The organism is Streptomyces sp. TBY4, assembly GCF_024213195.1.
In the GTDB taxonomy this organism is placed as follows: Bacteria; Actinomycetota; Actinomycetes; order Streptomycetales; family Streptomycetaceae; genus Streptomyces.
Map to the genome: position 1 here is coordinate 169,052 of NZ_JANAVF010000001.1, position 111,158 is coordinate 280,209.

At 72.9% G+C, this 111,158-nt stretch carries 109 protein-coding genes (2 of these 109 running past the window's edge); 46 read left to right on the forward strand and 63 right to left on the reverse strand.

What is annotated here, in order from left to right; all coding sequences use genetic code 11:
* Together NLX94_RS00755 and NLX94_RS00760 are read right to left on the reverse strand one after the other, a co-directional pair.
* Positions 1-787, reverse strand: the 5' portion of a protein-coding gene (locus NLX94_RS00755) for an enoyl-CoA hydratase/isomerase family protein (RefSeq protein ID WP_254380552.1). Its footprint begins 47 nt before the window's first position; only the first 787 of its 834 coding nucleotides appear in the window; the start codon lies at positions 785-787; its stop codon lies off the left edge, out of view.
* A gap of 23 nt (positions 788-810) precedes the next feature.
* The gene (locus NLX94_RS00760; protein WP_254380553.1) at positions 811-1,575 is read right to left on the reverse strand and encodes a PIG-L deacetylase family protein; all 765 of its coding nucleotides are present in this window, start codon (positions 1,573-1,575) and stop codon (positions 811-813) included.
* Between the two features lie 18 nt (positions 1,576-1,593).
* Between NLX94_RS00760 and NLX94_RS00765 the strand changes: the two genes are divergently transcribed.
* A complete protein-coding gene (locus NLX94_RS00765; protein WP_254380554.1) occupies positions 1,594-2,415 on the forward strand; it encodes an MBL fold metallo-hydrolase in 822 nt (273 codons plus the stop codon).
* Positions 2,416-2,434: 19 nt separating this feature from the next.
* Here NLX94_RS00765 and NLX94_RS00770 read toward each other — a convergent pair whose 3' ends face one another.
* The 4 genes from NLX94_RS00770 to NLX94_RS00785 form a co-directional block, all read right to left on the reverse strand.
* Positions 2,435-3,763: an alpha/beta fold hydrolase gene (locus NLX94_RS00770; protein ID WP_254380555.1), complete on the reverse strand. Its 1,329-nt coding sequence runs from the start codon at positions 3,761-3,763 to the stop codon at positions 2,435-2,437.
* Positions 3,764-3,859: 96 nt separating this feature from the next.
* Positions 3,860-4,804, reverse strand: coding sequence for a phosphotransferase (locus NLX94_RS00775; RefSeq protein WP_254380556.1), 945 nt, complete (start codon positions 4,802-4,804; stop codon positions 3,860-3,862).
* A 112-nt stretch (positions 4,805-4,916) separates the two neighbouring features.
* The gene (locus tag NLX94_RS00780; protein WP_254380557.1) at positions 4,917-6,002 is read right to left on the reverse strand and encodes an S-(hydroxymethyl)mycothiol dehydrogenase; all 1,086 of its coding nucleotides are present in this window, start codon (positions 6,000-6,002) and stop codon (positions 4,917-4,919) included.
* Between the two features lie 159 nt (positions 6,003-6,161).
* Positions 6,162-7,160: a LysR family transcriptional regulator gene (locus NLX94_RS00785; protein WP_254380558.1), complete on the reverse strand. Its 999-nt coding sequence runs from the start codon at positions 7,158-7,160 to the stop codon at positions 6,162-6,164.
* Positions 7,161-7,230: 70 nt separating this feature from the next.
* Here NLX94_RS00785 and NLX94_RS00790 point away from each other — a divergent pair, with 70 nt between their 5' ends.
* Both NLX94_RS00790 and NLX94_RS00795 read left to right on the forward strand, forming a co-directional pair.
* Positions 7,231-8,169: a dihydrodipicolinate synthase family protein gene (locus NLX94_RS00790; RefSeq protein WP_254380559.1), complete on the forward strand. Its 939-nt coding sequence runs from the start codon at positions 7,231-7,233 to the stop codon at positions 8,167-8,169.
* Positions 8,170-8,867: 698 nt separating this feature from the next.
* Positions 8,868-9,536: a LysM peptidoglycan-binding domain-containing protein gene (locus tag NLX94_RS00795; RefSeq protein WP_254380560.1), complete on the forward strand. Its 669-nt coding sequence runs from the start codon at positions 8,868-8,870 to the stop codon at positions 9,534-9,536.
* 6 nt (positions 9,537-9,542) lie between these two features.
* On the opposite strand, the gene NLX94_RS00800 is transcribed toward NLX94_RS00795, so the two are convergent.
* The 7 genes from NLX94_RS00800 to NLX94_RS00830 all read right to left on the reverse strand — a co-directional run bounded on the left by NLX94_RS00800 (position 9,543) and on the right by NLX94_RS00830 (position 15,472).
* Positions 9,543-10,187, reverse strand: coding sequence for a MerR family transcriptional regulator (locus NLX94_RS00800; RefSeq protein ID WP_254380561.1), 645 nt, complete (start codon positions 10,185-10,187; stop codon positions 9,543-9,545).
* Between the two features lie 71 nt (positions 10,188-10,258).
* Entirely contained in the window at positions 10,259-11,173 is a 915-nt protein-coding gene (locus NLX94_RS00805; protein ID WP_254380562.1) for a squalene/phytoene synthase family protein, read from the reverse strand.
* A gap of 26 nt (positions 11,174-11,199) precedes the next feature.
* Positions 11,200-12,909, reverse strand: coding sequence for a serine/threonine-protein kinase (locus NLX94_RS00810; protein WP_254380563.1), 1,710 nt, complete (start codon positions 12,907-12,909; stop codon positions 11,200-11,202).
* 82 nt (positions 12,910-12,991) lie between these two features.
* Positions 12,992-13,258, reverse strand: a complete 267-nt coding sequence (locus NLX94_RS00815) for a GlsB/YeaQ/YmgE family stress response membrane protein (RefSeq protein WP_254380564.1) — start codon at positions 13,256-13,258, stop codon at positions 12,992-12,994.
* Positions 13,259-13,353: 95 nt separating this feature from the next.
* Positions 13,354-13,677, reverse strand: a complete 324-nt coding sequence (locus tag NLX94_RS00820; protein WP_374683880.1) for a hypothetical protein — start codon at positions 13,675-13,677, stop codon at positions 13,354-13,356.
* Positions 13,678-13,682: 5 nt separating this feature from the next.
* Positions 13,683-14,612 (reverse strand): DMT family transporter, encoded by a 930-nt coding sequence (locus NLX94_RS00825; RefSeq protein ID WP_254380566.1) that lies wholly within the window; start codon positions 14,610-14,612, stop codon positions 13,683-13,685.
* Positions 14,609-15,472 carry a phosphatase PAP2 family protein gene (locus tag NLX94_RS00830; RefSeq protein ID WP_254380567.1) on the reverse strand — a complete coding sequence of 288 codons (864 nt, stop codon included), beginning with the start codon at positions 15,470-15,472 and terminating at the stop codon, positions 14,609-14,611. Before NLX94_RS00830 ends, NLX94_RS00825 begins: the two co-directional genes overlap by 4 nt.
* A gap of 241 nt (positions 15,473-15,713) precedes the next feature.
* Between NLX94_RS00830 and NLX94_RS00835 the strand changes: the two genes are divergently transcribed.
* Complete coding sequence (locus tag NLX94_RS00835; RefSeq protein ID WP_254380568.1) at positions 15,714-16,346, forward strand: TetR/AcrR family transcriptional regulator; 633 nt, start codon at positions 15,714-15,716, stop codon at positions 16,344-16,346.
* A gap of 186 nt (positions 16,347-16,532) precedes the next feature.
* Here the strand turns inward: NLX94_RS00835 and NLX94_RS00840 are convergent, their stop codons facing one another.
* Both NLX94_RS00840 and NLX94_RS00845 read right to left on the reverse strand, forming a co-directional pair.
* Positions 16,533-17,069, reverse strand: a complete 537-nt coding sequence (locus NLX94_RS00840; protein WP_254380569.1) for a TerD family protein — start codon at positions 17,067-17,069, stop codon at positions 16,533-16,535.
* Positions 17,070-17,188: 119 nt separating this feature from the next.
* Positions 17,189-18,349: a hypothetical protein gene (locus tag NLX94_RS00845; protein WP_254380570.1), complete on the reverse strand. Its 1,161-nt coding sequence runs from the start codon at positions 18,347-18,349 to the stop codon at positions 17,189-17,191.
* Between the two features lie 257 nt (positions 18,350-18,606).
* Between NLX94_RS00845 and NLX94_RS00850 the strand changes: the two genes are divergently transcribed.
* The gene (locus NLX94_RS00850) at positions 18,607-19,422 is read left to right on the forward strand and encodes a glutamate ABC transporter substrate-binding protein (protein WP_254380571.1); all 816 of its coding nucleotides are present in this window, start codon (positions 18,607-18,609) and stop codon (positions 19,420-19,422) included.
* Here NLX94_RS00850 and NLX94_RS00855 read toward each other — a convergent pair.
* The gene (locus tag NLX94_RS00855) at positions 19,406-20,389 is read right to left on the reverse strand and encodes an SMP-30/gluconolactonase/LRE family protein (RefSeq protein ID WP_254380572.1); all 984 of its coding nucleotides are present in this window, start codon (positions 20,387-20,389) and stop codon (positions 19,406-19,408) included. The genes NLX94_RS00850 and NLX94_RS00855 overlap by 17 nt on opposite strands.
* A gap of 133 nt (positions 20,390-20,522) precedes the next feature.
* Positions 20,523-21,095: a DJ-1/PfpI family protein gene (locus NLX94_RS00860; protein WP_254380573.1), complete on the reverse strand. Its 573-nt coding sequence runs from the start codon at positions 21,093-21,095 to the stop codon at positions 20,523-20,525.
* Positions 21,096-21,343: 248 nt separating this feature from the next.
* Between NLX94_RS00860 and NLX94_RS00865 the strand changes: the two genes are divergently transcribed.
* Positions 21,344-22,177, forward strand: coding sequence for an endonuclease I family protein (locus NLX94_RS00865; RefSeq protein ID WP_254380574.1), 834 nt, complete (start codon positions 21,344-21,346; stop codon positions 22,175-22,177).
* A 29-nt stretch (positions 22,178-22,206) separates the two neighbouring features.
* Here the strand turns inward: NLX94_RS00865 and NLX94_RS00870 are convergent, their stop codons facing one another.
* From NLX94_RS00870 to NLX94_RS00885, 4 genes are all read right to left on the reverse strand, one after another.
* Positions 22,207-22,647, reverse strand: a complete 441-nt coding sequence (locus tag NLX94_RS00870; protein WP_254380575.1) for a GNAT family N-acetyltransferase — start codon at positions 22,645-22,647, stop codon at positions 22,207-22,209.
* A 64-nt stretch (positions 22,648-22,711) separates the two neighbouring features.
* Positions 22,712-24,370 (reverse strand): glycoside hydrolase family 20 protein, encoded by a 1,659-nt coding sequence (locus tag NLX94_RS00875; RefSeq protein ID WP_374683881.1) that lies wholly within the window; start codon positions 24,368-24,370, stop codon positions 22,712-22,714.
* Positions 24,371-24,430: 60 nt separating this feature from the next.
* Entirely contained in the window at positions 24,431-24,871 is a 441-nt protein-coding gene (locus tag NLX94_RS00880; protein ID WP_254380576.1) for a heme-binding protein, read from the reverse strand.
* A 66-nt stretch (positions 24,872-24,937) separates the two neighbouring features.
* Positions 24,938-26,170, reverse strand: coding sequence for an MFS transporter (locus tag NLX94_RS00885; RefSeq protein ID WP_254380577.1), 1,233 nt, complete (start codon positions 26,168-26,170; stop codon positions 24,938-24,940).
* A gap of 166 nt (positions 26,171-26,336) precedes the next feature.
* On the opposite strand from NLX94_RS00885, the gene NLX94_RS00890 reads away from it, so the two are divergent.
* Positions 26,337-26,789 carry a MarR family winged helix-turn-helix transcriptional regulator gene (locus NLX94_RS00890; protein WP_254380578.1) on the forward strand — a complete coding sequence of 151 codons (453 nt, stop codon included), beginning with the start codon at positions 26,337-26,339 and terminating at the stop codon, positions 26,787-26,789.
* Here the strand turns inward: NLX94_RS00890 and NLX94_RS00895 are convergent.
* The 7 genes from NLX94_RS00895 to NLX94_RS00925 form a co-directional block, all read right to left on the reverse strand.
* A complete protein-coding gene (locus tag NLX94_RS00895; RefSeq protein WP_254380579.1) occupies positions 26,786-27,406 on the reverse strand; it encodes a hypothetical protein in 621 nt (206 codons plus the stop codon). The two genes, NLX94_RS00890 and NLX94_RS00895, sit on opposite strands and share 4 nt — an antisense overlap.
* Before the next feature lie 58 nt (positions 27,407-27,464).
* On the reverse strand, positions 27,465-28,010 hold the full coding sequence (locus tag NLX94_RS00900; RefSeq protein WP_254380580.1) for a GNAT family N-acetyltransferase: 546 nt from the start codon (positions 28,008-28,010) through the stop codon (positions 27,465-27,467).
* Positions 28,007-29,011: a helix-turn-helix domain-containing protein gene (locus NLX94_RS00905; protein WP_254380581.1), complete on the reverse strand. Its 1,005-nt coding sequence runs from the start codon at positions 29,009-29,011 to the stop codon at positions 28,007-28,009. Before NLX94_RS00905 ends, NLX94_RS00900 begins: the two co-directional genes overlap by 4 nt.
* Positions 29,012-29,127: 116 nt before the next feature.
* A complete protein-coding gene (locus tag NLX94_RS00910) occupies positions 29,128-29,676 on the reverse strand; it encodes a hypothetical protein (protein WP_254381239.1) in 549 nt (182 codons plus the stop codon).
* Positions 29,673-30,338: a SigE family RNA polymerase sigma factor gene (locus tag NLX94_RS00915; protein WP_254380582.1), complete on the reverse strand. Its 666-nt coding sequence runs from the start codon at positions 30,336-30,338 to the stop codon at positions 29,673-29,675. The genes NLX94_RS00910 and NLX94_RS00915 overlap by 4 nt, the downstream gene beginning before the upstream one ends.
* A gap of 8 nt (positions 30,339-30,346) precedes the next feature.
* Positions 30,347-30,796: an LPXTG cell wall anchor domain-containing protein gene (locus NLX94_RS00920; RefSeq protein WP_254380583.1), complete on the reverse strand. Its 450-nt coding sequence runs from the start codon at positions 30,794-30,796 to the stop codon at positions 30,347-30,349.
* 100 nt (positions 30,797-30,896) lie between these two features.
* Positions 30,897-32,447, reverse strand: coding sequence for a PLP-dependent aminotransferase family protein (locus tag NLX94_RS00925; RefSeq protein ID WP_254380584.1), 1,551 nt, complete (start codon positions 32,445-32,447; stop codon positions 30,897-30,899).
* 29 nt (positions 32,448-32,476) lie between these two features.
* Here NLX94_RS00925 and NLX94_RS00930 point away from each other — a divergent pair, with 29 nt between their 5' ends.
* Both NLX94_RS00930 and NLX94_RS00935 read left to right on the forward strand, forming a co-directional pair.
* The gene (locus tag NLX94_RS00930) at positions 32,477-33,481 is read left to right on the forward strand and encodes a DMT family transporter (RefSeq protein ID WP_254380585.1); all 1,005 of its coding nucleotides are present in this window, start codon (positions 32,477-32,479) and stop codon (positions 33,479-33,481) included.
* Positions 33,482-33,513: 32 nt separating this feature from the next.
* Positions 33,514-34,395, forward strand: coding sequence for an AraC family transcriptional regulator (locus NLX94_RS00935; RefSeq protein ID WP_254380586.1), 882 nt, complete (start codon positions 33,514-33,516; stop codon positions 34,393-34,395).
* Here the strand turns inward: NLX94_RS00935 and NLX94_RS38765 are convergent.
* The 4 genes from NLX94_RS38765 to NLX94_RS00965 form a co-directional block, all read right to left on the reverse strand.
* Positions 34,373-37,810 carry an endo-alpha-N-acetylgalactosaminidase family protein gene (locus NLX94_RS38765; protein WP_302168625.1) on the reverse strand — a complete coding sequence of 1,146 codons (3,438 nt, stop codon included), beginning with the start codon at positions 37,808-37,810 and terminating at the stop codon, positions 34,373-34,375. The genes NLX94_RS00935 and NLX94_RS38765 overlap by 23 nt on opposite strands.
* Before the next feature lie 195 nt (positions 37,811-38,005).
* A complete protein-coding gene (locus tag NLX94_RS00955) occupies positions 38,006-39,328 on the reverse strand; it encodes a PQQ-binding-like beta-propeller repeat protein (protein ID WP_254380587.1) in 1,323 nt (440 codons plus the stop codon).
* Between the two features lie 146 nt (positions 39,329-39,474).
* A complete protein-coding gene (locus NLX94_RS00960; protein ID WP_254380588.1) occupies positions 39,475-40,797 on the reverse strand; it encodes an MFS transporter in 1,323 nt (440 codons plus the stop codon).
* A gap of 168 nt (positions 40,798-40,965) precedes the next feature.
* Positions 40,966-41,340 (reverse strand): YbjQ family protein, encoded by a 375-nt coding sequence (locus tag NLX94_RS00965; protein WP_254380589.1) that lies wholly within the window; start codon positions 41,338-41,340, stop codon positions 40,966-40,968.
* A gap of 215 nt (positions 41,341-41,555) precedes the next feature.
* Between NLX94_RS00965 and NLX94_RS00970 the strand changes: the two genes are divergently transcribed.
* Positions 41,556-42,029, forward strand: a complete 474-nt coding sequence (locus tag NLX94_RS00970) for an SH3 domain-containing protein (protein WP_254380590.1) — start codon at positions 41,556-41,558, stop codon at positions 42,027-42,029.
* Between the two features lie 48 nt (positions 42,030-42,077).
* Here NLX94_RS00970 and NLX94_RS00975 read toward each other — a convergent pair whose 3' ends face one another.
* The 6 genes from NLX94_RS00975 to NLX94_RS01000 all read right to left on the reverse strand — a co-directional run bounded on the left by NLX94_RS00975 (position 42,078) and on the right by NLX94_RS01000 (position 46,475).
* Positions 42,078-42,446, reverse strand: a complete 369-nt coding sequence (locus NLX94_RS00975; protein WP_254380591.1) for an NTP pyrophosphohydrolase — start codon at positions 42,444-42,446, stop codon at positions 42,078-42,080.
* A 24-nt stretch (positions 42,447-42,470) separates the two neighbouring features.
* Positions 42,471-42,950, reverse strand: a complete 480-nt coding sequence (locus tag NLX94_RS00980) for an ATP-binding protein (protein ID WP_254380592.1) — start codon at positions 42,948-42,950, stop codon at positions 42,471-42,473.
* A gap of 51 nt (positions 42,951-43,001) precedes the next feature.
* A complete protein-coding gene (locus NLX94_RS00985; RefSeq protein ID WP_254380593.1) occupies positions 43,002-43,985 on the reverse strand; it encodes an AAA family ATPase in 984 nt (327 codons plus the stop codon).
* Between the two features lie 4 nt (positions 43,986-43,989).
* Complete coding sequence (locus NLX94_RS00990) at positions 43,990-45,201, reverse strand: T4 RnlA family RNA ligase (protein ID WP_254380594.1); 1,212 nt, start codon at positions 45,199-45,201, stop codon at positions 43,990-43,992.
* A gap of 72 nt (positions 45,202-45,273) precedes the next feature.
* Complete coding sequence (locus tag NLX94_RS00995; protein ID WP_254380595.1) at positions 45,274-45,957, reverse strand: epimerase; 684 nt, start codon at positions 45,955-45,957, stop codon at positions 45,274-45,276.
* Between the two features lie 83 nt (positions 45,958-46,040).
* Positions 46,041-46,475: a VOC family protein gene (locus NLX94_RS01000; RefSeq protein ID WP_254380596.1), complete on the reverse strand. Its 435-nt coding sequence runs from the start codon at positions 46,473-46,475 to the stop codon at positions 46,041-46,043.
* A 217-nt stretch (positions 46,476-46,692) separates the two neighbouring features.
* On the opposite strand from NLX94_RS01000, the gene NLX94_RS01005 reads away from it, so the two are divergent.
* On the forward strand, positions 46,693-47,412 hold the full coding sequence (locus NLX94_RS01005) for a YoaK family protein (RefSeq protein WP_254380597.1): 720 nt from the start codon (positions 46,693-46,695) through the stop codon (positions 47,410-47,412).
* Between the two features lie 30 nt (positions 47,413-47,442).
* On the opposite strand, the gene NLX94_RS01010 is transcribed toward NLX94_RS01005, so the two are convergent.
* Complete coding sequence (locus NLX94_RS01010; RefSeq protein WP_254380598.1) at positions 47,443-48,393, reverse strand: hypothetical protein; 951 nt, start codon at positions 48,391-48,393, stop codon at positions 47,443-47,445.
* Between the two features lie 311 nt (positions 48,394-48,704).
* On the opposite strand from NLX94_RS01010, the gene NLX94_RS01015 reads away from it, so the two are divergent.
* The 10 genes from NLX94_RS01015 to NLX94_RS01060 all read left to right on the forward strand — a co-directional run bounded on the left by NLX94_RS01015 (position 48,705) and on the right by NLX94_RS01060 (position 58,446).
* On the forward strand, positions 48,705-49,670 hold the full coding sequence (locus NLX94_RS01015) for an urea transporter (RefSeq protein ID WP_254380599.1): 966 nt from the start codon (positions 48,705-48,707) through the stop codon (positions 49,668-49,670).
* Positions 49,671-49,732: 62 nt separating this feature from the next.
* Complete coding sequence (locus NLX94_RS01020) at positions 49,733-50,038, forward strand: urease subunit gamma (protein WP_250738231.1); 306 nt, start codon at positions 49,733-49,735, stop codon at positions 50,036-50,038.
* A gap of 3 nt (positions 50,039-50,041) precedes the next feature.
* Entirely contained in the window at positions 50,042-50,911 is an 870-nt protein-coding gene (locus NLX94_RS01025) for a sirohydrochlorin chelatase (protein ID WP_254380600.1), read from the forward strand.
* A 23-nt stretch (positions 50,912-50,934) separates the two neighbouring features.
* Positions 50,935-51,456: an urease subunit beta gene (locus NLX94_RS01030; protein WP_254380601.1), complete on the forward strand. Its 522-nt coding sequence runs from the start codon at positions 50,935-50,937 to the stop codon at positions 51,454-51,456.
* A gap of 2 nt (positions 51,457-51,458) precedes the next feature.
* The gene (gene ureC / locus NLX94_RS01035; RefSeq protein WP_254380602.1) at positions 51,459-53,183 is read left to right on the forward strand and encodes an urease subunit alpha; all 1,725 of its coding nucleotides are present in this window, start codon (positions 51,459-51,461) and stop codon (positions 53,181-53,183) included.
* Positions 53,180-53,911: an urease accessory protein UreF gene (locus tag NLX94_RS01040; protein WP_254380603.1), complete on the forward strand. Its 732-nt coding sequence runs from the start codon at positions 53,180-53,182 to the stop codon at positions 53,909-53,911. Before ureC ends, NLX94_RS01040 begins: the two co-directional genes overlap by 4 nt.
* Positions 53,912-53,978: 67 nt before the next feature.
* Positions 53,979-54,602, forward strand: coding sequence for an urease accessory protein UreG (ureG, locus tag NLX94_RS01045; RefSeq protein WP_254380604.1), 624 nt, complete (start codon positions 53,979-53,981; stop codon positions 54,600-54,602).
* Positions 54,599-55,600 carry an urease accessory protein UreD gene (locus NLX94_RS01050; RefSeq protein ID WP_254380605.1) on the forward strand — a complete coding sequence of 334 codons (1,002 nt, stop codon included), beginning with the start codon at positions 54,599-54,601 and terminating at the stop codon, positions 55,598-55,600. Before ureG ends, NLX94_RS01050 begins: the two co-directional genes overlap by 4 nt.
* Before the next feature lie 48 nt (positions 55,601-55,648).
* Positions 55,649-57,022, forward strand: coding sequence for an ammonium transporter (locus NLX94_RS01055; protein ID WP_254380606.1), 1,374 nt, complete (start codon positions 55,649-55,651; stop codon positions 57,020-57,022).
* A complete protein-coding gene (locus NLX94_RS01060; protein WP_254380607.1) occupies positions 57,019-58,446 on the forward strand; it encodes an ammonium transporter in 1,428 nt (475 codons plus the stop codon). Before NLX94_RS01055 ends, NLX94_RS01060 begins: the two co-directional genes overlap by 4 nt.
* A 45-nt stretch (positions 58,447-58,491) precedes the next feature.
* Here NLX94_RS01060 and NLX94_RS01065 read toward each other — a convergent pair whose 3' ends face one another.
* From NLX94_RS01065 to NLX94_RS01080, 4 genes are all read right to left on the reverse strand, one after another.
* Complete coding sequence (locus tag NLX94_RS01065) at positions 58,492-59,106, reverse strand: RraA family protein (RefSeq protein WP_254380608.1); 615 nt, start codon at positions 59,104-59,106, stop codon at positions 58,492-58,494.
* Between the two features lie 5 nt (positions 59,107-59,111).
* Positions 59,112-59,369 (reverse strand): heavy metal-associated domain-containing protein, encoded by a 258-nt coding sequence (locus NLX94_RS01070; protein WP_254380609.1) that lies wholly within the window; start codon positions 59,367-59,369, stop codon positions 59,112-59,114.
* The gene (locus tag NLX94_RS01075) at positions 59,366-60,415 is read right to left on the reverse strand and encodes a sulfite exporter TauE/SafE family protein (RefSeq protein ID WP_254380610.1); all 1,050 of its coding nucleotides are present in this window, start codon (positions 60,413-60,415) and stop codon (positions 59,366-59,368) included. The genes NLX94_RS01070 and NLX94_RS01075 overlap by 4 nt, the downstream gene beginning before the upstream one ends.
* 92 nt (positions 60,416-60,507) lie before the next feature.
* Positions 60,508-60,966 carry a hypothetical protein gene (locus tag NLX94_RS01080; RefSeq protein WP_254380611.1) on the reverse strand — a complete coding sequence of 153 codons (459 nt, stop codon included), beginning with the start codon at positions 60,964-60,966 and terminating at the stop codon, positions 60,508-60,510.
* A 115-nt stretch (positions 60,967-61,081) separates the two neighbouring features.
* On the opposite strand from NLX94_RS01080, the gene NLX94_RS01085 reads away from it, so the two are divergent.
* Positions 61,082-61,549, forward strand: a complete 468-nt coding sequence (locus tag NLX94_RS01085) for a hypothetical protein (RefSeq protein ID WP_254380612.1) — start codon at positions 61,082-61,084, stop codon at positions 61,547-61,549.
* Here NLX94_RS01085 and NLX94_RS01090 read toward each other — a convergent pair.
* The 3 genes from NLX94_RS01090 to katG all read right to left on the reverse strand — a co-directional run bounded on the left by NLX94_RS01090 (position 61,537) and on the right by katG (position 66,270).
* Positions 61,537-63,501: a TrkA family potassium uptake protein gene (locus NLX94_RS01090; protein ID WP_254381198.1), complete on the reverse strand. Its 1,965-nt coding sequence runs from the start codon at positions 63,499-63,501 to the stop codon at positions 61,537-61,539. The two genes, NLX94_RS01085 and NLX94_RS01090, sit on opposite strands and share 13 nt — an antisense overlap.
* Before the next feature lie 67 nt (positions 63,502-63,568).
* The gene (locus NLX94_RS01095) at positions 63,569-63,919 is read right to left on the reverse strand and encodes a hypothetical protein (protein WP_254380613.1); all 351 of its coding nucleotides are present in this window, start codon (positions 63,917-63,919) and stop codon (positions 63,569-63,571) included.
* 140 nt (positions 63,920-64,059) lie between these two features.
* The gene (gene katG, locus NLX94_RS01100) at positions 64,060-66,270 is read right to left on the reverse strand and encodes a catalase/peroxidase HPI (RefSeq protein ID WP_254380614.1); all 2,211 of its coding nucleotides are present in this window, start codon (positions 66,268-66,270) and stop codon (positions 64,060-64,062) included.
* 331 nt (positions 66,271-66,601) lie between these two features.
* Here katG and NLX94_RS01105 point away from each other — a divergent pair, with 331 nt between their 5' ends.
* The gene (locus NLX94_RS01105; protein ID WP_254380615.1) at positions 66,602-67,012 is read left to right on the forward strand and encodes a Fur family transcriptional regulator; all 411 of its coding nucleotides are present in this window, start codon (positions 66,602-66,604) and stop codon (positions 67,010-67,012) included.
* Between the two features lie 150 nt (positions 67,013-67,162).
* On the opposite strand, the gene NLX94_RS01110 is transcribed toward NLX94_RS01105, so the two are convergent.
* Complete coding sequence (locus NLX94_RS01110; RefSeq protein ID WP_254380616.1) at positions 67,163-67,618, reverse strand: helix-turn-helix domain-containing protein; 456 nt, start codon at positions 67,616-67,618, stop codon at positions 67,163-67,165.
* A gap of 94 nt (positions 67,619-67,712) precedes the next feature.
* Here NLX94_RS01110 and NLX94_RS01115 point away from each other — a divergent pair, with 94 nt between their 5' ends.
* Both NLX94_RS01115 and NLX94_RS01120 read left to right on the forward strand, forming a co-directional pair.
* Entirely contained in the window at positions 67,713-68,045 is a 333-nt protein-coding gene (locus NLX94_RS01115) for a rhodanese-like domain-containing protein (RefSeq protein WP_254380617.1), read from the forward strand.
* Between the two features lie 35 nt (positions 68,046-68,080).
* Positions 68,081-68,659, forward strand: a complete 579-nt coding sequence (locus tag NLX94_RS01120) for a YceI family protein (RefSeq protein WP_254380618.1) — start codon at positions 68,081-68,083, stop codon at positions 68,657-68,659.
* Positions 68,660-68,725: 66 nt separating this feature from the next.
* On the opposite strand, the gene NLX94_RS01125 is transcribed toward NLX94_RS01120, so the two are convergent.
* Positions 68,726-69,334, reverse strand: a complete 609-nt coding sequence (locus tag NLX94_RS01125; RefSeq protein ID WP_254380619.1) for a TetR/AcrR family transcriptional regulator — start codon at positions 69,332-69,334, stop codon at positions 68,726-68,728.
* Between the two features lie 324 nt (positions 69,335-69,658).
* Between NLX94_RS01125 and NLX94_RS01130 the strand changes: the two genes are divergently transcribed.
* Genes NLX94_RS01130 through NLX94_RS01155 form a run of 6 tightly spaced genes read left to right on the forward strand, consistent with a single transcriptional unit; the run spans position 69,659 to position 75,021 of the window.
* A complete protein-coding gene (locus NLX94_RS01130) occupies positions 69,659-70,843 on the forward strand; it encodes an aminotransferase class I/II-fold pyridoxal phosphate-dependent enzyme (RefSeq protein ID WP_254380620.1) in 1,185 nt (394 codons plus the stop codon).
* Positions 70,833-71,345, forward strand: a complete 513-nt coding sequence (locus NLX94_RS01135; protein WP_254380621.1) for a DUF6190 family protein — start codon at positions 70,833-70,835, stop codon at positions 71,343-71,345. The genes NLX94_RS01130 and NLX94_RS01135 overlap by 11 nt, the downstream gene beginning before the upstream one ends.
* 10 nt (positions 71,346-71,355) lie before the next feature.
* Positions 71,356-72,135 carry a dihydrodipicolinate synthase family protein gene (locus NLX94_RS01140; RefSeq protein ID WP_254380622.1) on the forward strand — a complete coding sequence of 260 codons (780 nt, stop codon included), beginning with the start codon at positions 71,356-71,358 and terminating at the stop codon, positions 72,133-72,135.
* On the forward strand, positions 72,129-72,968 hold the full coding sequence (locus tag NLX94_RS01145) for an iron-containing redox enzyme family protein (protein WP_254380623.1): 840 nt from the start codon (positions 72,129-72,131) through the stop codon (positions 72,966-72,968). Before NLX94_RS01140 ends, NLX94_RS01145 begins: the two co-directional genes overlap by 7 nt.
* Positions 72,965-74,269 (forward strand): methyltransferase domain-containing protein, encoded by a 1,305-nt coding sequence (locus tag NLX94_RS01150; protein ID WP_254380624.1) that lies wholly within the window; start codon positions 72,965-72,967, stop codon positions 74,267-74,269. The genes NLX94_RS01145 and NLX94_RS01150 overlap by 4 nt, the downstream gene beginning before the upstream one ends.
* A gap of 5 nt (positions 74,270-74,274) precedes the next feature.
* The gene (locus NLX94_RS01155; RefSeq protein WP_254380625.1) at positions 74,275-75,021 is read left to right on the forward strand and encodes a DsbA family protein; all 747 of its coding nucleotides are present in this window, start codon (positions 74,275-74,277) and stop codon (positions 75,019-75,021) included.
* A gap of 76 nt (positions 75,022-75,097) precedes the next feature.
* Here NLX94_RS01155 and NLX94_RS01160 read toward each other — a convergent pair whose 3' ends face one another.
* The 3 genes from NLX94_RS01160 to NLX94_RS01170 all read right to left on the reverse strand — a co-directional run bounded on the left by NLX94_RS01160 (position 75,098) and on the right by NLX94_RS01170 (position 78,789).
* The gene (locus tag NLX94_RS01160; RefSeq protein WP_254380626.1) at positions 75,098-75,994 is read right to left on the reverse strand and encodes a geranyl diphosphate 2-C-methyltransferase; all 897 of its coding nucleotides are present in this window, start codon (positions 75,992-75,994) and stop codon (positions 75,098-75,100) included.
* 14 nt (positions 75,995-76,008) lie between these two features.
* Positions 76,009-77,313, reverse strand: coding sequence for a family 2 encapsulin nanocompartment cargo protein terpene cyclase (locus tag NLX94_RS01165; protein ID WP_254380627.1), 1,305 nt, complete (start codon positions 77,311-77,313; stop codon positions 76,009-76,011).
* 66 nt (positions 77,314-77,379) lie between these two features.
* Positions 77,380-78,789, reverse strand: coding sequence for a family 2B encapsulin nanocompartment shell protein (locus tag NLX94_RS01170; RefSeq protein ID WP_254380628.1), 1,410 nt, complete (start codon positions 78,787-78,789; stop codon positions 77,380-77,382).
* 581 nt (positions 78,790-79,370) lie between these two features.
* Here NLX94_RS01170 and NLX94_RS01175 point away from each other — a divergent pair.
* From NLX94_RS01175 to xdhC, 5 genes are all read left to right on the forward strand, one after another.
* A complete protein-coding gene (locus tag NLX94_RS01175) occupies positions 79,371-79,589 on the forward strand; it encodes a hypothetical protein (RefSeq protein ID WP_254380629.1) in 219 nt (72 codons plus the stop codon).
* Between the two features lie 3 nt (positions 79,590-79,592).
* The gene (locus tag NLX94_RS01180; protein ID WP_254380630.1) at positions 79,593-80,930 is read left to right on the forward strand and encodes a cytochrome P450; all 1,338 of its coding nucleotides are present in this window, start codon (positions 79,593-79,595) and stop codon (positions 80,928-80,930) included.
* A gap of 318 nt (positions 80,931-81,248) precedes the next feature.
* Positions 81,249-82,736 (forward strand): xanthine dehydrogenase small subunit, encoded by a 1,488-nt coding sequence (locus tag NLX94_RS01185; protein WP_254380631.1) that lies wholly within the window; start codon positions 81,249-81,251, stop codon positions 82,734-82,736.
* A complete protein-coding gene (xdhB, locus tag NLX94_RS01190; RefSeq protein WP_254380632.1) occupies positions 82,733-85,132 on the forward strand; it encodes a xanthine dehydrogenase molybdopterin binding subunit in 2,400 nt (799 codons plus the stop codon). The genes NLX94_RS01185 and xdhB overlap by 4 nt, the downstream gene beginning before the upstream one ends.
* 1 nt (position 85,133) lies before the next feature.
* Complete coding sequence (xdhC, locus tag NLX94_RS01195) at positions 85,134-86,000, forward strand: xanthine dehydrogenase accessory protein XdhC (RefSeq protein ID WP_254381199.1); 867 nt, start codon at positions 85,134-85,136, stop codon at positions 85,998-86,000.
* A gap of 52 nt (positions 86,001-86,052) precedes the next feature.
* Here the strand turns inward: xdhC and NLX94_RS01200 are convergent, their stop codons facing one another.
* The 5 genes from NLX94_RS01200 to NLX94_RS01220 all read right to left on the reverse strand — a co-directional run bounded on the left by NLX94_RS01200 (position 86,053) and on the right by NLX94_RS01220 (position 92,190).
* Positions 86,053-87,246 carry an MFS transporter gene (locus NLX94_RS01200; protein ID WP_254380633.1) on the reverse strand — a complete coding sequence of 398 codons (1,194 nt, stop codon included), beginning with the start codon at positions 87,244-87,246 and terminating at the stop codon, positions 86,053-86,055.
* Between the two features lie 38 nt (positions 87,247-87,284).
* Complete coding sequence (locus tag NLX94_RS01205) at positions 87,285-87,803, reverse strand: hypothetical protein (protein ID WP_254380634.1); 519 nt, start codon at positions 87,801-87,803, stop codon at positions 87,285-87,287.
* A gap of 123 nt (positions 87,804-87,926) precedes the next feature.
* On the reverse strand, positions 87,927-89,120 hold the full coding sequence (locus tag NLX94_RS01210; RefSeq protein ID WP_254380635.1) for a serine hydrolase domain-containing protein: 1,194 nt from the start codon (positions 89,118-89,120) through the stop codon (positions 87,927-87,929).
* A gap of 192 nt (positions 89,121-89,312) precedes the next feature.
* Positions 89,313-91,112 carry a beta-galactosidase family protein gene (locus tag NLX94_RS01215; protein ID WP_254380636.1) on the reverse strand — a complete coding sequence of 600 codons (1,800 nt, stop codon included), beginning with the start codon at positions 91,110-91,112 and terminating at the stop codon, positions 89,313-89,315.
* A 178-nt stretch (positions 91,113-91,290) separates the two neighbouring features.
* On the reverse strand, positions 91,291-92,190 hold the full coding sequence (locus NLX94_RS01220) for a GNAT family N-acetyltransferase (RefSeq protein WP_254380637.1): 900 nt from the start codon (positions 92,188-92,190) through the stop codon (positions 91,291-91,293).
* 94 nt (positions 92,191-92,284) lie between these two features.
* On the opposite strand from NLX94_RS01220, the gene NLX94_RS01225 reads away from it, so the two are divergent.
* From NLX94_RS01225 to NLX94_RS01240, 4 genes are read left to right on the forward strand one after another with little or no spacing between them, the layout of a single operon-like run.
* The gene (locus NLX94_RS01225; protein WP_254380638.1) at positions 92,285-94,543 is read left to right on the forward strand and encodes an MMPL family transporter; all 2,259 of its coding nucleotides are present in this window, start codon (positions 92,285-92,287) and stop codon (positions 94,541-94,543) included.
* A 5-nt stretch (positions 94,544-94,548) separates the two neighbouring features.
* Positions 94,549-95,730, forward strand: coding sequence for a sensor histidine kinase (locus tag NLX94_RS01230; RefSeq protein ID WP_254380639.1), 1,182 nt, complete (start codon positions 94,549-94,551; stop codon positions 95,728-95,730).
* 1 nt (position 95,731) lies between these two features.
* Positions 95,732-96,373, forward strand: a complete 642-nt coding sequence (locus tag NLX94_RS01235; RefSeq protein WP_254380640.1) for a response regulator transcription factor — start codon at positions 95,732-95,734, stop codon at positions 96,371-96,373.
* A gap of 16 nt (positions 96,374-96,389) precedes the next feature.
* Positions 96,390-96,719, forward strand: coding sequence for a hypothetical protein (locus NLX94_RS01240; protein ID WP_254380641.1), 330 nt, complete (start codon positions 96,390-96,392; stop codon positions 96,717-96,719).
* A 46-nt stretch (positions 96,720-96,765) separates the two neighbouring features.
* Here the strand turns inward: NLX94_RS01240 and NLX94_RS01245 are convergent, their stop codons facing one another.
* From NLX94_RS01245 to NLX94_RS01275, 7 genes are all read right to left on the reverse strand, one after another.
* Complete coding sequence (locus tag NLX94_RS01245) at positions 96,766-98,190, reverse strand: aminobutyraldehyde dehydrogenase (RefSeq protein WP_308402350.1); 1,425 nt, start codon at positions 98,188-98,190, stop codon at positions 96,766-96,768.
* Positions 98,183-99,499, reverse strand: coding sequence for an NAD(P)/FAD-dependent oxidoreductase (locus NLX94_RS01250; RefSeq protein ID WP_254380642.1), 1,317 nt, complete (start codon positions 99,497-99,499; stop codon positions 98,183-98,185). Before NLX94_RS01250 ends, NLX94_RS01245 begins: the two co-directional genes overlap by 8 nt.
* A 62-nt stretch (positions 99,500-99,561) precedes the next feature.
* Positions 99,562-100,749 (reverse strand): ABC transporter ATP-binding protein, encoded by a 1,188-nt coding sequence (locus tag NLX94_RS01255; protein WP_254380643.1) that lies wholly within the window; start codon positions 100,747-100,749, stop codon positions 99,562-99,564.
* Positions 100,750-100,754: 5 nt separating this feature from the next.
* Positions 100,755-101,714, reverse strand: coding sequence for an ABC transporter permease (locus NLX94_RS39240; RefSeq protein WP_254380644.1), 960 nt, complete (start codon positions 101,712-101,714; stop codon positions 100,755-100,757).
* Positions 101,711-102,622 (reverse strand): ABC transporter permease, encoded by a 912-nt coding sequence (locus NLX94_RS01265; protein WP_254380645.1) that lies wholly within the window; start codon positions 102,620-102,622, stop codon positions 101,711-101,713. The genes NLX94_RS39240 and NLX94_RS01265 overlap by 4 nt, the downstream gene beginning before the upstream one ends.
* A gap of 1 nt (position 102,623) precedes the next feature.
* Complete coding sequence (locus NLX94_RS01270; protein ID WP_254380646.1) at positions 102,624-103,754, reverse strand: spermidine/putrescine ABC transporter substrate-binding protein; 1,131 nt, start codon at positions 103,752-103,754, stop codon at positions 102,624-102,626.
* Positions 103,755-103,793: 39 nt separating this feature from the next.
* Positions 103,794-105,002, reverse strand: coding sequence for an aromatic ring-hydroxylating dioxygenase subunit alpha (locus tag NLX94_RS01275; protein ID WP_254380647.1), 1,209 nt, complete (start codon positions 105,000-105,002; stop codon positions 103,794-103,796).
* A gap of 405 nt (positions 105,003-105,407) precedes the next feature.
* Between NLX94_RS01275 and NLX94_RS01280 the strand changes: the two genes are divergently transcribed.
* From NLX94_RS01280 to NLX94_RS01305, 6 genes are all read left to right on the forward strand, one after another.
* Positions 105,408-105,875 carry a hypothetical protein gene (locus NLX94_RS01280; RefSeq protein WP_254380648.1) on the forward strand — a complete coding sequence of 156 codons (468 nt, stop codon included), beginning with the start codon at positions 105,408-105,410 and terminating at the stop codon, positions 105,873-105,875.
* Positions 105,872-107,188, forward strand: coding sequence for an NADH-ubiquinone oxidoreductase-F iron-sulfur binding region domain-containing protein (locus tag NLX94_RS01285; RefSeq protein WP_254380649.1), 1,317 nt, complete (start codon positions 105,872-105,874; stop codon positions 107,186-107,188). The genes NLX94_RS01280 and NLX94_RS01285 overlap by 4 nt, the downstream gene beginning before the upstream one ends.
* Positions 107,185-107,376 carry a ferredoxin gene (locus tag NLX94_RS01290; RefSeq protein WP_254380650.1) on the forward strand — a complete coding sequence of 64 codons (192 nt, stop codon included), beginning with the start codon at positions 107,185-107,187 and terminating at the stop codon, positions 107,374-107,376. Before NLX94_RS01285 ends, NLX94_RS01290 begins: the two co-directional genes overlap by 4 nt.
* Before the next feature lies 1 nt (position 107,377).
* A complete protein-coding gene (locus tag NLX94_RS01295) occupies positions 107,378-109,492 on the forward strand; it encodes an acetate--CoA ligase family protein (protein WP_254380651.1) in 2,115 nt (704 codons plus the stop codon).
* 53 nt (positions 109,493-109,545) lie between these two features.
* Positions 109,546-110,721 (forward strand): acyl-CoA dehydrogenase family protein, encoded by a 1,176-nt coding sequence (locus NLX94_RS01300; protein ID WP_254380652.1) that lies wholly within the window; start codon positions 109,546-109,548, stop codon positions 110,719-110,721.
* A gap of 61 nt (positions 110,722-110,782) precedes the next feature.
* Positions 110,783-111,158 carry the beginning of an acyl-CoA dehydrogenase family protein gene (locus NLX94_RS01305; protein ID WP_254380653.1) on the forward strand. The gene runs 800 nt beyond the window's last position, so 376 of the gene's 1,176 nt are visible here — the first part of the coding sequence; the start codon lies at positions 110,783-110,785; its stop codon lies off the right edge, out of view.

Here is a 111,158-nt window from a genome sequence, read left to right on the forward strand (position 1 = left end):
AGCCCTCGCGGGAGTCCTCCGAGGTGAGGGTGAGGGCCGCCGTCATCGCCACCCGGTCGAGGGCCGCGGGCAGGGCGGCGTCCGCGTAGGAGTCGATCGCGCGCTTGATGCCCTGGACGGCGAGCGGGGCGTTGGCCGCGATCTCCGCCGCGAGGGCGCGGGCGGTCTTCTCCAACTCCGCGGTCGGTACGACCAGTTGGAGGAGGTTGAGCCGCTCCGCCGTGCCGGCGTCGATGCGGCGGCCGGTCAGGGAGAGCAGTTTGGCCCAGCCGGCGCCGGCCTCGCGGGCGATGCGCAGATCGCCGCCCGCGTCCACCGCGACGCCCAACTGGGCCTCGGGCAGGGCGAAGACGGCGTCCTCGGCCGCCACCCGGATGTCCGCCATCAGGGCCAGCTCGAAGCCGAAGCCCAGGCAGTAGCCCTGCACCGCCGCCACGACCGGCTGCGGCAGCCGGGACAGGACCGCGAAGCGTTCGTGGACCCAGCGGATGCCCTCGTAGTAGTTGCGGTTGCGCTCCGCCGCCGAGTCACCGGTGATCGCGCCGCCCGGGGCCGTCACGTCGATGCCCGCGCAGAACGCCCGCCCCTCGGCCCGCAGCAGGACCACCCGTACCGCCGGGTCGAAGCGGATCCGGTCCGCGAGCAGTCCCAGCTGCCGCGTGGACTCCCAGCTCCAGCCGTTGAGCTTCTCCGGCCGGCAGAGGGTGAGTTCGGCGATCCCGTCCGCGACGTGCAGACGGATCCGCTCCTCACCCTCCGCGATCTCCCTGCTGATGGTGTCGATCACGCGGACACCATAGGTGGCCCCGCCTAACGCGGGAAGACCTCGAACGCCACCGCCGGACGGCCCCCGAAGCGGGCGGCCGCCTGCTGGGCGTTGCCCGTCAGGAAGTTCCGTACGTACGTCTCCGGGTCCTCGTCCGTCAGGGCGGCGATGTACGCCTTGTGTTCCATCAGGGACTTCACCGAACGCTCCAGACCCGGGCCGGCGTCGGCCGCGTGGGTGGGCGTCGTGGTGCCGGACACCGCCACCCAGCGCACCCCGTTCCACGGCTCCAGGCCCTGTTCCGTGAGGAGTTCGGGGAAGATCCAGCGGTTGCCGGCGTCGGCCGCCGCGTCCAGGGTGGCCCGGCCGACCGCCTTGTGGTCGGGGGTGTTCCAGAAGCCGCCGCCCTCGGCCCCGCCCCACGTGTCGCGGTGGTTCATCGTGATCACCAGCTCGGGGCGGTGGCGCCGGATGGCGGCCGCGATGTCCCGGCGCAGGTCCAGGCTGTACTCGACGACCCCGTCGCGGTGGTCGAGGAACTCCACCGTGGGCACGCCGACGACGGCCGCGCTCGCGCGCTGCTCCGCCTCGCGCAGCGGGGCGCACGCGGCGGGGTCGATGGTGTCGATGCCGGCCTCGCCGCGCGTGGCGAGCAGGTAGACGACCTCGCGGCCGCCGTCCGTCCAGTCCGCGATGGCCGCCGCGCAGCCGTACTCCAGGTCATCCGGGTGTGCCACCACGGCCAGGGCGCGCTGCCAGTCGGTGGGCATGGGCTCCAAGGGGGCTGGCCCGTCGAGTCGTTCGTTCATACGTCGCACAATAGGCGAATGGACGCATGGGGGCAGGTGGTGGCCCTGCTCGACGCCACCGGGTCGTTCTTCGAGCCCGCGCAGACGGCCTTCCCGGGGGCGGGCGCCGCCGCCTGGGCGGAGGCCGCCCGGCTGGATCCGGGGGCGGCCGGGCCGGACGGCTCCTGGCGGCTGGACTTCCGGTGCTTCGCCGTGTCCCGGCCGGGCGGCCGCTGGGTGCTGGTCGACGCGGGGGTCGGCCCGGCCGGGGGCCCGGCGGCCGGCTGGGCCCCGGTCCCGGGCCGGCTGCCCGCCGCGCTCGGGGAGGCCGGGATCGATCCGGCCGACGTGGAGGCGGTGGTCCTGACCCACCTTCACGAGGACCACACCGGCTGGACCCGGGACGCGGCCGGCCGGCCCTTCTTCCCCGAGGCGCGGTACCTCGTACAGAGCGCGGAAGTGGCGGCCCTGGACCGGGCGGATCCTGTGTGGGACTGGACGGTGGCCCCGCTGCGGGCCACCGGACAGCTCCAGGAGGTCGCCGGGGAGCACCGGCTCGCTCCCGGCATCACCCTGCTGCCGACGCCCGGGCACACGCCCGGCCACCAGTCGGTGCTGGTGGCCGGGGCGGCCGGGCCCGGCGGCGGGAAGCGGGGCCGGGACGTGCTGGTCACCGGTGACGTGCTGGTCCACGCGGTGCAGCTGGCCGATCCGGCGGTCCCGTACTCCCACGAGCGCGACCGGTCCGCCGCCCGTGCCTCGCGGGAGGAGCTGCTGGCACTGGCGGTGCGCCGCCGCGCCCTGCTGGCCACCGCGCACCTGACCCGGGCCTTCGTGGAGCCGCCCGATCCGGGTCGTTGAGACCGGGCGGTCCTTCGGGTCAGACCTCGTCGCGTACGAGCGCCAGCAGCCGGTCCAGGACGCGCGGGCCGCCGGCGCGGACCCCGTCGTGCTCGAACTCGTCCGTCACCCAGGTCTTCAGGCCGCGGATCGCCCGCGCGGTGGCCAGGGAGTGCGCGGTGTCCACGTACATGTCGTCGTGGTAGACGGCCGCGGCCACCGGCACCTCGTTGACGGCGAGCCGCTCCCGGTCGTACAGCGGGGTCCAGCCGGTCCGGGCCATCAGCAGCCGGGCGGTCTCGCGCAGCGGGGCGAGCGCCGGGTCGCAGTCGAAGTGCCAGGGGTGGATGGTCTCCCCGGTGAAGTACAGCGGCTCCTCGCCCGCGAGGGTCTTCGCGGCGTCGAACCGCGGGTGGCCGGCGCGGACCTGCTCGGCGGCCCAGCCGATGGGCGCGCCCGGGTCCTGGGCGTAGATCGCCTCGTGGAGCAGGGCGTAGAGGGGGTGCCCGGCGAAGGAGAGCTGGGCGTGGACGCCCTCCAGGAAGGCATCGGAGAGGGCGGGCCCGGCCGGGGTGGGGACGAAGGCGTCCTCCAGCAGGTAGTGCAGCTGGTGGCTTCCGTCGGAGCCGCCGAGGAGCAGTCCGAGGGACTGGAAGGCCTCGGCGGTCAGCAGGTAGCCGCCGGGCAGTTCGGCCGGGCGCTCGACGAGGTGGGCGGCGACGCGGCGGGCGCGCTCCACGTCCATGGGGTAGCGGTCGTAGTGCGCCCGGTTCTTGCGCTCGACGCGGGGGTACGCGGCCTCGTACACCTCGGTGGCGGTGGCGTCGAGGGAGGGCAGTCCGCCGGTGATGAGGGCGGCGGTCAGCCCCTCGGGGGCGGCGCCCAGGTAGTGGGTGACGCAGAAGCCGCCGAAGCTCTGGCCGAGGACGGTCCAGGGCGCGCCGCCGGTGAGGAGTGGGCGGATGGTCTCGGCGTCTCGCACGATGGAGTCGGCGCGGAAGTGGGCGAGGTACTCGGCCTGCTGCGCGGGACCGCCGCGCAGCGGCAGGGTCTGCCGGTTGGCCGGGGTGGAGCGGCCGGTCCCGCGCTGGTCCAGGAGGAGCACCCGGAACTCGGTCAGGGCCCGCTCCAGCCAGGCCTGCCGGCCGGTGAACCGGCGTGCGCCGAAGCCGGGTCCGCCCTCCAGGTAGAGCAGCCAGGGCAGGGACTCCGGGTCCTTGCCGGTGGCGACCAGTTCGCGGGCGTACAGCTCGATCTGCTCGCCGTCGGGGCGGGCGTGGTCGAGCGGGACGGTGAAGTGGTGGTCGGTGAGGACGACGCCGGGCTGGCGGTAGCTGCCGGCGGCGGACTCGTGGGGCACGGGGTTCACGGGAGGTCCCTGGGGTCGGCGCGGTGCGGTGTGTGCGCGGCAGCCGTCCCGGGGCCGGTGGGTGATGACGAACCGGAACGACGGGCCCGCCCGAGCTTACGCGAGGCCCCCGCGCCACCAGTAACGGCCGACGACGAGCTCCTCGAGGGAGCGGAGCCGGTCCGCGGCCATGCCCTCGTGGGCCCCGGGGTGTTCCAGTGCGTACCGGAGGTCGGCCGCGAGGTGGGACGCCTCGCGCACCTCGCAACCCGCCCGGAGGGCTTCCGGAGGGGTCCCCGTCGCACGGGCGATGACGTCGAGGACGGTCTCCGCGTGCGGGCCGCTGAAGCGGGCCAGGAAGAACCAGTCGTCGAGCGGCTCCCCGAACCGGGCCCATTCGAAGTCCAGCAGGGCCGTCACGCTCCGGCCGCGCGCGAGCCAGTTGTCCCAGTGGCAGTCCGCGTGGACCGGGACGTCCGTACGGGCGTGCGGGGGCGCGTGCTCCGCGATCGTCCGCAGACCGTCGAGCAGGCGGGGAGGGACGGTTCCGTTCCGGTCGGCTGCGGCGAGGCCCTCGACGTCGGCGAGGAGCGCGGCCCGGCCCGTGAACCCGCCGTGGTCCGGGACCTCCCTCAGGGTCCGGTCGGCGGGTCCGGCGGGCACCCACCGGTGCAGGCGACCGAGCCGCTCGACCGCCTCCTCCGCCAGGGCGCGCGCGGTCGCGGCGTCCACGCCGGGCATGCCCATCCCGGGAGCCGTCCCCGGCACGCGGGCGTAGCAGGCGTAGCGGACCTCGCCCGTCTCCAGCCGGTGGACCCCGCTGTCGAGCAGCGGGGCCGTGAGACCGGCGGGCAGGTGGGGCGCGAGCGCCGTCTCCCGGTCCAGCCGTGTGTGCGAAGCGGAATCGATGAGCTTCACGACGGCGTCCGCGCCGACGTACACCTGGTGGGAGCTGCTCTCGACGGCGGCCATCGGGCCGGGGTCGCGGCCCAGGGCCGCCGCCGCCATCGCGCGAGCGGCATCGTGAACGGCAGCGTGGGCCCGGCTCAGATCGGCGGTCATTTCAAGATCTTATAGGCCTGGGCGGGGCCTGCGGGGGCTCCGCCCGGCCCGATCCGGAACGGGCGCGGGCGGGCCGCCGCGGGTGGACGGGGCGGCGGTCAGAACCCGGTGGTCAGAACTCGACCACCGAGCGCAGGACCTCGCCCCGTTCCATGCGTGCGAAGGCCTCTTCGACCCCGTCCAGGGCGATCCGCTCGGAGACGAACGCGTCGAGGTCGAGCCGGCCCTGCAGGTAGAGGTCGATGAGCAGCGGGAAGTCCCGCTCCGGCAGGCAGTCCCCGTACCAGGAGGACTTCAGGGCGCCGCCGCGTCCGAAGACGTCCAGCAGCGGGAGTTCGAGCCGCATCTCCGGCGTCGGGACGCCGACCAGCACCACCGTGCCGGCCAGGTCGCGGGCGTAGAACGCCTGCTGGTACGTCTCCGGGCGGCCGACGGCCTCGATGACCACGTCGGCCCCGTTGCCGCCGGTCAGCTCCTGGATGGCCTTGACCACGTCCTGCGTACCGCCGTTGACGGTGTGCGTGGCGCCGAGGCCCCGGGCCCACTCCAGCTTCCGGTCGTCCAGGTCCACGGCGATGATGCGGGAGGCCCCGGCCAGCCTGGCCCCGGCGACGGCGGCGTTGCCCACTCCCCCGCAGCCGATCACGGCCACGGAGTCGCCGCGCCCGACGTTGCCGGTGTTCAGGGCGGCGCCGAGGCCCGCCATCACCCCGCAGCCGAGCAGCCCGGCGGCGGCCGGCGAGGCGGCCGGGTCCACCTTGGTGCACTGGCCGGCGGCGACCAGGGTCTTCTCCGCGAAGGCTCCGATGCCGAGGGCCGGGGAGAGCGGGGTGCCGTCCTCCAGGGTCATGGGCTGGGTGGCGTTGTGCGTGGCGAAGCAGTACCAGGGGCGGCCGCGCCTGCAGGCCCGGCAGCTCCCGCACACCGCGCGCCAGTTGAGGACGACGAAGTCGCCGGGTGCGACGGAGGTGACGTCCGGTCCGACCGACTCCACGACACCGGCGGCCTCGTGGCCGAGCAGGAAGGGGAACTCGTCGTTGATCCCGCCCTCCCGGTAGTGCAGGTCGGTGTGGCAGACCCCGCACGCCTGGACCTTCACGAGGGCCTCGCCGGGGCCCGGGTCGGGCACGAGGACCGTCGTCGTCTCCACCGGTGCGCCCTTGCTCCGGGCGATGACCCCTCGTACGCGATGCGTCACGTGCTACCCCGATCTCGATCACGGTCTCGTCGACTGCACCGGAGGTCCCGCGAGGGAACCGCCGGTCCCGCCAACGTACACGCGCTGTCCCGCGGGCGGGAGTTGCCCCGCGCTCGCCCCGGCGCGGTGGGCCGCCGCGGGGGCGCGGCCGTCGGGGCGTCACGTGTCCCTGACGGGCATCCGTCCGGAGAGCCCGGGCGGCAGCGCCGCCCGCAAGGCCGCGTCGAGGGCGGCCACGGCGGGGTGGGCGGCGGCGCCGCTGCGGAAGGCCACGTAGGTGCGGCGCTCCATGGCGAGGCGGGTGAGCACCACGCCGGGCTCCGCGGGACCGGTGATCCCGAGCTGCGGCACCACGGCCACTCCCTGACCGGCCGCAACCAGGGCGAGCACGGTGGCGAACTCGTCCACCTGATGCCGGACCCGGGGCACGAACCCGGCGTCCTCACAGGCCCGCACGGTCATGGCGTGGCAGAGGGTCCCGGGCGTGGCGATGATCCAGGGCGCGTCGGCCTGTGTACGCAGCAACGCCCGCTGCCCGCCCCCGCCGGACCGGGCGGGCTCGGCGGGCTCGGCGGGGGCGGCGGGGGCGGCGGGGGCGGCGGGGGCGGCGGGGGCGGCGGCCGGGTCCTCCGGGGTCGCCAGGTACATCGCCTCGCGGTAGAGCGGGCGCGTGGCGAGGCCCGGCTCCTCGGGGGCGGGGACGAAGTCGTACGCGTGGATCAGGGCCACGTCCAGGTCCCCGGCCCGGAGCGCGTCCGCGACGGCCGCCGGGTCCGTTTCGGACACCATCGGCTCCAGTCCCGGGTGCCGCCGGGCCAGCTCGGCCAGGGCCGCCGGGACCACGGTCCGGGTCGCGGTCGGGAAGGCGCCGATCCGCAGGGCTCCGGCCAGCCCGCCGCGCGCCTCCGCGAGCTCGGCGTCGGCCCGCTCCAGCAGCTCCAGGACCGCGTCGGCGTGCCGGACCAGGTTCTGGCCGGCGGGCGTGAGCCGGACCCGGCGGCCGGTGCGCTCCAGCAGGGGCAGGCCGGCCTCGCGTTCGAGGACGGAGAGCTGCTGGGACACCGCCGAAGGGCTGAAGGAGAGCGCGTCGGCCACCGCGGCGATGGTCCCCCGGCGGGCCAGTTCGCGCAGGAGGCGCAGGCGTCGTACATCGAGCATCGGATCAGCTTATGGTTCGGGTAAGGAACGCGAACTGGATTCGATGCTCGGAGCGGGCCAGGCTCGACCCATGATCCAGACGACGAGCCACCAGTCCCCCGCCGCACTCGCCCCGGACGTCCCGTACGCCCCGCGCGGGATCCACGTGCCGCTGATCACCCCCTTCACCGCCGACGGCGAGGTCGCCGCCGACGCCCTGGAGGCCCTCGCCCACGAGGTGCTCGACGCGGGCGCCACCGGAATCGTGGCGCTCGGCACCACCGGCGAGCCGGCCGCCCTGGACGAGGCCGAGCGCGACCTCGTCACCGACGTCTGCGCCCGGGTCTGCCGGGAGCGCGGGGCGGCGCTGGTCGTGGGTGCCGGGGCGAGCGGGACCCGGGCCGCCGAGGAGTCGCTCGGCCGGCTTGAGCGGTGGCCCGGGGCGCGGGCCGCGCTGGTGACGGTGCCCGCGTTCGTACGGCCCTCGGCCGCCGGTGTGCTGGCGCACTTCGGGCGGCTGGCGCGGGTGAGCCCCGTACCGCTGATCGTCTATCACGTCCCGTACCGCACCGGGCTGCCCCTGGACGCGGCCCTGCTGCGGGAGATCGGGGCGCTGCCCGGGGTGGCCGGGGTGAAGTACGCGGTCGGCTCGCTCGACGGGGAAGCGGTGGCCCTGCTCGGTGACCTGCCGGACGGCTTCGCGGTGCTGGCGGGGGACGACGCCTTCCTGTCGCCCCTGCTCGCGCTCGGCGCGGCGGGCGGGGTCCTCGCCTCGGCCCATGTCGCGACGGCCCGGTTCGCCGAGCTGGCGGCCGCCTGGCGCGCGGGCGACGCGGACCGGGCGCGCCGCCTGGGCCACGCGCTGGCCCGGCTCTCCGCAACCCTCTTCGCCGAGCCCAACCCGACGGTGATCAAGGGGGTGTTGTACGCACAGGGCCGCATCCCGACCCCTGACGTACGCCTCCCCCTGCTGCCCGCAGCCCCGGAATCGGTCGAAGCGGCCCTGCAGGAACTGGCCCGCCTGCCCTGACCCCACCCGGCCCCACACGGGAACCCCGCCCGGGGGCCGGGACCCGGCCCACGCCCGCGGGCCACCGACCGCCCCCCACATGCCCGGCCAACACTGGAGCGCACCCCGACGGACCGGGAGCCCGCGCCCGCGGCGCTGGCCACGCGGCGAGGCCAGGCGGGGGTGGGTCGGGGCCGGCGACCGGGGGCGGGTCGGGGGTCACCGGACGGCCGGTGCGCGTCCGGCCGGTGGCGGAGGGCGTTCAGGCGGGCCGGGAGGGATCGTCCGCGGCGGTGCCGGTCCGCGCGCGATGCGGGAGGGGCGGCCCGCCGGGGCTCATGGTCACGTGCGTGGGGCGATTGGCCCGGGATGGGCGATTCGCCGTCAACGGGCGGGTCGCCCGAATCGGCCCCGGCGACGGGCGACTTGCCCGGATTGGGGCGTGGCGCTCCGGCCCGTGATGTGAGTCACGCCCGCCGCGCCAACATCATTTCCCCGCGAGGGGCGATTCCCTTTTCCCGGTTGGATATTCGGGAATTCCCCGACCTCTTTTCAAGGTCATCCAACGGGCCGCACGCGGAAAGTTGATCTCCCGGTCGAATTCATGTCTTGTTCCGGCGCGCCGGACTCGCCTACGGTCGCCTCGTTCCCGGTGGTCAGCTGCCGAATCCGGTCGCCGCCAGGGGCTCTTCCGTACCCCCCACGTGAGGAATTCCGCCATGCCCGCACAGGGAAAGCACCGCCGGCCGAAGCAGCACCACGCACTCACCCGCAAGCTGGCCCTCGCCGGGACGGGCGGTGCGGCGCTGGCCCTCCCGCTGATCAGCGCGACCACGGCCGGGGCGGCCGAGGTGGCCGTCGCCCCCGCGACGTATTCCGTGGTCAGCGGCGACACCCTGAGCAAGATCGCGGCCGAGCACTCCATCGGCGGCGGCTGGAAGCAGCTCTACGAGGCCAACAAGGGCATCGTCGGCGCCGACCCCTCGGCCATCCGCCCGGGCCTGAAGCTGAACCTCACGGCCGCCGCCCCCGCCGCGGCCAAGCCCGCCAAGGCGGCCACTGGCTACGCGAACAACCTCGACGGCTGGATCAGGGAGTCGCTCGACGTCATGGCCCAGCACGGAATTCCCGGAAGCTACGAAGGAATTCACCGCAACATCATGCGCGAATCCTCGGGCAATCCGCTGGCCATCAACAACTGGGACTCCAACGCCGCGGCCGGTATCCCCTCCAAGGGACTCCTCCAGGTCATCGACCCGACGTTCAAGGCCTATCACGTGCCCGGCACCCCGATGGACTCGTACGACCCGGTCGCCAACATCACGGCCGCCTGCAATTACGCCGCGGCCCGCTACGGTTCGATCGACAACGTCAACGGCCCGTACTGAGCCGTCCTACTCCAGCCCGTAGCGCCGCGCCGACTCCTCCTCCTGCGCCAGCCGGTGCAAGGCCTTGAGCACCGGCTGGAAGAGCACGGCGGCCGCCACCACCATCTCCACCTGTTCCGCCTCGGAGGGGTACGCCTCCATGAAGTCCAGGTCGCGTTCGGCCGCCTGGTACATCAACTCGGCGTACGGGGCCATCAGTTCGGCTCCCCACGGATAGCCGAGCCGGATGAGGGCGGACACCGCCAGTACGAGCGAGCGGTGGACCGGGGAGAGGGCCCCCACCTCCCGGGCCGTCGACCAGCCCAGCATCTCCAGCAGCCGGTCCACCTCGTGCCGCGCGGTGACCACCGCCGGGTCCCCGTCGTCCGATTCGGGCCCCTGCGGCAGTGCCCAGAGGGCCGCGCCCATCCGGATCGTCCGGCCCAGGGAGTCGTCGTCCACGTGCACGAGCACCTCCCGGGCCGTGGCCACCGGGATCCCGCCGACCTGGATCAGCGCGCGGACCAGCCGCAGCCGCCGCAGGTGGCCCTCGTCGTAGTCGGCGGTCGTCGCGCTGACCCGCCGGCCCGGAGCCAGCAGCCCTTCGCGCAGGTAGTACTTGATGGTCGCCGTGGAGACGCCACTGCGCTCGCTCAGCTCCGCCAGTCGCATCCCTCGGCCCTTCCCTTTCCTTGGAGAGTCCCACTGTCCAAGCATGCGGGAAGCCGGCTGCGCGGTCGGAGTCAGCCGGTGGTACGGGGCCTGCGGGCCCTGGCGCGCGCCAGGGTGCGCAGCGGGGCCGCGAACCCGTAGCCGACGTCCTTGCGCAGGGCCCCGGCGCCGGCCCGCTCCACCGCCGCGAGCTGGTGTTCCATGAGCTCCGTCATCGTCATGACGACCGCCCTCAGCCCGGGCTCGGTGAGGTCGAGGATGCCGTCCGCGGCGGTCAGCGCGGTACGGGCCCGCCCGCACTCGGCGGCCAGCAGCTCCCGTACGGCCGGGGTGTCGCGGGCCTGTTCGAGGTCGGCCTGGGTCACGGCGTGCTCGGCGAGGCGGGCCCGCGGGATGCAGAGCCGGCCGGCCGCGAGATCACCGGCGAGGTCGGCGAGGAAGTCGACCCGCTGCGCGGCGTCCACGAACCGCCGCCAGCCCGCGGCCTGTTCGGCGTCGGGCCCGCCCCGGTACTGCAGGCCGGTGAAGACCAGCACGCCGGGCCAGGCGTAGGCGTCGAGGTAGGCCTGGAACTCCCCCTCGTCCTCGAACCCGTCGAAGACCGCTTCCTCGGTGGCCGCGCCGTCGAGGAAGCGGAACACCCAGTCGGCGGGCAGGCCGCGGGAGTCGACGGCGTGGGCGTAGGCGCGCAGCAGCGGGTCTGGGCTGTCCCCCGTCTCCAGGGCGTGGCGCACCGCTGCGCCCAGTTCCTCCAGGCCGGCGGCCCGCTGGTCGGCCGAGCCGGTCTCGGCCACGTCGTCGACCCGGTTCATGAAGGCGAGCCCGGCCGCCAGCCAGGGCACCAGCGGGGGTGCGGCGAGCAGCCGCAGGGCGAGGTAGGGCGCGGGTTCCCGGCGCAGCACCCGGCGGGCCGCCAGCGTGTAGTCGGCGCGGAGCCGGGGGCCTGATATCCCGGCGGTCGTGAGCGTGCTGCGCCAGCTCGGCATGGTGGTGGTTCTCCGCTTCCCGGCCGTCAGTTCCGATGGACCTTCTTGATCTTAAAGTCGGTTCCGGCGAGGACGAACCCGCCCTGTCCGTAGGCGTCGCTCAGGTAGGGGCGGATCGCGGGGGTGTTCAGCCAGGGCGAGACGTTGAGGTAGCGGGAGCTCGGGTTGTCGACGCCGAGCTCCTTCGTCGACTCGGCCAGCAGGGCGGGCAGGGCGTCCCAGTCCAGCGCCGCCATGTCCATGAGCGGCTCGTCGGGCTTCACGGTGCCGGACGGGCCGGTGCGCTTGGCGACGCCGCCGCGGTACTGCCAGGAGTCGACGGTCCTGGCGCCCGGCGCGGTGGGAATGGAGGCGAGCACGTACTCGTCGTAGACCTTCATGTCGACGAAGGTGGTGGTGCCCGTCTGCTGCTTGAGCGCGTCGACGGCCGCACGGATGCCGGCCGGGTCGATGAGGCTGCCCTTGGGCGGCGCGACCGGCTTCGGCGTGCTCGCCTTCGGGGTGGGGGTCAGGGCCACGGCGGTGCCCGCGGCCGGGGAGGCCGGTCCGGACGCGGACGGGGTGGTCGAGGGCCTGGTGTCTCCGCCCTTGCCCTCGGCTCCTGCGCCGCTCCCGTCGGGCCACCACTGGACGATTCCGAAGACGCCGGCGGCCAGGACCGCCGCGAGGATTCCGCCGAGCAGGACCGGCCGGCGGCGCGGGCGCGGCCCGGGCGGCGGGAGGGTCACGGGGACGGTGGACGCGTAGGGGTTGCCCGCGCCCGGGACGAACGGTGTCGGCAGGCCCGGCCCCGGTATCGGTACGGGGCCCAGGGCGGAACCGGCGGCCGGGGTGGCCGGCCCGAAGCTCCCGAGGTTGACCGGCGGTACCACCGGGGTGGCGCCGCCGAGAGCACTGCTCGCGCCACGGAGCAGCGCTTCCAGCTCCTCGGCGTCGGGCCGCACGGACAGGTCCCGTACCAGCAGCCGTTCGAGTACGGGTCCCAGCGGGCCGGAGCGGACCGGCGCGGGGACGGGATCGTCGAGCACGGCGACCACGGTGGCCAGGCTGGTGGCCCGGCGCAGCGGGTGCACTCCCTCGGAGGCCACGTAGAGCAGCATCCCGAGCGACCACAGGTCGGAGGCGGGCAGCCCCTCCTCGCCGCGCGCCCGCTCGGGCGCGATGTACTCCGGGGAGCCGATCAGCGCTCCGGTCGAGGTCAGCCCGGTCGCCCCGTGCAGAGCGGCGATCCCGAAGTCGGTGAGCACCGCGGAACCGGTGGGGCGCAGGAGCACGTTGGCCGGTTTCACGTCGCGGTGCAGCACCCCCTCCGCGTGCGCGGCGCGCAGCGCGGAGAGCAGGTCGAGCCCGAGGCGCAGCACGTCCGCCACCGGCAGGGGTCCGCTCTCCAGCCGGTCGGCCAGGGAGCCGCCCCGGACGAGCTCCATCACGATCCACGGATGGCCGTCCGAACCCGGCTCGGGCTCCACGATGTGGTGGATGGTGACCACGTTGGGGTGGGCGAGCCGGGCGAGGGCGCGGGCCTCGCGGACGGCCCGCTCCCGCAGCTGGACGACCAGCCCGGGCTGCGCCGCGGCGGTCGCCGGGTCCGGCGGCCGCACCTCCTTGAGCGCCACCTCCCGGTCCAGCGCGATGTCGCGGGCGCGCCACACCGTCCCCATCCCGCCGCTTCCGAGGGGCCGCGCGAGTTCGAAGCGCCCGTCGATCAACCGTCTGCCGGCCTCACTGCTCTCCATGGCCGGTCATCGTAGGCGCCCCCACCGACGCCGGCGCACGCGGACCGGGACGTCGACACCGCGGACACGGGCACTGACCCGGTCAGTTGCGGGAGTTGCCGAAGAGGATGCGGTAGGCGATGAGGAGGACCAGGGAGCCCGCGATGGCGGAGCCCCAGGTCGCGAGGTCGAAGAAGTCGTTCTGGATGGACCGGTCCAGGAACTTCGCCGAGAGCCAGCCGCCGGTGAAGGCTCCGGCGATGCCGATGAGGGTGGTGCCGATCAGGCCGCCCGGGTCACGACCGGGCAGCAGGACCTTGGCGATTCCGCCCGCCAGCAGTCCGAGGATGATCCAGCCGATGATGCCCATGCCCGTTCACTCCGCTTCGATGGGCGCGCGCCGTCGTGCGCGCGCCGTCCGTTCAGGTCTCGCAAGGGGAGACGCGTGAACAGGCGAAACGGTTCTCAGCCGGGCCGCCGGGAGGTGGCAAACGGCCTGAGGGCGGCCAGCGCCGCGAGGCCGAGCACCGCCGCTCCCGCGCCCGCCCCCGCCGCGAGGAATCCGCCGCGGGAGCGCCAGGACAGCACCGACAGCGTCGACTGGGCGGAGGCGAACGAGCCCGCGCTCAGCACGGATCCCACCGACGCGGCCGACAGGGCCGAGCCGATCGAACCGACCGACAGCACGCTGCCGACCGAACCGATGGAGAGGACCGAGCCCACCGAACCGATGGAGAGGATCGAGCCCTTGGAGCGGAGCGAGAGGAACGAACCATCGTCGGCAGCCATGCGGCTCATGCTGCCACACGGGCCCTCGGCGCGGCCTGGGACGCGACTTGGGGTCCCGCTTGGGGCCCGACGTGGGGCCCGGCCAGGGGGCCGGCGTGGGTCGCGGCGACCTTCGTCTGCTGCGGGGTCCGGGTGAGCAGCAGCACGCCCCGCGCCGCCGCCAGCGCCCCCGCCACGGCCAGCAGGACCCCGAACACGCCGCCCTGGATCCGCTCGCCCAGCAGGATCATGCCGATCGCGGCCGCGGCCAGCGGGTTGGTCAGGTTGACCACCGCGAGCGGGGCGCCGAGACCGCCCCGGTAGGCCCGCTGGGAGAGGAGCATCCCGCCGACGGCGAAGACCACCACGAGCAGCGCCACCGAGATGACCCGGACGCTGAGCAGGGAGCCGCCGCGGCCGCCCGCCACGGCGACGGTCTGGGTCAGGGCGGAGGCCGCCGCGGAGGCCAGTCCGGACGCCGTCGCGTGGCGCAGCCCCGTACGGGTGTCGCTCCGTGCGGTCAGCAGCATGATCACCGCGGCCGTGGCTCCGGAGACGGCGAGCGCCTCGGCCAGGGTCAGGGTCTCGTCGGGGGACGGGCCGGAGGCGGGCACCAGGAGCAGGCCGAGGCCCACGACGGTGGCCAGGGTGCCGCGCCACTCGCTGGCCACGACCCGCCGCCCGGCGCCGCGCGCACCCAGCGGTACGGCGGCGACGAGGGTGAGCGCGCCGAGCGGCTGCACCAGGGTGAGCGGCCCGTACCGCAGGGCGGCGGCGTGCAGGAGGGCGGCGGCCGCGTTGAGGCCCGCCGACCACCACCAGGCACCGTTGCGCAGGAGCGCCGCGGTGCTGCGGGCGACCTCGCGGCGGGCGAGGCGCTCCTGTGCGACGGCCGCAGCCGCGTAGGCGATGGCCGCGGCGAGGCAGAGCAGGACGGCGAGGACCGTGGCGTTCACCGGACCGCTCCTACGGGTTCCACCGGCGACCCCGATTCCACAGGCCCCACCGGCCCCATGGGCGCCGCAGGCCCCGCGGACGCCACCGGCCCCGGGCGCGGGCCCGGCACACTGCGCCGGGCGATGATCGACCGCCCGGCGGGGCGCGGGACCAGCAGCAGGGCGGCCCCGAGGAGCAGGGTGGCGACGAGGGCGTCGAGCCAGTAGTGGTTGGCCGTGCCGACGACCACGAGCAGGGTCACCAGGGGGTGCAGCAGCCACAGGGCGCGCCACCGCGAGGAGGTCGCGGCGATCATGCCGAGGGCCAGCATCAGGGCCCAGCCGAAGTGCAGCGAGGGCATCGCGGCGAACTGGTTGGCCATGGTGTCGGCGGCGGGCGCGGCCCCGTAGACGGTCGGTCCGTAGACCTGGCCGGTGTCGATCAGGTGGGCCGCGCCCAGCATCCGCGGGGGTGCGAGGGGGAAGGCCAGGTGGATGACGAGGGCCGCGCCGGTCAGGACGGCCAGGACCCGGCGGGTCCAGAGGTAGTGCGCGGGGCGGCGCAGGTAGAGCCAGACGAGGAAGAGCACGGTGGCGGGGAAGTGCACGGCCGCGTAGTAGGTGTTCGCGGTGTGCACGAGGGCGTCGCTGTGCAGGAGCACGCGCTGTACCAGGCCTTCGCCCGGCAGGTGCAGGGCGCGCTCGGCGTCCCAGACCCGGGCGGCGTTGCGGAAGGCCTCGTCCGTGCGGCCGGTGGCGAGCGTGCGGCCGTACTTGTAGACGGCGAAGAAGCCCGCCACGAGCAGGAGCTCGCGTATGAGGACGCGGCGGGCGCCCGGTCCCGCGACGCGGCCCCCGACGGGCGTGGTGTGGGAGGTCATCCCCCGGTCTCGCTTCCTGTACACAGCTGCACTGCTCACTGCACGGCTCACTGCACGACTCACAATCGACACACCAGTGTATCGATACATTCTCGTATCGATACGAGTGTGTACCGATACGCTTGCGTTCCCGTAGACTTTCACTGGAGCCCGCCGCCACGCGACCGAAAAATATCGGCCATCATGACGAGGGCCCACCCGGCCACACCTACCGGAACGCAGCACCGAGGAGAGCCGCACCATGACGTCGCCGACGCCGGAAGCCGCCCCGGCCCCCGCGCGCCGCTCCAAGATCACACCGGAGCGGGAGCAGCAGCTCTACGACGCCGTCCTCGAGCAGTTGCGCGAGGACGGGTACGAGGCGCTGACCATGGAGAAGATCGCCGCCCGGGCCGCCTGCGGAAAGTCCACGCTCTACCGGCAGTGGAAGACCAAACCGCAGCTCGTCGCCGCCGCCCTGCGCGCGGACCGGCGCGGGACCCTCGCCGCGGTGGACACCGGGACCCTGGCGGGCGACCTGCACGAGGCGGCCCGGATCGCCGCCTGCACCTCGGGCAGCGACACCCTGCTGATGCAGGCCCTCGGACACGCGGTGCTGAGCGACGAGGAGCTGAAGGCGGCCCTGCGCGAGGCCCTGGTGGGGCCGGAGCTGGCGGCGTTCGACTCGATCGTGGCGCGGGCCGTAGCCCGGGGCGAGCTCGCCCCCGGGCACCCCGCCGTGGAGTTCCTGCCGGCGCAGCTGATGGGCGTACTGCGCATCCGGCCGGTCCTGGAAGGCCGCTACGCCGACGCCGAGTACCTCGTACGGTTCGTCGACGCCTGCCTGCTGCCGGTGCTGGGCGCGGCCCCGCCGGAAGCGGACCGGGCCCCCTGAACCGGGCCCTGCGCACCAGGGCCCTCTGAACCAGCGGGCAGCCGTCCTCGATGACCGGACGGCGATCCGCTCGCGCTGCCTCGTGGGGACGGTGGCGGCGCGGCCCCCGGACCGGACGGCGGGCACTCCCTCGCGGAGTGACCGCCGACCGGTCCGTGCGGCTTTTCGTACTGCTTCCGTGTCCGCTCAGCCGCGGGCGGCGCCCATCGCCCGGGCGAACTCCTCCGGGTCGGCTTCGAAGCCCCGTACGGCCGGGTCCAGCGACCAGACCCCCGCGGCGTCGCGGGTGAACTCGGCGACCGTGACCCCGCTCGCCGCGCCGAAGCCGGCGAGGTCGTCCACCGCGAGGTCGGTGTAGCCCTCCCGGATGCGCAGCCCCTTGCCCGCGACCTCGGCGAAGGTCACCGCCGGGCCGTCGCCCGGCCGCTGGATCACCACGCCCACCACGACCCGGGTCAACTCATCGGCGATCCGGTTGAGTTCGATGGTCATGACCTCGTCGAAGCCCAGTCCCAGTCCGGTCCTGCTGTCCCGGTTCAGCGTGATGGTGCCGTCGGGCGAACGGCTGCCGAAGTGGACCAGGTGGACGGGGTTCCCGTACGGGTCTGCGGCCCGGTAGACCGCGGCGATCAGGTCGAGGTCGTGGACGGGCGCTCCCGCCGGGCTGGGATCCCACCGCAGCGCGATCTCCACCTTGGCCAGGCCCTTGCTTACTCCGCTCACCGAACTCCCCCTCCGCACACCGTCTGTTGCCCGCCCATGCTGTCACGGGTCCTGCCCCGGGGGTCGAACGACCGTACGTTCCCGGCCAGTCCGGGGACCGGACGGGGAGGGCACGGGGGCTACCAGTCGCCGTCCTGGACCGGCTTGCCCGGCCGGGGCCCGTTCCCGAGGGGAGCGACCTGCCCGGGAGCAGGCTCCGCCCACGGAGCCTCGTCGGTGCCGAGCCATTCGCCCACCGGCAGCACCTGGCCGAGGGTGCCGGAGGGGGCCAGGTCGGCGGCATTCTCGTCGTAGTAGTCGAACCACGGCAGCCCCGCCTTGGTGTAGGCGGCCCGGTCCACCGGCGACGGCGGCGGCTCCTCCCCGGTGATCCTGCGCCACGCGGGCGGGGTCACCAGGTGGACGAAGACCCGCGCGGCCGGCTCGGACGCCCACTCCTTCGCCTTGCGGTCGTCGCGGTACACCTCCTGCCGCATGGAGCCGCCGACACCGAGCCCCATCGCCGGCGCCGCCTGCGGGGCCGGCCCGCCTCCCGGCCCCCGCCGCAGCGGTCCCGCGGCCGAGGCCGGAGCGGGGACCGCGGCCGCTCCGGGAGGTCCGCCCGGCGCCGGGGCCGCCATCGGCGCCGGCATCGGCATCCCGGGAGCCCCGGCGAAGCCGCCGCCGGGATGACTGCCCGGCGGCAGGGCCCCGTACGGAATGCCGCGGGCCCGGGTGGTCCGGGCCGCCCGCTCCTGCTCCCGCCACCGCTCCAGCGCCTTCGCGCCGAGCGGGAAGGCCTGGAGCTGTACGCCGCCCGCGGTCTCCTCGCCGGTGACCTGGCCCTCCACGGTGGCGCCGAGCCCCAGCGGGACCGCGACGAACTGGCGGACCGTGCCCGTGCCCGAATTGATCCCGTCCAGCCAGGGCTGGCGCGGCAGCACGAGGTAGTTCTGCGGCCGGCGCCCGAGCGTGCCCGTCCACCGCTCGCCGGAGACGGCGCACACCTTGCCGACGCCTACCTGGAGCGCGGTGGGCTCCCGGGTGCCGCCGAAGCTGAGCCACATCGCCTCGCGCAGGTACACGGGGAGCATCACCCCGCCCTTGGCCAGCCAGTCCGCCGGAACCGTGTCCGGATAGTCCTCCACCCGCCGCAGCGGGAACTCCCCCAGGCCCGGGGGCAGATTGTGCGTACCGGTCTCCGGCAGCCGCAGCGTCCGCATGAACCGGACCTGCGCCCCCTCGCCCAGCAGCAGCGCGTTCCCCTCGACCCGTACCCCGCCTACCCCGCCCTTGGCCACGCGACCGGCTCCTCTCCCGTTCAAAACCGGATCCGCCGCAAGATCTGCCGGCGTTCCGGATCGTTACCCTCAAGATTTGCTCAGATGTCGTGACACTGCGCCCGACGAGTTCCTAGCTTCCTCATATACGCGTCCACCAGCCTCCGCGGTTCCCCGCGCCCCCGGCCGGATCCCGGTCCCGGTGCGCTCCGCGCGCTTCCGCGCGGCCCCACCCGCCGTGACCCCGCGTATCCGCGTACCCCAGGAAAGAGTGCAGCATGAAGGTTCCCCAGGCCGGCGTGATCGCCGCAGTGATCGGTCTCTCCCTGACCGCATCGGCGTGTGGCGGTGACGATGACCAGGGGACCCTCGCCGTCGGCATCAAGTTCGACCAGCCGGGCGTCGGCATGCGGGAGCCCGACGGCAGCTTCACCGGTTTCGACGTGGACGTGGCGACGTACGTCGCGAAGGAGCTCGGCTACCCGAAGGACCGGGTCGTCTTCAAGGAGGTCCTCAGCAACGACCGCGAGCTGCTGATCGAGTACAACGAGGTCCAGATCGTGGCGGCCAGCTACTCGATCAACGACAAGCGCAAGGAGAAGGTCGACTTCGCCGGACCGTACTTCCTCGCGCACCAGGACCTGATGGTCCGCGCCGACGACGCCTCGATCACCCGGGCCGAGGACCTCAACCACGCCGGCAAGCGGCTGTGCTCGGTGACCGGCTCGACCTCGGCGGAGAACGTCCGGAAGAACCTGGCCCCCAAGGCGAGCCTCCTGGAGCTCGGCGGCTACTCCGAATGCATCGTCGCCCTCAAGGACGGCCTGGTCGACGCCTTGACCACGGACAACTCCATCCTGGCCGGCTTCGCCGCCCGCAAGGGCAACGAGGGGAAGTTCCGGCTGGTCGGCCTGAACATGAGCAGCGAGAACTACGGGATCGGCATGAAGAAGGGCAGCGGCGAGCTCCAGGTCAAGATCAACAAAGCGCTCCGCAAGATGGTCGAGGACGGCACCTGGGAAGCGGCCGTGAAGAAGAACTTCGGCCCGGACTACAAGTACGAGCCGGCGCCCGCCATCACAGCGGGCAGCTGACCACCGTCGAGGCGGTGGCCGGGTCGGACCAGTCCGCGTCGAAGCGGGCGTTGACCACGTAGAGCCGGCCGCCGTGCACCGCGGCCGTCGTCGGCTCGTCGAAGCGCGGGTCGGTGATCCTCTTGACGAAGCGGGCCCGGCGGCCGTCCGTGCTCAGGGTGAACACCTCTATGGCGTAGGCCCAGTTGCGTACGACGTACAGCGTCCGCCCGTGCAGCACGAGCCCGTCGCCGTTGCGCACGGAGCCGCCGTCCAGCACGGTCCGGGTGGCGGCGCCGGTGCGGGGGTCCACGCGGAACAGCGCCTCGGCGGTGTCGTGCACCACGAGCAGGGCCCGGCCGTCGGGGGTCCGCTCGATCCCGTTGGCGCCCCAGTACTCCCCGCCGGGCGGTACCGGCTCCCACTCACCGCCGAGCCGCAGGCTGCGGGGGGCCGCGCCGGGGCCGGTGAGGTCCCGGCCGACGGGCAGGAAGTACAGGACGTCCGCGAAGGAGTCGGTGAACCAGGCGCCGCCGCACGCGACGACGGCGTCGTTGACGAAGCCGGTGCCCGTCGTGGCCTGGTGGGTGGCCAGAACCCGCCCGTCCTTGGCGTCGACCACCCGGATCTGCCCACTGAATCCGCCCGCGACGAGCAGCCGGCCGTACGGGTCGAGCTTCATGCCCACCGACATCGGACCCTCGCCCCGGGTGATGATCCGCCCGGCGCCGGTGGCGAGGTCGAAGCGGTAGACCGAGCCGTCGATCAGTGAGCCCGTGTAGGCCGTGCCGTGCGCGGAGACGGCGATCCCCTCGGGCTGGAAGCCCGGCGGGATCGCCACCGCACCGGGTCGCGGCGGCCGGGCCGCGTCCTGCGCCCCGGCCGCATCCTGCGCCTGCGCGAGCGGCGCCCCGGCTCCTACGAGCGCGGCGCCTCCCAGCGCCGCCGCCGCACCGATGAACCCTCGCCGTCCCCAGCTTCCCGTCATGGCTGACCCTCTCAACTGCCGTATGCAATAGGTGGGTTGAGCTCCGCAGCTCCACACCCCACCACATCGCGCGCGCTCCGCGGCAGTCCCCGGCAGCACCCGGCCGGGATCCTTCACAAGGGGACGGCGGAGCTCAGCCTCCCGAAACGGGAGCCTTGACGCGCAGGACCGTCAGGAACTCCCGCATCCAGGCGGAGTGGTCGGGCCAGGCCCGGGCCGATACGAGCGTGCCGTCGACCACGGCCTCGGAGTCCTCGAACGCGGCGCCGGCCGCCTTCATGTCCAGCTCCAGCGCGGGATAGGCCGTGACCCGGCGGCCGTCGAGCGCGCCGGCCGCGGCCGTGATCAGCGGGCCGTGGCAGATCTGCGCGATCGGCTTGTCGTCCCCGGCGAAGGCCGCCAGGATCCGCCGCACCTCGGGGTCGTTGCGCAGGTACTCCGGGGCGCGTCCGCCGGGCACGACCAGGGCCACGTACTCCCCCGGGTCCACGTCGGCGAAGGCGATGTCGGCGGGCCAGGTGTACCCGGGCTTCTCGGTGTAGGTGTCGAAGCCGTCCTCGAAGTCGTGCACGACGAACCGCAGCTTCTTCACCGCCGGCGCCGCGATGTGGACCTCGTACCCCTCCTCGATCAAGCGCTGGTAGGGGTAGAGGACTTCGAGGGATTCCGCCGCGTCGCCGGTCACGATGAGGATCTTCGGTGCCATGGGCTGCTCCTGGTCGGTCTGTTCACGGTGTGGCCTCCGCCACCGTGCCCGCGCCGCCCCGCCCTGCATAGGGAATCTTGCGCCAATCACCCGCACGCGCCGCCCGCATGACGCGCGTAGAAAATCCTGCCTCCCGACACGTGCTTTTTACCTGTAGGGCACATGACAATGTGAATCTCGCTCTGCCACCTGATGCCCCGCCAATTCCCCGGGCGGGGGCGGTGCGTGTGGAGAGGTACCCCCACGTGATGAGAATCTCGCGCCTTACTCCCTGGGCAGCCGGCCTCGCGGCCGTCTCCCTCATATGGCTCCCGGCCTCCGCCACGGCCGGCCAGCGGCACGAGGCCGCCCCCGCGGCGGCTGCGGCCTCCGGCTCCGTTCCGGCCTCCGCCTCCGCCGTCGACACCTACTACGCCTCCGCCGAGGGCAAGACGGGCGCCGCGCTCAAGACGGCGCTGCACAACATCATCAAGAACCAGTCCAAGGTGAACTACGACGGCGTGTGGAACGCCCTCAAGGTCACCGACCAGGACCCCGCGAACCCCAACAACGTCATCCTGGTCTACTCGGGCCGCTCCCAGTCGAAGTCCACCAACGGCGGCGGCGTCAACGACTGGAACCGCGAGCACGTCTGGGCCAAGAGCCACGGCGACTTCGGCACCGCCACCGGCCCCGGGACCGACCTGCACCACCTCCGGCCGGAGGACGTCACCGTCAACAGCACCCGCGGGAACAAGGACTTCGACCTGGGCGGCGGCCCGGTCTCCGAGGCCCCCGGAAGCCTGACCGACGGCGACTCCTTCGAGCCGCGCAACGCGGTCAAGGGCGATGTCGCGCGCATGCTGCTCTACATGGCCGTGCGCTACGAGGGCGGCGACGGCTTCGCCAACCTGGAGATGAACGACAAGGTCAACAACGGCAGCGCGCCCCTCTTCGGCCGGATCAGCCTCCTGAAGCAGTGGAACCTGCAGGACCCGCCGGACGCCTTCGAGCAGCGCCGCAACCAGGTCATCTACGACACCTACCAGCACAACCGGAACCCGTTCATCGACCACCCGGAGTGGGTCAACTCCATCTGGTAGCCGCGCCCCGCCCTCCCGGTGCCCCCGCCCTACTGGTCGCCGAGGGCCATCCACTTGTCCGGGGCCGCGAGCGGCTCGAAGCCGGCCCTGGCGTACACCTCGTGGGCGTCCGCGGTCGCCAGCATGATCCTCCGCAGCCCGTACGGGGCGAGGTGGTCCCGTACCGCCCCCGCCAGGGCGGTGCCGAGCCCCTTGCCCCGCACGCCCCGGTCCACGTAGACGTCGCAGAGCCAGGCGAAGGTGGCGCGGTCGGTGACGATGCGCGCATAGGCCACCTGGAGGCCCGACACGGCGTCGTAGACCCCGTAGTTGAGCGATCCCCCGATGGCGGCTTCCTGCTTCTCCCGGCTCCGCCCGAGCGCCCAGTAGGCGTCCCCGGACAGCCACCGGTGGATCAGCTCCCGGTCGAGGCGGCCGGGGTCGGTGGAGATCTCGTAGCCCTCGGGCGAGGGCAGTGCGCTGTGGTCCATGCCCCGCATCCAAGCAAAGCGGACGGGCCCCGGCCAGCGGGTTTCGCGGGGCGGCCCCCTGCGGCTACAGCCGGTCGGCCAGGGCCTTGAAGGCCGGCCAGTCCAGGGCCGGGGTGCGGGAGTCCCAGACCTTCTGGGCCAGGGCGGCGAGCGGGAGCCGGATGCCGGCCGCGACCTGGGCCTGGGTCTGGGCTCCGGCCAGATCGCACCAGACAGCGAGGCGTGCGCCGAGGATCTGCCCGGCGTACCGCGCGGGCACGGCGGTGGTGCCGCGCAGGACGAGCGGGGTCCACTGCTCGTAGATGCGCCGGCCGTCGGGGTACGTGAACTGGTTCGGCTCCCCCAGCACGTAGTAGAGGTACTCGTCGTTGAGGTTGACGACCTCGCGGCCCTCGCGCAGGTATTCCAGCGGGGGCCGGGCCCCGATCTCCTTGCCCGTCCAGTACTCGACCTGGATGTCCCGGGCGGGCTGGGCGATCCCGCCCGCGAAGAAGCCGTCGTTCCAGGCCGACGGTGCCCGGCCCGCCGAACCGACCACGTCCGCACGGTCGTTCAGCCAGCCCGTGGCCAGGTCCTGGACCCGGGCGGTGGGCCCGTACCGCTGCCGGGCGGCGGCCGTCAGCTGCGGGAAGGAGGTCTGCGGATCGCGGTAGGTGAGCGCCTGGTACTCGTCCGCGCCCACGTTCCAGAAGGCGCCGGGGAACAACGGCAGGTACTCCCGCAGGAGTTCGTCCACGAGCTTCGCCGCGGCCGGGTTCGCGATGTCCACGGCCCCCTTGACCGCCCTGCCCTGCGCGTCGCGCAGTTGCAGCGCGGGGTAGGCGCGCAGGACCGCTCCGAGGTGTCCCGGCGAGTCGATCTCGGGGACGACGGTGATGTGCAGCCGGGCGGCGAGCGCGGTGATCCCGCGTACCTGCGCCTTGGTGAGGTGGGGGGTGGAGACGATCTCGGGATGGGTGTCGGACTCGATCCGGAAGGCCTGGTCGTCGGAGAAGTGCAGCCCGAGCTGGTTGAGCTTCAGGTCGGCCATCTCGCGCAGCCGGTCCTCGATCCAGTCCGGGGTGAAGTGCTTGCGGGCGATGTCGAGGTTGAGCCCGCGCTGCGGCTTGGCGGGGGCGTCCCGCACGGTGCCCTCCGGGGCCGAACCGCCGCCGCTCACCGTCTGTTTGAGGGTGCGGGTGCCGTAGAAAACCCCGGCCTGGTCGGGTCCGGTGATGCGGACCTGCCCGTCGTTCACGGTGAGGGTGTACGACTCGGGCGCGCCGGATCCCTTCGCCCCGAGGGCCAGTTCCACGTCGCCCTTGCGCGGGGTCGCCGACTCGGCGAATCCGATGCGCAGTTCTCCGGCCAGCAGCTTTCCCTCGTCCGCGAGGGCGGCACTGTCTCCCGGCGGTACGACGACCCGCGCCTCGGGGCCGGGCCGCCAGCCGGGGCCGTGGGCCGGCACGTGTTCCCGCACGGCCGGGACGGTGCGCGGGGCGGTGGACAGCGGGAAGGTCGGCGTCGGCGAGGGCGTCGGGGGCTGCGCGCCAGAAGAGGCCGGGGTGGCCGCGGGGGCCGTCGCGCTCGGCGGGGTGGTCGCCGCCGCGACCGGGGCCCGGGCGTCCCCCGAGCCGGAGGTACCGGACGCACAGCCCGGGACGGCGGCAAGGGTGACCAGCGCGGCGACCGTTGCCGTCGCGATGACGTGGCTCCGCCTGTTCCGCTTCGTTTGCCGCATCATGCACCTGTCCCCCGTACCAACGTGGCACGGGGGACGGCGCTGCGCGACCGGGGCGGAGGATCAGGCGAGGACGCCGAGCGCGGACTCGGCGAAACCGTGGTCCTGGGCCGGGGCCCCGCCGCCGACGCCGATGGCTCCGACCAGCCGGCCGTCGCGGTGGACCGGAAGCCCGCCCGCGATGAACAGCAGCGGCCGGTCCAGGGCGGTGGGCAGGGTGTGGAAGGGGGCTCCGGGCTGGACCGCCTCAACGAGATCGGCGGTCGGGGCGTCCAGCTGCAGTGCGGTGAAGGCCTTGCGGGTGCTGGTCTCGCCCGAGATCAGGACGGCCCGGTCGTCGCGCCGGAAGGCGAGCGGGTGGCCGCCCGCGTCGAGCACGGTGACGCTGACGGCGACCCCGGCCGCTCCGGCGGCGGCCGTGGCGGCGGCGACGAGCGCCTCGGCGTCCGCGGTGGTCAGGGGGTGGACGGCGGTACGGGCGGCGGCGGGGGTGGGGGTGGACATGCGGGTCTCCAGTGACGTGGGGGGGGTGGGTGCAGTGAGTGCGGGGGCGGTACGAGGCGTGGTGGATCAGTGGTGGGCGGGGACGGCGGCGGGGGTCGCCGCCGGGGCGCCGGCCGCGATGACCCGGCTGCCGCCTTCGCCGCCCGCGCGGGTCCCCGTACGCCGTTCCAGGGCTCCGGACACCAGGGCGAGGGCCAGGGCGGAGGCGGCCAGGGCCGCGCCGACCCAGTTCGGGGCGGTCCAGCCGAGTCCGGCGGCGATGACGAGTCCGCCGAGCCAGGCGGCGAGGGCGTTGCCGAGGTTGAAGGCGCCGATGTTGACGGCGGAGGCCAGGGTGGGGGCGCCGGCGGCCTGGTCGAGGACCCGCTTCTGCAGCGGCGGCACGGTGGCGAAGCCGAGGGCCCCGATGAGGAAGAGGGTGACGGCGGCTCCGGCCCGGGTGTGGGCGGTGAGGGTGAAGGCGGCCAGGACCACGGCGAGCGCGCCCAGGGAGGTGTAGAGCATCGGCATCAGCGCGCGGTCGGCGAAGCGTCCGCCGACGAGGTTGCCCGCGACCATGCCGAGGCCGAGGAGGACGAGCAGCCAGGTGACGGAGGTGTCGGCGAACCCGGTGACGTTGGTCATCATCGGGGTGATGTAGGTGATGGCGGCGAAGACCCCGCCGAAGCCGAGGACGGTCATCCCCATCGCCAGGAGCACCTGGACGTTGCGGAACGCGGCCAGCTCGTGGCGGATCCGTACGCCCTCGGGGCGGGGCAGGTCGGGGACGAGCCGGGCGATGCCGAGCAGGCCGAGGAGGCCGAGGGAGGCCACGATCAGGAAGGTGACGCGCCAGCCGAGGTGCTGGCCGACGAGGGTGCCGAGCGGGACGCCGACGACGTTGGCCACGGTGAGGCCGGTGAACATCATGGCGATGGCTCCGGCCTTCTTCTCGGGGGCGACGAGCTCGGCGGCGACGACCGCGCCGATGCCGAAGAAGGCGCCGTGGGCGAGGGAGGCCACGACCCGCCCGGCGAGCATGACGCCGAAGACGGGGGCCAGCGCGGAGACCACGTTGCCGACGACGAAGAGGCCCATGAGCAGCATCAGCATGCGTTTGCGCGCGATGCGGGTGCCGAGCACGGTCATCAGCGGGGCGCCGAGGACCACGCCGAGGGCGTAGCCGGTGACCAGGAAGCCGGCGGTGGGGATCGAGACGCCGTACGTTCCGGCGACCTCGGGGAGCAGGCCCATGATCACGAACTCGGTGGTGCCGATCCCGAAGGCGCCGATGGCGAGTGCGAGGAGTGCGAGAGGCATGAGGGGGGTGCCCTTCAGGGGAGGGTGCGTGTGCTGCGCGGCCGGGCGGTAATGACCACGGCGGGTTGCCTGCGTCCACATTAATTGCAGACGCGGGATATTTGCAAGCGCGGGCAATTGCAGACGTGCCCTACCCTGGAATCACACGCCTTCGAGGAGGAAGCCCATGACGGCCACGGACAGCGCACTCACCGCCCTCTCCCAGGGCTGGTGCGCCCTCTCCCTCCTGCACGGGCGGATCGAGACGCACATCGAGCGCGCGCTCCAGGCGGGACACGACCTGAGCGTGCGCGAGTACTCCCTGCTCGACGTCCTCAGCCGCCAGCACAGCGGACCCGGCGGCCACCTGCGCATGCACCAGGTCGCGGACGCGGTCGTACTCAGCCAGAGCGCGACGACCCGGCTGGTGAGCCGGCTGGAGGACCGCGGGCTGCTGAGCCGCTACCTGTGCGACACCGACCGCCGGGGCATCTACACCGACGTCAGCCCGGCCGGCCTGGCGCTCCTGGCCGAGGCCCGCCCCACCAACGACAACGCCCTGCGCGAGGCCCTGGACGAGGCGGCGCTCCGGCCCGAACTCGCCCCGCTGGTGGCCGCCGTGAAGAACACCCCGGCCTAGGCCGGGCCTTGTCCTCCGCTCCCGGGCCGCGGCCGGATCCCCGGCCGGCGCGTCCGGGTCCGCGGGGCGGGGACCGGAAGGGGGGCGGCGGACCCGCCCTCCTGGAGCACCTCCCGCGCGACGGCCACGAGGGCGACCACCTTCTCCCAGAACGGGGCGTAGCACTCGTTGAACCGCTGGATCGCGTCGGTGTCGCCCCCGATCATGTCCTCCAGCGCCTGGTAGCTGTCGGACGTCGACCGCCGCAGCCGGTCGGCGGCGGCCGCGACCTCCGCCGGCCCCTCCAGCTCCACGATGCGCACGAGGTGGCGCAGCAGCGCGTAGGCGTCGCGCAGCCGCAGGCGCAGCTCCTTGAGCGCTGCCGTGCGCGCGTCGGGATCCGGGTCGGCGTGGGCGTCGTTGACCTTCCAGTACAGGTCGCCCATCTTCTGCGCCTGCTCGATGACGTCCGCGTAGGCGTTGCGCCGCGCGGTGCGCCGCTGGTCCGTCCGCTGGACGGCGGCGGTCGTCTCGGCCTGGATCCGGGCGGCCCGGGCCGTGCCCCGGCTGGTCACCCAGCTCGCGAGCACGGCCGTACCCGCGGTGAGGACGCCCACCCAGAGCGTGTTGTCGGCCATGGCGCCCATTGTCGTGCCGGGTAGGGGGTTTGCGAAGGGCGCATCCCCCGGAACGGGCCTACGTCCGCCCCGCCCGGATCCGCCGGGCCAGTACCTGGCCCGGCCAGGTCCCGGAGAGGAAGGGGTCGGTGCGGGTGAAGCCGTTGCGCTCGTAGTACGCGACCAGTTCGCCCCCGCCTCCGGCCCAGCAGTCCACCCGCAGCAGCTCCACTCCGGCCCGCCGGGTCTCCTCCGCGGCCCGGGCCAGCAGCGCGGCGCCGATGCCCTGGCCGGCGTACCGGCGGTCGGAGACCAGCAGCCGGACGTACCGCTCGGGTTCCGCGGCCGGTGCGATCATCGGCATCTTCGGGCTGGGCCCGGTGTCCAGCACCAGGGCTCCGACGGGCACCCCGTCCCGTTCCGCGATGTACGGGGAGTTCTCGGTCGTGTACCGCTGGACCCGCTCCACCCCGCCGGGGATCCGCGAGTACGGGGTCGTGCCCCACTGCTCGGTGTTGCCGCGGGCGTTCATCCAGGCCACCGCGGAGTCGAGCATGGCCAGGACGGCCGGTACGTCCGCCGGGCCTCCCGGCCGGATCCGTATGCCGTGTGCGTCGTCGTTCATGGGGCGAGCCTAGGCGCTGCCGCGGCACCGGCAGGTGCACCGGCATTCAGCGCGCGGAACTCGGTGGGCGTGAGCCCGTACGCCTCGCGGAACGAGCGGCTGAAGACCTCGGACCGGCCGAAGCCCCAGCGGGAGGCGATGGACTGCACGGGCTGGGCGGCGAGTTCGGGCCGGCCGAGGTCGGCGCGGCACTGTTCCAGCCGGCGTCGGCGGATCCGGGCCCCGACGCTCTCCCCCTGCCCCTGGAAGAGCTGGTGGAGGGCGCGCACCGAGATGTTGTGGCGGGCCGCGATGGCGGGCGGCGCCAGCTCCGGGTCGCCGAGGTGGTGCTCGATGAAGGCGTGGACGCGCCGCAGGAGGACCTCCGAACGGGCTTCGGCGGGCATCCGGTCCTCGGCGTCCAGGTGCTGGGCCAGACAGGCCGTGACGAGGTCGACGGCGACCGAGCCGAGCCGGGTCAGCTCCTCCGGCTCGCATTCGGCGGCGTGGTCCTCCAGGGCGGTCATGAAGGAGGCCAGGATCGCCGCGATGCCCCGGTCCCCCGGTATCCGGCGGGCCAGCAGCCGCTCCAACCGCTCGGGGCGCAGGGGCAGTACGTCCCGGGGCAGCATCAGGATGGTCGCCCGCACCTGGCCGCCGTCCGCGTGCATCGTGTTGTCGGAGGGCCGCGAGGTGTCCCACAGCATGAGGTCCCCGGCCCCGACGGTGCACGCGTTGCGGTGCTGGGACATCGAGGTGACGCCCCTGCGCAGCAGGGCCAGTTGGTACTGCTGCGGATCGCCGCGCCGGATCAGTGCGGCGGTCCGCCGCGAACGCAGGGGCGACAGGGCGAACTTGGAGGCGCGCAGGTCCCCCAGGTCCACGACGGCGGCCTCGCCCTGGAAGTCGGCCGGCCGCTCGCTGCTGAGGGCGGCCGGCATCACCTCGCGCGAGATGATGTCGGCGTACCAGTCGAACCGCTCCCCCGCCGGCACCCCGCCCGACGACACCACTGACCACATCCCGCCCCCTCCGTTCGCACTCCCCGGCAGGATCCAAGGATGCACGGACGCGGGGGCGCGGACGTGGCCAACGGATTTCCACCGGCACGGGGTTGGAGTCCGCGGGTTCCGGCCCGTCAGCGGCGGCCCGGCGAAGCCGTGGGCGGCGGGGACGAGTACGAGGGCACGGCCGCCGAGGTCCCCGGCGGAGCCGAGGGGGAGGAACTCGGCCGCGGTGCACCCGTACCGGACCCCGGCCCCCTCGAGGGACTCACGGTGGGCGCGTGCGACATCGAGGGCATGGCGGAAGGCGGGATCAGCGAGGCGGACGGGACGGGCGACGGAACGGGCGACGGGGTCGCACCGTCCGGAGCGGGCCCCGGATCCGGGCCGGTCGGTGACACCGACGGCGGCGCGGCCGGCGGCACCGGTACCGGGCCCTGGCGGACCGGGGCGTCCGGAGCCATGACGACGTACCCCACGGCCACCGCGGCGGCCGCCGCAAGCCCCGCCAGGGGCAGCGTGAAACCGCGCGGCCAGGCCCACGGCAGGCGCCGCACCCCCGGCCCCGGCGGCTGGGCCGGGCGCAGGTCGCGCACGGTGATCCCGGCGGCGCGGGCGTCCAGGGCCTGCCGCAGCCGGTACTCGACCGGCCGCGCGGCGGGCGGCTCCTGTCCATGCGTCATATCCGACCCTCCAGAATCCGTTCCAGCGCGTCCAGCCCGCGGCTCGCGTTCGACTTGACCGCCCCCCGGCTGATCCCCAGCGTCTCGGCGATCTCCGCCTCGCTGAGGTCGGCCCAGTAGCGCAGCACCAGGACCTGCCGCCGCCTCGGCGTCAGCCGCCCCAGCGCGGCGAGCACCTCGCGGTGCGCCTCGTCGAGGACCACGGAGGCCTCGGCGGAGGGTACGTCGGCGGGTGCCTGCGGTATCCACGCGCGGGCGGTCCGGCGGCGGCGCAGGACGGAGCGGGCCGTGTTGACGACGGCGGTGCGCAGGTAGCCGAGGGCGTTGTCCACCTCCGTGATCCGCTCGCCGTGGCGCCGGTACAGGGCCGTGAAGGCGTCCTGCACCACGTCCTCGGCGGTGCCCAGATCGTCCACCAGCAGCACCGCCAGCCGGACCATCGACAGCCGGTGGGCGTGGTAGAGCTCGGTCACGGTGGGCGGCGGGCCGCCGCCCTCGGCGGGGTGGCCGTACGTGTACCCGTGCCGGTGCGGGTACACGGGCGCGGCCGGGGCCTGCGCGGCGGAGGTGCGCTCGCGGCGCAGCAGGAACGCCCACAAGCCCCGCCGCGGCCGGTCGAAACCGGTCGCGACGGGGCCCAGGGGCTGTGCGAGGTGGAGCACGGGGGTCCTCAGCCGTTGGCGCGGCGCCGCACGGCGTACAGGGTCCCGGCCCCTGCGGTGATCAGCACGGCGGCCCCGGCGCCGAGTGCGGCGTTGGTGGCGGAGGAGCCAGTATGCGCGAGCTCGGGCGCGTCGGGCGAGGTGGGGGAGGCGCTCGGGACGGGGGCCGGCTTCGTGCCCGGGGGCAGGCTCGCCGAGGGCTGCGGAGCGGACGGGACCGCGCTGGGCGTCGCACTCGGGGGCAGGCTCACCGAGGGCTGCGGCTTCGGGGCCGTGGGGGCCGAGGGGGACACGCTCGGCGCGGTCGTCGCCGGTGCGGGCGCGGGGGCGGTCGGCGAGGCGGACGACCCCTGTGCGGCGGAGGCCGGCCCGGCCAGCGCGAGGGCCGCGCCGGCGGCGGCGACGGCGAGGGCCGCCGCCCTGCGGACGGACAGCGGGGCGCGCTTCAGGTTCTTCACGGTGGTTCTCCACGGTCGGCTGCGGGGCGCGGGTTCACGCCCTTCACCCCCGCACGACGCGCGAGTGCCCGGGAGGTTGCCGCCGTTCCCGAAAAACTTTTCACGCCCCCGGGCCCCCGGTCTGCCGCAGCCGCCGCAGGGCCGTGCCGATGACGGCCACGCCCTCCTCGATCTCCCCCGCCGGGCCCGCCGCGTAGCCGAGGACCAGGCCCGGGGGGCCCGGGGTCATCCGGTGCCAGGACAGGGGGTGCGCCTTGACCCCGAGCTCCAGGGCCGCGGCGGCGAGGGCCGTGTCGTCGAAGCCCCCGGCGTCGGCCCCCTCGAAGGTGACCATCAGGTGCAGCCCGGCCGCCGCTCCGTGCACCCGCGCGCCGGGCAGTTCGGCGGCGATCGCGCGGAGCATCGCGTCCCGGCGGGTCCGGTGGCGGCGGCGTACGAAGCGCAGGTGGCGCTCCAGCTCCCCCGAGGCCATCAGCCGGGCCAGCACCAGCTGGGCGAGGACCGGATTGCCGAGGTCGGCGTAGCGCTTGGCCTCGATGACGGCGTCCAGCCGGCGCGGCGGGACCAGCAGCCAGCCCAACCGCAGGGCGGGGGCGAGGAGCTTGGAGACGCTTCCGGTGTAGCAAACAGCCTCCGGGAGCAGGGCCCGCAGGGCGGGTACGGGGGCACGGTCGTAGCGGTGTTCGGCGTCGTAGTCGTCCTCGATGACGACCCCGCCCGCCGCCGCCCAGCCGAGGAGCTCGCGGCGGCGTTCCCCGTCGAGGACGACCCCGGTCGGGAACTGGTGCGCCGGTGTCAGCACCACCGCCTGGGCCGGTCCGGCCGCCAGGGCGGCGGTGTCGATGCCGCCCCCGTCCACCGGTACGGGCAGGATCTCCATGCCCCCGTGCTCGAGTTGCTGCCGCGCCCCCAGCGAGCCGGGATCCTCCACCGCGACGCGCCGTACGCCCTCCGCGCGCAGCACCTGGGCCAGCAGCCCCAGCGCCTGGGCCACGCCCGCCACCACGACCACCTCGTCGGGGGCGGCGCGGATCCCGCGGTTCAGGGCGAGCCAGCCGACGATCGCCTCGCGCAGGGCGGGGGCGCCCTGCGGGTTCCCGTAGCCGAAGTCGGCGGGGGTGAGCTCGGCGAGGACCCGGCGCTCGGCCTGGAGCCAGGCCGTGCGCGGGAACGCGGTCAGGTCGGGCGCCCCGGGCGAGAGGTCGATCCGGCACGGGGCGGCGCGCAGCGCGTCGACGAGTCCGCCCCGCGGCCCCGGGGTGAACGGGCCGGCCGGGGACCCGGCCGGGGACGTGGATCCGGGCCCGGCGGGCCGGGCCGGGGGCGGCCGCTCGGTCACCGGGGCGGCCACCACGACCGTCCCCGCACGCCCGCGGCCGGCCACCTGGCCGGTCTCCGCCAGCCGCTGGTAGGCCTCGGTGACCAGTCCCCGGGAAACCCGGAGCTCCGCGGCGAGGACACGGCTGGCGGGGAGCCGGCTGCCGACGGCGAGCGTGCCGTCGGCGATGGCGGCGCGCAGGCGGTCGGCGAGCCAGTCGGTACGGCCGCCCGCCGGGGCCCGGCCGATGTCGAGCTGGAGGAAGTCCGACCCTGCCGCTCCGGACCGGACCAGTTCGGACCCCTGGACCGCGCTCTCTTTGGACCTGTCCACGGGTCCATTGTGCCGCGAGGCTCGACGGTATGAGCACCTCACCTCCTCCGCACCCGTCGCCCCCTTCGCCCCGTCCGTTCCGCGACCTCGCCCCCGGCATCGTGGGCATGGCCCTCGTCGGCAGCAGCGTCACCGTCTCCCGCTCCCTCGTGGACGCCCCGCTCTTCGGCGTGCAGGCCGTCCGGTACGCGGTGGCCGCGCTGCTCCTGTTCGGCCTGGCCCGGCTCGCCCGGGTGCGGGTCAGGGTTCCGCGCGGCCGGGAGTGGCTGTGGCTGGCCGGGGTCGCCGCGACCGGGCTGGTGCTGTTCAACGTGGCGGTCGTACGGGGCGTCGCGCACGCGGAGCCGGCCGTGATCGCGGTCGCCGTGGCCTGCGTACCGGTGCTGCTCGGAGTGATCGGGCCGCTGCTGGAGGGCCGCGGACCCAGCCGCCGGGTGCTGCTCGCCGCGCCGGTGGTCGTGGCCGGGGCGGTGCTGGTGGAGGGAACGGGCCGGACGGACGCGGCCGGGGTGGGCTGGGCCGCGCTCGCGCTGGGCTGCGAGGCCGGGTTCACCCTGCTCGCGGTGCCGGTGCTGCGGCGGCACGGGGCGTGGGGGGTGTCGCTGCACGCGGTGTGGATGGGGGCGGTGATGCTGGCGGTGCTCACGGTGTGCGTCGAGGGGACCGCCGGGCTCGTATCGGTGAGCCCGCGCCAGTGGGCCGCCGCGGGCTACCTCGCGGTGATGGTGACGGCGGTGGCCTTCCTCCTCTGGTACCGCACGGTGGCCGCGGTGGGCTCCGGCCGGGCCGGGCTGCTGACCGGGGTGGCCCCGCTCGCGGCGGCGGGCGCGGGAGCCGTCACCGGCGGCGGGGTACCGGGACCGGCGGTGTGGCTGGGCCTGGCCGTGGTGGTCGCCGGGCTGGCGGCGGGGCTCCGGCCGGAGCGGGCCCCGGCCGGTCCGGCGGGCACGCAGTCCTCGGTGCCCGCCACGCCCTCGCTGCCCGCGCCGGTCGCGCGAAAGCCTCGTAACGCCCATGAGTCCGCGTCCCCTTGAGCACGCCCCGCCTTGTGGATCACAATCCGCAGATGGCGACGCCTCCGTACAGCAGCTGGATGCGGTACTTCTCCCCGACCGCCAACCACCGCCGGCTCGGTCTGGTGTGCCTCGGTGTCGGGGTGCAGCAGGGCCTGCTGCCGGTGGTCGGGCCGCGCGTGCTCGACCACCACGTCGCGGTGGTGGTCTGCGCCGGCCGGGGCTGGTTCAGCCACGGCGGGCGGGCTCCGCAGCCGGTGACGGCCCCGGCGCTGCTGTGGCTGGTGCCCGGGGTGGAGCACCACTACGGCCCCGATCCGCGGACCGGCTGGGACGAGTGCTTCGTGGATTTCGCCGGCCGCAGCGTGGAGGCGTACGCCGACCTCGGCTACCTCACCCCCGACCGGCCGCTGGTGCCGCTCAGCGATACGGCCGGGGTGCGGCACGTGGTCGACGGGATCGTACGGGCGGCCCGGCTCGGCGGCCCCCTCCTGGAGGTGGAGGCCGCCGCGGCCGTGCACGGGCTGCTCGTGGCGCTGCGCTACGCCCGGGCCGGGGTGTCGCGGCAGGGGGACACCGTGATGGACACCCTGGCCCGGGACGCGCTGCTGCCGATCTCGGTGGCCGAGCACGCCGCCCGGCTCGGGATGAGCCTTCCCGAACTGCGCGGGGCGGTCCGGGGCAGTACCGGGGAGGGGGTCAAGGAGTACCTCCTCGGCATCCGCCTGAGCCGGGCGAAGGAGCTGCTGGCCCGGACCGACCTGCCGGTCGCCGGGGTCGCCCGGCGGGTCGGTTACGAGGACGCCGCCTACTTCAGCAGGCTGTTCAGCCGCCGAGTGGGCGTGGCGCCCGTCCGGTTCCGCCAACAGCAGTCGGTGCAGCAGCAGTCCGCGCGGCGGACCCTGTCCCCCGTCACGGCAGGTAGCCGATGTTGAGTTCCGCGACCGCCGTCCACGGATTGCCCGAAACCTCCCTCGTGGCCTTGAGCTTCACGTAGCGGGCGGTGCGCGCCGTGAAGGCGACGTCCTGCTGCGCGGTGGTGTTGGTGAAGGTGCCGGAGGCGGCCGCGGTGCCCCAGGTGACCCCGTCCGTGGACGTGAGGACCTGGTAGTCGGCGATGCGCCCGTTGCTCTGCGTCTGCCGGGGCAGGTAGTGCAGGGCGGAGACGTTGTACGAGGCGCCGAGGTCGAGGGTGATCTCGTGCGGCATCGGCGCGGTGGCCTGGTACCACTGGGTGTGCCAGATGGTGGCACTGTCGCCGTCGAGCACGTTGGCGGCGGCGCCGTTCTCGCCTGCCGTCTCCTGGCTGTCGACGGCCTTGACGCTCATCTGCGCCTGCGGGACGAGCAGTTCGCCGCCACCCCCGGTGCCCAGGTCGTCGATGGCGAGGTCGTCGAGGATGAAGTCGGCCTCGTTGTGGGAGCCTTCGCCGGTGACCTTCCGCAGGCCGATCCAGGCGTCGGTCCCCGCGGTGAAGGTCTTGGTGAAGGTGGTGGCCGCCCTGGCCTGGTTCAGCGCGGTGGCCGTCTCGGTGCTGCCGGAGCCGGTGATGAACTGGTAGTCGCCGCTGAAGCCGTTCTCGTAGCTGAAGGTGACCTTGTACGAGCGGCCGGGGGTGAACCGCAGGGTCTGCGGGAGGGTGCGGTAGACCAGGCCCTGCCGCTCCTCGTGCGACTTCAGCGAGTTCTGCCCGCTGATCACGTCGTCGACCAGCTTTCCGTTCCATCCCGCCTGGGTGTACGGGGCGTTGCGCTGGGCGATGTGGGTGCGCGGGTCGGTGGCCGAGCCGCCGGCGCCGCCGAAGGCGAAGGGGCCCCAGCCCGCGTCGACGTTCTCGAAGTCCTCGGTGAACCAGTGGCCGTTCAGCGGGGTGCGGGCGGATCGGACCACCCGTACGTCGTCCAGGTAGACGGTGCCGGAGCCTGCGGCCGCGGACAGCTTGAGGGTGGCGGCGGACTGCCCGGCCGGCACGTCGAAGAGCACCTTCATGCGCTGCATCTTGGTGCCGTTCTTCTCGCTGCCGCCGAGGCTGTTGGTCAGCGTGGAGGAGTCGGCGTGGACGGAGGCGGCCGTGCCTCCGGCCGGGGTCACGGTGAGGGTGGTGGCGCGGCCGGCCGGGGTGGAGACCCAGACGGAGGCGGCGTAGGTGCCGGGGGCGAGCCCGGTGAGCTGCTGGGAGACGGCGGGCGCGGTGCTCGCGGCCATCGTGAGCTCGTTCTGCCCCTGGGCGTTGCGGGCGACGGCGGCGCCGGTCCCGGTGACGTTCCAGGCGTTCAGGTTGCCGGAGAAGAAGGAGGGGTCCTTGACGGGGGTGCCCTCGCCCCACTTCGGGTCGGCCTGGGCGGGGGCGGCGCCGTTGGTGACGACGTAGGCGGTCCTCGCGGCGGCGTTGAGGGTGACCTGCCCGCCGGTGACGGCCAGGTCTCCGACCAACTGGCGGCCGGCGTCGGTCAGTTTGTACAGCTTGGGCGAGGACCAGCCGGCCGGCAGGGTCCAGGTGGTGGAGGCGGCCTTGTCGTTCCAGTGGTAGAGCTTCCCGTCGCGCGGGAGCAGGTAGGCGGAGCCGTCGAGGACGGTCCGGCCGGCCGTGGTGATCCTGCGGGTGTTCCCGGAGGTGGTGACGGTGGTGCCGTTGGCGAGGGTGACCGCGTTCGCGGTCCACTTCACGATCGGGGATTCCTGGAGGTACTTGGTCGGCAGGTTGGTCGCGAAGGTGGTGGTGAGGAAGGAGGTGAAGTCCCGCTTGCCCTGCCAGCCCTCGTAGGCGGTGATCTCCGCGCCGCCGAGCAGCGGGTTGGCGGCGATCCAGTCGTCCTTGGTGTGGTTGGCGATGAAGCGGGCGATGTTCGAGTTGATGCCCTTGAGGTCGGTGCCGCCGTAGTTGACGTCGGTGGCCCAGTGGTGCCAGAGGGACTGTCCGGTCAGGGAGGCGGGGAACTCGGTGGCGAGCTGGTAGCCGAGGCCGCCGATCTCGCGTTCGAGCTTGCGCGAGAGGTAGCCGTCCCCGTACCAGACGTCCACGTAGAGGAAGTCCAGGCCGGGGGCGGCCGCCTTGAGGTCCTGGAGCCGCTTCAGGCGCCCGCCGGACTGGCCGTCCTTGCGGGTGTCCACGTAGTACGACTGGTCGAGCCAGTCCCAGCCGAGGCCGCCGGTCTGGTGCGCCGGGTCGAAGGTGGCCGAGACCGGGTACTCCTCGGTGGCGTTGATGTGGACGCCGAAGTCGGCGTTGTAGGTGTGGCCGACGGTGGTGAGGGTGTTCAGGTCGGTGGCGCCGCCGAGCTTGGAGCCGATGTTCTTGTAGTCCATGTGGGCCGAGTCGTGGCCCTCGGAGGCGTATCCCTTGAGCAGGACGAACTGGCCGAGGCCGTCGGTGGCGAGGTTGACCCGCTTGGTCTCGTCGAGGGTTTCGGCGAAGGGGTGCGTGGCCGCGGAGGCGAAGTTGAAGGGGATGCGCTGCACGACGCGGTCGGCGGTCTGCTGCCAGCCGGTGGGCGCGGTCCAGATGTCGCGGTAGGCGACCGCCGCGTCCTGCCAGTCCACGGTGGAGTCGGCGTTGCGGTCGGCCGTGATCGCGACGCGTACGTAGGGCAGCGGCTCGGTGTCGGTGTCGGCGGCGCCCGTGGCCCGGTAGAGCCAGGATCCGCTCCACAGGCCGGCCCGGCGGTAACTGCCCTTGTCCGTGACCTGCTTGCTGATCCGGCCGTTCTCGTTTGCGGTGCCGCCCGAGGGGGCGTCGTAGTACGAGTTGGAGTCGATGGCCGCGGCCAGTTTCCCGGTGTTGGCCAGGCCGTACATCACGGTCGTCGCGGAGGCGTCCACCGGGGTGTTCGCGGTGACCGGGGTGAAGGTGTCGCCGGTGCCGGTGGTGGCGGTGTGCATCTTGGCGGTGGAGAGCGCGGCGCCCGCCTGGCTGCTGCGGACGCTGACCAGGTTGTGGTTCGGGATGGCGAAGCTGCGTACGCGCAGGGCGGCTGTGTCCTCGATCGCGGTGACCTTGAACTCCACCACCGAACCGGTCACCGAGAGCCGGGACCTGATGGTCACTCCGGAGAAGGCCAGCGCGTAGTCCACGCCGGAGGCGGAGGGTGTGGAGGTGACGGTGGGGGTGTAGGTGGTTCCGTTGACGACGATCGCGCCGATGGTGTCCTCGTTGCCGTTCAGCACGTCCCCGGTGGCGGTGCGGGTGTAGCTGATGACGCGGGGGAAGTCGCTGTCCACGCTGACGGACAGCTCGGGCGAGGTGATCGTCACGGGGCCGGCCGCCACGGCGGGGGCGGCGGGCACGGCCACGACCAAGGTGGCCACGAGACCGGCCACCGCGGCTGCGGCCGGCCAGAGGGGGGTTCGCATCGGACCTCCGGGAGTCGGCGCTTCCTGGGCGGAAGACCGCACACCGTGAAGGCCGGCGGTCCGCTCACTGACCTGACAGCCTGCGGACCCCGGCCCGGCAGGCCCATGGACAAAGCCGCACCCCGTCCTGGACTTATGTGACGGGTGGGTCGGGTGAGCGGACGCGGCCCGGCGCCCCCGCTCCCCGATCGGGGGTCAGCGGAGTTCGTAGGCCGTGAAGGGCTTCCACTCCGAGCTGCTGCCCTCGTAACGGGCGCCGATGAACCGGCCCTTATACCTGAAGACCGTGTCCACGCCGACGTGGCCCTCCGGGAACCCGCGGGACTCGCGCTGCTTGCCCGTGGCGGCGTCCATGACGCGCAGGCCGAATTCGGGACTGTCGTCGAGCCCGGTGACGACCGTCAGCTTCTCGCCCTCGGGGAGGATGCGGTACGCGGTGTCGCCGTCGAGGTCATCGTCCCAGACGCGCTTTCCGGTGGCCAGGTCGAAGGCGGTCAGGGTGTAGCTGTAGGTGCGCGAGGACTTGCCCCGGCGGGGCACGGTGTAGAGCCTGGTGCCGTCCGCGGCCGCATCGAGCCGGTCGTGGATCTTTATCTCGCCGTAGGGACCGCTGAACTCGATCGGCGGGTTCGGGCGGCCGGTGCCGCCGAAGGAGAGGTAGGCCCCGGAGTCCGAGTCGCCCGATTCCGAGGCCGCCACGACCACCGGGTCGGCGGAGACGAATTCCGCACGGGCGTCCCAGGGGACGGAGGTTCGGCCCCCGAGCGGGGTGGACCACAGGAGCGCGCCGCCGGCCGGGTCGAAGGCGGCGGCGTGCAGCTCGGCGTCGCTCGGGAACTCGTCCCACGAGCTCTTCTTGGTGCCTCCGCAGGCGAGAAGGGCGGCGACCTGGCGCTCGGCCACCGCGGTCCTGCCCGGGAGACAGCCGTCGGGGAGCGCCGCCTTCCAGCGGGGCTGCCCGGTGCGCACGTCCAGGGCCCGCAGGTCGTGCCCGTCGACCAGCACGGCGACGCCGCTACCGGCGGACACCTCGGGGTGCAGGGCGCGGGCAAGGGCCGGCGCGGAGGCGGGAGCGGCGGTCTGCCAGAGCTCGCCGCCTGTCTTCATGTCGATCGCGACGGCGACGGCACAGTCCTTGCCCTTGGCGGAGGAGGAAGCGCCCTCGGCGTCCCGGACCAGGACCACGACGGATCCGCCGGTGTCGGCGGTGGCGTGGCAGATCGCCGAGCGGCCGGGCGGCACGTACTCCCAACTCCGCTTGCCGCTGGAGGCTTCGTACCCGCACACCGCGTCGAAGCGGCTGCGGACCAGGGTGTCGCCGGACAGCCAGGCCCCGTTGCCCTTCTCTGCGCCCTTGGTGTCCTCCACCGGGGTATCCCAGACGACGCCCAGTTCCTCGGGCCCGAAGAGGGAGCAGGCGGCGGTGAGTGAGCAGAGGGCGATCAGGGCCGCAGCCCTCGCGGCCGGGGTGCGGCCGGCCCTTCTGCCGGACGGTCGGCCGTTCACCTGTGCGTTCAAGTCCCGCTCCCCCGAGTACGTCGCCGTCAACGGCCCGCGGGACTCCCCGCGTTCCTTGGCGGCGATCATCATGGGAAGTCGATCATCCGGGACGGAAAGCGCACCCCCACCGGCCGGTGACGGGTACGGTCCGATCCGTGACGGCACTAGACCCGCTCGATTCCCTCCGCTCCAAGGTGAGTTGGCTTCGCGACCTCGGGCGCGCCGCGCCGGATCCACAGCAGGGCGCCCGCCAGGAGCATCGCGCCTCCCGTCAGCCAGGGCAGCGGGCCGCTCGGCAGCACGCCGACGAGAAGTCCGGTGAGGGCCCCGGCCAGTTGCAGGGCGAGGGACTGGACCGAGAGCGCCGTGGCCCGTCCCGCGCTCGGCACCCGGCGGTGCAGGAGGTCGTTCTGGCTCGGTCCCGCCGCGCCGAGGCCGAGGTACACCAGGCCGTATCCGAGGACCGCGAGCCCCAGGGCGAGCGGGCCCGCCGCCACGGCGGTGGCGCCGAGCAGGAACAGTCCGCTCGCGGCGGCGCCGAGGCCCGCCAGGACCGCGCGCTCGCCGCTGCCCGCGAGCCGGGCGGTCAGGGGTGCGAGGTGGTTGCCGAGCCCTGAGCAGAGGAAGCCGGCGCAGGCGAGGACCGCGAAGAGCATGGCACCCGATTCGGGCGCCCCCGTGAACGATGCCGCGCGGCCCGGCGTCAGCAGTTCGAGCGCGGCGAGCGCGCCGCCCGCGGCCGCCGCGCTCAGCAGCACCCGGCGGATCAGGGGGTCGCGGCCGCCCAGCCGGACGCCCTCGGCGATGGTGGCCGGGATGCCGTGGAGCACGGAGCTCAGGGTGCTCGGCGGCCGGGGCGGCTCGGGCAGCGCGGAGAGCACGTACAGCACGAAGCCCGTCACCACCACCGCGCCCAGCAGCGGTGGCGCGGAGAGCGGGAGCACCAGCCCGGAGGTCGCCCGGCTCAGCCCGGCGGCGGATCCGCCCTGGGCGAGCAGCCAGGGGAGCGCGCCCCCGAGCAGGGTGCCCGCCGCGAGCGCGGCGGAGACCGCGGTGCCGCCGCGGGCCAGTCCGGTGCGCAGTTCGGCGTCGGGGCCGGAGTGGGCCTGGACCGTGTCCACGTACCAGGCCTCGGCGGGCCCGCTGGACAGCGCGCGCCCCGCGCCCATGAGGGCCATGCCGAGGGCGAGGACCCAGGCCGCGGTGCCCAGGCCCTGGAGGACGAAGGCCGCCAGGTTCAGGAGGCCGGCCGCGGCCAGCACGGCGCGGCGCCCGAGGACGTCGGAGAGCCCGCCCGTGGGCAGTTCCAGTACGGCGGCGGTGACGGAGTGCGCGACGAAGAACGCGGCGACGGTGGCCAGGGACATGCCGCGCTCGGTGAAGAGCAGGATCAGCGGGCTGACGGCCAGGCCCACGGGGAACCAGTAGAGGACGCAGGCGGTCACGTAGCGGCGTCCGGCCGTACGCGGGTCCAGGGGCTCGGTCACGGTCACGACGCGGCCCCGGGGCCGGGCTCGGCCGGCTCGGACTGGGGCTGGGGCTCGCGTATGCGTTTGATTTCTTCGCAGATCACCAACGGAGGCTAGAGCCCGGCCCCGGTGATCGCCAAGAGTCGATCACCGGAACTTCCTCCGGCACCTAGTGCGGTCACAGCACTAGGTGCTCGCCGGCACCAGGATCACGGCCGTACCGTACGCGCACACCTCGGTGCCGAGGTCGGCCGCGTCGGTCACGTCGAAGCGCATCATCAGCACGGCGTTCGCGCCGCGCGCCTTCGCCTGTTCGATGAGGCGTTCCATGGCCTGGTTGCGGGTCTCCACCAGGGTCTTGGTGAGACCCTTCAGCTCGCCGCCAATCATCGATTTCAGGCCCGCGCCGATCTGGCTGCCCAGATGGCGGGAGCGCACGGTGAGGCCGAAGACCTCTCCGATGACCTGCTCGACCCGGTAGCCGGGGACGTCGTTCGTCGTCACCACCATGACACCGGTCTGCTGCGCGCCGGGGCCGCCGCCGTAATCCTCGATACCCATGGCATCCACTCTGGGTGCGCCGGGCGGCGCCCGCATCCGGAGGCGGGGCAGGAGCCCGCGGAGCAGTCGCATATTGGGCATATCGGGCTACGTCACGGTGCGTCAGCGGGATCTCCCCGCCCCGCGTCGCCATAGTCGTCCCTGGCAACCGCCCGGTTGCCGCCCCGTCCCGCGTTCTGCGGCACGGGCGGACGTCTTCTCTGAGGAGCCGGCTCATGCTGAAGCCCACCAGGACCATCCTCGCTCTCACCGCCGGAAACCTGGTGCTCGGCCTGGTCGGGGCGGGCACGGCCGTCGCGGCCGGCCACCCGGTGTCCGACGACCCCGGCCGGGCGGCGATCGCCCCCGCCGACGGGGACGGCTTCGGCCGCGACGACTACGACGGGTACGCCCGCGGCGTCGTCGTCTCGAAGGGCTCGCTGGCCGTCCGCAGCAGGCCGACCACCCACTCCCAGAAGGTGGGCCGGGTGTACCCGCACGAGAAGCTCGCCATCGCGTGCAAGGAGCGCGGGGAGCGGGTCGACGGGAACAACATCTGGTACCTGCTCGAGGAGCGGGACCGGAAGGACTTCCGAGACGAGGACCGCAAGGGCGCGATGAACTCGAAGGCCGGCAAGTACGACGACGACAGCTGGGTCTCGGCCCGCTACGTCAAGAACCTCGGCAAGGTCGAGTACTGCCGCTCGTAGCCGCTCCCGGCCGCCCCGGCTCCTGGGCGGCTCCCCCGCATCCCCTGCCTACGCATCCGGGCGTACGGTGCGCGGTCCCACGCACCGCGCACCGTACGCCCGTACCCGTTCGCGCAGTTCCCGGTCCGCCGTGACCACCACGCATCCCCCGTCCCCGCGCTCCGCGCAGGCGGCGGCCGCCAGCTCCACGATCCGGTCGTCGCCGCTGCCCGGCGCCTCGTCCACCCGTACGCCGGGCACCGAGGCGACGCCCCGGGCCGCGCCTTCGACGACGAGGACGATCTCCTCGCCCCGGTCGCGCAGCGCCAGCCGGTCGCGGAGCCGCTCGGCGGCGCCGCGCCGGTCCCGCCACCAGCCGTCCGGGACGGACCCGACCACGTTGGCACCGTCCACGATCAGCAGGTTCGACTCGTCCACCTCCCCAGTATGGCGAGCCGGCCGTCAGGTCTGGGCCAGGGGCGCGTCGAACAGGTCGAGCTCCGCCCGCGTCGGCGGCTCGAACTGCTCCTGGCAGCTCCTCAGGAGCTCGGCCGTCAGCACGACCGATCCCGGCTCGTCGTTGCGCAGGGCGATCCGCCGCTCCAGTTCCTCCATCGGCACCTGGAGGTAGCGCAGTTCGACGGCGGCGCCCGCCGCGCGGGCCAGGAGCCGCTTCTCGTCGCGCTCCGCCCGCTCCCAGAATCCGTTCTCCAGGATCACGACGGCTCCGGAGGCCAACAGCGCCTGGGCGTGCTGCCAGAGACACCGCTCGACCCGTTCCCTGGCCGCGCCGTCGAAGAGGTCGAAGCCCATCCCGGCAAGCCATTCGTCCGGACACAGGCGCACGGCGGACAGCTCCCGAACCAGCCTCTTGGCCACCGTGGTCTTGCCGGCACCCGGCAGCCCGCACAGCAGCACCAGCCTCGGCGCTCGATCGGCCATGCCCGCCTCCTCCGCCTTCTCCTCGCTTCGAAGAACGCCCCGTAAGTCGCCCTAGAAATCGCCGTAGTTGACCTGCCAGGTCGCCAGCCCCATCCGGCGCCAGATGGCCACGACGCGGTCGCGGTCGTCCAGGGAGACCCGGACCGCGTAGCGGTGGCGTACGTGCGCGTTGAACAGCTCCGCCTTGACGATGTCGTCGCGGCGCGTGTCGCCCGCAGCCCGCATCCACAGCTCGTCGTACGGGACTTCGTGCTCCCGCAGCCAGGCCTCGGTCGGCTCCCGGTGCTCCTCGCCCCGCCCGGACAGCAGCACGACCGTGTCGCCGTCGGCCCGCCGGAAGGAGTCCAGCGCGTCGCGCACCGGCGCGTTCAGCGTGTCGAGGCCGCAGCGCGAGAAGTCGTACGGATTGCGGTCCCCGGTCATCGCGAGCGTGCCGTCGATGTCGCACATTACGGCCGTGGGCAGCGCCGGGTCCGGGACGTACGGGGACACGTCCGGCTGGTCGTTGAGCCAGTCCGCGGTCAGCCGCCAGCCGCCCTTCCTGGCCTTCGCGTGCTTGTCCGCGAGTATCCGGATGATCTCCTCGCCGACCTGCCGCTCGCGCGCGCCGTCGCGCCGCAGGCACTCCTCCACGGGCACGTCGGTGAAATCGTGCACCACGAAGGTGGCCCGGCCCGCGACGGCCGCCTTCAGCCGCTTGGGGATGTACGAGGTCAGATGGGTGTTGTCGACGACCACGTCGAAGCCGCCCTCGACGGCCGCGCTGACCGCCGCGTCCTGGATGTCCAGCACGGTCTGCTCGTGCTTGTACGAGCGCCCGCGCTCCGGGTCCGGCACGTCGAGCATGGCCCGCAGGTCGTCGAGGTTGACGCGGCGCATCCGGCCGCCGGACTCCGCCTGGAGGGCGCGCGCGGCGGTGGTCTTCCCGGAGGCGGGCAGACCCGTCATGACGTGGACCACCGGCAGCGCGGGGGTCCCGGTTTCGGGTGCTGCCGCTTCGACTACTGCTTCGGCTTCGGCTACTGCTTCGGACACGGGTTCAGTTCTCCTCGTCGTTCGTGAAGGGGTCGGACGTCTCGGGCCGCACCTGCCGCCAGGTGACCAGCTCGGTCGTCCTGCCGTCGAGCCGCTGGAACAGGGCGCCGCGGACCCCGCTGTCGCGGATCGTCGTCTTGGCGGCGCGCGCGAACGCGCCCCGGTCGCCGGCCAGGTGGGCCAGCGAGGCGTAGGCCTCGTCGATGGCGCGCTCGCGCAGCGCGGCCTCGTCCTCCAGGCGTTCGATCACCGAGCGCACCCAGTGGTCGAACTCGTCCGGCACCTGTTCCAGCAGCGCGTCGAGCGGCTTGCCGCCCGAGGCCTCGATGTCGGCGACGGTGCAGTTCAGCCCCTGGGCGAGCTGCTTGAGGGGCAGGCCGGCGAACCGCTGGATGCCGTGGCCGCGCCAGATGTCCCGCTCGGTCACTCCGGTGAGCACCTTGTGGAGACGTACGTACTCGGCGATCTTGGCCTTGGCCCGGACGCCCGAGGCGAAGCGCAGGACGAAGCCCTCCGCGTCGGTGCCGGTCGCCGGGGCCCCGCCCGGCAGGGTGCTGGACCCGGTCAGCTCGAGCAGCTCGCCCAGCGGCATGGCGGGCCATACGGTGACCACGGAGCCGATGCCCTGCCAGTGGCCGGCGGCTTCGGAGAGCGGCACCTCGGTGCCGTCCGCTCCGTACGCGGCGAGGAGGACCAGGTCGCGGCGGTCCCCGTAGTCCACGACGATACGGTTCTGCGGGTACAGGATCTCCGCGAGGTAGGTGGTGCCGGGGACCAGCGCGGAGGTGTCCCGCGCGTCGAGGCGGCGCTGCGCCCAGACGGCCTGGGTGCTGGTGAAGGAACCCTTGGACGCGGCCCGCCACTTGCCCGCGTAGTGGAAGAGCACCCCGAGACTGCCGTCGACCTTGTCGTAGACCTCGAACGGCTCCTCCGGCAGCGCGGGCGCGTACGGCCGGCCCGACTCGTGCTCGCCGACGTTGAAGAACTTGGGCAGCGGCAGCGCGACGACCTCGCCGGTGACGTCGTCGGCGACGAGTCCGCGGCAGCGCGTGGTGACCCGGTTCCAGACCTGCTCGTACTGGGCGGTCCGGGTGTAGGTGTAGAGGGACAGCGGCAGCTCGGGGTGTGCCTTGCGGGCCACGTATCCGGCGTCGATGGCCTCGGTCAGCGCCTGCGCGGGCATCAGGTCGTGCAGAGTCAGGCGGTCCTGGCTCATGGGGTTCCTCCCGGTTCGAGATGCCTCATTCTCGGGTGCGCCGGCCCCCCGCCGAAACCGAATATCCGCCCGTCAGCGCAGGTCCGCCCCGCCCAGACGGTTGATGTCGCGCGGCCGCAGGATCCTCTGGGTGTCGCTGCCGGGCCCGGCGGCGGCGACGGCGATCATGGCGCGCCCCAGGGCCCCGGTGGTGGTCACGAGGTGGGGTGCGAAGCGCCGCAGGACCGGGAAGAGCGGCGCGGTCACGGCGTACGCGGCACGGTAGAGCGGGGTCTTGGAGGGGATCCCGCGGTCCGGCTGCACGATGCCCGGCCGGAACATGTACGCCTCGAAGGGCAGCTTCAGGAGGTCGTTCTCCGTCTTCCCCTTGACCCGGGCCCACATGGAGCGGCCGTTCTCGGTGCTGTCGGTGCCCTCGCCGGACACGTAGGCGAAGGTCAGCCGCGGGTTGGCGGCGGCGAGGGGGCGGGCTGCGGCGAGCGTCAGGTCGTAGGTGATCCGCCGGTACTCCTCCTCCTTCATGCGGAAGGAGGAGACACCGAGGCAGAAGAAGCACGCGTCGTACGAGGCCAGGTCCGGCCCGGGCACGGACAGGTCGGTCGGATCGGCCCGGACGAGCTCGCGCAGCTTGGGATGGGTGACGGCGAGGGGGCTGCGCCCGACGGCGAGCACGCTCTCGACGGACTCGTCGCGCAGGCACTCGCGCAGCACGCCCCGGCCGATCATTCCGGACGCACCGAAGAGGATGACGTTCACGGGGCCAGCCTAGGCCGTCTCTTCCGGATCTTGCCGGTCAGGCCCGCGTCGTCCGGAAGAGACGGCCTAGGTCCGAGCGCTCCTCAAGGGGAGACGCACAGCTCGTTTCCCTCGGGGTCGGCGAGGGTGGTCCAGGTGAAGGGGCCCTGGCTGCCTTCGTGCAGGTGCTCGGCCCCCTTGGCGAGGAGCCGCTCGACCAGGGCCCGCGGGTCGTCCCCGCCGGTGCGGACGTCGAGGTGGACGCGGTTCTTGACGGTCTTGGGCCCTTCGACGAACTGGAAGAGGACGCGGGGCGCCCGTTCCAGACCCTCAGGGTGACGGATCCCCTGACCCGCCTTCCAGACGAGGACACCCCGGTGCGTGGTGGTGTCCTCCTCGGTCGCCCGGCCGGCGGCGATCATCTCGCGGATGAACTCCTCGTCACTGGGCTCTACTTCCCACCCGAGGGCCTCGGCCCACCAGTCGGCGAGGGCGTGCGGCGCGGCGGAGTCCACGGTGACCTGAAACGTATATGCCATTCGGTGACCCTAACCACGCCACCCCCGGCTCCCCCGAACGAATCGCCGACGAATCCGGGTTCGCCCGCATCCCCGGCAGGCCTCCCGCCGACGCGGGTCGATGCCGCTCGGGTGGGTGGGGCGGCGCTAGCCTTCCCGGGGCGGAGCCCCGCCCTTCCTGCGGGGTGCGCGAGTCACTCCGCAGCCGGCCCGCCCGTGCGACGACCGGAGGGACGCCTTGACCCCGACCCCCGCCCCACCGCCGCGACGCGGGATCCTGCGCCCGCTGGCCGCGCGGCTGTTCCCTCCGGAGGCCGCCGGCGCGGAGTCTCCCCACGGGGTGCTGCCGCCGCTGCTGATCGTCCTCACCTTCGTGAGCGGTGTGGTCGACGCGGTGAGCTACCTGGGCCTCGGCCACGTCTTCGTGGCCAACATGACGGGCAACGTCGTCTTCCTCGGCTTCGCCATCGCCGGGGACCGGTCCCTGTCCGCCCCCGACTCCCTGCTCGCCGTCGGCGCCTTCCTGGCCGGGGCGGCTGCCGCCGGGCGGCTGCGGCGGAGCACCGGGGCGGCCAGGATGTTCGCGCCGCTGGTGGCGGTGCAAACCGTCCTGGTGGGCGGGGCGCTGGCCCTGACCGCGCTCGGAGCCGGGCCTCCCGGAGTCATCGCCCTGCTCGCCCTCGGCATGGGCCTGCAGAACGCCGTCGTGCACCGGCTCGCCCTCCCCGACCTCACCACCACCGTCGTCACCAGGGCCCTGACCGGACTGGCGGCCGATCCGTGGGGGCCCGGTCCGCTGCGTCGCCTCGTGACGGTCGTGGCCCTGCTGCTCGGAGCCCTCGCAGGCGGTCTCCTGACGCTTCGCCACGGTCCGGCGTGGGCACTGGCCCTGGCCGTGGCGCTCTTGGGGTGCGTGACCCTTTCCGCGTCGAGGGCGGCCGCCGGGCCGCACCCGTAGCAGCCGCATCGGCTCGGCGGATCCGCCCGCTCACTTCCGCGGACGGCCCCGCTCACGCCGCTCCGCAACGAAGGCCGCGAACGTCAGCACCGCCGCCCCGACCGCCACCCAGAGCAGCACCGCGCCGAGGGGCCGCAGCCATCCCACCCCCGTCGGGGCGGCGGCCGAAAGGCAGGCCGTCGCCGTCATGCCGAGCGGGAAGACGCTCGCCCAGCGCCGGACGTCGTAGCGGGGCCGCGGCCGGACCGCTTCGGCCGCGAGGAGCACGGCGTACCAGGCCAGGGAGACGCCGAGGGCGGCCAGGGTGACGGTACGCAGCCCCGTGTGCGCCCATCCCGTCCACAGCGGTGACGCCGTGAGCCCGGATCCGGCGAGGGCGGTGATGGACAGCGCCCCGCCCGCCACCCAGTGGTCGCCCGCACCCGAGACCACCTGCCGGAAGTCGAAGCGCACGAGCGCCTCGACGTAGAGCACCAGTCCCAGGCAGAAGGCGGCCAGTGCGGCCCGGCCGAGCCAGTCGTGGCCGGTGGGGGCGGCCAGGGTGGCCGCCAGGACGGCGAGACCCTGGGTGGCCACGCAGACGAGGAAGGCCGCCCCGGGCATCCGGTACCCCCAGTGCCGCAGTACGGCGACCAGCAGCCCCGGCCAGAGCGCGGCGGCCAGCGCCAGCAGCCCGAGGGCCACGGACTGCCATCCCAGGAGGGAGAGCCGCGTGCCGAGCACGGTCGTGGCGGCCACCGCGGTGAGGGCCGCCGGGGTGTCGGCCTCCGCACGGAACCGCCGGCGGTCGCCCAGGAGCCGGGCGGCGAAGTCGGCGGCGAGTACGAGCCACAGCGCGGCGGCGAGGGCCAGCGCGGCGATCGACAGCGCGTCCCGGCCGATCAGGTGCAGCCCGGCCGAGATGATCCCGGCCGCCATGACGGCGGCGCCGGCGGCCGGCGACAGCTCGGCCCACCACCGGGCACCCGGATTGACTCGCACCCCGCCAAGGGACACCACGGCGCCGGGTCCGGGCGGTGCGACGCGCCATCGGTGCGGGGGTGATGACCCTTCCGGGCGCGAGGGAGAGCCTTGTTCGACCATCGGGTTTTTGGTTCAGATATTCCGATCCTATTTCCGTCCGGCGGAATGGAAATGACGAGCACATTTACAACAATCGGGCCGCGTCCGCCCACATACCCGACACGCCCATCTCCGGTCAGAATTAATTGGGTTCCCCGGTACTGTCGTCAACGCACCGCCGATTCACGGGCCTTTAAGGGCCCTCTTCTTTTTGTCCAGGAGAGAATGCAATGCAGGCCTTGGCAACGGAGCCCGCACGCCAGGCTCCGGCTCAACCCGCGAGTTTCATCCAGGAAGTCCTGCGCGGTGTCGCCCAGGTCGATTTCATGCCGAGCGCGATCACCGGCATCTTCTTCCTCGCCGCCCTCGCCGCCGCCGGCTGGCAGTACGCCCTCTACGGCCTCCTCGGCGCCGTCGTCGGCACCGCCACCGCCTACGCGTTCGGCATCGACCGCGAGATCGTCTCGGCCGGGCTGCGCGGTTTCAACGGCACCCTCGTCTCCCTCGGGTTCGCCGTCTTCCTCGGGTGGGACCACCTCTCCACCCTGCTGCTCGCCATCGGCGGCAGCGTCACCGTGGTGGTCGTCACCTCGGCGCTGGCCACCGTCCTCGGCACCTGGAACATCCCCACGTTCACCGCGCCGTTCTGCATCATCGCGAGCGTCATGACCATCGCGGCCCCGAGCTTCTCCCGGGTGTGGCACACCGGCCCCGATCTGGCGGCGCTGCCCGCGGCCGCCGCGGGAACCACCGCCCTGGACTGGGGGCAGCTCTGGCGCGCCTTCTTCGCCAACGTGGGCCAGATCTTCTTCATGCCCCAGTGGTACGTCGGCCTGATCTTCCTCGCCGGCATCTTCGTGGCCAGCCGGGTCGCCGGGGTCATGGCCTGCGTCGGCAGCGTCACGGCCATCTTCGTCGCCTGGGCGATGGGTTCACCGTCCGAAGGCGTCGCACAGGGGCTCATGGGCTACAGCAGCGTGCTCGTCGCGATGGCCCTGTGCGGTGTCTTCCTCGTCCGGTCCCGGTGGAGCTTCGCGTTCGCCGTGCTGGGCGCAGCGGCCGCGACCGGACTCACGGCCGCGATGACCGCCTTCTTCGCCCCGTTCGGCGGCCACACCTTCACCTGGCCGTTCGTGCTGACCACGGTCGTCTTCGTCGCCGCCGTGCCCCAGATCCCGCGGCTGCACCGGACCTGACGCCACCTCAGCCACAGCAGAACCACTTCTGAACCACCGTGAGAGCCGAAAGTGAGTGACCCGTGAATCTCGCTCCCCGTGAGATGGACAAGCTCTGGATCTACGTCGTGGCCGACCTGGCCCGCAAGAGGCGGGACCGGGGCGTCAAGCTCAACTACAGCGAAGCCTGCGCCCTGATCAGCGAGGGCATCCTCGAAGGCGCCCGCGACGGCAGGACCGTCGCCGAGTGCATGGAGCTCGGCAAGCAGATGGTCTCCGCCGCCGACGTCATGAAGGGCGTACGGGAGATGCTTCCGCTGCTCCAGGTCGAGGCCGCCTTCGTGGACGGCACCAAGCTCGTCTCCTGCCACGACCCCGTCGGCGCCTGAGCGGTGGCGGCCATCGCACCCGAACGGCCGGGCCGGGCAACGGAATCCGCCGCCTCCGTCGTCCTGGCCGGCGGCCACGAGGGCGGCGGCTCCGCAGGTGCCGTGCACCCCGGCCGGCCGCTGGCCGAAGCCGTGCGCGCCGCGCTCGGGGCCTCGCCCGAGCCGGTGTGCGTGGTGCCGATGACGCTGGGGCGCGACCCCGGGCTGATCGCCGACTGCGCCCGCGCCCTGCGCTGGCTGGGCCGGGAGGAGGGGGCCGGCCGGCTCGTGCTGGCGCCCCCCTTCGCCACCGTGGACCACCTGACCGCGTGGCTCCGTACGGCCGCCCTCAAGGCGGTGCGGGAGGCGCCCGACACCTCCGCCGTTCTGGTCACGGCCCCCGCGGCGGGTCCCTTCGAGGACGCCGATCTGTTCCGGGTGGCCCGGCTGGTCCGCCAGTACGGACACCACCGCTGGGTCGAGGTCGCCTTCGACGGCGGTGACCCGGACCTGGCGGAGGGCGCGGAGCGCTGCCGCCTGCTCGGCGCCGGCCACGTCTCCCTGGTCCGGGCCGCGTTCGCCCCGCCGGACGTGCTCCCGGACGGGGTCCTGGACACCGGTCCGCTGCTGTCCGGGGCGGCGATCGCGCAGGTCGTACGGGCCCGCACGCGGGAAGCCCTGCACCGGCTGGCCCACGGCCGGGACGGCGTGGCCGAGGGCCTGGACGCCGAGCACGGGCACGGGTACGCGCACTCCCACGGCCCGGGCGGCGACCACGGCCACCACGACCACGACCACACCCACCCGCACGTGCACGCCCATGAGCACGCGCAGGGTCACGACCACGAGCACGAGCAGGGTCACGGCCACCCGCACGGCCGTTCCCCCCACTGATCCGAAGGAAGGGAAGTACCACCATGTCAGGTGGCGCCACATACCTTTACGGCGAAGGCCCCGTAGAGATCAACGCCGGCCGCCGCAAGGCCAGGGTCACCGTCTCCAACACCGGTGACCGCGCCGTACAGGTCGGCTCGCACTACCACTTCTTCGAGGTCAACCGAGCCCTCGACTTCGACCGCAACGCCGCCTACGGCATGCACCTCGACCTCCCCGCCGGCACCGGCGTCCGCTTCGAGCCGGGCGACACCCGCGAGGTCGAGCTCACCGCGTACAGCGGCCACGGCCGGCTGATCGGCTTCAGCTCCCTCGTCAACGGCGGTCTGGGCTCCACGGACACCCGCGTCCGCGCGATGAACCGGGCCGTCGAGCTCGGATTCCTGGGCGCCCGGGCGGAGTCGGCGCAGCAGGCCGCGGCGGCGCAGGCGGCAACGCAGGCCGCGCCGGCCACGGCGAAGCCGGCCGCGAAGCCCGCGGCCAAGGCACCCGCCAAGTCCGCGGCCGCGAAGAAGTCCAAGACCTCCAAGAAGGGCGACAAGTAGAGATGGCTGTCCTGAGCCGCAAGCAGTACACCGACCTGTTCGGGCCGACCGTCGGCGACCGCTTCCACCTGGCGGACACCAATCTGGTCATCGAGGTCGAGAAGGACCACAACGAGGGCCACTACGGCGACGAGGCCGTCTACGGCGGCGGCAAGGGCATCCGCGACGGCATGGCTCAGGACCCGCAGGCCACGAACCTGCAGGGGGCCCTCGACCTGGTCATCACGAACGTGGTGGTCATGGACGCCGTGCTGGGCGTGGTCAAGGGCGACCTCGGCGTCAAGGACGGTTTCATCGCGGGTCTCGGCAAGGCCGGCAACCCGCACACCCAGTCGGGGGTGCACCCCAAGCTGGTCATCGGGCCCGGCACCGAGGTCATCTCGGGCGAGCACATGATCGCCACGGCCGGCGGCATCGACAGCCACATCCACTTCATCGCCCCGCAGCAGGCCGAGCACGGCCTGTCCAACGGCATCACGACCCTCATCGGCGGCGGCACCGGCCCCTCCGACGGCACCAACGGCACCACCTGCACCCCGGGGCCGTGGAACATCGGCCGCATGTACCAGGCCTCCGAGGACCTGCCGGTCAACGTCGGCCTGCTGGGCAAGGGCAACGGCTCGCTGCCGGAGGCGCTGATCGAGCAGGTCGAGGCGGGCGTCTGCGGTCTGAAGGTGCACGAGGACTGGGGCACCACTCCGGCCGCGCTGAGCCGGGCCCTCGACGTGGCCGACGCCTACGACGTACAGGTCGCGGTGCACACCGACACCCTGAACGAGTCCGGCTTCTTCGAGGACACCCGCTCCGCCATCGACGGGCGCACCATCCACACCTTCCACACCGAGGGTGCGGGCGGCGGCCACGCCCCCGACATCATGCGGGTGGCCGGCGAGCCCAACGTCCTGCCGTCCTCGACCAATCCGACGCTGCCGTACACGGTGAACTCGGTCGATGAGCTCCTCGACATGGTGATGGTCTGCCACCACCTGTCGCACGACATCCCCGAGGACGTCTCCTTCGCGGACTCGCGCGTGCGCGCCGAGACGATCGCCGCCGAGACCGTGCTGCACGACGAGGGGGTCATCTCGATCTTCTCCTCCGACTCCCAGGCCATGGGCCGCATCGGCGAGTCCTGGACCCGCGCCTTCCAGACCGCGCACCACTGCAAGGACCAGCGCGGCAAGCTCGACGGCGACACCGAGCGCAACGACAACTTCCGCGCCCTGCGCTACCTCGCCAAGATCACGATCAACCCGGCGATCGCCACGGGCACCGCCGAGCACATCGGCTCCCTGGAGACGGGCAAGCTCGCCGACATCGTGCTGTGGCCGATCGGCTCCTTCGCCGCCAAGCCGAAGATGGTCATCAAGGGCGGCCTGATCAACTGGGCGCTGATGGGCGACCCGAACGCCTCGCTGCCGACCCCTCAACCGGTCTACTACCGGCCCATGTTCGGCGCCTACGGCAAGGCCAGGCAGGCCACCCGGGTCTCCTTCATGTCGCAGGCCGCGATCGACCTCGGCGTTCCGGAGAAGCTGGGCCTGGACAGCAGGGTCCTGCCGGTCAGGCACTGCCGCACCGTCGGCAAGCAGCACATGGTCCGCAACGACGCCCTCCCGGTCATCACCGTCGATCCGGAGACCTACAAGGTCACCCTCGACGGGGTGCCGGCCACGATCGAGCCGGCCCGCGAACTGCCCCTGAACCACCTGTTCTACCTGGCATGAGTACGGCCGCGAACCCAGCGCCGGTGAGCCCCGCGGCCGCGACTCCGCTACAGGCCCTGCTGGTCAGCCTCCAGCTCACCGACTCGGCCTTCCCCAGCGGCTTCTACACCCTCTCCCACGGCCTGGAGGGCTACGCCCAGGCCAAGGCCGTGACCCCGGAGGGCGTACCGGCCCTGCTGGCCGACCTGCTGCGGCACGCGGTGGGGCCCTCCGACGCCACCGCGCTCGCGCTGGCCCACCGGGCCGCGCTGGCCGGTGACTGGGAGGCCCTGGCCGAGACCGACCAGCGGCTGAACGCGACCAAGCTGAACGAGGGGCTGCGCCGCGCCGCCACCCGAACCGGCCGCCAGCTGCTGGACATCGCCCGCGAGTGCGTCGGCGGGGAGCCCCTCGACCGGTACGCGGAGCTCGTCGCCGCCAAGCGGGCGCCGGGCTCGCAGGCCGTGGCCGCCGGGGTCGCGTACGCGGCCGCCGGAGTGCCGGCCGAACAGGCCGTCGTGAGCGACCTGTTCGCCTACTCCGCCAGCTTCACCGGGGCCGCGCTGCGGCTGCGGCTCACCGACCACCGCAGGGCGCAGGTGATCCTGCGCGGGATCGCCCCCGTCATCGAGGAGGTGGCGGAGGCGGCCCTGCGCCGCGAACTCGCCGATCTCGGCGGATGCGTTCCGATGGCGGATGTGATGTCGGGACGTCATGAACGTGCCGAGGCAAGGCTGTTCGCCACCTGATATCCCCCCTCCCCCTCCCCCTTTTTCTCTTTTTCCAGCTGTCCCTTTGGAAGGTGTGTGACTGTTGATGAACGAGGACAACGTCCTGCGCGTCGGCGTCGGCGGCCCCGTCGGCTCCGGCAAGACGGCTCTGATCGAGGCCCTGGTGCCGGTGCTCATCGCGCGGGGGCACCGGCCCGCCGTGATCACGAACGACATCTACACGCAGGAGGACGCCCGCCAGGTCCGCCGCACCCTCGCCGGGGTGCTCGACCCCGAGCGCGTCGTGGGCGTGGAGACGGGTGCGTGCCCGCACACCGCGGTGCGCGACGACCCGACGATGAACCTGGCCGCGGGCGCGGAGATGCTGGAGCGGTTCCCCGATGTCGACACCCTGCTCTACGAGTCGGGCGGCGACAACCTCACCCTGACCTTCAGCCCGGTCCTGGTCGACCTCTTCCTCTTCGTCCTGGACACCGCCGAGGGCGAGAAGATGCCCCGCAAGCGCGGCCCGGGCATCACCGAGTCCGACATGCTCGTGATCAACAAGATCGACATCGCCCAGTACGTCCGCTGCGACATCGGCGTCATGGAGTCCGACGCCCACCGCGTGCGCGAGGGGCGCCCCGTGGTCCTCACCAACTGCCTGACCGGGCAGGGCCTGGAGGACGTGGCCGACTTCCTCGCGTCCTTCCGCAGGGTGCCGGCGTGAGCCTGGTGACGGACCCGCCCCGCACCCTCCTGCCGCCCGTCCTCCCGCCGCCCGCACGCCTGGAGCCCGCGCACTACGAACCGCCGCGCGTCCCCCTGGAGGTCCTGCGCCACGCCTCGGTGCCCGACACCCTCGGTGTCGGGCGTCCCGGCAAGGTCGGCCTGCTGGAGCTGGGCTTCGAGCAGGTCGGCGGGCGCACCGAGCTGGTGCGGCACTACCAGAAGTCCCCGCTCCAGATCATGCGGCCGCTCTACTTCGACCCGTACCGCCCCGACCTGCCCATCACCTTCCTGATGTCCACGGGCGGCGGGGTCATCCAGGCCGACCGGCTGCGCACCGACCTGTCCTTCGGGCCCGGCACCTCGGCGCACGTCACCACCCAGGCGGCCACCAAGGTCTACCGGATGGAGCACGACTACGCCGTCGCGCAGACCTTCCTGACCGCCGGCCCGGACGCGTACGTCGAGTACCTGCCGGACCCGGTCATCCCGTACGTCGACGCCCGCTTCTACCAGCGCACCGTCGTCACCGCCGATCCCACGGCCACCGTGCTGGTGAGCGAGACCGTCGTGTCCGGCCGGCTCGCCCGCGGAGAGCGCAACGCCTACCAGGTCTTCGCCTCGGACTTCGAACTGCGCCGACCGACAGGCGAGTTGGTGGCACTGGACACCGTGCGGCTGGAGCCGGGCGGGGCCGGGGATCCCCGTGGCGGCCGCTCCGTCGACGGACCCGCCGTGCTGGCGGGCCATCCGGTGATGGCCTGCTTCTTCGCGGTCAGCCCGCTCGCCCCCGCCCGGGAGCTCGCCGATCTGCTGCACGCGACCCTGGCCGGCCACGGGCTCCCGTACGGGGTCAGCGCGCTGCCGCAGGACTGCGGGGCCTGGGCGCGGGTGCTCGGGGAGCACACCGAGGCCGTGACCCGGGCGCTCGGGTCCGTCTGGGACGCGGTGCGGCGCAGGCTGACCGGCGTACCCGCCCCGGACCTGCGCAAGACCTGAACTCCGCATCCCCTCAAGCCCGTTCACGACCAGAGAGAGCTCCACCACATGCCCAGTGGCTACGATACGGGTAATACCGCCTGGATGATGGCGAGCACCGCCATGGTGCTGCTGATGACCCCCGGCCTCGCCTTCTTCTACGGGGGCATGGTCAAGACCAAGCACGTGCTGGTGATGCTCAAGATGAGCTTCGCCTGCCTGTCGCTGGTGACCATCCTGTGGGTCGCGGTCGGTTACTCCCTCGCCTTCGGCAAGGACGCCGGCGGCGGCCTGATCGGCAACCTCGACCACGCCTTCTTCCGGGGCATCGGGATGGAGTCCCTCCACGGCTCCATCCCGACCGTGATCTTCGCCTGCTTCCAGATGTCCTTCGCGATCATCACGGTGGCGCTGATCAGCGGCTCGATCGCGGGCCGCGCCACCATGAAGGGGTGGCTGGTCTTCGTCGTCGCCTGGACCATGCTGGTCTACGTGCCCACCGCGCACTGGGTGTTCGCCCCCGACGGGTGGATCAACGAGTCCCTGGGCGCGCTCGACTACGCCGGCGGCCTGCCCGTCGAGCTCAGCTCCGGGGCCTCGGGGCTCGCGGTGGCCATCGTGCTGCGCAAGCGCAAGGACTTCGAGCGGGAGACCATCCGCCCGCACAACCTGCCCCTGGTCATCATCGGCCTGGCACTGCTGTGGTTCGGCTGGTTCGGTTTCAACGCGGGCTCCGCGCTCCAGGTCGAGGGCAGCGCGCCGACCACCTTCTTCAACACCCAACTGGCCGCCGCGGGCGCGATGATCGGCTGGCCGATCATCGAGAAGTGGCGCCTGGGCCACGTGGAGATGCTCGGTGTGGCCTCGGCGGCGGTCGCCGGCATGGTGGCCATCACCCCCGCCTGCGGCGAGGTCTCCCCGCTCGGCGCGCTGATCATCGGCTTCATCGCCGGCGTGGTCTGCTGCTTCGCCATCAACATGAAGTTCAAGATCGGCGTCGACGACACCCTCGACGTGGTCGGCGTGCACGGCTGGGGCGGCATCGTCGGCGTCCTCTCCATCGGCTTCTTCGCGACGGCGGCGATGAGCGGCAAGAAGGGCCTCTTCTACGGGGGCGGCCTCGACCTGCTCTGGCGTCAGGCGGTCGCCGTCCTGGCCGTCGGCTCCTTCGCCTTCGCCATGACCTGGCTCATCGCCAAGGCGATCGACAAGGCCGTCGGCTTCCGCGCTTCGGAGGAGTACGAGAACGTACCCGGCCGGGAGGAGGAGGTCGCCTACGACAACGCGACCCTGGACGAGATCCGCGACCGCATCGGCGGAGCCGCGACCGCCCCCCGCGAGACCGCCGGGGCGGGCGCCTCGAAGGACGACGCGGAACAGCAGGACGCCGCCCTGCTCGCCGAGATCGTTTCCGTACTGGACCGACGAGAGCGTGACAAGTGACCGCGCACACGATTGCCGCAACCGTATCGACGGTCTCCGCCGCACCCGCCGTCGCCGACTCCGGCAACGCGTCCTGGCTGATGATGGCCACAGCCCTGGTGCTGCTGATGGCTCCCGGAGTGGCCTTCTTCTACGGCGGCATGGTCCGCACCGGCCAGATCGTCGCCATGCTGAAGATGATCTTCTTCTGCATGGTGATCGTCACCGTGCTCTGGTTCGCGATCGGCTACTCCCTGGCCTTCGGCCCCGATGCGGGCGGCCTCGGGGTCATCGGCACGCTCGACCACGCCTTCCTGCGCGGGATCGACGCCCGGTCGCTGACCGGCTCCGTGCCCACGGTCACCTTCGTGGTCTTCCACCTGTCCTTCGCCGTCGTCACCGTGGCCCTGATCGCGGGCTCGATCGCGGGCCGCGCGAAGATGGGCGGCTGGATCGCCTTCGTCATCGCGTGGACCCTGCTGGTCTACATCCCCATGGCCCACTGGGTGTTCGACCCGGAAGGCTGGGTCGCCAAGCAGCTCGGCGCTGTGGACTTCTCCGGCGGCACCGTCGTGGAGATCGGATCGGGGGCCGCCGGCCTCGCCCTCGCCATCGTCGCGGGCAAGCGGGCGGACTTCGACCGCCAGGGCATCCGGCCGCACAACCTGCCGCTCGTGGTCATCGGGCTGTCGCTCATGTGGTTCGGCTGGTTCGGCTTCAACACCGGTTCCTCCCTGGAGACCCCGGGCGGCGCGGCGATGGCCTTCCTCAACAGCCAGCTCGCGGCGGGCGCGGCGATGGCCGGCTGGGCGGTGACCAGTTGGTGGCGCACCCGGCAGGTCGGCCTGCTCGACATGTGCATGGGCGCGGTCACGGGACTGGTCGCCATGACCCCGCTGGCGGGCGGGGTGAGCCCGGTCTGGGCCACCGTCATCGGCTTCCTCGCCGGGCTGACCTGCGCGTTCGCGATCAGCTGGAAGTACCGGCTGGGCGTGGACGACACCCTGGACGTCGTCGGCATCCACGGCTGGGGCGGGATCGTCGGCATGGTCATGGCCGGCCTCTGCGCGACCGGGACCCTCACGGGCCACAAGGGCCTGTTCTACGGGGGCTCCTGGGACCTGCTGAGCAAGCAGCTCACCGCCACGGTGGTGCTCGGGCTGTTCTCGTTCGTGATGACCGCACTGATCGGCAAGGCCATCGAGGCCACCATCGGACTGCGCCAGCCCGGCGGCATGGTGGAGAAGGAGCAGGCCTACGCCGACGCCCTCTCCGACAACCTGGAGCAGCTGTCCACCGACGACGCCCGCACCGAGGGGGCCGGCGAGGAGCCGGAGAGCGCCTCCGCCCTGGTCGCCCGGCTGCGCGAGGTCCTGCTGACCGCCCCGAGGACCGGCGGCGACCGGCAGGACGGCGGCGAGCAGCGGGGCGACGACCGCGGCTGAGGGGGCCTGGTACCGGGCCCGCGCGGGGCCCGGTACGAGGTGCGGTCAGCCGGTGAAGCCGAGGCCGCTCAGCGCCTGCTCGATGCGCGCGCGGTGCTGCTCCTCCCAGGCGTCCAGGGACTCCCCGGCCTCCTTGGCCAGCTTGTCCCGGGCGGCCGCCAGGATCTCGTCCTGCCGGGCGGCCGGGGTGACCACGATGCCCTCCTCGTCGGCGACCACGAGGTCACCGGGGTGCACGTGCACCCCGCCGACCCGGACGGCTCCGCCGAGCGAGCCGAGCTTCTTCTTGGCCCCCGGAACGGGAACGACCCCGCGGGCGAAGACGGGGAAGCCCGCTTCCCGCACCTCCGCGAGGTCGCGCAGCAGCCCGTCGAGCACGAAGGCGGCGATTCCCCGGCGCTGGGCGACGGCGCACACGTTGCCGCCGGCGAGCGCGTAGTCCAGGTCTCCCGATTCCACGACGATCACCGAGCCGGGCTCGGCACGGTAGATGGCCGCGTGCAGCATCAGGTTGTCCCCGGGCTCGCACCGCACCGTGTACGCGGGGCCCGCCACGCGCGGCGCGTCCCACAGCGGTCGGATACCGATGTCCATGACCTGCTCGCGGCCCAGGAGGTCGGCGAGGGTGGTCGGCGGGACGTCCTTGAAACCGTTGTCCATGTCTGTCAGTCCTTGCTTTCGGTGCCGGCAAGATCGTAGGCCACCGGCTGTCGCACGAGTTCCGCCGGATATCCCGCGGCGGCGATCGCCGCGATCACATCGGCCGGGGGTACGGGCCGGTCCGTCTCGACCACGGTGCGGCCCGCGCGGACGCTCGTCGCGCTGGAGAGGACTCCCGCCAGCTCCTCCACCTCGTCGTCGATCAGCAGCCCGCAGCTGCCGCAGTGCATGCCGGTCACGGTGAACTCCATGCGCTCCTTCACGAGGCGCCCTCCTGCGTCGTGGTCTGGTTCTCGAAGGTGATCCGGCCGCCGTACATGCCCATGCCGCAGCTGTAGTCGAGCGTCCCCGGCTGCCGGGCGCCCAGGTCGATGCCGGTGGTCCCGGTCGTGGGGAGGATCTTCTGGATGCCGAGATCGGGGATGACGAAGGCGCGGACGCAGCCGCCCGTCCCCCGCGTGGCGACGACCAGGGTGGTGGGGACGCCGGCCTTCGCCGTGACGGCGGCCGGGGCGTAGGCGTTCGTACGGGCCCGGATGGTCACGGTCTGCGTGCCGTCCGGGTTGAGCACCACCGTGTCGGCCGCCACCTCGGCGGCCACCGCCTCCGGGGCTCCGGTGGGCCACCAGCCGCCGAGCCTCAGCCCGCTGCCGAGGGTCCACACGGCGACGAGCAGCACCACGGCGGCGGTCGCCAGGGTCAGCCGCCCCTGCCACAGCCGGGCGGCGGAGCGCAGGAAGAAGCCGAGGACCGCGAAGAGCGGGCCGGTCCCGAGGACGAAGCCGGCCATGACGGCCGCTCCCGCGAGCGGGCCGCCGGAGGTGACGGCGAGCAGCTCGACGCTCAGGGTCACCCCGCAGGGGATCAGTACGGTCAGGAAGCCGAGGACGGCCGGGGTGGTGACGGCCGTGGACCGGGCCGAGCGGCGGACCCGCCGGCCCCAGGAGGCGGGCGTGCGCGGCACGAAGCGGCGTACCCCGCGCACTCCGAACATGTCGAGGGCGAAGAGGACCATCAAGGCGCCCGCGCACAGCATCAGCACGGCCCGGGTGCGCGGACCCGGCTGGACGGCGGCTCCGATCAGGCCGAGGGCGGCGCCGAGGAGGGTGTGGGAGAGGAGCTTGGCGCCGAGGAAGGCCCCGACGGGGGCGAAGAGGCCGCTGCGCCGCCACCTCTCCTCGGACCACTCGGTGGACCGGCGGCCGACGGCCCCGGCGAGCAGGCCTCCCTGGACGGCGGCGCAGGAGGCGCCGCCGGCGAGCAGACCGGTCGAGAGACCGGTGACGAACAACGCGGTGGATGAAGCCATGGGGAAGGGACTCCCTGTACGTCGCGGTGGATCAGGACACGGCGAAGCACCCCGGCCGCCCGGCGTGCGGGCGGGTACGGGTGCGGGACCGGTCAGGTCCGGCTGACGCAGAGGGAGTCGAGATCGGGGGTTCTGGGGCGGGAGCGTTCCGGGGGCGGCGCGGGCCCCGTCCGGCCGTGGGCCGCGGGCCGCGTCCCGCCGAGGGCGCAGCCGGGGAGATCTCCCGCCGGACCGGCCTGCACGGTCGGCGCGTACGCCGACGCCAGCGGGCAGTCCTGCGCGGAGTCCGAGCAGCCTCCGTCACTCCCCGCGCCCGCGCTGCCGCTCCGCCGGCCGCCGTCCATCGCCGGCATCGCGGCCATGGCAGACGGCCCGGCCCCGGCGGGCATCCCGGCCTCGGCGGGCATCCCGGCCATCGCGTCCATCCGCATGCCCGCCGCGTCCCCCGCGGACGCGGGATGCGTGAACAGCCCGCCGCAGACGAGCAGCAGCACCGCCACGACACCCGCGGCCAGGGCCGAGGCTCGGCGGAGGGCGCGGACGGGCTGCATGTCCGTGATGCTACGACAGCCCTCCGACCGCCTCCCGAACCGGGGCGGGACCGGGAGGGCGGGAACGGAACAGGCCGGGCCTGTCCGGCAGCCGCCGCGCCGATACGGTGGGGCCATGGAGAAGACCCGCACCGCCCCGGCCGTGGACGCGCCCCGCCACGGCGCCTGGTTGCGCGCCGGAATCAGCCGGAACGGCGGCCCGCTCCAGGAGACCGAGCACATCGTGTGGCTCCAGAGCGGCACCCTCTACGCCGACAGCCGCGGGTTCGCCGGAACCACCTCGTACGACGGTGCGCTGGTCACCTTCCACCACGACGTCGGCTCCCCGGGCCACGACGTCGGGGCGCTGCGCCCGGACGGCGACGGACTGATCGAGACGGGCACCAACCTCGACGGCAGCACCTTCCTGGAGGTCTGGTCCCCGCTGCCGCACGCCGAGGGTCCCTCGGGCTGCTGGACCGCCGCGGGCACGCAGACGGTGCGGGTCGGCGCCCACGTGGTGCACGTCGACGCCGCCGGGCACGGCACGCACCACGTCCTCCCGCCCGCCGGCGGCATCCCGCGGACGGCTCAGCCGGGCTGACCCGCTCCGGTGTCCGCGGCCCCGGCCGTACGCGCCTGCCCGCGGCCGAGCAGTTCCGCCAGGCCGCGCCGGGTGGCGGCCATGACCACGCGGTCCTCCGGGCGCAGGACGTGGCCGGGGCGCAGGTCCCACACCAGGGCGGGCCGCCGGGCCGTGTCGTAGCCCGGTTCGGTGGCGAGTCCGGGGCGGCGGTCCGCCGGGGCCGCGGTGTCCAGGGCGACGACCCGCCAGGCGCCGGGCCGGAACGATTCCGCGATGGTGCGGCCCTCCAGCTGGGGATGGCCCGCCACCTCCAGCACCGCGAACACCAGCACCCTGCGCTCCACCGGGATCGCGCCGAGCACCTGGCGACCCATCATGGCCCCGGCGAACGCGGGCGCGGCGAGATGGGAGACGCTGCGGCTCCGGGTGAGGGCGCCCGGGTGGGCCTCGCGCAGGGTGCGGTAGACGGCGGTGGCGAACTCGTTGTCGTAGAGCCGCATCACCACCCGTACGCCGGGTTTCACCGAGCGGGCGTAGAGCGCGGCCTCCAGGTTGGTGGTGTCCGAGCTGGTCACCGCCAGCAGGGCGTGCGCCCGGTGGATCCGGGCGGCCTCCAGGACCCCTTCGTCGGTGACGTCGCCGAGCACGACGGGTACGTGCAGGCGGCGTGCGAGGGCGATCCCGCGGGCCGTGGGATCGGACTCCACGCACACCACGGGGATCCCCAGCTCCCGCAGCCGCGCGAGCACCCGGGCGCCGACCTTGCCGAGTCCGAGCAGCACGACGTGGCCGGAGAGCCCGCGCGGCGGCCTGCGCAGGGCGGTGGCGGTGCGGAAGGCGCCCAGTGCTTCGAGGGCCGCGGCGACCAGGACGGGCAGCAGGAGCAGCCCGGTGAAGCCGGCCAGGATCTGCAGGAGCTGGCGCTCCGTGGGCTGGTCGAGCGCGGGGTCGTTGATCGCGAAAACGTCGAGCAGGGTCAGGTAGACGGCGTGCAGCGGGGTGTCCCCGGTGACCAGGGAGGAGGCCACGGCGAGGGCGCCGACGGCGGCCGTGATCCCGGCCATCGACCAGCGGAGCCGGCGGGAGAAGAGCGAACCCACGGGCAGGGAGACCTGGTTCAGGCGCCGCCCTTCCGGTGCGGCCGCGGAGTGGGAGACGGCTTCCAGCGCGACGATCCCCCGGCCGGTCGCGGCCGCCACGGACCGGTCGTCCGGGAGGAGTTGCGGTCCGCGGTCCCCGCCGAGCTCCGATCCGTCGGCGCCGGCCGGGTCCACGGCGGTGGCGGAGAGCAGGGCCAGGGTGCACAGGCCCGGGTCGGCCACCTCGCCGGGGCCGGGCGGCGTGCGTTCCACCGCGCGCAGGAGCAGTCCGTCGGCCTGGATCACCTTGCTGGTGCCGGCGACGGCGGAGGCGACGAGTGCGGGGGCGGCCGTATCGGCGTCGGAGAGCACGGTCGTGGCGGAGTCCAACCCCCGCCGGTCGAGCCCGGGCTCCGCGAGGAGCGCAGCCTGGTCGAGCAACTCCTCCAGGTGCTGGCCGAGTTTGCGGTTGTAGAGGCGGATGACGAGCCGCAGCCTGGGGTTCAGCCGCCGCGCCACGAGGGCGGCCCGTACGTTCGTCTCGTCGTCCTCGTGGACGAGCGCCAGCGCGGCCGCCCCGGCCACCCCGGCGGCGGCCAGGGCCTCCTCGTCGGGGGCGGGAGCCTCCAGCACCCGCATGTCCGGTACGAGCGCCTCCCCCGCGGCGCCGGCCCGCCCTCCGGCGACCGCCGTACGGATCCGCGCGGCCGGGAACCGCCCCAGCAGCGCCCGCCCGGCCCCGGCCCGGGTACGCGTCCGGCCCGTTCCGGGCCCGGCTCCGGGGCGCGCCTCGCGGGCGGCGGGTACGACCAGCGTCACCCGCTCCTCGTACACGTCGCGGAGCTCCGCGGCCAGCCGGTGGGCCAGCCCGTCGTCCCCGCAGACGACCATCAGGTCGGCGGAATCGGGCTGTTGGGGATGCACGGAAGGAGAGGACACCTCCCCAGCATGCCGTGCGTCAGTGGATCACGCTGAAGCTGCGCCAGGGCAGGGCCTCGGGGGCCGTGACGTTGGAGAGGGTCGTGCCCACGTAGGTGCCGTCGACCTTGTCGATCTTGCGGCAGTCCTCCGTCCGGTACAGGACCACGTCCACGAGGGTGTTGTTCTCCACGTGGGTCGCCCCCTTCGGCAGGCCGATCTTCTGGCAGCCCTTGACGGAGGTGTTGATGTAGCTCACCTCGACCGGCGAGTCGTGGCCGCGGAACTCGAGCATTCCGACGGTGCTCCGGCCCAGGCCCGAGCAGGCGGTGGCCGTCAGCAGCAGCGCTGCCGTTCCCGCGATGATGCTGATACGCCTGCTGTGGGACATGGCGCGGTCCTCGTCTGTGCGGTGATGGCGGTCCTGTGCACAGACTGCCCCGGCCCGCCGCCCGCGGCCCCCGCTGCTCCGCCGTCCGGGTGAACGCGGCTCCGCGGCCCCGGCGGGTGCCGGGGCCGCGGACGCCGGGATCAGACCAGGTCGAACCGGTCCAGGTTCATGACCTTGTCCCAGGCGGCGACGAAGTCCTTGACGAACTTCTCCTTCGCGTCGTCGCTCGCGTAGACCTCCGCGAGGGCCCGCAGCTCGGAGTTCGAGCCGAAGACCAGGTCGGCCCGGCTGCCGGTCCACCGGACCTTGCCCGAGTCGTCGCGGCCCTCGAAGGCGTGGGCGTCCTCGGAGGTCGCCTTCCACGTCGTGCCCAGGTCGAGCAGGTTGACGAAGAAGTCGTTGGTCAGGGTGCCGGGGCGGTCGGTGAGGACACCGGCCGTCGACTGCTGGTGGTTCGCCCCGAGCACGCGCAGGCCGCCGACGAGGACGGTCATCTCGGGGGCGCTGAGGTTCAGCAGGTTGGCCTTGTCGAGCAGCAGGTACTCGGCCGGCAGGCGGTTGCCCTTGCCCACGTAGTTGCGGAACCCGTCGGAGGACGGCTCCAGCGCGGCGAAGGCCTCGACGTCCGTCTGCTCCTCCGTGGCGTCGACGCGGCCCGGGGTGAACGGCACCGCGACCCGGACACCGCCGTCCGCGGCGGCCTTCTCCACGGCCGCGGAGCCCGCGAGCACGACGAGGTCGGCCAGCGAGACCTGCTTGGCCCCGGAGTTGAAGGAGCTCTGGATGCCCTCGAGCGTGCGGAGCACCTGCGCGAGGTCGTCCGGGTTGTTGACCTCCCAGTTGCGCTGCGGCTCCAGGCGGATGCGGCCGCCGTTGGCGCCGCCGCGCTTGTCGCTGCCGCGGAAGGACGAGGCCGCCGCCCAGGCGGCCGAGACCAGCTGGGAGACGGTGAGGCCCGAGCCGAGGATCTGCTCCTTGAGGGAGGCGATGTCCGCGGCGCCGACCGGCTCGCCGGAACGCGCCGGGAGCGGGTCCTGCCACAGCAGGGTCTCGGACGGGACCTCGGGGCCGAGGTAGCGGACGACCGGGCCCATGTCACGGTGCGTCAGCTTGTACCAGGCGCGGGCGAAGGCGTCCGCGAACTGGTCCGGGTTCTCGTAGAAGCGCCGGGAGATCGGCTCGTAGACCGGGTCGAAGCGCAGCGACAGGTCGGTGGTGAGCATGGTCGGGAGGTGCTTCCTCGAGGCGTCGTACGCGTCGGGGATGATCGCCTCGGCGTTCTTCGCCACCCACTGGTTCGCGCCGGCCGGGCTCTGGGTGAGCTCGTACTCGTACTCGAAGAGGTTCCTGAAGAACTCGTTGCCCCACCGGGTCGGGGTGCTGGTCCAGGTGACCTCGAGACCGCTGGTGATCGCGTCTGTGCCCTTGCCGCTGCGGTAGGTGCTCGCCCAGCCCAGGCCCTGGGCCTCGAGCGGGGCGGCCTCGGGGTCGTCGCCGACGCTCTCGGCCGGGCCCGCGCCGTGGGTCTTGCCGAAGGTGTGGCCGCCCGCGATGAGGGCGACGGTCTCCTCGTCGTTCATCGCCATCCGGCGGAAGGTCTCGCGGATGTCGCGGGCGGCGGCGATCGGGTCCGGGTTGCCGTTGGGGCCCTCGGGGTTGACGTAGATGAGGCCCATCTGGACCGCGCCGAGGGGGTTCTCCAGCTCGCGGTCGCCGGTGTAGCGCTCGTCGTCGAGCCAGTTGGTCTCGGGACCCCAGTACACGTCCTCGTCGGCCTCCCAGACGTCCGGGCGGCCGCCGCCGAAGCCGAAGGTCTCGAAGCCCATCGACTCCAGGGCGACATTGCCCGTGAGGATCATGAGGTCGGCCCAGGAGAGGCTCTGGCCGTACTTCTTCTTGACCGGCCACAGCAGGCGGCGGGCCTTGTCGAGGTTGCCGTTGTCCGGCCAGCTGTTGAGGGGGGCGAACCGCTGCTGGCCGGCTCCGGCGCCGCCGCGGCCGTCGCTGATGCGGTAGGTGCCCGCGCTGTGCCAGGCCATGCGGATCATGAGCGGGCCGTAGTGGCCGAAGTCGGCGGGCCACCACTCCTGCGAGCTGGTCAGCACCTCCGCGATGTCCCGCTTGACCGCCGGGAGGTCGAGCGTGTTGAACGCGGCGGCGTAGTCGAACCCCTCGCCGAGGGGGTTGGCCACGGCGGGGTTCTTGGCGAGGATCTTCAGGTTCAGCCGGTCCGGCCACCACTGGCGGTTTCCGCCGCCCTGGGTGGGGTGCGGGGCCCGCTCGTGCGCGACCGGGCAGCCGCCGCCCTCGCTCTTCGCGTCCGTGACGATTGCATCGTGGTTCTCAGACATGGGAATCCTTCCGGACCGGACCAGGCGGTCACGGTGATCAGGAACTGCATGCGGTGGAACATTTCGGGGCACGGGGTCCGGTTCGCGGGCCCCGCTTTCACGGGTCGTCCTGACGTCCGGGGCGGTCACCGTCCCGGACGGTCTCAAATCCAGTCTCGCGCCGCTCTGGACCGTTCCTGTCCCTTGGCTGCAGACCCGACCGATCCTACGATGGACGGAATCCAAGTCAAGAACGACACCAAGCCCGAACCAAGCCCACATCTTGTCGGATCCCGGATGTCCGCGGGTGACTTCCGGGACACCCGCCGACCCCGGAAAACGGTGAGCGGATATGAGTGACCTGCTGGAGCGGCTGCGCGAGCGCGGCTGGCGAATGACCTCGCAGCGGCGCGTGGTCGCGGAGGTGCTCGACGGTGACCACGTGCACCTCACGGCCGACGAGGTGCACGCCCGCGCGGTGGAGCGGCTGCCCGAGATCTCCCGGGCCACCGTCTACAACGCCCTGGGCGAGCTGGTCTCCCTCGGCGAGGTCATGGAGGTCACCACGGACGGCCGGGCCAAACGGTACGACCCCAACGCGCACCACCCGCACCAGCACCTGGTGTGCTCCGGCTGCGGCCTGATCCGCGACGTCCACCCCACGGGCGACCCGCTGGCCGGCCTTCCGGCCGAGGAGCGGTTCGGATTCACGGTGTCCGGGGTCGAGGTCACCTACCGGGGGCTCTGCGCTTCCTGCACGTGAGACGGGCAGGGCCCGCCGCACGGAGCGGCGGGCCCTGCTCGAAATACGCCCGTACGGGATTCCGTGCGCGGTGCGCGACGTGGACGCGGCCCGACTCCGACATCCGGCCCGACTCCGGCATCCAGCCCGACTCCGGCCTCCGGCCGGACGTCAGCCCAGCTGGATGCCGGAGTCGGGCTGGGCGACCTTCAACAGCGCCCGGGCGATCACCGCGGCGTCCTCCTCCGTGAGGTGCGCGGAGAAGTGCTTCTGGATGCTGCGCATGTAGACGGGAGCGGTCGCCCGGTGGGCCTCGGACCCGGCCGGGGTGATGACGGCCCAGGAGGCCCGCTTGTCGTGCGGGTCGGGCAGCTTGTCCACGAGGCCGGCGCGCACCATCTCGTCGATCAGACGGCTGACCCGGGTACGGCTGAGGACCACCCGGTTGGCCACTTCCTGCATGCGCAGCCCCTGTTTCCCGGCCGCCTTGAGTTCGAGCAGTACGTCGTACCACGTCAAGGGGATCCGGCCGTCGCGCTGCACGTCGCTCTCGATGGCGCGTACGGCGGTGTTGTGCGCGAGGAGCATCGCCCGCCACGCCTCAAGTCGATCATCCTGTCCGGTCACACCGCGATCCTACTCCTATTGCGTGCGCCCGCACATAGTTGTTAAGGTGCGTGCGTACGCACTTATTGATCCGTGATTTTCGGAGGCTGGCTACATGGCGGTTCAGAACCTCTCCCGCGACGAGGTCAAGCAGAAGCTCGACGGCGGCAAGACCGCGGTCGTGGAGGCCCTTCCGGAGCAGTACTACAAGGAGGCGCACCTCCCGGGGGCGCTGCTCCTCCCCCTCGACGACGTCGACGCGCTGGCCCCCGGCCTGCTGCCCGACAAGGACGCCGAGGTCATCGTCTACTGCACCGGTACGACCTGCTCCAACTCCGGGATCGCGGCCGAGCGCCTGGCCGAGCTCGGCTACTCGAAGGTCTTCACCTACAAGGACGGCAAGGAGGACTGGATCGGGGGCGGCCTCCCGACCGAGTCCGGCGTCTGAGCGCCGCATCCACACACGAGCAGGAGGAACGGACGATGACCAGTAGCGCAACATCCCCGACCCGCATCCTGGACGGGGTGGAACTCCCGGCCGTGGGCGACTGGAAGGTCGACCCGGGCCACGCCGAGGTCGGCTTCCTCGGCCGGCACTTCATGCTCACGAAGGTGCGCGGCCGGTTCACCGGCGTCGACGCCACCGTCTACATCGGCGAGCGGCCCGAGGACAGCAAGGTCACCGCGGTGATCGACATGGCCAGCGTCAGCAGCGGGGACACGGCCCGGGACGACCACCTGCGGTCCGCCGAGTTCTTCGACGTGACCGAGCACCCCCGGGCCACGTTCACCTCGACGTCGGTGAGCTGGAACGGTACGAGCGGCACGCTCGTGGGCGATCTCACGATCAAGGAGTTCACCCGTCGCGTCGAGCTCGACGTCGACTACCTGGGCCACGCCAAGGACCCGTGGGGCAACGACCGCACGGTCTTCTCGGCCCACGGCAAGATCAACCGCGAGGACTGGGGCCTGACCTGGAACATGGCCCTGGAAACCGGCGGGTTCCTGGTCTCCAAGGAGATCGAGCTCTCGCTGGAGATCGAGGCGGTCAGGGAGGTCTGACGCCCCGCGCGCCGACCTGCCGGTCCCGGTGCGGCCCCCGGCCGTACCGGGATCACCCCTGCCCGCTCAGGCGGCCAGGACCCGCCGCACCATCTCGCCGAGTGCCCCCCGGATCCGTACGGAGGTGAACTCGCTGCTGCGCAGCGCCTGCTGGAGGTCCGCGTCGACCATGGCGAGCAGCAGGTGCGAGGTGCCCTGGGCGTCCAGCTCCGGCCGCGCCTCGGCCAGCAGGACGGACAGGTGGTGCTGCCACAGGCAGTAGGAGCCGATCTGGTACCGGACCCCGGGCGCGGTGGTCTCCGAGAGCCGGACCAGCTCCAGGTTCGTGTCGAGCAGATCGAGATAGGTGTCGAAGAAGGCGGCGATCCGCATGCCCGCATCACCTCCGGGCCCCAGGGGCGGCGGCCCGTGCAGCATCCTGTCCTGCAGCTCGCTCTCCTGCGCGTCGAGCAGGGCGACGGCCAGCCCGGACTTGCTGCCGAACCGGCGGTACAGGGTTCCCTTGCCGACGCCCGCGCGCGCCGCGATCGCGTCGAGCGAGACGTTGTCGACGCCCAGTTCCCTGAACAGTTCCGCCGCGACCACCAGGATGCGGCTGCGGTTGCGCGCGGCATCCGCCCGCTCGCGAACCGGCCGCCGGATGAGTTCGGCCACTTCAGGTGACCCCGCGCTCATGCTCTGCCTTCGTTCGTGACCTCGTAGGTGTGAGTGTTCGTGAGTGTACCCAGCACGGACACGTGCCGTACCGGAGCGGGCCGCAATGGCATCTAACCCCTCCCCCGATCTTCGCCGTTCGTTTTCTTGCTCCCGGGAAACCGATGTGCCAGGGTCCTTCCAACCGGACCGTAGTCCGCTTACGGGGGACACACCATGGCACAAGTCGAGGGCCACCGCACCTCCTCGGCCTCCGGTTCCTCGGGGTCACAGGTCTCCGCGACCGTGACGCACCCGCACTGCGCCTGATCCCCCGTGGCACGCCCGTTCCTGATCGGAGGAAGCATGACCACGCACCCCAGCCCGACCAGCCCGGACCACCAGCTCCTCGACCTGACCCAGCACGAGATCCAGGCGCTGCGCACCAGGTTCAACCTCGCCGACGCCCACACCCACCAGCAGCAGTCGGACAGCCAGCGCGAGATCGTCGCCCGGCTCCCCGAGCTCTGGTACGAGGCGGAGCGCGGCCTGCAGGCCACGGCCGAGGAGCGGTTCATCGAGGCCTTCTTCACCCTGCACCGCCAGGACACCGCCCTGGCCAAGAACAAGACCCTGCTGTCGTACGCCGCCTCGATCTCGACGATGGTCGCCGGCATGTACCTCAAGCAGCAGCGCAAGTCGGTCACGCTGGTCGAGCCCTGTTTCGACAACCTCTACGACGTCCTGAACAACATGGGCGTACCGATGTACCCGATCGAGGAGTCGGCGCTCCACGACCCGGACCGGATCTACTCCGAGCTCAAGCGCCTGGTCCGCACCGACGCCCTGTTCCTCGTCGACCCGAACAACCCCACCGGCTTCACCCTGCTCCAGCACGGCCGCAGGGGCTTCGAGGAGGTGGTCCGCTTCTGCAAGGACCACAACAAGCTGCTGGTCATCGACTTCTGCTTCGCCTCGTTCACCCTCTACGACGAGAAGCTCGCCCGCTTCGACATCTACGAGCTCCTCGAAAGCTCCGGCATCTCGTACCTGGCCATCGAGGACACGGGCAAGACCTGGCCCGTTCAGGACGCCAAGGCGGCCATGATCACGGCCAGCGACGACATCCGCGAGGACGTCTACAACCTGCACACCAGCGTGCTGCTCAACGTCTCCCCCTTCGTGCTCAACATGCTGACCCAGTACGTCCAGGACTCCACCCGTGACCAGCTCGGCTCGGTCCGCGAGGTCCTCACCCAGAACCGCGAGGCGATACGCAAGGCGATCGACGGCACGATCCTGGAGTACCAGGAGCCCGTCGCCGGAGTGAGCGTCGCCTGGGCGCGCATCAACCACCCGGAGCTGACCGCGACCGAACTGCAGCGGCTGCTGGCGGAGGCCGAGGTGTACGTCCTGCCCGGCCGGTTCTTCTACTGGAGCCAGCCCGACCGGGGCGAGGCCTTCGTCCGCTTCGCCCTCGCGCGCGACCCGCAGGTGTTCTCCGACGCCATGGCCCGGACGCGAGAGGTGCTCGACCGCCATGCCGTCTGACACGACCGTCCCCGACGAGTACGCCGACGCCGCGCTCTTCCTCGGCATGAACAGCGAGGACGAGGGCGTACGCCGCGCCTGCAAGGCCTTCTTCGTGGACCGGCTCGACGGCCGGATCGTCATGAGCCTGGAGCAGGTGGGCCGCTGCGACGACATCATCTGGGGGTTCTCCCGCGAACTCCAGGACGCCTACTACCCGTTCATGGACAACCTGCACACCGTCATGGACATCCGCCGGCTCGGCTACGAGGAGGCGGACGTCCTGCACGCCACCGGCACGGAGCTGCCCCGGTCCCTGCCGGTGCACGAGCGGCTGCTCCTCGGCATGGTCCGGGACCGCAAGGGGCTGCTGCACACGGCCAGCCCGCGCCTGGCGGCCACCACCGGGTTCGCGGTGCGCGCCGTGACCGGGGCCGACGGGCCGGAGGCCCGCTTCCCCGAGCCACTGGAAGACCTCTACCAGCAGTCCCTCGCCCTGCGCGTGCCGGCCGAAGCCCTGTGACGGAGGACCGATGATCACCGGAACGACCACCGCGCTCGTCACCCCCGTCGACGCGGCGGGAGAGATCGACGAGAAGAGCATGGCCCGCCTCATCGCGACCGTACGGCCTTACGCGGACGCCCTGTTACCCGCACTGAGCACCGGTGAGGGGGGCTCCCTGTCCGACCGGCAGTGGCGGCAGACGCTGACCGTCGCCGTCCGGTACGCCGAGGGCGTGCCGGTCCTCGCCGGGATCCTGCGGCCCACCACCGACGGGGTCCTCGCCCTCGCCCGCGACGCGGGCGGGCTCGGCGCCGCCGCGGTCGTGGTCACCACCCCGTACGGGGCGGACGTGACCCAGGAGGAGATGGTCCGCCACTTCGAGGCCGTGACCGGGGCCGGACTGCCCGTGATCGTCTACCACGAGTCGGCCGTCTCCGGGAACGGCCTCGAACTCGGCACCCTGCTGCGGGTCTGCGCCCTGCCCGGGGTGGCCGGGGTCAAGGACTCCGCCGGGGATCCCGGGTTCACCCGTGCGCTGATCGCGGCCGGCCCGGGCGTGCCCGTGGTCCAGGGGCTCGAACACCTCCTGCTGGACTCCGGACCCGTCGACGGCTGGGTCGTCGCGCTGGGCAACGTCGAACCGGAGCTCTGCAAGGCCCTGTTGACCGACCGCGGCGAGGAACGGGCGGCGCAGCTGCACGCCGCGTACGAACGGTACGGCCTGGACCGGGACGACTGGTACCGCTCGCTGAAGACCGAACTGCTGCGGCGCGCCGTGATCGAGACCGACCGGGAGGTCCCGTGCTGAACGTGACACCGAAGCCCACCGACAGCCCGCACAAGCGGCTGTTCCTCCACAACCGCTCCCTCCAGAGCTCCGCGGTCGTCGCCCGGATCGAGGATCTGGAGGCGGCCTGGATCGGGCCCCTCGTCGAGGACCTCACGGACCGTACGCCGACGCTCGCCGGCCGGGCCGAGTGGAAGGAGCGCCTCGACGGACTGCTGGCCCTCGAACGCGAGGGCAGCCCGGCCGGGAGCTATCTCGCCGAGAAGGCCACCCGGGAGCAGTTCGCCGTCGTGGTACGGGAGTTCGCGCTCGACGGACTGACCGAGGCGCAGAACTTCTTCCCGGCGATCCCCCGGCTCCCGATCCGCTCGCAGATGGCCGTGATGCGGGTGCTCATCGACGAGTTCGGCTGCGGCAACCTCCAGCAGACCCACTCCAAGCTCTACCTCGACCTGCTCGCCGAACTGGGGCTCCCCCAGGAGCTGGAGAGCTTCCTCGACACCACCGGGGACGAGACGTACGCGTTCCTCAACGTCTTCTACTGGCTCACCCAGCGCGCCGCGCACGTCGAGTACTTCCTCGGCGCACTGGCCTACCTGGAGGCGAGCATCCCCGACGCCTTCGCGGTGCAGGCCCGCGCCTGCACCCGGCTGGGGATCGAGCGGGGCAGGTACTACACCGAGCACCTGCACATCGACACCTTCCACATGCGGGAGATGCAGACCGCGATCAAGGAGTACGAGGCGGAGCGCGGGCTCGACGCGACGAAGCTCTGGATCGGGGCTCAGCTGCTGTCCGGGCTGATCGGGGGCGCCTTCGACGCCGCCGTCGCACGCGCGCGGGAGGCGGCATGAGCGACGCCGTGCTGGAAGAGCTGCCGGGCGACCGGGTGCGGGTCCGCGTCGCGGGCCGGGAGTTCGTAATCGACGCCGCCTGTACGCACCGGCTCGGCCGGCTCGTGCACGGGCAGGTCAACGCGCGCACCCTGCGCATCACGTGCCCGCTGCACGGCACCAGCTTCGACCTCGCCACCGGCTGCCCGGTGGCCGGCCCGTCGGCGGATCCGCTGACGGTGCACCGCGCGGGCGTGCTCGGGCAGTCGTACGAGCCGCAGGACGTCTGGCTGCCGGCCTCCGAGCGGCTCCTCGAATGGGACGACGGCTTCCACGACCTCATGCTGGGCGACCGGCTGCGCATGGACGCCTACAAGGCGGCCGTCACCGAGGCGGTGCGGCCGGGCGCCACCGTCCTCGACCTGGGAACCGGTACCGGCATCCTGGCCCAGTGGGCGCTGGAGGCCGGGGCGGCCCGGGTCTACGGCATCGACCTCAACGAGAACATCCTCCGGACCGCGACGCGGCGGCTGACCGAGGCCGGGTTCGGGGACCGCTTCCATCCGCTGCGCGGGTTCTCCTTCGACATCGAGCTGCCCGAGCGGGTGGACCTGATCATCTCCGAGATCATGGGCAATCTCGCCGACAACGAGAACTGCGTCGCGATCCTCGACGACGCCCGCGCCCGCTTCCTGCGGCCGGGCGGCGCGATGCTGCCGGTGGCCGTGGAGAGCTATCTCGTACCGGTCACCGCGGAGGCCGCCCACGGCCGGGTGCGCGACGGATCGCCTCAGGACGCCGGGGGCCCGGCCGAGTTCGCCGAGCTGCTGAAGGGGCGCGGGGCACGGGACGCCTTCGACCTCTACTACGACGCGATCGTCCCGGTGGGCGGACAGCTCTCGGCGCCGCGGCTCGTGCGCCGGTACGCCTTCGAGGGGGCGCACGGCGCGCAGGAGACCTCGTACGAGGTTCCGCTCGTCTACACCGTCCAGCGGGCGGGGCTGTTCACCGGGTTCAAGGGCTATTTCGTGGCCACCCTCTCGGACACCGTGGCCCTGGACATCTCGGGTGACGAGGTCGCGGCGGACGATCCGTCGGCCCGTACGACCTCGGACAGCTGGAAGCACGCCTACCTGCCGGTCCGCGACGCCGTGCCGGTGCGGCCCGGCGACCGGATCGCGCTCACCTTCTCCCGGCGGCACCCGGCGGACACCGGATCCGGATCCTTCGGACAGGTCTACGGCTGGGAGGGCTCCGTCGTCTCCGGGGACGTCACCGTGGCCCGGTTCTCGCACAGCACCCGGCCCGAACAGGAAGGCTGAACCCCGTGACCACCACGACCACGAAGGACCCGACCCTGACAGAGGACAGCGGGGTCGCGGACCCGCGGCTGCCCGCGACCCCCGACACGATCAGCGTCTACACCGATCTGAACTGCTCCTTCGCCCACGTGGCCGTGCACCGGCTGCACGAGACCCGGCGCAGGCTGGGCCTGGAGGGGCGGATCTGGTTCGACTTCCGGGCCTTTCCCCTGGAGTTGTTCAACCGGGAGGTCAACGCCCGGCCAGGGGTCGACTCCGAGATCTCGGTGCTCGGCGCGCTCGAACCGGAAGCCGGCTGGCGGCTGTGGCAGGGGCCCGACTGGGCGTACCCGGTCACGACCCTGCCGGCGCTGGAAGCGGTGCACGCGGCCAAGTCCCAGTCCCTGGAGGCCAGTGAGCGGCTCGACCGCGGGCTGCGGCGGGCCTTCTGGGCGGAGGGCCGCTGCATCTCGATGCGCCACGTCATCCTGGAGGTGGCAGCCGAGACGGGCGCCGTCGAGGTGGAGGGGCTCGCCCGGGCCCTGGACACGGGCTCGGCGCGGGCCGCGGTGACGGCCCAGTACGAGTCGGCGCGCGAGGGGCGGGTCAACTGCAGCCCGCACGTGTTCCTCCACGACGGCACCGACATGGCCAACCCGGGCATCGAGGCGCGGTGGGTGAACGGCGACTTCGGGCAGGGGTTCCCCGTGATCGACGGGGACCGGCCGGAGGTGTACGAGGAACTCCTCGTGCGGGCAGCACAGTTGCTCTGAGGCTCCGCAGCCCCGTGGCCGGGCCCGTCCGTACGACGGGCCCGGCCACGGGCGTTCGCCTGCCTTCGGGCAGTCGTCAGATGCGGTCGGCCGCGATCAGGACGTACTGGAAGGAGCCGTCCTTGTAGGACTCGATGAACGCCTCCTCGATGCCGGTGACCAGCGAGGACGTGGCCCGCAGCTCCCAGTAGGGCAGGGTCGCGGGGGTCAGGTCGATGACCGCCTGCGGTACGAGGCGGTTGTCCGCCATGGCCTTGAGGTACTCCCGGCGGGAGTGGATGTTGCACTCGAAGTGCGCGTTGATCTGGGAGACCCACTTCGAGGGCTGCCCGTAACGGGGGTTCCAGCAGCCGGTGATGGTCACGTACCGGCCGCCGACCTTCAGGACGCGGGAGTGCTCGGCGAAGAGGTCGTCCAGGTCGACGTACATGCTGGACTCGTTGTTCCAGGACGCCGCGGCCTGCCCGGTCTCGAAGGGCGTGCCGAGCATGTTGCAGACGCGGGCCCGGACGTGGTCGTCGATGCCGAGCTCGCGGGCGCGCTGGTTGGCGAAGTCGGCCTGCTTGGCGGAGAGGGTGACGCCCTCGACCTTGCATCCGAAGCGCTGGTGGGCCATGACCATCGAACCGCCGCGGCCGCAGCCGGCGTCCACGAGGGTGTCCTCGCGGCCGATGGGTCCGAGGTGGTCCAGGAGGAGTTCGGCCTGCGCCGACTCCAGCCGGTGGAGCTCCGCGACCAGCTTCTTCTCGTACGCGCCGTCGCCGGTGTCGCCGAGGGCTGCGTGGTCCACGTCACCGATGCCGTAGTGGTGGTGGTAGAGGCCGTCCACGTCACCGAGCCGCAGGTTCACGGGCCTGGCCTCGTTGTTCCAGTAGCGGGCGATGTCCCCCTGGTAGGGGGTGGCCGGCCCGGGAATGATCACGGGGGCCGGGGTGGTGCCGTTGGAGCTGGTGGTCAGGTCAGTGCTGGTCACTAATAGGTCCGTCCTTACCAGAAGTCGGGCAGGCTGTAGCGATAGGTATTGGTCTGGTGCCAGTAGTGGTTGCCGTCGACCCAGACGGCGACTCCCCGCAGGAAGCGCAGAACGCTCGGGACGGGGCAGGCCGCGGCCAGGGCGGCGGCCTCCGCTTCGAAGGCGTGCATGAGGTCGTTGTGGACCTCGACCGCCTTGAGGTAGCCCTCCTGGTCGGAGGTCCCCTCCCGGTCGGCGATCACCACGGGCAGGTTCAAGTGCCGCCCGGGGGAGGCGAGTTCCTTGGTGTAGGAATAGAGGTCGTTGACGATGGTGGTGGCGTTCCCGGCGAGCGCGATGACCCGCTGCATGGCCGCCTGGGCGTGCAGATCGGCCGGGAGCTCGTACCCGCCGACCGTGTCGGTGATGGTGGGGCAGGGGCGGAAGTTGTTGAACTGCCGCATGGACAGGTACTCCCACACCTCCGGGACGTACTCCGTCTGGCTCCAGGCCGCCTCGGCGAGGTAGCCGAGGTGCAGCCGGGCCATGTCGTGCCGGAACCGGTCGGCCTGGGAGGGGGTGGCCTGCTGGACGAAGTACTCCATGGCGGAGCGGTAGGCCCGCCGGGGGGCGTCCGACTGGAGCGACGCCACCCACGCCGGCTCGTACTCCTTCGTGGTGTGGAGGGGGTCGAGGGCGGTGTGCGCCAGCAGGAGGCGTCCGCCGAGGCCGACGGGCGAGCCGCCGTGGTCCTCGCAGTAGACGTCGTCGACCGCGTTCTCGGCGACCATCAGCCGTGTGGCGAGCATCAGGTGTTCGACGGTGGGGGCGTCCGGGTGGCAGGCCACCATGTAGCGGCCTACATGGAAGCCGTCGAACTGGTCCTCCCATTCCTCGGGGTACAGCTCGACCTCTTCCAGCGCCCATGCCTTGATCCTGCGGCTGACCTCCTCCACCCGCGCCGGGTCCGGCTCCGCCACCGGGTGGTAGTAGAGGCCCGGGATCGGGTTTCCGGCCGCCGGTGCGGCCGGCTCCGGAGCCGGCGGGAGTGCGGGGGCGGGTGCGGGTGCGGTGGCCCCTTCCCAGCGGGCCGGGTGCAGGCCCTCCGTGCCCAGGCCGCTGGGTCCGCCCAGGAGCCGCCGCAGGGCGGGGCTCGGGGCGGGCGGCGCGGGTGCGGGCGCGTCCGCCGGGGCCGACGGTGCGGGCAGACCCGGTACCGCGGGCAGACCCGGCAGGCTGCCGGACGCGCGGGACTGGGCGGTGCCGAGGACGTGGGCCCCGAACCGGGCGGCGGCGCCGGGCAGGCTCGACTGCAGAGGGGAAGGCCCGGGCTCGGGCATCCGTGACTCCTAGGTGAGGTGGGTGTACGGGTCCGCCGGCCGCTCAGTCGCTCCGGCGGGGGCCGCTCAGTCGCTCCGGCGGGCGATCTGCACGTTCTCCAGGACACCGAGGGCGTCGGGCACCAGGATCGCGGCGGAGTAGTAGGTGGTGACGAGGTAGGAGATGATCGACTTCTCGTCGATGCCCATGAACCGGACCGACAGGCCCGGCTCGTACTCCTCCGGCAGGCCGGTCTGGCGCAGTCCGATGACGCCCTGGTTGTCCTCGCCGGTGCGCATGGCGAGGATGGAGCTGGTGTTCTCCTTGGTGATGGGGATCTTGTTGCAGGGCAGGATCGGGACCCCGCGCCAGGCGGGCACCTGCTGGCCGCCCACGTCCACGTGGTCCGGGTAGAGCCCGCGGGCGTTCATCTCGCGGCCGATCGCCGCGATGGTGCGGGGGTGGGCGAGGAAGAGCTTGGTGCCGCGGCGGCGGCAGAGCAGCTCGTCCATGTCGTCCGGGGTGGGCGGGCCGGAGTGGGTCTGGATCCGCTGCTTGAACGCGGCGTTGTGGAGCAGGCCGAACTCCCGGTTGTTCACCAGCTCGTGTTCCTGGCGCTCGCGCAAGGCCTCGATGGTGAGCCGGAGTTGCTCCTCGGTCTGGTTCATCGGACCGTTGTAGAGATCGGCGACCCTCGTGTGGACGCGCAGGACGGTCTGGGCGATGGAGAGTTCGTACTCGCGCGGCTTCGATTCGTAGTCGACGAAGGTGCCGGGGAGTTCGGCCTCGCCGACGTGGCCGGCCGACATGGCGATCTCGGCCTCGCCGTGCTTGTTCTGCCGCTGCAGGGGCAGCGAGCTGAACCGCTGGATGTGCTCCTGGAGGTGCGGCGCCCCGGACACGATGCCGGCGAAGTCGGCGCGGGAGAGCGTGAGGAGGGTGCCGGGGGTCTCGGCGGTGGCCGTGTAGTCCCAGCGGGCGTCGGCGTCCAGCAGGGCGTTCTCGCCGAACCGTTCGCCGTCGGCGAGGACCGCGACGGAGATCTCGTCGCCGTACTTGCCCGCGGAGGTCTGGCTGATCCGGCCGTGGGCGATCAAGTGGATCTGCTCGGCGGGAGCACCCCGCTCGACCAGCACCTCGCCGGCCCGGAAATCGCGCTGGACGCAGCGTCCGGCGATCGCCGCCAGCACTTCGTCGTCGTCGAAGCCCCGCAGCAGGGCGAGTTCGCCGAGCTCGCGCGGGATCACCTGGACACGTGCACCGTCCTGGACGAACTCGATGCTCCCGTCACCGACGGTGTAGCTCAGCCGGCGGTTCACCCGGTAGGCGCCGCCCTTGGTCTCCACCCACGGCAGCATCCGCAGCAGCCAGCGGGAGGTGATCTCCTGCATCTGCGGGGCGGACTTGGTCGTGGTGGCAAGGTTGCGGGCTGCCGCCGTGCCCAGGCTCTGCTGGGGCGGATCCAGCTGTGCTTCCGGGCTGGTGTCAACAGTCATCGGTCGAGCTCTCCTTCATCGGCGGGGAAAGGCAGGCGAACGTGTGGGCGTCCGTCCAGATCCCGGGGAACCGTAACGGCGAAGATCCCCGGCCCACCGCGAAAAAACGTTGCGGTTGCTTCGTTCCGGTGATCCTGCGCCTCAAGGGGTTTGTTTGGCGGACCGACGATTTCCAGCCGGGGTCGCCGCATCCGACTCGCCGTAGAGCACTTACGAGGCAATGAAGGAAAAAGGCTCGCAGGTGCACACCTTGCTGGCGCATTTCCCTCTTGAATGATTCACTGAGTGCGCACACCCGCCCCCGGGCTGCTTGCGGCTCTCGCTGCCACGGGGAGCGCGGTGAAGGAAGCCCCCTGCCCGCCGATCGCGGTGTTCGCCGAGCAGGGGGCTCCGTCATGGGTGCCGCCGGCCGCCGCCCGCCCCTGCGATCCGGGAGCCGGGAGCCGGGCATTGTGCCAGAGGCCCGCAGGGCCGTCACGTCACGTCTTCCCGGGGCGTGCCCCGGGGTCCGCGGGCTGGCGGAATAGGGGGCAACGGACAGGGCGGAACGGCCGCCCGGCCCCCGAACAAGGAGGACAGCCATGGCTGCCTTGATCCCCCTGCGCAAGTCGCTCCTCATCGCCGTCTCCGCCGTCGCCGCACTGATGGGCGCCGGATCGGCCTACGCCGCATCCGGCTCCGCCCACCTGGCCAACGACCCATCCGGGGCGAAGGTGCAGCGCAGCAGTCCGGTCAAGGGCACGATCGGCGGCCAGGACACCTCCACCGCGTACGGCTACTACTACGTACAGGGGCGCTAGCCCGTGCTCCCGACCCGCGTACCGCCCGGCCCTTCCGGGGCCGGGCGGTACGGCAACCGGCGCGCGTTCGAGCGGGACCACCTCGGCTTCCTGCTCGACCAGCAGCGGTACGGCGACCTGGTCCGCTTCGACGACGACCTGTACCTCGTGAACTCGCCCGTCCTCGCGGAACAGGTGCTCAAGCACACCAACACCACCTACTCGATCGCCCGGGACCTGCTGGGCGAGGACATCGACGGCGGCCGCGCCTCCGAGGACCTGGCCCGGTGGATGCGGGCCCGCGCCCTGGCGGGACGCGGCCTGAACCGGACCGCCACGCGGGCCGCCGGGGACCGCCTCGCGCAGACCGTCGCCCGCCACGCGGACGGCTGGCGGACGCGCGGCAGCATCGAGGCGATCCCCGCACTGGAGGACCTCACCGCCCACCTCATCGCGGAGTTCTGCCTCGGGCCCGAGACCGGGGCGGTCCCCGGCCTCCTCGCCCGCCTGCAGGACGCGCTGCTGCCTCCCGCGCTGCCCCTGCCCGCCCGCTGGCACGCCCTGCGGCGGCGCCGTCTGCACCGCGCCTCGGACGAGCTCGCCCAGGAGGTCGCCGCCCTGATGCGGCGGCGGCGCGGCACACGGCGGGAGGACTCGGCGCCCGCAGTCGCGGACCTTCTCGACACCGCCTGCCAGGAGGGCGCCCTCACCCGCGAAGGCGCGACCGACGTGATCGTCGCCAACCTGTTCGCCGCCCACGAGACCACCGCCGCCGCGCTCGCCTGGCTGCTGCTCCTCCTCGACCGGCGTCCGGACCTGCGCGAGCGGGTACGGGACGAAGCCGTACGCGAGCTCGCGGGGCGGCCCCCCACCGCGGCCGACCTGCCCCGGCTGACCGTCGCGGGGGCCGTCGTGAAGGAGACCCTCCGGCTCTATCCCCCGCTCTGGCTCATCCAGCGGACCGTGGAGGAGCCCACCGAACTCGGCGGCTTCCCGCTCCGCCCCGGCCAGCGGGTCGGCGTCAGCCCCTTCGTCCTCCACCGCGACCCGCGGCACTACGACCGGCCCGCCGCGTTCGACCCGGACCGCTGGATCGAGGGCCCCGCCGCCCCCCTGCCCAAGTACGCCTTCATGCCCTTCGGGGGCGGACCGCGCACCTGCCTCGGCACCCACTTCGCCACCACGGCCATGACCATCGCGGCCGCGACCCTCACCCGCGACTACCGGATCGCGCAGTCCCCCGGCACCGGCACCACCTTCGACACCCGCACGATCCTCCAGCCCGGCGGCCTGACCCTCGAGGTCACCGGCCCTCGTGGAATCGACCAAGATGTGCTTGACCGATCATTCCTCGCCACGTAACTTCAACCGAACCAACTCGAGAGCCCCTGGAAGGAGGCGAAGCCGGATGTCGACCCTGTCCGTTCCGCTTCGCCTCGCTCACCAGATCGCCTGGGCTCCGGGTCGTGTAGCACACGGCTGCTGAACAGCCGCCCCCTTCCCGGCGCGCCCGATCGCGGCCCCGGGGTTCTTCCCTCACCCTGTCACCACTTGCGGCGCCTCCCTGCGCGCCGGTCTGCCGCGCTCCGGGTCCATCGAGCCGCGGCCACTGAACGAGAAAGCTCCTGCCATGGCGACCAGTACAGTCCGATCGACCGCGCCCCGGAACGGGGACGCACCGTGGTAGCGGCGCGCATCACGGTCAACGGGAGAGAGACACCGATCTCTCCGGCCCCGGCCCACACCACGGTGCTGGACTTCCTGCGCGACCGCGGCCTCACCGGCACCAAGGAGGGCTGCGCCGAAGGGGAATGCGGCGCCTGCTCCGTGCTCGTGGCCCGGCCCGGGGTGAACAAGCCCACCGACTGGGTGGCGGTCAACGCCTGCCTGGTTCCGGCCCTGGCGCTCGACGGCCAGGAGGTCATCACCTCCGAAGGCCTCGCCACCGTCGACGAGTCCGGTGCGGCCACCGCCCTGCACCCCGTGCAGGAGGAGATGGCCGTCCGCGGCGGCTCCCAATGCGGTTACTGCACACCGGGGTTCATCTGCAGCATGGCCTCCGAGTACTACCGCCCCGACCGCTGCGCCCACACGGACGCGGCCGCGGGACCGGACGAGGACCCGGCCGCGGGCGGCGACGCCGAGCACGGCCCGAACGGTTTCGACCTGCACGCCCTGAGCGGGAACCTGTGCCGCTGCACCGGCTACCGCCCCATCCGCGACGCCGCCTTCGCCGTCGGCTCCCCCGCCGAGGACGACGTACTGGCGCAGCGCCGCGAGCAGTCCCCGCCCGAGGCCGCCGCCACCGAATACGCCCAGGACGACAGCGTGTTCCTGCGGCCCGGCACCCTCGCGGAGACGGTGCGGCTGCTGAGCGAGCGGCCCGGTGCGGTCGTGGTCGCCGGCAGCACCGACTGGGGCGTGGAGGTGAACATCCGCTCCCGCCGGGCCGATTGCGTGGTCGCGGTCGACCGGCTGCCCGAACTGCGGGAGCTGCGCGTCGAGTCGGACCACATCGAGATCGGGGCGGCGCAGACGCTCACCGAGATCGAACGCCGCCTCGACGGCAGCGTCCCGCTCCTGGCGGAGCTGTTCCCGCAGTTCGCGTCCCGGCTCATCCGCAACAGCGCGACCCTCGGCGGCAACCTCGGTACCGGCTCGCCCATCGGTGACAGTCCGCCGGTGCTGCTCGCGCTGGAGGCCTCGCTGCTGCTGGCCGGCGCCGAAGGCGAGCGCGAGGTCCCGCTCGCCGAGTACTTCACCGGCTACCGGCAGAGCGTGCGCCGTCCCGGGGAGCTGATCCGCGCGGTGCGCGTCCCGCTGCCGCTGTCGCCGGTCACGGCCTTCCACAAGATCGCCAAGCGGCGCTTCGACGACATCTCCAGCGTCGCCGTCGCCTTCGCCCTGGACATCCAGGACGGGACCGTCCGCAAGGCCCGCATCGGACTGGGCGGCGTGGCCGCCACCCCGATCCGCGCCCTCGCCACCGAGGCGGCCCTCGAGGGCCGGGCGTGGACGGCGGAAACCGTCGAGGCCGCGGCCCGCGTCCTGCGGTCCGAGGGCACCCCGATGGACGATCACCGCGCCAGCGCCCTCTACCGCTCCGCGATGCTCGGCCAGAGCCTGAACAAGCTGTACGCGCGAACCACCGAGGCGGCGAAGTCATGAGCCAGTTGTCCGAGCGCCCCGAAAAGCCCGTCGTCGGGCTGTCGATGCCGCACGAGAGCGCCAACCTGCACGTCACCGGTGCGGCGCTCTACACCGACGACCTGGTCCACCGCACCAGGGACGTCCTGCACGCCTACCCCGTCCAGGTCATGAAGGCCCACGGAAGGATCACGGCGCTGCGCACCGAGCCGGCGCTCGCCGTCCCGGGCGTGGTCCGCGTACTGACCGGCGCCGACGTGCCCGGTGTCAACGACGCCGGCATGAAGCACGACGAGCCGCTGTTCCCCGACACCGTCATGTTCCACGGCCACGCGGTCGCATGGGTGCTGGGCGAGACCCTGGAGGCGGCCCGGCTCGGCGCCGCGGCCGTCGAGGTGGAACTCGACGAACAGCCCTCCGTGATCACCCTGCAGGAGGCGATCGAGACCGGCAGCTTCCACGGCGCCCGGCCCCTGATGGTCACCGGCGACGTCGACGCCGGCTTCGAGGACTCCGCGCACGTGTTCACCGGGGAGTTCCAGTTCTCCGACCAGGAGCACTTCTACCTCGAGACGCACGCGGCGCTCGCCCTCCTGGACGAGAACGGGCAGATGTTCGTCCAGAGCAGCACCCAGCACCCCTCGGAGACGCAGGAGATCGTCGCCCACGTACTCGGCCTGCACAGCCACGAGGTGACCGTGCAGTGCCTGCGGATGGGCGGCGGCTTCGGCGGCAAGGAGATGCAGCCGCACGGGTTCGCGGCCGTCGCCGCCCTCGGCGCCAAGCTCACCGGCCGGCCGGTCCGGGTACGGCTCAACCGGACCCAGGACCTGACCATGTCCGGCAAGCGCCACGGGTTCCACGCCACGTGGAAGATCGGCTTCGACGCCGAGGGCCGCATCCAGGCCCTGGACGCCACCCTGACCGCCGACGGCGGCTGGAGCCTGGACCTGTCCGAGCCCGTCGTGGCCCGCGCGCTGTGCCACATCGACAACACGTACTGGATCCCCAACGCGCGCGTCGCCGGCCGCATCGCCAGGACCAACAAGGTCTCCAACACGGCCTTCCGCGGCTTCGGCGGCCCCCAGGGCATGCTGGTGATCGAGGACATCATGGGCCGGTGCGCACCGCTGCTCGGCCTGGACCCGATGGAGCTGCGCGAGCGCAACTTCTACCGGCAGGGCCAGTCGACCCCGTACGGGCAGCCCGTCTCCCACCCCGAGCGGATCTCCGCCGTCTGGCACCAGGTCCGCGAGGACGCCGCCCTGAACGAGCGCAAGCGGGAGATCGCGGCCTTCAACGCGGCGCACCCGCACACCAAGCGGGCGCTCGCGCTGACCGGGATCAAGTTCGGCATCTCCTTCAACCTCACCGCCTTCAACCAGGCCGGTGCGCTGGTGCTGGTCTACAAGGACGGCTCCGTCCTGATCAACCACGGCGGCACCGAGATGGGGCAGGGCCTGCACACCAAGATGCTCCAGGTGGCCGCGACCACCCTGGGCATCCCGCTGCACAAGGTGCGCCTCGCCCCGACGCGCACCGACAAGGTGCCCAACACCTCCGCCACCGCCGCCAGTGCCGGGGCGGACCTCAACGGCGCAGCGGTGAAGAACGCCTGCGAGCAGATCCGTGACCGGCTGCTCCAGGTGGCCGGCACGCAGCTGGGTACGAACGCCTCGGACGTGCGCATCGTCGAGGGCGTCGCGCGCGCTCTGGGCGTGGACAAGGAGCTGGCCTGGGACGACCTGGTGCGCACCGCGTACTTCCAGCGGGTCCAGCTCTCGGCGGCCGGTTTCTACCGGACCGAGGGCCTGCACTGGGACGCGAAGGCGTTCCACGGCTCGCCCTTCAAGTACTTCTCCTACGGGGCCGCCGCGACCGAGGTGGAGGTGGACGGCTTCACCGGCGCGTACCGGATCCTGCGGGTGGACATCGTCCACGACGTCGGCGACAGCCTTTCCCCGATGATCGACATCGGTCAGGTCGAGGGCGGCTTCGTCCAGGGCGCGGGCTGGCTGACGCTGGAGGACATGCGCTGGGACTCCGGCGACGGCCCGCACCGCGGCCGCCTGCTGACCCAGGCCGCGAGCACCTACAAGCTGCCGAGCTTCTCGGAGATGCCGGAGGAGTTCAACGTCCGGCTGATGGAGAACGCCACCGAGGAGGGCGCGGTCTACGGGTCCAAGGCGGTCGGTGAGCCCCCGCTGATGCTGGCCTTCTCGGTCCGGGAGGCCCTGCGGCAGGCGGCCGCGGAGTTCGGGCCCGCCGGAATCAGCGTGGAGCTCGCCTCGCCCGCCACGCCGGAGGCCGTGTACTGGGCGATCGAGGGGGTCCGCGAGGGCGGTGCGCCCCGCGACGGGCGGGCGCCCGGCGCCGGCGGGGTCCTCGCCGGGGCGAACGCCGTGAGCCATGTCTGACATGGGCTGGGTCGCCGCGGTCGCGCGGCTGCGGGCACGCCGGGAACCCGGTGTGCTCGTGACCGTCGCGACCGTGCGCGGCCACGCGCCCCGCCGGGCCGGTGCCAAGCTCGTCGTGGGACGGACGCAGACCTGGGGGTCGATCGGCGGGGGCAACATCGAGGCCGTCGCCATCGACCGGGCGCGCGAGCTGTGCGGCGCGGCCGATCCGGAGACGGAGCTGATGGAGTTCGCGCTGAACGACAAGGTCACCGGCCCGCACGGCGTGCAGTGCTGCGGCGGGGCCGTCACCGTGCTGCTGGAGCCGCTGCCGGTGGTCCAGGCGGTGGCCGTGTTCGGTGTCGGCCACGTCGGGCTGGAACTGGCGCGCATCCTGGCCCGCCAGGACCTCGACCTGCACCTCGTCGACAGCCGTCAGGACATGCTCACCGACGAACGGCTCGGTGTGCTGGGCGACGCGGTGGCGCAGGTGCACGTGCACCACACGCCGCTGCTGCCGGAGACGGTGCTCGGGGAGCTGCCGCCCGGCACCCACGTCCTGATCATGACGCACGACCACGCCGAGGACGCCGCGCTGTGCGACGCCGCCCTGCGCACCGACGGTCTCGGCTCGATCGGTCTGATCGGCTCGTCCGCGAAGTGGACGCGGTTCCGGCAGCGCCTGGCCACCGAGGGCGGTCATGACGCCGGCACCATCGACCGGATCACGACCCCGATCGGCCTGACCGAGATCACGGGCAAGGAGCCCGCCACGATCGCGGTGAGCGTCGCGGCGGACCTGCTCCGCACCTTCGAACGGGACCGCAACTGGGCGGTTCCGCACACCCTCGCCGAGGTGGCGTACCCGACGGCCGCCGGCGGGGCGTGAGTCCTGGGGACCGCGCGCCCCGCCCGCGGGCGGCCGGGCGGTCCCCGCGCGCTCAGCCGGCGGCCGCCCGCGCCGGGCGCCTGAGCAGGTAGCCGGCCGCGGCCAGCACGAGGACCGCCATGCAGGCGATGAACACCAGTCCGGCGCCCTCCAGCCCGAGGGGGCCCTCCAGTACGCCCACTCCGATCACGGGCAGCGAGATGCCGGTGTACGCCACCAGGAACAGCGTGGAGATCACGGCGGCCCGCTGGTCCGCGGGAGAGGCCCCGGCCACGGCGGACAGGGCCCCGCGGAAGGCCAGCCCCTGCCCGAGTCCGCCGACGAGCGCGCTCAGCACCACCAGCGCCAGCAGGTCCCAGAACAGCGCGCCGGCGAGCAGTGCCAGCCCGGCGAGGAGCGCGGCGCATCCCAGCGGCAGCGAGCGCTCCTCGCCGACGCGGCCGACGGCCAGCTGCCCGGCGGTCGAGGCGAAGAAGGCCAGGGCGACCACCAGTCCGCTCACGGCCCGGTTGTGCACGTCCAGGGACTCCGCGAGGAAGGCCGGGCTGACGGAGGTGAACACGCCGAACAGGGCGAAGCCCACGAACGCGGCGATCGCGGCCGGTCCGAACACCGCCCGCACCTGCGGGGGCAGGGCGGGCCGCTGCGGTCGTACGGTGCTCAGCGGCCGCCGCTCCCGTACCGTCTCGGGCAGCTTCAGCAGGACGAGGGCCGCGGCCGCCACGAGCCCGAGGTGCACCACGAACGACAGGTACAGGGGCCAGGGGGCGTACTGCGCGAGGATGCCGGCGAGCAGCGGACCGCAGCCCAGTCCGCCCATGTTGGCGGCCGTCGCGACGAACGTGGCGCGGGCGGCGCCGCCGGGCGGCGCCAGCTCCATCACGTAGGCCGTGGCGGCCCCGGTGAACAGGCCGGCGGAGAGACCGGACAGCAGCCGTCCCGCGTACAGCCAGGGCATCCCGTCGGCGCACAGGAAGCAGACGGCGCTCGCCGCGGCGAAGCCGAGCCCCGCCAGCAGGACCGGTCGCCGGCCCACGGTGTCCGAGGCGTTGCCCGCCAGCAGCAGGACGCCGATCACCCCGAAGGCGTACACGGCGTACACCACGGTCACCATCAGCGCGGAGAAGCCGAACTTCTCCTGGTAGAGCCCGTAGAGGGGGGTCGGCAGCGTGGTGCCGGCCATGCACACGGCGAACACCGCCCCGCTCAGCAGGGTCGGGCGCCACCCTTGTCGATCACCGTCCATGGAGCCGACCGTATCCCGTGAAGGGCCCCGGAGCCGGGTCAGTACACCAGCTCGTAGGTCACGTCCTTGGGGACCGGGTCCGGTGCGGTGTCGGTGTAGAGGAGCCGGATGGTGGTGAAGCGGAGCAGGTCGGGGTGGTCGGGCCAGGCCTGCGGATTGGCCAGGGTCACCGTGACCGGGTAGGCGCGGAAGCGGCCGGCCGCGCAGTACGGGCGGCAGTCGTTCACCATGTCGGTGCCGGTGGCCGTGGCGGTGCCCGGACCCCAGGTGTCCCAGCGGAGCTCCACGAGCCGGTTGTTGCCGTCGCCGCAGGCCAGGATGTACTCCGTGGGGCGCACCTGGGCCTGCGAGGAGCAGTCGACGACCACCACCGGATCCGCCGGGACCGGCGTCCGGGCCGGGGACCCGGAGGCGGTGTGCGCGGAGACCGGGAGCACGGCGGCCGTCATCGCGGCCACCGCGCACAGCACGGTGGCCGTCCGGGCTGTGCGCCGGGACGGGCGCCGGGATGCGTGCCGGGATGCCCGTGCGGGGCGGCCACCTGCGGAAACGTTCACGGAAGACCTTCCTCGCCCTCGCCACTGCGCCCGGCGCCGGCACCCCGGGGTGTTTCCAGCTTCCCCCATGGGGGTGAAGCCCGCACCCGCGGGAACCGTGCGGCCGCCGGGCGGGCGCCCGGGTCACTTGCGCAGCAGGGCGCAGACGAAGTCCTCCTGGACCTCGCGGACCTGTCCGAGCAGGTCGGGGTTGATGGTGAGGGAGGTCTGGGTGGTGATCGAGAAGGTGAGGGAGCGCCGGCCGTCCGCCGTGGCCGCCACGAGCTGCGTGTAGCCGGCCGTGTTGCCGGTGTGGCCGTACACCGTTCCGCAGCGGGTGGTGTACCGGAAGATCGCCAGGCCCGCCTCGGTGCGGCCGGGGCCGGGGGGCTGGGACAGGGCTCCGGGGATGAACTTGAACTGCTGGCGCCGGGTGCGCTCCGAGACGAGCTCTCCGCCGGCGTAGCCCCGGATGAAGGCGGTCAGGTCCTTCGCCGTGGACACGATGCCCCCGGACGCCCAGGCTCCCGAGGCGCTGACGGCCTCGCTGACGTCGACGGGCCCCTCCTCCGGGTCGATCTGGTAGCCGTGGAGGAAGGGCACGGGCAGCCGGAACCCCTGGGGCAGGCTCGTGGCCCGCAGGCCCAGCGGCTCCTGGACGAGCTCGCGCAGCAGCGTCTCGTACCGGCGTCCGGTGACGGCCTCGGCCATGAGGGCGACGGCGATGTTGTCGGAGTTGGAGTACGCGTAGCGGCTGCCCGGCGGGAACTCGAGGTCCTCGTCGGCCACGAACTCCAGCAGGCGGCGGGAGTCGAAGCGGTGGCGGGGGTCCTCGGAGACGATGTCGATGAACCCCTCGGAACTGGAGTAGTCCGGCAATCCGCTGGTGTGGTTGAGGAGTTGACGGAGAGTCACTCCGTGCCATGCGGCCGGCTGTCCGGGCAGCACCTCGCCGATCGTGGAGTCAAGCCGCAGCCGGCCGCGGTCGACGAGGACGAGGGCCACCGCTCCGCTGAAGGCCTTGGCGACGCTGGCGATCCGCATGTGGTCCGTGGCCCGCGGCGGCCTGCCGCTCTCCACGTCGGCCACGCCCGCCCGGTAGACCTCCGTACGGTCGCCGTCGCGCAGGACGGCGAGGACCCCGGGGGGCCCGTCGGGCCGCTCCACCAGCTCCCGGAGCTCCTGGTGGAGGGCGGATCCGGAGGGCGGGTTGCGGTCGGCTCCGGCCTGCGCGGGCGGCACGGTGACGGCGAGCAGCGCACCGCACACGGCGGTGGCGGCGGCCAGGCGCAGCGACGGGCGGATCCGACCGGAGTGGCCGTGCGGGCGTCGGGACACGGAGGTACCTCCCGGGGAAGACGGACGCGGTGGCCCACGATGACAGGGGCCCCGGCGACTCCGGGGGCGACACGGCCGGACGCGGAGGCGCCTTGGGCCATCCGGCCCTGACGGGCTCTGGCGGGCTCTGACGGGCCGCGGCGGGGCCGCGCGGAGGCCGGTGCGAGGCCCCCGCGAGGCCCGCGGCCGCGGCTACCAGACGGGAATGGGCGCGGGTGCCTCCGTGCCGAGGTCCGGGGTGTCGCGGAGTTCGACGGTGGTGCCGGGGCGGTGCAGTTCGAGAATCACCAGGGTGTTCCCGCCCGCGCGCCAGAGCGGGGCCGGCGCGTACAGGGTCTTCTGCGGGCCGCGCTCCCAGAACCTGCCCAGGGCGAAGCCGTTCAGCCAGACCATGCCCTTGGTCCATCCGGGCAGGGCGATGAACGCGTCGGCGGCGGAGTCCAGTTCGACGGTGACCCGGTGGAAGGAGGGGCCCTCCGGGAGGGGACCGGGGCCGAACTCGATTCCCGCCAGGTCGTCGAGGGGCAGCGGTCTGGTCTCCCAGCCGAACTGGTACTGGTTGTCCAGCCTGACCCCCTCGCGGATGCCCTTGCGATCGGCCAGCAGCGGACCGTAGTTGATGCGCCCCTGGTTCTCCACCAGGATCTCGAGCTCCGCTCCCCCGTCGGGCACGGTGACGGTGAGCGCCGCGAGCGGCTCGTCCCGTTCCAGCAGTCCGATCTCCCGGCCGTCCAGGAAGACCTGGGCCCGATCGGCCAGTCCGTCGATGCGCAGCTCCGCGGCGGGCAGGGGCCCGCGCAGGCGGGTCCGGTAGTGGATCAGCCCCAGGGACTGGCCGGCTTCTTCCATGGTCAGCGGATCGACGTGGTGGACGGGCTTGGAGAGTACGTCCAGGGAGCCGGCCAGTGAGGCCCGCGCGTCCACGGTGAGCAGCCGGGGCGCCACGCGCGGGGGCAGCGGGGGCGGTTCGTGGGTGACGGGGGCGGTGTGCCGGCCGATGACCTCGCGGAAGAGGTGGAACTTCGGGGTGAGTTCGCCGGCTTCGCCGACGGGGGCGTCGTAGTCGTAGCTGGTCACGTCGGGCTGGTAGGAGGTGCCGTCGTGGTTGGCGCCGTTCCACCAGCCGAAGTTGGTGCCGCCGTGGCCCATGTAGATGTTCACCGAGGCGCCCGCGGCGAGGAGGCTGTCGAGGGTGGCGGCGGCGTCCTCGGGGTCGCGCGTGTGGTGCGGTTCGCCCCAGTGGTCGAACCAGCCGTGCCAGTACTCCACGCAGACCAGCGGCCCTTCCGGCTGGTAGGTGCGCAGGGTGGCGAGCGAGCTCTCGGGGCGGGAGCCGAAGGTCCCGGTGGTCAGGACGCCGGGGATGCGCCCGCCGAGCTGGAACCCGTGGTCGGCCCCGTCGGTGGTGAACAGCAGGCAGTCGAGGCCCCGTCGGACCAGGCCGTCGCGGAGGTGTTCCAGATAGCCGGTGTCGTTGCCGAAGCTGCCGTACTCGTTCTCGACCCCCATCGCCACGACCGGCCCGCCCCTGCTGCCGAGGAGCGGGACCAGTACGGGGGCCAGGGCGTCGAACCAGGCGTCCACCGCGGCCAGGTAGGCGGGGTCGCGCCGGCGGATCCGGATCGTACGGTCGGCCAGCAGCCATCCGGGCAGCCCGCCGAAGTCCCATTCGGCGCAGATGTAGGGGCCCGGCCGGACGATGACGTCGAGGCCCAGCGCGCCCGCGGTGCGGATGAAGGCCGCCACGTCGTTCGGCCCGTCGAAGGTGAACGCGCCGGGGCGGGGCTCGTGGACGTTCCAGGCCACGTAGGTCTCGACGGTGTTCACGCCCATCGCGCGCAGGCGCAGCAGCCGGTCGGACCAGAGACCGGGGTGCACCCGGAAGTAGTGGATGGCCGCGGAGACGATCCGGTGCGGGCGGCCGTCGCGCAGGAAGCCGGTCCCGTCCGTGGTCAGCGTCGTGATCGGCGGGTGGGGTGGCGGTGGCTGCACGTGTGCGCTCTCTTTCGGTCACTCCGGTGGTGCTCGGCTCGTCGGCCGACGGGGCTCCGGCAGTGGAAGGCCCCGAATAGAAAGCGCTTTCTACGGCCGTGGATCACGCTAGGCCGAAGCGGCCCGGAGGGTCAAGGGGGCTTCAGCAGGTACGCGCTGTCCTTGTGGACCGGATCCGTCAGAGGAAGTGGCCGCTGGCGAGATAGGGAGCCGGTTCCGCCATGCCGCGGAGCGCGAGGTAGCCCTCCTGGCCGATGTCCAGCCGCGCGGCCAGGCCGACGTCGACCGCCCAGTGGTTGGCGGTGGTGATGCAGTTGACGAGCGTGTCGCCCCGGGAGGCGGCGAGGGCCTCCCACAGCAGGTCCTGGGCGGTCCCCGGCTCCGCCGCGGCGAGGAGTACGGCCCGGTTCTCCTCGTCGTCGATGTACGCGTATCCCGGCCTGCGCGGATCCCGGGACACGACCAGCCTGAGGCGCTCGAGCATGTAGGCGTGGTCGGGTCCGTGACCGGCCCCGCGGAGCCGCTCGTCCAGCCGGTCCATCCATTCGAGGTCCTCGGGCCGGCCCTCGCGGAGCCCGCCGCCCGCGGGAAGCGTGGACCGGTCGACCGTGCCGACCATCCGCATCTGCGGGTACAGCAGGAAGCCCGCCTGCCGGTAGCGCCGGGTCGCACCCGGGTGCACCGAGGAGGAGAACAGCCCCGGCCGGCCGTCGGCGTGCGCCAGCGCGGCGTCCATCAGCCGCCTGCCGATGCCCCGGCCCTGATGGCGGGTCAGCACGCCGTAGGTGGCGAGGCACCAGACCTGGCCGCGGTTCTGCGCCATGGCGAACCCGACCACGTCGCCACCAGCGCCGCTCCCGTCCTCCTCGACCGCGACCCAGCACCCCGCGGGATCGATCTCCAGATAGAACCGCATCCGTTCGATCCACTGCTTCGATCCGGCTTCCGAACGGGGCCGGATCTCCGGTTCGCCGACCCTCCTGGTGCTCTGGTCCGCCTCGAAGAAGAGCACCGCCGAAGCCCGCTCCGCCGACGGAAGGTCTTCCTCCCGCGCCGGCCTGATCCGCACTGATTCCATGGCCATACGCTCCCCGGTGTCCATCGACCGGTGGACAAGAAGTTCAGTCTGCCGGACGTCATGCCCGCCTCGGCCCGACGCGCATGATCCAGACATGAACCGACCAACCGTCAGAATCGCCCGCTGGAGCGCCCGTCACGCAGGACGAGCGATCGCCTGCTGGTTCGCCTTCGTGATCCTCTGCCTCGGCGCCGGCATCGCCGTCGGCAGCAACCAGGCCGCCTCCGAGGACTTCCGGGTCGGCGAGGCCGGCCGCGCCGAAGCCATCGCCGCCGAAGGCGGCCTGGAGCGCAGGCCCACGGAACAGATACTCATCCGCTCCCGGTCCGGCCCGCTGGACGCGGCAGCCGCCGACGCGGCAGCTCAGGACGTCACCGAGCGGATGCGCCGGCTGCCCGGGGTCGAGCGCATCGCCGCCCCCCTGCGCTCCCGCGACGGCACGGCCCTGATGGTGGCGGTGGTCATGAAGGGACCGGAGCTGGACGGCAGGAAGAACGTCGTTCCGCTCCTGGAGCAGACCGCCCAGGTGGCCGCCGCCCATCCCGGCCTGATCGTGGAGGAGACCGGCTCCCCGGCCATCAGCAAGGGGGTCAACGACCAGCGGAGCAAGGACCTGGCCCTGTCGGAGCGCCTCACCCTGCCCCTCACCCTGATCACCCTGCTGCTGGTGTTCGGCTCCGTCGTGATGGCGGGCGTCCCCCTGCTGCTCGCGCTCTCCTCGATCGCGGCCGCCCTCGGGCTGTCCATGGTCGCCTCGCACCTCCTGCCCGACCCCGGAGTCGGCACCAACATGATCCTGCTCATCGGCCTCGCCGTCGGTGTCGACTACACCCTCTTCTACCTGGAGCGGGAGCGCGAGGAACGGGCCCGTGCCCAGGGCCGGCTGAGCTCCGAGGCCCTGGTCGAACTGGCGGCCGCGACCGCGGGACGGGCCATCGTGGTCTCCGGGCTCGCCGTGATCGTGTCCACCGCCTCCCTCTACCTCGCCACCGACGTCATCTTCTCCTCCCTCGCCACCGGAACCATCCTGGTCGTCGCAGTGGCCGTCGCCAGCTCGCTGACCGTGCTGCCCGCGCTGCTGGTGAAGATCGGCCGCCGCACCGAGCGCCGGGCCCTACGGGGTGAGCGGCCGCGTACGAGGCTACCGTGGCCGCGCCGTGCAGCCGGTGGCGGGCGCGCGGCCCGCGCGAGCACCGGACGGCTGTCCGGAGCCCTCCTGAGGCCCGCGCGCACGCGACCCGTCCTCACGCTGTGCGTGTCCGTCCTGGCCATGCTCGGCCTGGCCGCACCCGCGTTCGGTCTCAAGCTCGTCGATCCGGGCCGGGACACCTTCTCCCGGGACATCCCCGCCATGCAGGTCTACGACCGGCTCAACGCGGCCTACCCCGAACTGACCACCCAGCACCGGGTCAGCGTCAGGTCCACCCCTGAACGCGCCGGTGAGGTCCGCACCGCCCTGGCGGAACTCGGCCGGCGCGTCCAGAGCGATCCGTTGTTCCACAGCACCGCCGAGCCGAGGATCCTGACCTCGGCCGACGGCCGGATCAGCGTGCTGGAGCTGGCCGTTCCCTTCGCCGCGACCTCGCAGGAGGGCGCCGCCTCGCTGACCCGGCTCCGCCAGGTGCACCTGCCCGCGACGGCCGGCGCGCTGACGGGGGCCGAGGCGGCCGTGTCGGGAGACGTGGCCCGCGGCCTCGACTATGTGGAGCACGAGAAGGGCAAACTTCCCCTGGTTCTCGGGTTCCTGCTGCTGGCAACCTTCCTGATGACCCTCTGGGCCTTCCGGTCGGCGGTCATCGCCCTGATCGGGGTGCTCCTCAACCTGTTGTCGGCCGGAGCCGCCCTCGGCGCCCTGGTCGCCACCTTCCAGGGCACCTGGGCGGAAGACCTCCTGGGCTTTGACTCCCTCGGTGCGATCGCCTCCCGGGTCCCGCTGTTCCTCTTCGTCATCCTCTTCGGACTCTCCATGGACTACCAGGTGTTCGTCGTCAGCCGCATCAAGGAGGCGAGGGACAACGGGATGACCGCCCGCGAAGCCGTGCTGGAGGGCATCGGCCGGTCCGCCAGGGTGGTGACCAGCGCGGCCATCGTGATGGTGACGGTGTTCGGGGCCTTCGTGGCCCTGCACCTCACCGAGATGAAGCAGATGGGCTTCTGCCTGGCCCTCGCGGTCCTGCTGGACGCCGTGGTGGTCCGGCTCATGCTCCTCCCCTCGCTGCTGCTCCTCCTCGGAGAGCGGGCCTGGCGCCCGCTGGGCGGTGTGCGCCGCAAGGGCCGCACGCGTCGTACGCCCGAGGCCCACCCGGTGCAGAGCTCTCCGTCCACCGAACGCCCGCCGCAGAACGTAGGCTGACGATCATGCTGCAACGGCCCAGGCAAGGCGACCCGTTCTGGATATGGATGCTCCACTGGTGGGACATCCTGTCCTGGGCCGTCATCGGACTCCTGATGCTGCTCACCGCCCTCGCCGACCTCCCGGGTCCGGTGAAGTACGGGTCGCTCGCACTCCTGGGCCTGCTCGCCTTCAGCTACGCGTTCGTCAGGCGGCTGCCCGGAAATCCCGTACGCGGGGGCTACGTTCACCTGATCGTGCTGCTGGTCACCCTCGCGGCCCTCTCGTACCTGCGCGACGGGTACGGAGTGCTCTACACCCTGGCCCTGCCGCAGTTCGTCATCTTCGTGGAGAACCTCCGGGCCGCGATCGTTCTCAGCGGCCTGGGGGCCACGGCGATCACCCTCGGCGGCACCCTGCGGCAGGGCTGGGGAGCCGAGAACCTCACCACGAACACCATCTCCTCCCTCTCCGTCTACGCGGTGAGCGTGCTGATCGCTTTACTGACCCCGAGAGCACTCGCGGCCCGCGACGAACGGGCCCAGTTGCGCGCCGAGTTGGACAGCGCACAGCTCGACCTGGCCACGGCACACCGGATCCAGGGTGCGGCGCAGGAGCGCGAGCGCCTCGCCCGGGAGATCCACGACACCCTCGCCCAGGGGTTCGCCTCCATCATCGTGCTGGCGGAGGCGGCCCGCTCCAGCCTGGAAACCGATCCGGGGCGCAGTGCACAACAGTTGCTGTCCATCGAGCAGACCGCTCGGGAGAACTTCGCGGAGGCCCGGGTCCTGGTCGGGGCGGCCCCGCAGAGCGGACTCACACCGGGATCCGTCGCGGCGACCCTGCGCCGGACCCTGGACCGCTTCTCCGAGGACACGGGGCTCCACGTCATCTCCGACCTGGCCGAGGTCGAATGCGACCAGCCGACCCGGATCGCCCTGCTGCGCTGCACCCAGGAGTCCCTGGCCAACGTCCGCAAGCACGCGGCCGCCTCCACGGTGGACGTGGTCCTCGCGCAACGGCCGTACGGCGTGGAGCTGGAGATCACCGACGACGGCCAGGGCTTCGCCGTCGAGGACGCCCGCGGGTTCGGCCTCGGCGGCATGAGAAAGCGTCTCGCCGAACTCGGCGGAGACCTCACGGTCACCAGCTCCGTCGGTGACGGCACCCGCATCCTGGCCCTGATCCCCACGAACGATGAGGCATGACATGACCCCAGAACCGTCCCTGCGCGTCGTGGTGGTGGACGACCACACGGTCATGCGCGCCGGCGTGGTGGCCCTACTGGCCTCGGAACCGACCGTCGACATCGTCGGTGAGGCCGGGGACGGCCGCGCCGCCGTGGAACTGATCGAGCGCCTGCGGCCGGACGTCGCACTGATCGATCTGCGGATGCCCGTACTGGACGGGGTGAGCGCCACGGCCGAGATCGTCGCCGGCCCCGCCCCCACCCGGGTGCTGATCCTGACGACGTACGACACCGACGAGGAGATCGAGCGCGCGGTGGAGGCCGGGGCGATCGGGTACCTGCTCAAGGACACCACCCGCGAGCAGCTCGTCGACGCCATCCACTCCGCGTCCCGGGGCGAAACCGTCCTGGCCCCGCGGGTCGCGGAGCGCCTGGTGGCCCGGATGCGCCGGCCCGCCGTCGTGCCGTTGACCGCCCGCGAGGTGGACGTCCTCAACGCGGTGGCGGACGGACTGTCCAATGTGGAGATCGGCCGGAGGCTGGTCATCGCCGAAGCCACGGTCAAGACCCACCTGCTCCGCGTCTTCGCCAAACTGGACGTCAGCGACCGCACCCACGCGGTGGTCGTGGCCATGCAGCGAGGACTCCTGACCCGCCGCTGATGTGCATAGTGTGCCCATGGATCGCATCGCGGGTCGGGCCCGCCTCGAATGGTGGGCCAATGAAGCGACGTGCCTCGAGAGATACGCCGTCGACATCACCGCCACTGCCGACCCGGCCGACACCTGGTGGGCAGCCGGTCGGCACGCCGAGGCCCTGGACGCGCCCCAGCGCGAGGGCTGGGACTTCCTCATGGAGATGGACCCTTACTTCTCCCTCGCGCTTCCCGGCGAGGAGAAGCCCTCCCTCTTCGTGCGGGTCTCCGAGGCGCAGGACGGAACTCTCACGCTCACGGAGGCCCTGGACGGCAAGGACGGTTCAGTGGACTTCACCTTCGACCTCCCCTGAGCCGCCACCCCCCTCGCCATGAGGGTGGCTGCCAGGTCGAGCCCGGTCACAGCATGACGTGCTTGGCCTGGGTGTAGTCCAGGAGGCCGGCCAGGGAGAGGTCGCTGCCGTAGCCGGAGTGTTTGACTCCGCCGTGGGGCATCTCGGAGACCGTGGTGCCGTGGGTGTTCACCCAGACGATGCCGGTGTGCAGGGCGCGGGTGGCGCGCATCGCGCGGTCGTGGTCGGCGGTCCACACGCTCGCGGCCAGGCCGAAGCGGACTCCGTTGGCGAGGTGCAGGGCCTCGGCCTCGTCCGCGAAGGTCTGGACGCTCACGACGGGTCCGAAGATCTCCTCCTGCACGATCTCGTCGTCCTGGCGGACGCCCGCGACCACGGTGGGCTCGTGGTAGAAGCCGGGGCGCGGGAGCCGGCTGCCTCCGGTGACGGTCCTGGCGTGGGCCGGCAGGCGGTCCAGCAGGCCCTGTACGGAGGCCAGTTGGGCGGTGTTGTTGAGGGGTCCGAAGTCGGCGCCGGCGCGGAGTCCGGCCGCCTCGGCGGCGAAGGCCTCGAGGAACGCGTCGTGGATCCGGCGGTGGACCAGGAGCCGGGTGGGTGCGGTGCAGTCCTGGCCGGCGTTGTAGTAGGCGACCGCGGCGAGGGCGGAGGCGGTCGCCTTGACGTCCACGTCCTCGTGGACGATGACGGGGGCGTTGCCGCCGAGTTCCAGGTGGACCCGCTTGAGGCCGGCCGCGGCGGCCGCCGCGATCTCCTGTCCGGCCCGGACGCTGCCGGTGACGGCGATCAGGGCGACCGCAGGATGGGCGGTGAGGGCGCGGCCGGTGTCGCGGTCTCCGCAGACCACGTTGAGCACGCCCGGCGGCAGGTGCTCGGCGGCGATCCGGGCCAGGAGCACGGACGAGGAGGGGGTGGTGTCGGCGGGTTTGAGCACGGTGGTGTTCCCGGCGGCGATGGCCGGAGCGATCTTCCACGCGGCCATCATCAGCGGGTAGTTCCAGGGGGTGATCTGGGCGCAGACCCCGACCGGTTCGCGGCGCAGCAGGGAGGTGCGGCCCTCGGTGTACTCGGCCGCGGCGGCGCCCGGCAGGTTCCGCGCGGCTCCGGCGAAGTAGCGGACGGCGTCGGCGATCGCGGGCAGCTCGTCCTGCCTGAACTGCTCGGCGGGCTTTCCGGTGTCCCCGGTCTCCGCGGCGGTGAACTCCTCCGCGTGCGCCTCGATGGCGTCGGCGATGCCGAGGAGGGCACGCTGCCGCGCGGCCGGGGTGGTGGTGGACCAGTGCTCGTACGCGGCCGCCGCCGCGAAGCAGGCCGCGTCCGTGTCGGCGGGGCCCGAGCGCGGGGCCCGGCGGTGCACACGGCCGGTGGCGGGGTCGGTGAGGGCCATGGTCTCGCCCGAGGCGGCGGGCCGGTCCGCTCCCCCGATGTGGTTGAGCAGGGCCGGGCCGGCGGGGTCGTGCGGGGTGTCAGCCACGGCGCAGGGCCTCCTCGGCGGCGGCGCGTCCGGTGCGGACGGCGCCTTCCATGTAGCCGGCCACCCACTGGTCGGATCCGCAGACGTAGAAGGGGGGTTCGTGGGTGCCGTGCCGCGGGCCGACGGCCATGACGTCGCCGGGGGTCCACTGGGTGACGTACCCCTGGGTCCACGGGTCGGTGCCCCACATGCGGGTGAAGGTGGCGAGCGGCCGGTGCGCCTCGTCGCCGTAGAGCCGCGCTACGTCGGCCAGCAGTTCGGTGGTGCGCAGGGCGGCGGGCGTGCCGAGGAGGACCCCGTAGCGTTCGGGCGGGACGAGGGCGGAGAGGATGCCTTCGCTCTGTGGCCAGGTGCTGCCGAGGAGCCCCTCGCATTCGGAGAGGCCGCTGAGGCCCCGGTCCCGCCAGAAGGGTCGGGCGTAGGCGGCGGTGAACTTGGCGGCGAGGGCGTGGCGCTGGCGGTGCAGGGAAGCGAGGCGCTCCTCGCTGACCCCGGTGACGGCGACCGACCGGAGCGGGCCGGCCGGGAGGGCGCTGACCACGGCGGAGGCGGTGAGGGTCTCGCCGCCGGCCAGGCGTACGGAGCTGCGGCCTGGCCTCCGTACCGCGATCTCCTCGACGGGTGAGCCCGTACGGATCCGGCCGCCGAGGGCCTCGGCCATGCGCAGGGCCACGGTCGCCGAGCCCTCGGCTACGCGCAGGCCCTCCCACGCCTCGTACTCGTAGTGGCTGGTGCCGGGGACCGCGGCGTGTTTGCGGAGGGCCGCGAGCAGGGAGGTCCGTTCGCAGGAGCCGTCGGCGAGTGCGAGTTGGCCGATCTCCCAGAGCCGTACGACGGCCGGGGTGGCGCCCTGGGCACGGAGCCAGTCGCCGACGGAGCTCCGGTCGAGGTCCGCGGCCTCGGGGTGGGACCAGGGGTCGGCCGGGTCCACGGTGGCGGCGAGCGCCGTGAAGGCGGCGGTGACCTTGGCGCGGCAGGCGTCGTCGCCTGGGCCGAACCAGTGGGGCGGGTCGGTGGCGGAGACCCCTTCGGGGGTGGCGCGGACGAGGGCGCCGGGCTCGGCGACGTAGCTGGGGACCAGGGTGAGTCCCAGTTCCGCGGCCAGGGCGGTGTACGCGGTGTGGGCGCGGCCCACCACCTCCCCGCCGAGCTGGACCAGCCGGCCGTCGGGGAGGGTGGTCTGCTCGACGCGTCCGCCGACGCGGTCGCGGGCCTCGACGACGAGCACGTCGGCCCCGCCCGCGGCCAGGTCGCGCGCGGCGGCGAGACCTGCCAGTCCGGCGCCGAGGACGATGACGTCGTGGTTCATGGGGTGTACTTCCTTCGGTCGGGACCGGTCGGTCGACGGGACGGGTCAGTCGACGGGACGGGTCAGTCGAGGACCAGGCAGTGCTCGGGATTCCAGCCGATCTCGACCCGCTCGCCGCCGCTCCAGCGGTCCTCCATGCGGGAGCGGACGGTGTTCTGCTCCAGTACGGACACCGTGACGCCGGGGGCCAGTTCGATGAGGTACGTGGTGGTCGGGCCGGAGTAGACGGTCTCCCGGACGACTCCGCTGACCTGGGCCATGCCCGGTTCGAAGCCGGAGAGCCAGATCTTTTCGGGGCGGATGGAGAGGCTGACCCGGCTGCCGTCGGGGACGCCGGACCGGGGGCCGACGGGCAGGGCGGGGCCCTCGTCGAGGAGGACGCGGCCGGAGCGGTAGGTACCCGGGACCAGGTTGGAGGTGCCCATGAAGGAGGCCACGAAGCTGCTCGTGGGGCGTTCGTACACGTCTTCCGGCGTGCCGCACTGCTCGATGCGGCCCTCGTTCATGACGGCGAGCCGGTCCGACATGGTCAGGGCCTCGTCCTGGTCGTGGGTGACGAAGACGAAGGTGATGCCGACCTCCCGCTGGATCTGCTTGAGCTCGACCTGCATCCGGCGGCGCAGTTTCAGGTCGAGGGCGGCCAGCGGCTCGTCCAGGAGCAGCACCTGGGGGCGGTTGACCAGGGCGCGGGCGAGGGCGACGCGCTGGCGCTGGCCTCCGGAGAGCGTGGGCGGTTTGCGGCCGGCCAGGTGCCCGAGCTGTACGAGCTCCAGCATCTCGTCGACCCGTCGGCGGATCTCGGCGCGGGGTACGCCGCTGCGCTTGAGGCCGAAGGCCACGTTGTCGGCGAGCGACAGGTGGTCGAAGAGGGCGTAGCTCTGGAAGACGGTGTTGACGTTGCGCTTGTTGGGCGGCAGCCCCGTGACGTCCTCGCCGTCGAGCAGGACGCTGCCTTCCGTGGGGTCGGCGAAGCCTCCGATCATGCGCAGCAGGGTGGTCTTCCCGCAGCCGGAGGGGCCGAGGAGGGAGAAGAACTCGCCCGGGGCGATGTCCAGGCTGACGTCGTGGACGGCGTAGGTGTCCGTGTTGCGGTACTGCTTGGCGACGCGGTCGAGCCGGACGGCGGGGTGGGGTGCTGCGTGGCCGGTGTGGGGTGCCGCGTCGGCGGCGTGGGAGGCCGCGTCGGCGGGGTGGGGTGCCGCGTCGGCGATCTGCGGGTCCGCCTGCGGATCAGGGTTCGGGTGCTGCATGGGTGTCACTTCCCCGGGAGCAGGTCGAGGCCGCCGCGGCGGCCGAAGAGGTGCGGGATGGCGAGGGCGAACGCGATGAGGGCGATGGAGCCGACGAGCATCAGGGTGCCGACGGCGTTGATGGTGGGCTGGACGCCGAACCTGATCGCCGAGTAGATGCGGACGGAGAGCGGTTGCGGGTCGACGCCGGTGGTGAAGTAGGCGAGGACGAAGTCGTCGAAGACCAGGGCGAAGATCAGCACCCCGGAGGCGAGGATGCCCGGGAGCAGCGCGGGCAGGGTCACCAGGCGCAGGGCCTGGCGGCGGGTGGCTCCGAGGTCCATCGCCGCCTCCTCGACCTCCGGGTTGAGGGCGGCGATGCGGGAGCGCAGGATGACCGTGACGTAGGAGATGGAGAAGGTGATCTCGGCGAGCATCACGGTGGTGGTGGACAGGGTGATGCCGAGGCCCTTGAAGAGCATCATCGCGGCGACGCCGGTGACGATCTCCGGGGTGATCAGCGGGACGAGCATGACCAGGCCGGCGAAGGAGCCCAGGCGGCCGCGGCCGCGGACCAGTCCCAGGGCGAGGGCCACTCCGAGGACGAGCGAGACGGCCATCGCGACGAGCGACACCCGCAGGCTCATGCCGAGCGAGCCGATGAGCACCTCGTCGTGGAAGAACGCCTCGTACCAGCGCAGGCTCACCCCGTCGAAGACGGTGAGGGACTTCTGCGCGTTGAAGGAGAACAGGACGACGACGCCGACGGGGAGGTAGAGCAGCGCGAAGAAGACCGCGGTGACGGCGATGGCGAACCGGGGCCGGCGGTCGGCTCCGCGGCGCCGCCTGCCGGGACGGCGCGGCCGGGTGGCGGCCCGCTTCTCCGCCTCGCCGGCGGTCCGGAGGGCGGTGCGTACGGTCGTCGCGGCGCGCGGCGCGGGAGGTGCCGTCGCAGGTGCCGTACGGGGAACGGGGCGCGGGTTCACCGGACCGCCTCCGCCTCGTCCTTGCGGGTCCGGCGCAGGTAGCCGAGCATCCCGAGGAGCAGGACCCCCATCAGCAGGATGGTCAGGGCCGAGCCGAGCGGCCAGTTCTGGCCCTGGAAGAACTTGTCCTGGATCAGGTTGCCGATCATGATCTGGTCGGGACCTCCCATGAGCTGTGCGCTGACGAAGTCGCCCATGGCGGGCAGGAAGACGAGGACGCAGCCGGCGGCCGCGCCCTGGCGGGTGGCGGGCACGGTGACGAAGAGGAAGGTCCGCAGGGGGCCTCCGTAGAGGTCGCGGCCTGCCTCGATGAGCGAGGTGTCCATGCGCTCCATGGCCGCGTAGAGCGGGATGATCATGAAGACGACGAAGCCGTAGACGAGTCCGGCGATGACCCCCGGGGCGGTCTGGAGGATCTTGGTGTCGCCGTCGGCGAGGCCGGCCGCGCGCAGGGCCTTCAGCAGCGGCCCGTCGTCGGAGAGCACGACGGACCAGCCGTACATCCGCACCAGGTAGTTGGCGAAGAAGGGGACGACGATCGCGGCGATCAGCAGGTTCTTGAAGCGGCCGCCGCGCAGGGCGATGGCGTAGGCGACGGGGTAGGCCACGGCCAGGCAGATGAGGCAGGTGATCAGCGCGTAGCCGAGCGAGCGCAGCAGGACGGTGCGGTAGGCCGGATCGGCGAGCGCGGCGAAGTTCTCGGGGTTGAGCCCGAAGCGCGGGTTTCCGAGCGGGTCGGTGGTGCCGAAGGCGAGGGTGGCCACCAGGAGCAGGGAGGCCAGGAGGAAGCCGCTCATCCACAGGGTGCCGGGGAGCATGAACCAGGTCCACAGCCGCGCCTCCTGCCGGGCCCGTCCCCCGCGCGGCGCCCGGACTTCACGTGGTGCCCGGAGTTCACGGGGTGCCATGTCAGCCGGCCTTCACGTCGGTCCAGGCGGCGTCGCGGTCCTGCTCGCCCTTGGCCGTGCCGTTGCGGAAGTAGAGGTCGTCCTTGAGGTCGGCCGCCGTCACCTGGCACTGGGGGAAGGGCTCCACGAGCGCGGCGTACGTGTCCTCGGTGCCGCGGACCGGCATGGGGTAGCCGATGTACTCGATGTTCTTCTTCACGTTCTCGGGGCGGAGCATGTAGTCGATGAAGAGCATCGCGGTGCCGGGGTGCTGCGCGTTGGCGGGGATCGCGTAGCAGTCGGAGTTGACGGGGGCGCCCTCGCGGGCGACCTGGAAGCCGAAGACGGCGGGGTCCTCCGCCTGGGCGAGCATGGCGGCCATGTCCCCGCTCCAGGCCTGGGTCATGTCGGCGTTGCCGTTGAGCAGGTTGTTGTAGCTGTCGCTGGAGAAGCCGCGCAGGCGGGGGCGGAGCGAGCGGAGGGTCTCCGTGACCCGCGCGAGGTCCCCCCGGTCGTCGGTGGTGAGGCCGAGGCCGAGCTTGAGCGCGCCCAGGCCGAGCACCTCGTCGCGGTCGTCGAGTACGAAGACCTTGCCCTTGGCCTGCTCGTTCCACAGGTCGTCCCAGGAACCGGTCAGGTCACCGAGCCGGTCGCGGCGCCAGCCGATGCCGGTCTTGTACATGGTGAAGGGCACGGTGTGCCGGGAGCCGGGGTCGTACCAGGGGTCGGCGAAGTAGTCGTAGCCGCCGAACACCGCCTCGGCGTTCTTCAGCCGGGTGCGGTCGATCGTACGGAGCCTGCCGCCGGTGGCGAGGCGCTGGGTCCATTTCGCCGTCGGGAAGATGATGTCGTACTGGTTCCCGGAGTTGAGCTTGGCGGCCATGCCTTCCATCGAGTCGTAGTTCGACTGGACGACCTTGACGCCGTACTCCTTCTCGAAGCCTTCGAAGACGGCCGGGTCGACGAAGTCGGCCCAGTTGAAGTAGACGAGGTCGCCGTCGACCTTGACGTCGATCGGCGTCTCCTCGGCCTCCTTTCCGGCCGGGTCGTCACCGGACGCGAATCCGCAGCCGGCCGCGGCGAGGCCGAGGGCGGCGACGGTGCCTGCGCGGAGGAGGGAGCGTCTGGACAGGTGGTGTGCCTCGGGGGACATGCGGGGTCCTCTCCGTAGGGGGCCGTTGGGGGGAACGGTTCAGCGCTCGGCTTCGGGGGCGGGGCCCGCGGCCGCTTCGGCGCCCGGGGCGGCGGCGCCGTCCAGGTCTGCCCGGATGCGGCCGGCGAACCAGCCGACCGCCGACTCGCGGCGGGAGAGCGGGCCGGGCTCGAAGCCGGGTGTGGAGAGCCCCTTCTGCACGCGGGCGACGAGCTCGACGTCCTCGTCGTTGGTGATCCAGCCGATGTGGATGTTCAGGCGGCGGGCGATGCGGGTGCGCAGGCTCGTACCGCGCCGGGTGTAGAAGCCGCCAGGGACGGCCACCCGGTCCACCGCCGTCGGGATCGCGGTCCAGGCCAGGACGTGGTCGGGGTAGAAGTCGATCAGGGTGTTCGGGTAGATGACGGCGTACCGCCAGACCCGCCGGTCGGCTTCGGCCAGGCCGGGCATGGGGGCGGCGATGCGCTGGTAGAGGCGTTCGGCCCAGTTCGAGGAGGGCTTGTCCCGCAGGGGCGAGGCGAACAGGGCGTAGGACTCCTCGATCTCGCAGGAGTAGCCCTGGTAGTCGAGCAGCCGCATCAGGCCGGGGTGGGCCACCGGCACGTGGTAGCCCTCCAGGTAATTGTCGACCGTCACCTTCCAGTTGGCCTCCTGGACCTCGGCTCCGGCCAGGTCGTGGATCCGGTCGCGGCCGACCGGGACCAGGTCGGCGCCGGCGTAGTGGCCGACGGCTTCGGCGAGGCCGGCGCACTGCTGCGCCAGCGGGACGGCGTCGAGGTCGAGGTTGACGAACACGAAGCCGAGGAAGGATTCGACGCGGGCCGGGAACAGACCGAGCCGGGGCTTGTCGAGGCAGGGGATCTGGCGCGCCTCCGGGGCTCCGACCAGGCTGCCGTCGAGGCGGTAGGTCCAGCCGTGGTAGGGGCAGCGGATCGCCTTGCCGGCGGGTTCGGGGGCCGTGACCAGGCGCGTTCCGCGATGGCGGCACACGTTGAGGTGGGCGGCGAGGGAGCCGTCCTCGGTGCGGACGACGAGCACCTCGCGGCCCGCGACGGTGGCGGCGAGCCGGGCACCGGGGTCCGGCAGGTCGGACTCGTGGCAGACGAGCTGCCAGGCCTTCGCGAAGACCTTGTGGGTCTCCTCGGCGGCCGTATCGGGATCGGTGTAGTAGCGGGCCGGCAGCGCGGGCCCGGGGAGGTCGGGGACCGGCTGGTGGGCCGGGGGCTTCTCGGGGGCTCTGGAGTGCATCGGGTGACCCTCCGTAGCGGCGGTGCGACGGTCGGTCCCGGCTGTGGGCAGCGGGACGACGCAGCGGTGGGCAGCGGGCCGGGGCGGACGCCGGGGCCTTGCTGACCGATTGGACAGTCAGATTGCTGGCTCATTTCCGCCGGGTCAAGACTTGTACGCTGACCGATCGGTCAGCTAGCGTAATTCTCGTCGCTGCACCGGCGTTCATCCACTTCTGGGCCTTTTGTCGGGCCGGACGCAGCCCCGCCGCCCTGGCACCCGCCAGGGCCCGCACCCCACCTCCATCCCCGCGTGCCGCACGCCACCGGCATCCCCCGCGGTGAGTCCCGGGCATCCCCACCCCGCCCCCGGCTCCCGTCACCGGCCCGGTCGCCCACGGCACCCCCACCCCTCCCGGAGGCACGCATGAGCGGTCATCGGCGTCTGGACTGGCTCGGGCTCACCCCCGAGCCGGAGCGGGAACTGCCCGCTGCGATCGCCACCCTGCGCGCCTCCTCGCGCCATCCCCCTACGGAAACCACGGAACCCACGGAGACCACGGAGACCGCAGAGCCCGAGGAGACCTCGGAGCCCCCCGCGCAGCTGGTCGCCTCCGAGCGGCGCCGCCTGGAGCGCCTGATCCTGCGGGGCAGCCGGCGCGACTGGCTGCGCTACCTCGCCGAAGTCACCGCCCTGGTGACCGCCGTTGCCGACGGCGCCCGGCAGCGCGACCGCCCGGCCGCCCTGCTCGCCGGCGAGGTGGTCCTCGACCACCACCGCATGCTCATCGGCCTCCCGGGAACGGGATACGCCCGAACCGCCGCGGATCGCGCCGCTCTTGAGCGCGCCGTACGAACCCTCCGCGCCAACTCCCGGACAGGAAACAGCCCATGACCACGATCCGACTCCCGACGGGAACGACCCCGCCGGGCTCCGTGCTCGGAGCCGCGCCGGACGCGGCGGAGGACGCCGCCGCGTACCTCGCCACCGGTGGCTACGCCAACGCCACCGGCCCCGGCGAACTGCTGCGCCACCTCGCCGCATCCGGTCTGCGCGGGCGCGGCGGGGCCGGCTTCCCGGTCGCCGTCAAACTGCGTGCCGTCCGCGAGCGCGGCGGCCACCCGGTGGTGGTGGCCAACGGCGAGGAGGGCGAGCCCGGTTCGGTCAAGGACCGCTGGCTGCTGCGGGCCAGGCCCCATCTGGTCCTCGACGGCCTCGCCCGCGCCGCCGCGGTCACCGGCGCCGTACGCGGCTACGTGTACCTCTCCGACCCGGTGGCCGCCGACCGCGTCCGCCGCGCCCTCGCCGAACGGGAACCGTCCCTGTCCGTCGAGGTCGTCGAGACCGCCCACACCTACGTCGCCGGGGAGGAGAGCGCGGTGGTCCGCCGGATCGACGGCGGGCCGGCCCTGCCCACCGCCAAACCGCCCCGCCCCTTCGAGCGCGGGGTCGGCGGCGCACCGACCCTGGTCTCCAACGTCGAGACGCTGGCCCGCATCGCCCTCACCGCCGCCCGCCCCGGCCTGCGCCGGACGATCGCCCGCTCCACCCTGGTGACGCTGTCCGGCGGCAGCGCGGCTCCCCTCCTCACCGAGGTCCCCTACGGAGTCCCCCTGCGCACCCTGGCCGCCGCGCTCGGGGTGCCGGACCCGGCCGGGGCCCTGATGGGCGGACTGTTCGGCGGACTCGTCGACGCCCGCGCCCTGGACCTCCCCCTGGAACCGGACGCGCTCGCCGCCGCCGGCACGGCACTGGGCTGCGGGGCGATCCGCTTCCTCGCCGCCGGAGCCTGCCCGGTGGGCGCCGCCGCCGACGCCGTCGGCCACCTCGCGGCGGAGAGCGCACGGCAGTGCGGGGTCTGCGTCTCGGGCACCGCCGCCGTCCGCGACGCCGTCCACGCCCTCGCCGCGGGCACCGCCGCGCCCGACACCCCCGACCGGCTGGAGCGGTGGTCGCTGGGACTGCGCGGGCGCGGCGCGTGCGGACTGCTCGACGCTGCCGCGGGCATCGCCGGCAGCCTGCTCGGCGCCTTCCCCGGACTCGTCCGGTCCCACCTGCGGGAGCCCTGCCCGGTCTGCGCCGCCGCCCCGCCCGGGGCCGGCCCCGGCCACCGCCTCACCGTGGCCGTCCCGGAGGTCGCCGGCCCGGCCGTGGACCACGTACCCGTACCACCGCTCCGCCTGCCCGTGCTGAAAGGAACACCGTGAAACTCCTGCTGGATTCCACCCGCTGCCAGGGCTACGGACTGTGCCAGGAACACGCACCCGACCTGGTCGAACTCGACGAGTGGGGCTATGCGAAGGTCATCGCCGTCGCCGTCCCGACCGGCGCCGAGGAAGCGGCGCGCGCCTGCGCCGCGAGCTGCCCCAACTCTGCGCTCCGAGTGGAGAACTGACATGGGACGCGATCTGACGGCACTCTTCGACCCGCGCTCGGTCGCCGTGGTCGGCGCCAGCGACGACCCGGCGAAGTACGGCCACGCGGTGGCCTCCCAGGCGCTCCGCGCCGAGGGCCGGCGCCCGGTGCACCTGGTGAACCGGCGCGGCGGCACCGTACTCGGCAGACCCGCGGCCCCGTCCCTCGCCGCGATCGGCGAGCCCGTCGAGCTGGTGGTGATCTCCGTCCCCGGCAGCGGCTTCGAGGCCGCCGTGGAAGACGCCCTGGCCTGCGGGGCGAAGGCGATCGTCGGCATCACCGCCGGCTTCGCCGAGGCCGGCCCGGAGGGAGCCGCCCGCCAGCGCGCGGTCGTCGCCCGGGTCCGGGAGGCCGGAGCCGTGCTCGTCGGGCCCAACTGCCTGGGCATCGCCGACAACACGACCGAGCTGTACCTCGCCTCGGACCGTTTCGCACCCGGTGGCACCGCCCTGCTGAGCCAGAGCGGCAACCTCGCCCTCGAACTCCAACTGCGGGGCGCTCCGCACGGCCTGGGCTTCTCCCGGTTCGTCTCCCTCGGCAACCAGGCCGACGTCACCCTCGTGGACCTCGTCGAGGACTGCGCCCGGCACGAGGCCACCACGGCGATCGCCGTCTACGCCGAGGACTTCGGCGACGGCAGGGCCTTCGCCCGGGCCGCCGCCGCGGCGGGCAAGCCGGTGGTGCTGCTCACCGCCGGGCGCGGCTCCGCTTCCGCCCGCAGCGCCATGTCGCACACCGGGGCGCTCACCACCCCGGCCGGTGTCGTGGCCGCCGCCTGCCGTGACGCGGGGGTGGAACTCGTGCGCACGCCCAGGGAGATGACCGTCGTCCTGGCCGCCGTGAGCAGCCGCTCCGGGCCCCGTACGGGAGGACGCCGGACCGCGGTCTTCACCGACGGCGGCGGCCACGGGGCGATCGCGGCCGACGCCGCCGAGGACGCCGGGCTCGAGGTGCCGGAGCTCGCCGCCGCGACCCAGGACCGGCTGCGGTCCGTGCTGTGGGCGCAGTCCGCGACCGGCAATCCGGTCGACCTGGCGGGGATGGGCGAGCAGCAGCCCCTCTCCTACTCCGACACGGTCCGGGAACTCCTGGCCGCCGAGGAGGTCGACGCGGTCCTGATGACGGGCTACTTCGGCGGGTACGCCGCCTCCGAGGGCGGCCTGGGCGGCGGCGGGCAGGCGGGCGGCTCCGTGCTCGCGGAGGGGGAGACCCGGGCCGCCGAGAAGATCGTCGCCCACCTCGCCGAATCACCGAAGCCCCTGGTGGTGCAGTCGATGTATCCCGGGTCGCCGAGCTGCCGGGTGCTGGCCGAGGCGGGGATACCGGTGTTCGCCGCCACCGAGGACGCCGCCCGCGCGCTGGCCGCGATGACCGGCCGGCCGACGGGCTCGGCACCAAAGCTGCCCGGGATCCCCGAAGCCCCTGAAACCCCCGCGATCCCCGAGCTGCCCGCCGCCGCCCCGCCCCTGCGGGACCCGGGGTACCACCGGGTGCGCGCCCTGCTCGGCGCCGCCGGCGTGCCCTTCCCCGAGGCCCGTGAGGTCACCGACGAGGCCGGAGTACTGGCCGCGGCCTCCGAGTTCGAGGGCCCGTACGTCCTGAAGGCCCTGCACCTCCTGCACAAGTCCGACGCGGGCGGTGTGGCGCTGGGTCTGGCCGACCGGGAGGCGCTCCTCGCCGCCTACCGGGACATGCGGGCCCGGCTCGGCGCCGGCTCGTACTCGGTAGAGGCGATGGCGGACCTCTCCGACGGCATCGAGCTGATCGTGGGCGTGAACCACGACCCCCGCTTCGGGCCGGTGGCCATGGTCGGGCTCGGCGGGGTCCTCACCGAGACCCTGCGCGACGTGGCCTTCGCACTGGCGCCCGTACCGGCGCGGCAGGCAGAGGAGCTGCTGCGGGGGCTGCGGACCGCCGCCCTGCTCACGGGTGTCCGCGGCCGGCCCGCCGTCGACGTGGCCGCCGCGGCCGCCGTGATCGAACGCATCACGACGGTGGCGGCCGCGCATCCGGAGATCGCCGAGCTGGAGGTCAACCCGCTGCTGGTCCGCCCGGACGGCGCCCTGGCCCTGGACGCGCGGGCCGTCCTGGGCTGACCCCTTCGCGCCCTCGCCCACCTCAAGATCCCCTCTCTTCCACGGAGCGACCCATGGACTTCCGCTACACGCCCGAGCAGGCCGACCTCAAGGCCCGCGCCGCCGCCTACGCACACCTCCTGATGGGGTACGAGGAGCAGTCCGAGGAGGCGGGAGGCCCGCTGCCCGCCGAGACGGTCCGCGAACTGACCCGGGCCGCCATGGACGCCGGGGTCTACGCGATCAACATGCCCGCCGCCTGGGGCGGCGCCGGCCTGTCCCTGCTGGACCAGGTCATCGTCGAGGAGGAGTTCGGCAAGGTCACCAACTGCCTCTGGGACATCCCCTGGCGGCCCGCGAACGTCCTGGCCCACGGCACCGAGGCGCAGCGCGAGAAGTACCTCCTGCCCGTCATCCGGGGCGAGCGGTTCGACGCCTTCGCGGTCACCGAGCCCGGTGCGGGCTCGGACCCCGGCTCGTGCACGAGCACGGCGACCCGTACGGAGGGCGGCTGGCTCCTCAACGGCGAGAAGTGGTTCGTGACCTGCGGTGACATCGCCGACTTCCTGCTGGTGCAGGCCGATGCGGGCCCGGAGCGGGCCGCGACCCTGTTCTTCGTGGACAGGGCGGCGCCGGGCGTCGAGATGACGCGGGTTCCGCGGTTCATGCACTCCGCGGTGAACGGGCACCCCGAGTTCACCTTCACCGATGTCTTCGTCGCCGACGAGGACGTGCTCGGAGGGATCGGCAACGGCTACGAGCTGACGAAGGAGTGGTTCACCGACGAGCGGCTGATGATCGCCGCCCGGACCGTCGGGGCGGCGGAGCGGGCCCTGGAACTCGCCCGCGACTGGGCGGTCCGGCGCCGCCAGTTCGGCTCCCCCATCGCCGACTTCCAGCTCATCCAGGGCATGCTCGCCGACTGCGCCGTGGACATCGCCGTCAACCGCGCCTACACCCACCAGGTCGCCTGGGAGGCCGACCAGCCGCACACCGACCCCAAGACCCTGCACGCCAAGGCCTCGACGGCGAAGCTCGCCGCGAGCGAGGCCGCGGGGCGGGTCATCGACCGGTGCGTGCAGATCTTCGGGGGCCGCGGCTACGACCGCTCGTACCCCGTCGAGCGGATGTACCGCGAACTGCGCGTCGACCGCATCTGGGAGGGCACCTCCGAGATCCAGCGGCTGATCATCGCCAACGAGCTGATCAAGCGGGGTACGCGGGCACTCGCGCTGCCCGGCCACTCCTGACGGGCCCCGTCCCCGAAAACCCGCCCCACCCCATCCCCACGATCACGAGGACGAACACGACATGGACTTCCGCCTCACCGCCCGCCAGGAAGAACTCCGCGACGCGGCACGCTCCCTCACCGGGTTCATCATGAAGTACGAGCTCGACTGCGAGGAGAACAACGGCCTCCCCCCGCACGCCCACACCGAGATCCGCGACGCCGTCCTCGACAGCGGCCTCCAGGCCGTCAACATGCCCACGGAGTGGGGCGGCGCCGGCCTGAGCATCCTGGAGCAGGTCACCGTCCAGGCCGAGCTCGGGCGGCTCACCGGCGCCCTGTGGGACATGGTGTGGCGTCCGGCCAACGCCCTGTCCTTCTGCACCCCGGAGCAGCGCGAGCGGTACCTCGTCCCGGTGATCCGGGGACAGCGCCGCGACTGCTACGCGGTGAGCGAGC

Coding starts and splice junctions, on each gene's coding strand:
- NLX94_RS01055 (WP_254380606.1), top strand. CDS start 55,649: ATGCCCAGTGGCTACGATACGGGTAATACCGCCTGGATGATGGCGAGC.
- NLX94_RS01040 (WP_254380603.1), top strand. CDS start 53,180: ATGAGTACGGCCGCGAACCCAGCGCCGGTGAGCCCCGCGGCCGCGACT.
- NLX94_RS01230 (WP_254380639.1), top strand. CDS start 94,549: ATGCTGCAACGGCCCAGGCAAGGCGACCCGTTCTGGATATGGATGCTC.
- NLX94_RS01225 (WP_254380638.1), top strand. CDS start 92,285: ATGAACCGACCAACCGTCAGAATCGCCCGCTGGAGCGCCCGTCACGCA.
- NLX94_RS00930 (WP_254380585.1), top strand. CDS start 32,477: ATGAGCACCTCACCTCCTCCGCACCCGTCGCCCCCTTCGCCCCGTCCG.
- NLX94_RS01120 (WP_254380618.1), top strand. CDS start 68,081: ATGACCAGTAGCGCAACATCCCCGACCCGCATCCTGGACGGGGTGGAA.
- NLX94_RS01240 (WP_254380641.1), top strand. CDS start 96,390: ATGGATCGCATCGCGGGTCGGGCCCGCCTCGAATGGTGGGCCAATGAA.
- NLX94_RS01165 (WP_254380627.1), bottom strand. CDS start 77,313: ATGCCCGAGCCCGGGCCTTCCCCTCTGCAGTCGAGCCTGCCCGGCGCC.
- NLX94_RS00830 (WP_254380567.1), bottom strand. CDS start 15,472: ATGACCTCCCACACCACGCCCGTCGGGGGCCGCGTCGCGGGACCGGGC.
- NLX94_RS00870 (WP_254380575.1), bottom strand. CDS start 22,647: ATGGACCACAGCGCACTGCCCTCGCCCGAGGGCTACGAGATCTCCACC.
- xdhB (WP_254380632.1), top strand. CDS start 82,733: ATGAGCCAGTTGTCCGAGCGCCCCGAAAAGCCCGTCGTCGGGCTGTCG.
- NLX94_RS00815 (WP_254380564.1), bottom strand. CDS start 13,258: ATGGGCATCATCGGCTGGATCATCCTCGGACTGCTGGCGGGCGGAATC.
- NLX94_RS01105 (WP_254380615.1), top strand. CDS start 66,602: ATGAGTGACCTGCTGGAGCGGCTGCGCGAGCGCGGCTGGCGAATGACC.
- NLX94_RS00775 (WP_254380556.1), bottom strand. CDS start 4,804: ATGACCGCCGATCTGAGCCGGGCCCACGCTGCCGTTCACGATGCCGCT.
- NLX94_RS01295 (WP_254380651.1), top strand. CDS start 107,378: ATGGGACGCGATCTGACGGCACTCTTCGACCCGCGCTCGGTCGCCGTG.
- NLX94_RS00880 (WP_254380576.1), bottom strand. CDS start 24,871: ATGTCCACCCCCACCCCCGCCGCCGCCCGTACCGCCGTCCACCCCCTG.
- NLX94_RS00980 (WP_254380592.1), bottom strand. CDS start 42,950: ATGGCCGATCGAGCGCCGAGGCTGGTGCTGCTGTGCGGGCTGCCGGGT.
- NLX94_RS01030 (WP_254380601.1), top strand. CDS start 50,935: ATGTCAGGTGGCGCCACATACCTTTACGGCGAAGGCCCCGTAGAGATC.
- NLX94_RS01015 (WP_254380599.1), top strand. CDS start 48,705: ATGCAGGCCTTGGCAACGGAGCCCGCACGCCAGGCTCCGGCTCAACCC.
- katG (WP_254380614.1), bottom strand. CDS start 66,270: ATGTCTGAGAACCACGATGCAATCGTCACGGACGCGAAGAGCGAGGGC.
- NLX94_RS00900 (WP_254380580.1), bottom strand. CDS start 28,010: ATGAACGACGACGCACACGGCATACGGATCCGGCCGGGAGGCCCGGCG.
- NLX94_RS00855 (WP_254380572.1), bottom strand. CDS start 20,389: ATGACGGGAAGCTGGGGACGGCGAGGGTTCATCGGTGCGGCGGCGGCG.
- NLX94_RS01170 (WP_254380628.1), bottom strand. CDS start 78,789: ATGACTGTTGACACCAGCCCGGAAGCACAGCTGGATCCGCCCCAGCAG.
- ureG (WP_254380604.1), top strand. CDS start 53,979: ATGAACGAGGACAACGTCCTGCGCGTCGGCGTCGGCGGCCCCGTCGGC.
- NLX94_RS01150 (WP_254380624.1), top strand. CDS start 72,965: ATGAGCGACGCCGTGCTGGAAGAGCTGCCGGGCGACCGGGTGCGGGTC.
- NLX94_RS00905 (WP_254380581.1), bottom strand. CDS start 29,011: ATGTGGTCAGTGGTGTCGTCGGGCGGGGTGCCGGCGGGGGAGCGGTTC.
- NLX94_RS00990 (WP_254380594.1), bottom strand. CDS start 45,201: ATGAGCCAGGACCGCCTGACTCTGCACGACCTGATGCCCGCGCAGGCG.
- NLX94_RS01175 (WP_254380629.1), top strand. CDS start 79,371: ATGGCTGCCTTGATCCCCCTGCGCAAGTCGCTCCTCATCGCCGTCTCC.
- NLX94_RS00875 (WP_374683881.1), bottom strand. CDS start 24,370: ATGATGCGGCAAACGAAGCGGAACAGGCGGAGCCACGTCATCGCGACG.
- NLX94_RS00800 (WP_254380561.1), bottom strand. CDS start 10,187: ATGCGACTGGCGGAGCTGAGCGAGCGCAGTGGCGTCTCCACGGCGACC.
- NLX94_RS01135 (WP_254380621.1), top strand. CDS start 70,833: ATGCCGTCTGACACGACCGTCCCCGACGAGTACGCCGACGCCGCGCTC.
- NLX94_RS01220 (WP_254380637.1), bottom strand. CDS start 92,190: ATGGAATCAGTGCGGATCAGGCCGGCGCGGGAGGAAGACCTTCCGTCG.
- NLX94_RS01115 (WP_254380617.1), top strand. CDS start 67,713: ATGGCGGTTCAGAACCTCTCCCGCGACGAGGTCAAGCAGAAGCTCGAC.
- NLX94_RS01140 (WP_254380622.1), top strand. CDS start 71,356: ATGATCACCGGAACGACCACCGCGCTCGTCACCCCCGTCGACGCGGCG.
- NLX94_RS01000 (WP_254380596.1), bottom strand. CDS start 46,475: ATGGCATATACGTTTCAGGTCACCGTGGACTCCGCCGCGCCGCACGCC.
- NLX94_RS00785 (WP_254380558.1), bottom strand. CDS start 7,160: ATGCTCGATGTACGACGCCTGCGCCTCCTGCGCGAACTGGCCCGCCGG.
- NLX94_RS01300 (WP_254380652.1), top strand. CDS start 109,546: ATGGACTTCCGCTACACGCCCGAGCAGGCCGACCTCAAGGCCCGCGCC.
- NLX94_RS00765 (WP_254380554.1), top strand. CDS start 1,594: ATGGACGCATGGGGGCAGGTGGTGGCCCTGCTCGACGCCACCGGGTCG.
- NLX94_RS01250 (WP_254380642.1), bottom strand. CDS start 99,499: ATGAACCACGACGTCATCGTCCTCGGCGCCGGACTGGCAGGTCTCGCC.
- xdhC (WP_254381199.1), top strand. CDS start 85,134: ATGGGCTGGGTCGCCGCGGTCGCGCGGCTGCGGGCACGCCGGGAACCC.
- NLX94_RS01235 (WP_254380640.1), top strand. CDS start 95,732: ATGACCCCAGAACCGTCCCTGCGCGTCGTGGTGGTGGACGACCACACG.
- NLX94_RS01200 (WP_254380633.1), bottom strand. CDS start 87,246: ATGGACGGTGATCGACAAGGGTGGCGCCCGACCCTGCTGAGCGGGGCG.
- NLX94_RS00910 (WP_254381239.1), bottom strand. CDS start 29,676: ATGACGCATGGACAGGAGCCGCCCGCCGCGCGGCCGGTCGAGTACCGG.
- NLX94_RS00835 (WP_254380568.1), top strand. CDS start 15,714: ATGACGTCGCCGACGCCGGAAGCCGCCCCGGCCCCCGCGCGCCGCTCC.
- NLX94_RS00895 (WP_254380579.1), bottom strand. CDS start 27,406: ATGGCCGACAACACGCTCTGGGTGGGCGTCCTCACCGCGGGTACGGCC.
- NLX94_RS00965 (WP_254380589.1), bottom strand. CDS start 41,340: ATGGGTATCGAGGATTACGGCGGCGGCCCCGGCGCGCAGCAGACCGGT.
- NLX94_RS01090 (WP_254381198.1), bottom strand. CDS start 63,501: ATGGTCGTCTGCGGGGACGACGGGCTGGCCCACCGGCTGGCCGCGGAG.
- NLX94_RS01275 (WP_254380647.1), bottom strand. CDS start 105,002: ATGCACTCCAGAGCCCCCGAGAAGCCCCCGGCCCACCAGCCGGTCCCC.
- NLX94_RS00810 (WP_254380563.1), bottom strand. CDS start 12,909: ATGGAGAGCAGTGAGGCCGGCAGACGGTTGATCGACGGGCGCTTCGAA.
- NLX94_RS01085 (WP_254380612.1), top strand. CDS start 61,082: ATGGAGAAGACCCGCACCGCCCCGGCCGTGGACGCGCCCCGCCACGGC.
- NLX94_RS00860 (WP_254380573.1), bottom strand. CDS start 21,095: ATGGCACCGAAGATCCTCATCGTGACCGGCGACGCGGCGGAATCCCTC.
- NLX94_RS01095 (WP_254380613.1), bottom strand. CDS start 63,919: ATGTCCCACAGCAGGCGTATCAGCATCATCGCGGGAACGGCAGCGCTG.
- NLX94_RS01265 (WP_254380645.1), bottom strand. CDS start 102,622: ATGGCACCCCGTGAACTCCGGGCACCACGTGAAGTCCGGGCGCCGCGC.
- NLX94_RS00795 (WP_254380560.1), top strand. CDS start 8,868: ATGCCCGCACAGGGAAAGCACCGCCGGCCGAAGCAGCACCACGCACTC.
- NLX94_RS01080 (WP_254380611.1), bottom strand. CDS start 60,966: ATGCAGCCCGTCCGCGCCCTCCGCCGAGCCTCGGCCCTGGCCGCGGGT.
- NLX94_RS01285 (WP_254380649.1), top strand. CDS start 105,872: ATGACCACGATCCGACTCCCGACGGGAACGACCCCGCCGGGCTCCGTG.
- NLX94_RS01255 (WP_254380643.1), bottom strand. CDS start 100,749: ATGCAGCACCCGAACCCTGATCCGCAGGCGGACCCGCAGATCGCCGAC.
- NLX94_RS00790 (WP_254380559.1), top strand. CDS start 7,231: ATGATCCAGACGACGAGCCACCAGTCCCCCGCCGCACTCGCCCCGGAC.
- NLX94_RS01270 (WP_254380646.1), bottom strand. CDS start 103,754: ATGTCCCCCGAGGCACACCACCTGTCCAGACGCTCCCTCCTCCGCGCA.
- NLX94_RS01065 (WP_254380608.1), bottom strand. CDS start 59,106: ATGGACAACGGTTTCAAGGACGTCCCGCCGACCACCCTCGCCGACCTC.
- ureC (WP_254380602.1), top strand. CDS start 51,459: ATGGCTGTCCTGAGCCGCAAGCAGTACACCGACCTGTTCGGGCCGACC.
- NLX94_RS00935 (WP_254380586.1), top strand. CDS start 33,514: ATGGCGACGCCTCCGTACAGCAGCTGGATGCGGTACTTCTCCCCGACC.
- NLX94_RS00885 (WP_254380577.1), bottom strand. CDS start 26,170: ATGCCTCTCGCACTCCTCGCACTCGCCATCGGCGCCTTCGGGATCGGC.
- NLX94_RS00865 (WP_254380574.1), top strand. CDS start 21,344: ATGAGAATCTCGCGCCTTACTCCCTGGGCAGCCGGCCTCGCGGCCGTC.
- NLX94_RS00760 (WP_254380553.1), bottom strand. CDS start 1,575: ATGAACGAACGACTCGACGGGCCAGCCCCCTTGGAGCCCATGCCCACC.
- NLX94_RS00805 (WP_254380562.1), bottom strand. CDS start 11,173: ATGCCGAGCTGGCGCAGCACGCTCACGACCGCCGGGATATCAGGCCCC.
- NLX94_RS01280 (WP_254380648.1), top strand. CDS start 105,408: ATGAGCGGTCATCGGCGTCTGGACTGGCTCGGGCTCACCCCCGAGCCG.
- NLX94_RS38765 (WP_302168625.1), bottom strand. CDS start 37,810: ATGCGAACCCCCCTCTGGCCGGCCGCAGCCGCGGTGGCCGGTCTCGTG.
- NLX94_RS00820 (WP_374683880.1), bottom strand. CDS start 13,677: ATGGCTGCCGACGATGGTTCGTTCCTCTCGCTCCGCTCCAAGGGCTCG.
- NLX94_RS01125 (WP_254380619.1), bottom strand. CDS start 69,334: ATGAGCGCGGGGTCACCTGAAGTGGCCGAACTCATCCGGCGGCCGGTT.
- NLX94_RS00890 (WP_254380578.1), top strand. CDS start 26,337: ATGACGGCCACGGACAGCGCACTCACCGCCCTCTCCCAGGGCTGGTGC.
- NLX94_RS00850 (WP_254380571.1), top strand. CDS start 18,607: ATGAAGGTTCCCCAGGCCGGCGTGATCGCCGCAGTGATCGGTCTCTCC.
- NLX94_RS01075 (WP_254380610.1), bottom strand. CDS start 60,415: ATGGCTTCATCCACCGCGTTGTTCGTCACCGGTCTCTCGACCGGTCTG.
- NLX94_RS00970 (WP_254380590.1), top strand. CDS start 41,556: ATGCTGAAGCCCACCAGGACCATCCTCGCTCTCACCGCCGGAAACCTG.
- NLX94_RS01130 (WP_254380620.1), top strand. CDS start 69,659: ATGACCACGCACCCCAGCCCGACCAGCCCGGACCACCAGCTCCTCGAC.